The 113,188-nt window shown below is 58.7% G+C and carries 109 protein-coding genes and 1 tRNA gene (2 of these 110 cut by a window edge); 69 read left to right on the top strand and 41 right to left on the bottom strand.

Translation table 11 applies throughout. The annotated features are described in order from the left end of the window. Nucleotides 1-509 carry the 5' portion of a DMT family transporter gene (locus tag UM93_RS10200; RefSeq protein ID WP_162183381.1) on the bottom strand. The gene continues 418 nt to the left of window position 1, outside the view, so only the first 509 of its 927 coding nucleotides appear in the window; its start codon is at nt 507-509; its stop codon lies off the left edge, out of view. A 79-nt stretch (nt 510-588) separates the two neighbouring features. On the opposite strand from UM93_RS10200, the gene UM93_RS10195 reads away from it, so the two are divergent. Continuing rightward, nucleotides 589-1,569 carry a LysR family transcriptional regulator gene (locus tag UM93_RS10195; RefSeq protein WP_045075400.1) on the top strand — a complete coding sequence of 327 codons (981 nt, stop codon included), beginning with the start codon at nt 589-591 and terminating at the stop codon, nt 1,567-1,569. On the opposite strand, the gene UM93_RS10190 is transcribed toward UM93_RS10195, so the two are convergent. Then, complete coding sequence (locus tag UM93_RS10190) at nt 1,529-2,107, bottom strand: TetR/AcrR family transcriptional regulator (RefSeq protein ID WP_045075399.1); 579 nt, start codon at nt 2,105-2,107, stop codon at nt 1,529-1,531. The two genes, UM93_RS10195 and UM93_RS10190, sit on opposite strands and share 41 nt — an antisense overlap. A 44-nt stretch (nt 2,108-2,151) precedes the next feature. Here UM93_RS10190 and bioB point away from each other — a divergent pair, with 44 nt between their 5' ends. The 9 genes from bioB (at nt 2,152) to UM93_RS10140 (ending at nt 10,968) form a co-directional block, all read left to right on the top strand. Further along, nucleotides 2,152-3,210 (top strand): biotin synthase BioB, encoded by a 1,059-nt coding sequence (gene bioB / locus UM93_RS10185; protein ID WP_045075398.1) that lies wholly within the window; start codon nt 2,152-2,154, stop codon nt 3,208-3,210. Next, complete coding sequence (gene bioA, locus UM93_RS10180) at nt 3,203-4,579, top strand: adenosylmethionine--8-amino-7-oxononanoate transaminase (RefSeq protein WP_045075397.1); 1,377 nt, start codon at nt 3,203-3,205, stop codon at nt 4,577-4,579. Before bioB ends, bioA begins: the two co-directional genes overlap by 8 nt. Continuing rightward, entirely contained in the window at nt 4,576-5,721 is a 1,146-nt protein-coding gene (locus UM93_RS10175) for an aminotransferase class I/II-fold pyridoxal phosphate-dependent enzyme (protein WP_045075396.1), read from the top strand. Before bioA ends, UM93_RS10175 begins: the two co-directional genes overlap by 4 nt. Then, nucleotides 5,718-6,782, top strand: coding sequence for a cytochrome P450 (locus tag UM93_RS10170; RefSeq protein WP_045075395.1), 1,065 nt, complete (start codon nt 5,718-5,720; stop codon nt 6,780-6,782). The genes UM93_RS10175 and UM93_RS10170 overlap by 4 nt, the downstream gene beginning before the upstream one ends. After that, entirely contained in the window at nt 6,782-7,462 is a 681-nt protein-coding gene (gene bioD, locus UM93_RS10165) for a dethiobiotin synthase (RefSeq protein WP_045075394.1), read from the top strand. Before UM93_RS10170 ends, bioD begins: the two co-directional genes overlap by 1 nt. Before the next feature lie 270 nt (nt 7,463-7,732). Beyond that, on the top strand, nt 7,733-8,188 hold the full coding sequence (locus UM93_RS10155) for a MaoC family dehydratase N-terminal domain-containing protein (protein WP_045075392.1): 456 nt from the start codon (nt 7,733-7,735) through the stop codon (nt 8,186-8,188). Continuing rightward, the gene (locus UM93_RS10150; protein WP_045075391.1) at nt 8,185-8,610 is read left to right on the top strand and encodes a MaoC family dehydratase; all 426 of its coding nucleotides are present in this window, start codon (nt 8,185-8,187) and stop codon (nt 8,608-8,610) included. Before UM93_RS10155 ends, UM93_RS10150 begins: the two co-directional genes overlap by 4 nt. Beyond that, nucleotides 8,607-9,908: an MFS transporter gene (locus UM93_RS10145; RefSeq protein WP_045075390.1), complete on the top strand. Its 1,302-nt coding sequence runs from the start codon at nt 8,607-8,609 to the stop codon at nt 9,906-9,908. Before UM93_RS10150 ends, UM93_RS10145 begins: the two co-directional genes overlap by 4 nt. A 10-nt stretch (nt 9,909-9,918) precedes the next feature. Further along, nucleotides 9,919-10,968: a UDP-N-acetylmuramate dehydrogenase gene (locus UM93_RS10140; RefSeq protein WP_045077219.1), complete on the top strand. Its 1,050-nt coding sequence runs from the start codon at nt 9,919-9,921 to the stop codon at nt 10,966-10,968. Between the two features lie 13 nt (nt 10,969-10,981). Here the strand turns inward: UM93_RS10140 and UM93_RS10135 are convergent, their stop codons facing one another. From UM93_RS10135 to UM93_RS10110, 6 genes are read right to left on the bottom strand one after another with little or no spacing between them, the layout of a single operon-like run. Beyond that, the gene (locus tag UM93_RS10135; protein WP_045075389.1) at nt 10,982-11,701 is read right to left on the bottom strand and encodes a hypothetical protein; all 720 of its coding nucleotides are present in this window, start codon (nt 11,699-11,701) and stop codon (nt 10,982-10,984) included. Continuing rightward, on the bottom strand, nt 11,698-12,585 hold the full coding sequence (locus UM93_RS10130; RefSeq protein ID WP_045075388.1) for an ABC transporter ATP-binding protein: 888 nt from the start codon (nt 12,583-12,585) through the stop codon (nt 11,698-11,700). Before UM93_RS10130 ends, UM93_RS10135 begins: the two co-directional genes overlap by 4 nt. 5 nt (nt 12,586-12,590) lie before the next feature. After that, nucleotides 12,591-13,415, bottom strand: a complete 825-nt coding sequence (locus UM93_RS10125; protein WP_045075387.1) for a SagB/ThcOx family dehydrogenase — start codon at nt 13,413-13,415, stop codon at nt 12,591-12,593. Between the two features lie 16 nt (nt 13,416-13,431). Next, on the bottom strand, nt 13,432-14,634 hold the full coding sequence (locus UM93_RS10120; protein WP_045075385.1) for a YcaO-like family protein: 1,203 nt from the start codon (nt 14,632-14,634) through the stop codon (nt 13,432-13,434). After that, complete coding sequence (locus UM93_RS10115) at nt 14,601-15,467, bottom strand: hypothetical protein (RefSeq protein ID WP_045075384.1); 867 nt, start codon at nt 15,465-15,467, stop codon at nt 14,601-14,603. Before UM93_RS10115 ends, UM93_RS10120 begins: the two co-directional genes overlap by 34 nt. Before the next feature lie 8 nt (nt 15,468-15,475). Continuing rightward, nucleotides 15,476-15,664, bottom strand: a complete 189-nt coding sequence (locus UM93_RS10110; protein ID WP_045075383.1) for a hypothetical protein — start codon at nt 15,662-15,664, stop codon at nt 15,476-15,478. Nucleotides 15,665-15,851: 187 nt separating this feature from the next. Between UM93_RS10110 and UM93_RS10105 the strand changes: the two genes are divergently transcribed. Beyond that, the gene (locus UM93_RS10105) at nt 15,852-16,781 is read left to right on the top strand and encodes an NAD(P)/FAD-dependent oxidoreductase (protein WP_045075381.1); all 930 of its coding nucleotides are present in this window, start codon (nt 15,852-15,854) and stop codon (nt 16,779-16,781) included. 14 nt (nt 16,782-16,795) lie between these two features. Here the strand turns inward: UM93_RS10105 and UM93_RS10100 are convergent, their stop codons facing one another. Continuing rightward, the gene (locus UM93_RS10100) at nt 16,796-17,386 is read right to left on the bottom strand and encodes a helix-turn-helix domain-containing protein (RefSeq protein ID WP_045075380.1); all 591 of its coding nucleotides are present in this window, start codon (nt 17,384-17,386) and stop codon (nt 16,796-16,798) included. A 111-nt stretch (nt 17,387-17,497) separates the two neighbouring features. Between UM93_RS10100 and UM93_RS10095 the strand changes: the two genes are divergently transcribed. Then, the gene (locus tag UM93_RS10095; protein ID WP_045075378.1) at nt 17,498-18,583 is read left to right on the top strand and encodes a fatty acid desaturase family protein; all 1,086 of its coding nucleotides are present in this window, start codon (nt 17,498-17,500) and stop codon (nt 18,581-18,583) included. Nucleotides 18,584-18,623: 40 nt separating this feature from the next. Here UM93_RS10095 and UM93_RS10090 read toward each other — a convergent pair whose 3' ends face one another. Further along, entirely contained in the window at nt 18,624-19,283 is a 660-nt protein-coding gene (locus UM93_RS10090) for a cation efflux transmembrane domain-containing protein (protein WP_045075377.1), read from the bottom strand. Beyond that, the gene (gene cmtR / locus UM93_RS10085) at nt 19,280-19,636 is read right to left on the bottom strand and encodes a Cd(II)/Pb(II)-sensing metalloregulatory transcriptional regulator CmtR (protein ID WP_045075375.1); all 357 of its coding nucleotides are present in this window, start codon (nt 19,634-19,636) and stop codon (nt 19,280-19,282) included. Before cmtR ends, UM93_RS10090 begins: the two co-directional genes overlap by 4 nt. 80 nt (nt 19,637-19,716) lie before the next feature. On the opposite strand from cmtR, the gene UM93_RS10080 reads away from it, so the two are divergent. Next, nucleotides 19,717-20,778, top strand: a complete 1,062-nt coding sequence (locus tag UM93_RS10080) for a winged helix DNA-binding domain-containing protein (protein ID WP_045075373.1) — start codon at nt 19,717-19,719, stop codon at nt 20,776-20,778. Between the two features lie 168 nt (nt 20,779-20,946). On the opposite strand, the gene asd is transcribed toward UM93_RS10080, so the two are convergent. The 9 genes from asd to UM93_RS10035 all read right to left on the bottom strand — a co-directional run bounded on the left by asd (nt 20,947) and on the right by UM93_RS10035 (nt 31,161). After that, nucleotides 20,947-22,065 carry an aspartate-semialdehyde dehydrogenase gene (asd, locus tag UM93_RS10075; RefSeq protein ID WP_045075371.1) on the bottom strand — a complete coding sequence of 373 codons (1,119 nt, stop codon included), beginning with the start codon at nt 22,063-22,065 and terminating at the stop codon, nt 20,947-20,949. A gap of 74 nt (nt 22,066-22,139) precedes the next feature. Then, entirely contained in the window at nt 22,140-22,679 is a 540-nt protein-coding gene (locus UM93_RS10070) for a dihydrofolate reductase (RefSeq protein WP_045075370.1), read from the bottom strand. Continuing rightward, a complete protein-coding gene (locus UM93_RS10065; protein ID WP_082057090.1) occupies nt 22,676-23,536 on the bottom strand; it encodes a thymidylate synthase in 861 nt (286 codons plus the stop codon). Before UM93_RS10065 ends, UM93_RS10070 begins: the two co-directional genes overlap by 4 nt. 97 nt (nt 23,537-23,633) lie before the next feature. Continuing rightward, entirely contained in the window at nt 23,634-24,026 is a 393-nt protein-coding gene (locus UM93_RS10060) for a GntR family transcriptional regulator (protein ID WP_045075368.1), read from the bottom strand. Continuing rightward, the gene (locus UM93_RS10055; RefSeq protein WP_045075366.1) at nt 24,026-25,687 is read right to left on the bottom strand and encodes a hypothetical protein; all 1,662 of its coding nucleotides are present in this window, start codon (nt 25,685-25,687) and stop codon (nt 24,026-24,028) included. The genes UM93_RS10060 and UM93_RS10055 overlap by 1 nt, the downstream gene beginning before the upstream one ends. A 65-nt stretch (nt 25,688-25,752) precedes the next feature. After that, complete coding sequence (locus UM93_RS10050) at nt 25,753-26,727, bottom strand: NUDIX hydrolase (protein ID WP_045075364.1); 975 nt, start codon at nt 26,725-26,727, stop codon at nt 25,753-25,755. Beyond that, nucleotides 26,727-28,955: an RNA degradosome polyphosphate kinase gene (locus UM93_RS10045; RefSeq protein WP_045075363.1), complete on the bottom strand. Its 2,229-nt coding sequence runs from the start codon at nt 28,953-28,955 to the stop codon at nt 26,727-26,729. The genes UM93_RS10050 and UM93_RS10045 overlap by 1 nt, the downstream gene beginning before the upstream one ends. Nucleotides 28,956-29,025: 70 nt before the next feature. Continuing rightward, complete coding sequence (gene mshD, locus UM93_RS10040) at nt 29,026-30,054, bottom strand: mycothiol synthase (protein ID WP_045075361.1); 1,029 nt, start codon at nt 30,052-30,054, stop codon at nt 29,026-29,028. Nucleotides 30,055-30,462: 408 nt separating this feature from the next. Continuing rightward, nucleotides 30,463-31,161, bottom strand: coding sequence for a winged helix-turn-helix transcriptional regulator (locus tag UM93_RS10035; RefSeq protein WP_045075360.1), 699 nt, complete (start codon nt 31,159-31,161; stop codon nt 30,463-30,465). A 197-nt stretch (nt 31,162-31,358) separates the two neighbouring features. Between UM93_RS10035 and UM93_RS10030 the strand changes: the two genes are divergently transcribed. The 3 genes from UM93_RS10030 (at nt 31,359) to ygfZ (ending at nt 34,009) form a co-directional block, all read left to right on the top strand. Then, nucleotides 31,359-32,093 (top strand): hypothetical protein, encoded by a 735-nt coding sequence (locus UM93_RS10030; protein ID WP_045075357.1) that lies wholly within the window; start codon nt 31,359-31,361, stop codon nt 32,091-32,093. Nucleotides 32,094-32,274: 181 nt separating this feature from the next. Continuing rightward, the gene (locus tag UM93_RS10025; RefSeq protein ID WP_045075355.1) at nt 32,275-32,892 is read left to right on the top strand and encodes a nitrobindin family protein; all 618 of its coding nucleotides are present in this window, start codon (nt 32,275-32,277) and stop codon (nt 32,890-32,892) included. A gap of 28 nt (nt 32,893-32,920) precedes the next feature. After that, a complete protein-coding gene (gene ygfZ, locus UM93_RS10020; protein ID WP_199921740.1) occupies nt 32,921-34,009 on the top strand; it encodes a CAF17-like 4Fe-4S cluster assembly/insertion protein YgfZ in 1,089 nt (362 codons plus the stop codon). On the opposite strand, the gene UM93_RS10015 is transcribed toward ygfZ, so the two are convergent. The 5 genes from UM93_RS10015 to UM93_RS09995 all read right to left on the bottom strand — a co-directional run bounded on the left by UM93_RS10015 (nt 34,006) and on the right by UM93_RS09995 (nt 38,148). Further along, a complete protein-coding gene (locus tag UM93_RS10015) occupies nt 34,006-34,707 on the bottom strand; it encodes a GNAT family N-acetyltransferase (protein WP_045075354.1) in 702 nt (233 codons plus the stop codon). The genes ygfZ and UM93_RS10015 overlap by 4 nt on opposite strands. Before the next feature lie 9 nt (nt 34,708-34,716). Further along, the gene (locus UM93_RS10010; RefSeq protein WP_045075352.1) at nt 34,717-35,739 is read right to left on the bottom strand and encodes a 6-phosphofructokinase; all 1,023 of its coding nucleotides are present in this window, start codon (nt 35,737-35,739) and stop codon (nt 34,717-34,719) included. 139 nt (nt 35,740-35,878) lie between these two features. Then, the gene (locus tag UM93_RS10005) at nt 35,879-36,133 is read right to left on the bottom strand and encodes a PspC domain-containing protein (protein WP_045075350.1); all 255 of its coding nucleotides are present in this window, start codon (nt 36,131-36,133) and stop codon (nt 35,879-35,881) included. After that, nucleotides 36,130-36,387 carry a hypothetical protein gene (locus UM93_RS10000; protein WP_045075349.1) on the bottom strand — a complete coding sequence of 86 codons (258 nt, stop codon included), beginning with the start codon at nt 36,385-36,387 and terminating at the stop codon, nt 36,130-36,132. Before UM93_RS10000 ends, UM93_RS10005 begins: the two co-directional genes overlap by 4 nt. Then, nucleotides 36,388-38,148 (bottom strand): PspC domain-containing protein, encoded by a 1,761-nt coding sequence (locus tag UM93_RS09995; protein ID WP_052663730.1) that lies wholly within the window; start codon nt 38,146-38,148, stop codon nt 36,388-36,390. A 114-nt stretch (nt 38,149-38,262) separates the two neighbouring features. Here UM93_RS09995 and UM93_RS09990 point away from each other — a divergent pair, with 114 nt between their 5' ends. Together UM93_RS09990 and UM93_RS09985 are read left to right on the top strand one after the other, a co-directional pair. Then, nucleotides 38,263-39,513 carry an ATP-binding protein gene (locus UM93_RS09990; RefSeq protein ID WP_045075348.1) on the top strand — a complete coding sequence of 417 codons (1,251 nt, stop codon included), beginning with the start codon at nt 38,263-38,265 and terminating at the stop codon, nt 39,511-39,513. Beyond that, nucleotides 39,510-40,148: a LuxR C-terminal-related transcriptional regulator gene (locus UM93_RS09985; protein WP_045075346.1), complete on the top strand. Its 639-nt coding sequence runs from the start codon at nt 39,510-39,512 to the stop codon at nt 40,146-40,148. The genes UM93_RS09990 and UM93_RS09985 overlap by 4 nt, the downstream gene beginning before the upstream one ends. Nucleotides 40,149-40,256: 108 nt before the next feature. Here the strand turns inward: UM93_RS09985 and UM93_RS09980 are convergent, their stop codons facing one another. After that, on the bottom strand, nt 40,257-41,441 hold the full coding sequence (locus UM93_RS09980) for a pyridoxal phosphate-dependent aminotransferase (RefSeq protein WP_045075345.1): 1,185 nt from the start codon (nt 41,439-41,441) through the stop codon (nt 40,257-40,259). Between the two features lie 190 nt (nt 41,442-41,631). Between UM93_RS09980 and UM93_RS09975 the strand changes: the two genes are divergently transcribed. The 10 genes from UM93_RS09975 (at nt 41,632) to UM93_RS09930 (ending at nt 48,530) form a co-directional block, all read left to right on the top strand. Beyond that, nucleotides 41,632-41,704: transfer RNA gene (locus tag UM93_RS09975), tRNA-Trp, on the top strand. Between the two features lie 43 nt (nt 41,705-41,747). After that, complete coding sequence (gene secE, locus UM93_RS09970) at nt 41,748-42,044, top strand: preprotein translocase subunit SecE (RefSeq protein ID WP_045075344.1); 297 nt, start codon at nt 41,748-41,750, stop codon at nt 42,042-42,044. Nucleotides 42,045-42,120: 76 nt separating this feature from the next. Further along, on the top strand, nt 42,121-42,891 hold the full coding sequence (gene nusG, locus UM93_RS09965; protein WP_045075343.1) for a transcription termination/antitermination protein NusG: 771 nt from the start codon (nt 42,121-42,123) through the stop codon (nt 42,889-42,891). A gap of 153 nt (nt 42,892-43,044) precedes the next feature. Next, the gene (gene rplK, locus UM93_RS09960) at nt 43,045-43,476 is read left to right on the top strand and encodes a 50S ribosomal protein L11 (protein ID WP_045075342.1); all 432 of its coding nucleotides are present in this window, start codon (nt 43,045-43,047) and stop codon (nt 43,474-43,476) included. Nucleotides 43,477-43,578: 102 nt separating this feature from the next. Then, the gene (gene rplA, locus UM93_RS09955; RefSeq protein ID WP_045075341.1) at nt 43,579-44,286 is read left to right on the top strand and encodes a 50S ribosomal protein L1; all 708 of its coding nucleotides are present in this window, start codon (nt 43,579-43,581) and stop codon (nt 44,284-44,286) included. Nucleotides 44,287-44,572: 286 nt separating this feature from the next. Then, nucleotides 44,573-45,118, top strand: a complete 546-nt coding sequence (locus UM93_RS09950) for a GNAT family N-acetyltransferase (protein ID WP_045075340.1) — start codon at nt 44,573-44,575, stop codon at nt 45,116-45,118. Nucleotides 45,119-45,162: 44 nt separating this feature from the next. Next, the gene (locus UM93_RS09945; protein ID WP_045075339.1) at nt 45,163-45,726 is read left to right on the top strand and encodes an HdeD family acid-resistance protein; all 564 of its coding nucleotides are present in this window, start codon (nt 45,163-45,165) and stop codon (nt 45,724-45,726) included. A 53-nt stretch (nt 45,727-45,779) separates the two neighbouring features. After that, a complete protein-coding gene (locus UM93_RS17165; protein ID WP_052663729.1) occupies nt 45,780-46,310 on the top strand; it encodes a GNAT family N-acetyltransferase in 531 nt (176 codons plus the stop codon). Between the two features lie 35 nt (nt 46,311-46,345). After that, nucleotides 46,346-47,470: a GNAT family N-acetyltransferase gene (locus tag UM93_RS09935; RefSeq protein WP_045075337.1), complete on the top strand. Its 1,125-nt coding sequence runs from the start codon at nt 46,346-46,348 to the stop codon at nt 47,468-47,470. Continuing rightward, complete coding sequence (locus UM93_RS09930) at nt 47,448-48,530, top strand: GNAT family N-acetyltransferase (protein ID WP_045075335.1); 1,083 nt, start codon at nt 47,448-47,450, stop codon at nt 48,528-48,530. The genes UM93_RS09935 and UM93_RS09930 overlap by 23 nt, the downstream gene beginning before the upstream one ends. A gap of 109 nt (nt 48,531-48,639) precedes the next feature. On the opposite strand, the gene UM93_RS09925 is transcribed toward UM93_RS09930, so the two are convergent. Next, entirely contained in the window at nt 48,640-49,545 is a 906-nt protein-coding gene (locus tag UM93_RS09925; protein WP_045075334.1) for an SAM-dependent methyltransferase, read from the bottom strand. 283 nt (nt 49,546-49,828) lie between these two features. On the opposite strand from UM93_RS09925, the gene rplJ reads away from it, so the two are divergent. Continuing rightward, nucleotides 49,829-50,467 carry a 50S ribosomal protein L10 gene (gene rplJ / locus UM93_RS09920; protein ID WP_045075332.1) on the top strand — a complete coding sequence of 213 codons (639 nt, stop codon included), beginning with the start codon at nt 49,829-49,831 and terminating at the stop codon, nt 50,465-50,467. Nucleotides 50,468-50,560: 93 nt separating this feature from the next. Next, nucleotides 50,561-50,941 carry a 50S ribosomal protein L7/L12 gene (gene rplL / locus UM93_RS09915; protein WP_045075331.1) on the top strand — a complete coding sequence of 127 codons (381 nt, stop codon included), beginning with the start codon at nt 50,561-50,563 and terminating at the stop codon, nt 50,939-50,941. Nucleotides 50,942-51,218: 277 nt separating this feature from the next. Here the strand turns inward: rplL and UM93_RS09910 are convergent, their stop codons facing one another. The 4 genes from UM93_RS09910 to UM93_RS09895 form a co-directional block, all read right to left on the bottom strand. Continuing rightward, on the bottom strand, nt 51,219-53,474 hold the full coding sequence (locus tag UM93_RS09910; RefSeq protein WP_045075329.1) for an endo-beta-N-acetylglucosaminidase: 2,256 nt from the start codon (nt 53,472-53,474) through the stop codon (nt 51,219-51,221). A gap of 75 nt (nt 53,475-53,549) precedes the next feature. After that, nucleotides 53,550-54,470, bottom strand: coding sequence for a carbohydrate ABC transporter permease (locus UM93_RS09905; RefSeq protein WP_045075328.1), 921 nt, complete (start codon nt 54,468-54,470; stop codon nt 53,550-53,552). Between the two features lies 1 nt (nt 54,471). Continuing rightward, nucleotides 54,472-55,347 (bottom strand): carbohydrate ABC transporter permease, encoded by an 876-nt coding sequence (locus UM93_RS09900; RefSeq protein WP_045075326.1) that lies wholly within the window; start codon nt 55,345-55,347, stop codon nt 54,472-54,474. Between the two features lie 101 nt (nt 55,348-55,448). Continuing rightward, nucleotides 55,449-56,723, bottom strand: coding sequence for an ABC transporter substrate-binding protein (locus UM93_RS09895; RefSeq protein ID WP_045075325.1), 1,275 nt, complete (start codon nt 56,721-56,723; stop codon nt 55,449-55,451). A 312-nt stretch (nt 56,724-57,035) separates the two neighbouring features. Here UM93_RS09895 and UM93_RS09890 point away from each other — a divergent pair, with 312 nt between their 5' ends. The 3 genes from UM93_RS09890 to UM93_RS09880 all read left to right on the top strand — a co-directional run bounded on the left by UM93_RS09890 (nt 57,036) and on the right by UM93_RS09880 (nt 62,600). Next, a complete protein-coding gene (locus UM93_RS09890; RefSeq protein ID WP_045075323.1) occupies nt 57,036-58,076 on the top strand; it encodes a LacI family DNA-binding transcriptional regulator in 1,041 nt (346 codons plus the stop codon). Between the two features lie 131 nt (nt 58,077-58,207). Then, a complete protein-coding gene (locus UM93_RS09885) occupies nt 58,208-59,473 on the top strand; it encodes a glycoside hydrolase 5 family protein (RefSeq protein WP_234399286.1) in 1,266 nt (421 codons plus the stop codon). A 40-nt stretch (nt 59,474-59,513) separates the two neighbouring features. Next, entirely contained in the window at nt 59,514-62,600 is a 3,087-nt protein-coding gene (locus UM93_RS09880) for an alpha-mannosidase (protein WP_045075320.1), read from the top strand. Nucleotides 62,601-62,658: 58 nt separating this feature from the next. On the opposite strand, the gene UM93_RS09875 is transcribed toward UM93_RS09880, so the two are convergent. Together UM93_RS09875 and UM93_RS09870 are read right to left on the bottom strand one after the other, a co-directional pair. Next, nucleotides 62,659-63,123 (bottom strand): aminoacyl-tRNA deacylase, encoded by a 465-nt coding sequence (locus UM93_RS09875; RefSeq protein ID WP_045075318.1) that lies wholly within the window; start codon nt 63,121-63,123, stop codon nt 62,659-62,661. A 2-nt stretch (nt 63,124-63,125) separates the two neighbouring features. Next, nucleotides 63,126-64,316, bottom strand: coding sequence for an acetyl-CoA C-acetyltransferase (locus UM93_RS09870; RefSeq protein WP_045075317.1), 1,191 nt, complete (start codon nt 64,314-64,316; stop codon nt 63,126-63,128). Between the two features lie 497 nt (nt 64,317-64,813). On the opposite strand from UM93_RS09870, the gene UM93_RS09865 reads away from it, so the two are divergent. The 7 genes from UM93_RS09865 (at nt 64,814) to UM93_RS09835 (ending at nt 78,136) form a co-directional block, all read left to right on the top strand. Further along, nucleotides 64,814-65,206 carry a hypothetical protein gene (locus UM93_RS09865; RefSeq protein ID WP_045075315.1) on the top strand — a complete coding sequence of 131 codons (393 nt, stop codon included), beginning with the start codon at nt 64,814-64,816 and terminating at the stop codon, nt 65,204-65,206. Between the two features lie 1,250 nt (nt 65,207-66,456). Then, complete coding sequence (locus tag UM93_RS09860) at nt 66,457-66,897, top strand: hypothetical protein (protein WP_045075313.1); 441 nt, start codon at nt 66,457-66,459, stop codon at nt 66,895-66,897. A 73-nt stretch (nt 66,898-66,970) separates the two neighbouring features. After that, a complete protein-coding gene (locus UM93_RS09855; protein ID WP_157874128.1) occupies nt 66,971-67,414 on the top strand; it encodes a hypothetical protein in 444 nt (147 codons plus the stop codon). A 284-nt stretch (nt 67,415-67,698) separates the two neighbouring features. Beyond that, entirely contained in the window at nt 67,699-69,261 is a 1,563-nt protein-coding gene (locus UM93_RS09850; RefSeq protein ID WP_045075310.1) for a hypothetical protein, read from the top strand. A 340-nt stretch (nt 69,262-69,601) separates the two neighbouring features. Beyond that, nucleotides 69,602-73,123, top strand: coding sequence for a DNA-directed RNA polymerase subunit beta (rpoB, locus tag UM93_RS09845; RefSeq protein WP_045077211.1), 3,522 nt, complete (start codon nt 69,602-69,604; stop codon nt 73,121-73,123). 235 nt (nt 73,124-73,358) lie between these two features. Further along, a complete protein-coding gene (locus UM93_RS09840; RefSeq protein ID WP_045075308.1) occupies nt 73,359-77,258 on the top strand; it encodes a DNA-directed RNA polymerase subunit beta' in 3,900 nt (1,299 codons plus the stop codon). Between the two features lie 146 nt (nt 77,259-77,404). Continuing rightward, nucleotides 77,405-78,136, top strand: a complete 732-nt coding sequence (locus UM93_RS09835) for a DinB family protein (protein WP_045075306.1) — start codon at nt 77,405-77,407, stop codon at nt 78,134-78,136. An 81-nt stretch (nt 78,137-78,217) separates the two neighbouring features. Here the strand turns inward: UM93_RS09835 and UM93_RS09830 are convergent, their stop codons facing one another. Beyond that, on the bottom strand, nt 78,218-78,949 hold the full coding sequence (locus UM93_RS09830) for a TetR/AcrR family transcriptional regulator (protein ID WP_045075304.1): 732 nt from the start codon (nt 78,947-78,949) through the stop codon (nt 78,218-78,220). A gap of 123 nt (nt 78,950-79,072) precedes the next feature. On the opposite strand from UM93_RS09830, the gene UM93_RS09825 reads away from it, so the two are divergent. Both UM93_RS09825 and UM93_RS09820 read left to right on the top strand, forming a co-directional pair. Further along, a complete protein-coding gene (locus UM93_RS09825; RefSeq protein WP_045075302.1) occupies nt 79,073-80,551 on the top strand; it encodes an MFS transporter in 1,479 nt (492 codons plus the stop codon). Nucleotides 80,552-80,718: 167 nt separating this feature from the next. Then, entirely contained in the window at nt 80,719-81,900 is a 1,182-nt protein-coding gene (locus UM93_RS09820; RefSeq protein ID WP_199921739.1) for a lipase family protein, read from the top strand. Here the strand turns inward: UM93_RS09820 and UM93_RS09815 are convergent. Beyond that, nucleotides 81,897-82,607, bottom strand: a complete 711-nt coding sequence (locus UM93_RS09815; protein ID WP_045075300.1) for a phosphonatase-like hydrolase — start codon at nt 82,605-82,607, stop codon at nt 81,897-81,899. The genes UM93_RS09820 and UM93_RS09815 overlap by 4 nt on opposite strands. 40 nt (nt 82,608-82,647) lie before the next feature. Continuing rightward, entirely contained in the window at nt 82,648-83,409 is a 762-nt protein-coding gene (locus UM93_RS09810; protein ID WP_045075298.1) for a GntR family transcriptional regulator, read from the bottom strand. Nucleotides 83,410-83,585: 176 nt separating this feature from the next. On the opposite strand from UM93_RS09810, the gene UM93_RS09805 reads away from it, so the two are divergent. The 5 genes from UM93_RS09805 to UM93_RS09785 are packed head-to-tail and all read left to right on the top strand — an operon-like array spanning nt 83,586 to nt 88,591. Next, nucleotides 83,586-84,725: a TIGR03364 family FAD-dependent oxidoreductase gene (locus UM93_RS09805; protein ID WP_234399285.1), complete on the top strand. Its 1,140-nt coding sequence runs from the start codon at nt 83,586-83,588 to the stop codon at nt 84,723-84,725. Between the two features lie 25 nt (nt 84,726-84,750). Next, nucleotides 84,751-85,797 carry a 2-aminoethylphosphonate ABC transporter substrate-binding protein gene (locus UM93_RS09800; protein ID WP_045075295.1) on the top strand — a complete coding sequence of 349 codons (1,047 nt, stop codon included), beginning with the start codon at nt 84,751-84,753 and terminating at the stop codon, nt 85,795-85,797. After that, nucleotides 85,731-86,903 carry an ABC transporter ATP-binding protein gene (locus UM93_RS09795; RefSeq protein ID WP_234399284.1) on the top strand — a complete coding sequence of 391 codons (1,173 nt, stop codon included), beginning with the start codon at nt 85,731-85,733 and terminating at the stop codon, nt 86,901-86,903. The genes UM93_RS09800 and UM93_RS09795 overlap by 67 nt, the downstream gene beginning before the upstream one ends. Next, a complete protein-coding gene (locus tag UM93_RS09790; RefSeq protein WP_052663727.1) occupies nt 86,900-87,790 on the top strand; it encodes a 2-aminoethylphosphonate ABC transporter permease subunit in 891 nt (296 codons plus the stop codon). The genes UM93_RS09795 and UM93_RS09790 overlap by 4 nt, the downstream gene beginning before the upstream one ends. A gap of 3 nt (nt 87,791-87,793) precedes the next feature. Further along, on the top strand, nt 87,794-88,591 hold the full coding sequence (locus UM93_RS09785; RefSeq protein WP_045075292.1) for an ABC transporter permease: 798 nt from the start codon (nt 87,794-87,796) through the stop codon (nt 88,589-88,591). Nucleotides 88,592-88,707: 116 nt separating this feature from the next. Here the strand turns inward: UM93_RS09785 and UM93_RS09780 are convergent, their stop codons facing one another. Beyond that, nucleotides 88,708-89,925 carry an endonuclease gene (locus UM93_RS09780; RefSeq protein ID WP_045075290.1) on the bottom strand — a complete coding sequence of 406 codons (1,218 nt, stop codon included), beginning with the start codon at nt 89,923-89,925 and terminating at the stop codon, nt 88,708-88,710. 358 nt (nt 89,926-90,283) lie between these two features. On the opposite strand from UM93_RS09780, the gene rpsL reads away from it, so the two are divergent. From rpsL to tuf, 4 genes are all read left to right on the top strand, one after another. Next, nucleotides 90,284-90,658 (top strand): 30S ribosomal protein S12, encoded by a 375-nt coding sequence (gene rpsL, locus UM93_RS09775; protein ID WP_045075289.1) that lies wholly within the window; start codon nt 90,284-90,286, stop codon nt 90,656-90,658. A gap of 1 nt (nt 90,659) precedes the next feature. Beyond that, nucleotides 90,660-91,130, top strand: a complete 471-nt coding sequence (gene rpsG / locus UM93_RS09770) for a 30S ribosomal protein S7 (protein WP_045075287.1) — start codon at nt 90,660-90,662, stop codon at nt 91,128-91,130. Nucleotides 91,131-91,302: 172 nt separating this feature from the next. Next, a complete protein-coding gene (gene fusA, locus UM93_RS09765) occupies nt 91,303-93,417 on the top strand; it encodes an elongation factor G (protein WP_045075286.1) in 2,115 nt (704 codons plus the stop codon). A 144-nt stretch (nt 93,418-93,561) separates the two neighbouring features. Next, nucleotides 93,562-94,752, top strand: coding sequence for an elongation factor Tu (gene tuf, locus UM93_RS09760; RefSeq protein ID WP_045075284.1), 1,191 nt, complete (start codon nt 93,562-93,564; stop codon nt 94,750-94,752). Nucleotides 94,753-95,122: 370 nt separating this feature from the next. Here tuf and UM93_RS09755 read toward each other — a convergent pair whose 3' ends face one another. Continuing rightward, nucleotides 95,123-96,040, bottom strand: coding sequence for a LysR family transcriptional regulator (locus UM93_RS09755; RefSeq protein WP_045075281.1), 918 nt, complete (start codon nt 96,038-96,040; stop codon nt 95,123-95,125). 167 nt (nt 96,041-96,207) lie between these two features. Here UM93_RS09755 and UM93_RS09750 point away from each other — a divergent pair, with 167 nt between their 5' ends. From UM93_RS09750 to UM93_RS09665, 18 genes are all read left to right on the top strand, one after another. Further along, entirely contained in the window at nt 96,208-97,458 is a 1,251-nt protein-coding gene (locus UM93_RS09750; RefSeq protein WP_045075279.1) for an MFS transporter, read from the top strand. A 28-nt stretch (nt 97,459-97,486) separates the two neighbouring features. Beyond that, nucleotides 97,487-98,452 (top strand): beta/alpha barrel domain-containing protein, encoded by a 966-nt coding sequence (locus UM93_RS09745; protein WP_052663726.1) that lies wholly within the window; start codon nt 97,487-97,489, stop codon nt 98,450-98,452. Next, the gene (locus tag UM93_RS09740; protein ID WP_045075277.1) at nt 98,449-99,210 is read left to right on the top strand and encodes a hypothetical protein; all 762 of its coding nucleotides are present in this window, start codon (nt 98,449-98,451) and stop codon (nt 99,208-99,210) included. Before UM93_RS09745 ends, UM93_RS09740 begins: the two co-directional genes overlap by 4 nt. After that, nucleotides 99,200-101,371: an isocitrate/isopropylmalate family dehydrogenase gene (locus UM93_RS09735; protein WP_052663725.1), complete on the top strand. Its 2,172-nt coding sequence runs from the start codon at nt 99,200-99,202 to the stop codon at nt 101,369-101,371. Before UM93_RS09740 ends, UM93_RS09735 begins: the two co-directional genes overlap by 11 nt. Beyond that, nucleotides 101,368-102,036 (top strand): RraA family protein, encoded by a 669-nt coding sequence (locus UM93_RS09730; RefSeq protein WP_045075275.1) that lies wholly within the window; start codon nt 101,368-101,370, stop codon nt 102,034-102,036. Before UM93_RS09735 ends, UM93_RS09730 begins: the two co-directional genes overlap by 4 nt. 3 nt (nt 102,037-102,039) lie before the next feature. Further along, nucleotides 102,040-102,828: a DUF6282 family protein gene (locus UM93_RS09725; protein WP_045075272.1), complete on the top strand. Its 789-nt coding sequence runs from the start codon at nt 102,040-102,042 to the stop codon at nt 102,826-102,828. A 366-nt stretch (nt 102,829-103,194) separates the two neighbouring features. Further along, nucleotides 103,195-103,503 (top strand): 30S ribosomal protein S10, encoded by a 309-nt coding sequence (gene rpsJ / locus UM93_RS09720; protein ID WP_003803825.1) that lies wholly within the window; start codon nt 103,195-103,197, stop codon nt 103,501-103,503. Nucleotides 103,504-103,522: 19 nt separating this feature from the next. Continuing rightward, entirely contained in the window at nt 103,523-104,173 is a 651-nt protein-coding gene (rplC, locus tag UM93_RS09715) for a 50S ribosomal protein L3 (protein WP_045075269.1), read from the top strand. Between the two features lie 4 nt (nt 104,174-104,177). After that, entirely contained in the window at nt 104,178-105,107 is a 930-nt protein-coding gene (gene rplD, locus UM93_RS18125) for a 50S ribosomal protein L4, sunset domain variant (protein ID WP_045075266.1), read from the top strand. A 35-nt stretch (nt 105,108-105,142) separates the two neighbouring features. Beyond that, nucleotides 105,143-105,439, top strand: a complete 297-nt coding sequence (rplW, locus tag UM93_RS09705; RefSeq protein WP_157874222.1) for a 50S ribosomal protein L23 — start codon at nt 105,143-105,145, stop codon at nt 105,437-105,439. Nucleotides 105,440-105,467: 28 nt separating this feature from the next. Beyond that, nucleotides 105,468-106,307, top strand: a complete 840-nt coding sequence (rplB, locus tag UM93_RS09700) for a 50S ribosomal protein L2 (protein ID WP_045075262.1) — start codon at nt 105,468-105,470, stop codon at nt 106,305-106,307. Nucleotides 106,308-106,319: 12 nt separating this feature from the next. Next, entirely contained in the window at nt 106,320-106,601 is a 282-nt protein-coding gene (rpsS, locus tag UM93_RS09695) for a 30S ribosomal protein S19 (protein WP_045075261.1), read from the top strand. 39 nt (nt 106,602-106,640) lie between these two features. After that, nucleotides 106,641-107,003, top strand: coding sequence for a 50S ribosomal protein L22 (gene rplV, locus UM93_RS09690; RefSeq protein WP_045075259.1), 363 nt, complete (start codon nt 106,641-106,643; stop codon nt 107,001-107,003). Next, complete coding sequence (rpsC, locus tag UM93_RS09685) at nt 107,004-107,840, top strand: 30S ribosomal protein S3 (protein WP_045075257.1); 837 nt, start codon at nt 107,004-107,006, stop codon at nt 107,838-107,840. Further along, nucleotides 107,841-108,257 carry a 50S ribosomal protein L16 gene (rplP, locus tag UM93_RS09680; RefSeq protein ID WP_045075255.1) on the top strand — a complete coding sequence of 139 codons (417 nt, stop codon included), beginning with the start codon at nt 107,841-107,843 and terminating at the stop codon, nt 108,255-108,257. It begins immediately after the preceding gene. A 2-nt stretch (nt 108,258-108,259) separates the two neighbouring features. Further along, nucleotides 108,260-108,595 carry a 50S ribosomal protein L29 gene (gene rpmC / locus UM93_RS09675; RefSeq protein ID WP_045075253.1) on the top strand — a complete coding sequence of 112 codons (336 nt, stop codon included), beginning with the start codon at nt 108,260-108,262 and terminating at the stop codon, nt 108,593-108,595. Continuing rightward, nucleotides 108,592-108,918 (top strand): 30S ribosomal protein S17, encoded by a 327-nt coding sequence (rpsQ, locus tag UM93_RS09670; RefSeq protein WP_045075251.1) that lies wholly within the window; start codon nt 108,592-108,594, stop codon nt 108,916-108,918. Before rpmC ends, rpsQ begins: the two co-directional genes overlap by 4 nt. 209 nt (nt 108,919-109,127) lie before the next feature. Beyond that, nucleotides 109,128-110,006: a metallophosphoesterase gene (locus UM93_RS09665; RefSeq protein WP_082057089.1), complete on the top strand. Its 879-nt coding sequence runs from the start codon at nt 109,128-109,130 to the stop codon at nt 110,004-110,006. A 92-nt stretch (nt 110,007-110,098) separates the two neighbouring features. Here UM93_RS09665 and UM93_RS09660 read toward each other — a convergent pair whose 3' ends face one another. The 3 genes from UM93_RS09660 to UM93_RS09650 form a co-directional block, all read right to left on the bottom strand. After that, nucleotides 110,099-111,643 (bottom strand): AMP-binding protein, encoded by a 1,545-nt coding sequence (locus UM93_RS09660; protein WP_045075249.1) that lies wholly within the window; start codon nt 111,641-111,643, stop codon nt 110,099-110,101. An 80-nt stretch (nt 111,644-111,723) separates the two neighbouring features. Then, the gene (locus tag UM93_RS09655) at nt 111,724-112,848 is read right to left on the bottom strand and encodes a DUF5938 domain-containing protein (RefSeq protein ID WP_045075247.1); all 1,125 of its coding nucleotides are present in this window, start codon (nt 112,846-112,848) and stop codon (nt 111,724-111,726) included. Nucleotides 112,849-112,850: 2 nt separating this feature from the next. Continuing rightward, nucleotides 112,851-113,188 carry the 3' portion of an SDR family NAD(P)-dependent oxidoreductase gene (locus UM93_RS09650; RefSeq protein WP_045075245.1) on the bottom strand. It continues 466 nt past the right edge of the window, so 338 of the gene's 804 nt are visible here — the last part of the coding sequence; its start codon lies beyond the right edge, outside the window; its stop codon occupies nt 112,851-112,853.

The raw sequence follows: 113,188 nt of genomic DNA, 5'->3' as shown, positions 1-113,188 counted from the left end.
CCAGCGAGCGGGCCAATCAAAGACGTGCTGTCAATGGCCAGCCCGTCGAAGCGGAGAAAGCGGGTGGTGAAAATTAGCCCGGTAAAGCCGATAAGTAACCAGCAGATCGAGAGTCTTGACGGTGCGCGTCGCGCGATTATGGAGCCGATCGCGACGAGAAAGAATGGCTCCATGTGATAACTCACCGTTGCGATGGTGATCGTGGTGGCGTCGAAGGCAGCGAATAATAAGATCCAGTTGGCTACCAGAGCGATGCCGCCGACGAGGGTAAGCGTAACCGCCCTGGCGGTGAAGCGGCTTGCCCGGAAAGCGCCGACGAGCAAAGACATTAAGATCAGTGAGCCAACCGCGAAAACGCATCGCCACGCCGCGATGGTAATTGGGTCCGTTTTTGCGCCCTGAGCAAAGAGGCCGATGGTGCCCCAGCCTGCCATAGCAATCGTCAGCAGCACCGTTGCGCGGCTAACGCCAGTCTTGGCGGGCGATTCTCTGACGAGTTGTCTACTCATTGGCATGAAACTATCGTGCGGTCTCGATATTATTCATGTCTATTACAAGATATGGCAGCTATCTATTTAGAATAAGTGAATGGTTGATGTTCTTGGCTTGCGAGTACTTATCGCTATCGCAGATACCGGCAGCGTTACCGGGGCCGCCCGTGAACTGGGATATGCGCCGTCGAATATCACCCAGCACTTACGGCGGTTGGAGGCGGCACTGCGCACTCCAATGGTTGAACGGCTTGGTCGGGGCATCATCCTCACCGATCGGGCTCGTGCCCTGGTTGAACGGGGGCGCTCGGTGCTTCTCGAACTTGAGGACTTGGCCTCCGCGACAACACCGGAACCATCCGGGACGGTCGATGTCGCGGCATTTCCCACCGGGTTACGGGGTCTTCTTATTCCGGTCATCGCGGAGCTCGCGGGCAGCGTCCCGTCGCTGCGACTCAAGCCTCAGGAATTGGAGCCCGCAGAAGCCCTAGATCGTCTTCGGGCTGGAAGGGTTCATGCTGCGATTGTCAAAGAATGGGGCAAAGCTTCGACACATCGCGACGAGCTGATCCGCCAGCAACTGCTCGGTATCGACCCAATCGACGTCGTCCTTCCAGCCGCCCATCCGCTCGCTCGGGCTCGCTCACTTGCGCTAGCTGAGCTGACGGGTCAGGCCTGGGTGCTGACTCCCGACGATGACCCGGGGTACCGGGGCTGGTTTGCCAGTTATCAGAAGGTTCTCGGCCTCAAGCCTTCGAATATCTACGAAGCCAGCGAATTCGCTTCAATGATCAGCTTTGTCGAACACGATCTCGCCATCACGCTGCTCCCTCGGCTCGGTAGGCCAGCTCTGCCGCCTGGTGTGGTCGCCGTGCCGCTCAGCGGTAGGGATGCGCATCGAACTGTTTTAGTTGCGATTCGGCGGAGCTCGCAATCCTCTCCAAATGTAACCGCACTGCTCGCGGCCTTGCGGAACCAGGCGGGGCGGACACTGAGTCGTCAAGCGCAAGCAGCTGGGGGGCCAAGGCTGGAAACGGCTAGTCTTGTTCGGCGGGTAGCCCCAGGCCGCGCAGAATAGTCTGCACGCCAAAGCTGAATTCAGTGGCGGTTTCGCTCTCCGGTTCAGCTGAGTCGAGAATGCCGGCGCGGCGGAGTTCGCCTTGATTTTGTTCACCGGCCACCAAGCCCAAGGCGTAGTGCACCAGGGCCCGGGCGCCCCATTCGGCGGCCCGCTGATCGGTGCTGGTGGCGAGCAGCTCGGTGATCTGTTGTGTTGGCTGCAAGGGGGCGTGCTGCAAGGCTTGTGCCAGGGAGACGATTTCCGCACCGTCTCGGATCGAGAGCATGTTCGCTCGGAACTCCAGCAGCAAGCGATGGATTTGTGCGGCCGCGAGCTGCGGGGTGTTTGGGGAGGCCTGGCTGTGCTGATCGCTGCTATTTAGGATGCGTTCGGCAATTTTCGCCAGCAACTCTTGTTTGCTCTTGATGTACCAGTAAATCGAGTTTGGCTGCACCCCGATTTCTTTAGCGATCTGCCGCATTGAGGTGGAGGCCAGTCCGTAGGCGTTCAACACCTCAATAGCTGCATCCAGGATTCGTTCTTCAGAGAGTGCCATCGACAGACATTGTAAAACTTTCGTCTGAAACATACTCTTGTACAGTGTTCAATGATTTCTTTGAGATTGCCTCCCGCCAGCTGAATGGTGGACTCTTGCAACGCGAGGAAGCGCTTGCCATCCTGAACTCTAGCGACGATGAACTGATCGAGCTGGTGGCTGCCGGCGCTCGCCTCAGACGGCAGTATTTTGCCAACACGGTGAAGGTCAACTACCTGGTCAATCTCAAATCTGGGCTCTGCCCTGAGGACTGCCACTACTGTTCACAACGGCTAGGCTCGGCTGCCCAGATCCTCAAATACAGTTGGCTGAAACCCGATGAGGCGGTTGCCCAGGCGGGCATCGGCATCCGGGCCGGTGCTTCTCGGGTCTGTCTGGTGGCCAGCGGTAGAGGGCCGAGCAGCAGGGATGTGGCGCGTGTTGGTGATATGGTCGGCCAACTCAAACAAGAACACCCGGAAGTCGAAGTCTGCGTCTGCCTCGGTCTGCTGAAAGAAGGGCAGGCCTCGCAACTTAAAGCCGCTGGCGCTGATGCCTATAACCACAACCTCAACACCAATGAATCGCGCTATACCGAGATCTGCAGCACCCACGACTACCAGGACCGGGTGAACACAGTACAGCAAGCGAAGCAGGCTGAACTTTCGCCCTGCTCGGGTCTCATTGTTGGCATGGGAGAGAGTCCCGAAGAGCTCGTCGACGCGGTTTTCGCGCTACGGGAGCTGGGCAGCGACTCGATCCCAGTGAACTTTTTGATGCCCTTCGAGGGCACCCCGCTAGCCGATACCTGGTTGCTGACTCCGAGGCAGTGTCTCAGAATCTTGGCGCTGGTTCGCTTTGCCTGCCCGAGTGCAGAACTGCGGATCGCCGGTGGACGCGAGATGCACCTGCGCTCATTACAGTCAGTTGCGCTGCAGCTGGCCAATTCGCTCTTCTTGGGCGATTATCTGACCAGCGAAGGTCAGGAAGCTGCCGCGGACCTCGCGATGATCACAGATGCCGGGTTCCGAGTACTCAATGCGGCCGAGCAGAGTGAAAGCATTGCCGACAAACCACAGCTGCGCCGTCGAGGTGCCGGAACCGCGGTGGCTCCTAATGCCTAGTATTGGTTCGGTTCGAACGGTGCCCGAGGCCCCGACGCGGATCGGCTCGATCATTGAACGTGATCGCGGACTGCTCTGGCACCCTTATGCGCCGTTGGACGGCCCAAGTCCTTACCAAGTGGTCGGTGCCTCTGGTGCCCGGCTGAAGCTTAAGAACGACGGTGGCCGGGTACTAGATGCGGTTGATGCGATGAGTTCGTGGTGGAGCACTATTCATGGCTACTGTCATCCAGCGCTCGACGCGGCAATCCGGGAGCAGACAGCCACCTTTAGCCACGTGATGTTCGGCGGACTGACCCACCAGCCCGCGGTGCTGCTCGCCGAACGATTAATTGACCGCACACCTGAACCTCTGCAACATGTCTTCTTTGCCGACTCGGGGTCGGTCGCCGTCGAGGTGGCGCTGAAAATGGCGATTCAGTATCAAGCCGCGGTCGGCCGAGCAGAACGCTGGCGGTTTGCCGCGCTACGCGGCGGCTATCACGGTGATACTGCGGGGGCGATGAGTGTCTGTGATCCCGTCGATGGCATGCATGCGGCCTTCTCCGGGCACCTGACTGCTCAGCTTTTCCTCCCTCGCCCGCCCGCGGCCAAGCTGCATCACGGCGAGCTCAGTTGCCCGCCTGGAGAGCTGGCAAACTGGGCGGCAGCGGTGGATCAACTACTCGAACAACACCGTACCGAGCTTGCCGGGATCATCGTCGAACCGGTGTTGCAAGGGGCCGGTGGTATGTTCGTCTATTCTCCAGATTGCTTGCTGGTGTTGCGGCAGGCAGCGGATCGGTACGGGCTGCTGCTGATTCTGGATGAAATCGCCACCGGCTTTGGTCGCACCGGAAAGTGGCTTGCCTCGGACTGGACCCAGAACGGACAGGGAAAGCCGGTCGTTCCCGATATCCTCTGCCTAGGTAAAGCCCTGACCGGAGGGTATCTCTCCTTGGCCGCAGTGCTGGGCAGCGCCGAGCTCGCCTCGGCAATTGAGAGCGGGCCGCAGAACGCAATACAGCATGGCCCAACCTTCATGGCGAACCCGCTTGCCTGTGCGGTAGCGCTCGCCTCTCTGGAGCTCTTGGACGGGAAATGGCAGCACCAAGTCTCAGCCATTGAGCAGAGCCTGGTGGCAACGCTGCTGCCCTTAGCTGAGCAACCCGGTGTGCGCGAAGTCCGGGTGCTCGGCGCGGTCGGTGTGGTCGAACTCAGCAAACCGGTAGACGTGCAGGCTGCCACTGAGGCTGCACTCCAGCGTGGCGTCTGGATTCGACCGTTCCGAAACCTGATTTACACGATGCCGCCGTATATCAGTAGCGCGGCGGAAATCAGCACGATTGGTGCTGCGATTACCGCCGCAGTGGAGCGTGTGCAGCAATGAATTTGGCGGTCAGCGACTGGCTGTTGGAAGCGGCCCGCGTGCGAGCCCGCCGGAGCCAGCAGCGTCGTGCTATTCCGGTCGCAGCAGGATTACTTGATCTCGCCTCCAATGACTACCTTTCGCTGTCGAAGGACCCACGGTTGATCCTGGCCGCGACCACCGCCCTGCAACTCTCCGGCACGGGCGCCTGCGCCTCCCGGGTGGTTAGCGGAACGCTTCCGGTGCATGAGGAACTTGAAGGCGAGCTTTGCCAGCTGACCGGGCAAGAAGCAGCGCTGGTCTTCTCCAGCGGGTACCTGGCAAACCTGGGCGTGCTCGGCTCGCTCGGTGGGCCGAATACCTTGATTGTGCTGGACGCGCATTGTCATGCTTCCTTATTTGATGCCGCACGGCTCAGCCGCTCGCCACTGATCACAGCGCCGCATGCCGATCTTGCCGCCCTTGAGCATAGCCTGGCCGGTCGTTCCGCGAAGCGAGCAGTGGTGGTGGTTGAGTCGGTCTATTCGGTGCTCGGGGATTTGGCTGATCTCAGCTCGATAGCGGAGCTGTGCGCACGATATGACGCCTTGCTGCTGGTCGATGAGGCCCACGGCCTGGGTGTGATGGGTGCTGGACGGGGATTGGTACATGCTCTTGGCTTAGCCGATCTGGAGTATTTGGTGGTCACCGCAACCTTGTCCAAGGCACTTGCCGCGCAAGGTGGGGTGGTGCTTGCTAAGCGAATGTTCCGGGAGCAATTGGTGAACACCGCCAGGTCGTTCATTTTTGATACCGGTTTGGCGCCCGCCTCGGCGGCGGCAGCGGCGGAGGCCTGCCGGATCATCCGGGCCGAACCGGAACGTGTTGAATCACTGCACCAGATTGCTGAGCAGATCTCTATGGGTATCCAGCTAAGGAAGGCCCCCGGCGCCGTGCAATCGGTCGTGGTGGGTGGCGCCGAGCAAGCTGTCGAGATTACCGCGGAGCTTCGCAACCATGGAATTCTGGTGGGCTGTTTCCGTCCGCCGAGTGTGCCCGATGGGGTTTCCCGGCTGCGACTGACCGCTCACGCTGGGGCGGACCAGGCCGAGGTAGTGGCCGCTACCGCGTTCCTCCGGGAATTGATTGGCGGGAATTGTCAACGACCGAAAGACAGGCAATGAATTATCAGTTGGTGCAAGAACCGGACGAAGTGCGGGAAGTTTTACGACGAGTGGATGACTTTCTGCCTACCAACGCGCTCACTTCGGTGGTGCCGTTGAGCAGCGCGACTCTTCGCATTCTCAGCAAAGCCAAGTTCGCGTTGCCACCGGTGCTGGCCTCGGCAACTGGCGAACGGCACCGGCAAGTGCGTCAGCAGGTTGCCGGCTTCTTTTCGCCCGCCAAGGTGGCGAGCATTCTTCCGCTCGTGACTGAGATCGTGACCAGCCGCTGCGAACTGACTGAGGCTGTTTTGCAGAGCTCGACAGTCGATCTGGCCGGAGCGGTGGGACGCCACATTCCTCCGCTGATCTTGCAGGAGTTGATAGGGGTTGAGCTACCCGATCTAGCGATCCTGAAGACCTGGAGCCGAGATTCGCTTGAGCTTTTCTGGGGCTGGCCCGACGAACCACGGCAAGCTGAGCTGGCGATAAGCGCCGCTGCCTTCTATCAGTGGCTGATCGCTAAAGTCGAGCAGCATCGCGGGGATCAGAGCTTATTCGGTTTGCTGCATGCCACCGGCCTGAGTGTGCCGGAGATCTGTTCTCTTGGCTACTTCCTCATCATCGCAGGCCAGGAAACCACTTCCCAACTGATCAGCATTGCCTTTTATCGGGCGCTGAGTCATCCAGGTTGCTGGCAGGCCCTGGCCGATGGGGCTCTCTCCGCGGACTCGTTCGTTCGTCAATTGCTTGCCACCGAGTCCTCGGTGCCCACCTGGCGACGAGTTGCTAGCCGAGACACCCAGCTGGCCGGCAGCGCAATACCCGCCGGAGCCGAGATTCTGCTCGAACTCAGTGGGCACCACCTTCCCGGGGCAGGTGACAACGGATATTCGTTAGCCTTCGGTCACGGGCTGCATCGTTGCCTGGGCGCCAAGCTTGCGGAACTTGAGACCGTCTGCGTGCTGCAGACTACGGCGCGGCTGCTGCCAGCTCTTCGAATCGTTTCCGCTGAGCCGAGCTGGACCAGGCTGCTATCTTTTCAGTCTCCGGACACCGTAATGGTGGAAAGGACGCCGTGATGAGTCAGGAACTTCGTAAACTGATCTTTGTCACCGGCACCGACACCGAGGTTGGCAAGACGATCGCCACCGCCGCGCTTGCTGCAGCGCTGCACCCCGAGACGGTGGCGGTTTATAAACCGACTCAAACCGGTGTGTCGGCGGGACAGCCTGGCGACGTCGAGGAGGTCGCTAGGCTCACTGGTGTTCAAGCCGTCGCCGAGGGCATCCGGCTGCGCGAGCCAATGGCTCCGGTGCCCGCGGCTGCCGCGGAAAGACGTGAGCTACCCACTCTTGGCGACCACATTGCGCGAATTCAGCAATTGATGGCTCAGCATGATCGGGTACTGGTGGAAGGGGCTGGCGGTCTCTTGGTGAAGCTTGATCTGGCCGGTCACACGCTGGCCGATCTGATGCTGGCCTTTCCGGAGTCAACTGCCATTGTGGTCTGCCGGAGTGCACTCGGCACCCTCAATCACACTGAACTCACTTTGGAAGCTCTCCGGCATAGGGGAGTGTCAGAGCCGAAACTCATCATTGGCAGTTGGCCAGCTGCGCCGGATCGAATAGCCTTTAGCAACCACGAGTATCTGGCGGAATTACGGAGCGAACTGCTCGGCGCAATTCCGAGCGGCGCTGGCCAACTAAGCGCTGAACAATTTCGGGCTGGTGCAAGGAGCTGGCTAAAGTCTCACGGCTAAGGGCCCTCGGGGTGGCCCCACGCTTCCGAGGGACCCGCGGTGAGGTACGAATCGTGGGAGGAAGTGGGGATAGCGCCTATCTCCCTCCCCATCCTCACGAGTTCGGCTGGGGCCCCTCGGGAGATAGCGCCTATCTCCCTCCCCATCCTCACGAGTTCGGCTGGGGCCCCTCGGGAGATAGCGCCTATCTCCCTCCCCATCCTCACGAGTTCGGCTGGGGCCCCTCGGGAGATAGGCTTAGAGTCATTGATTTCTTTGTCTAGGAGAGCCATGTCCGTCAACCCTGATTTGCTGGGGAGGGTCTACCCCGCGACGTCCGTTTACGACGTCGGCCGAGAGAAAATTCGCGAGTTCGCCAAAGCAGTCAAGGCGACTCATCCTGCGCATTTTGAGCTGAGTGCGGCTCAGGAACTCGGCTATCAAGACCTTCTCGCCCCGGCGACTTTCGCCATCATCATCGCCCAGCAAGCCGACGCGCAACTTGTGCTTGACCCGGAGTCGGGCATTGATTTCTCCCGAGTAGTGCATGCTGAGCAGCGGTTCACTCATCATCGCCCCATTGTCGCTGGCGACGCCCTGCAAGCCGAACTGCATGTGGATTCAATTCGGAGCATGGGGGCCGGCGCGATGATCACCACCCGTGCCGAGATCACCAGCACAGATGGTGAGGCGGTAGCGACCACCAGATCGGCGATTTTGGTGCGAAGCCAAGAGGAGGGCGAATGAGCGTCGAGTTTTCCACCCTCAGCGTTGGTGAACTGATTGCTGAGCGCAGCATTTCGGTGAGTCGCGAAGATTTGATCCGCTATGCAGGTGCCTCGGGGGACTTCAACCCGATTCATTGGAACGAACGGTTTGCCCTCGAAGTTGAGCTGCCCGGTGTGATAGCTCACGGCATGTTCACCATGGGTTCGGCGGTGCAGCTAGTGACCGACTGGGTTGGTGACCCAGCAGCGGTGATTGACTACCAGACGCGTTTTACCAAGCCGGTGCCGGTGGCCGACGACGAAAACGGTGCGGTGATCGAAGTCAGTGCTGTGGTGGGTGCCTTGGACGAGGAAGCTAAGACCGCGCGTATTGATTTAACGGTGAGCACCGACGGCCAGAAAGTGCTGGTCAAAGCGCAAGCGCTGGTCCGCCTGACGTGACAGCGGCTTCGCCGCCGTCAATTACTGCGCTCAAGCAGTGGCGCAACGCCGTCCTGCTGGCATACTTCATGTCTGGCGTGGGCGCCGCTTCCTGGGTGGGGCGAATTCCGGCGATACGTGACGGACTTTCCCTCACCCCGGCCTCGATAGGTGGCCTACTGCTGTGCCTCAGTCTTGGCTCCTTCATCTCGGTGTCGCTTTCCGGTCTGGTGGTGGCTCGACTAGGGCCACGACGTGCCACCGTGCTGGGCGCTACCGTGATGTCGACCGGCCTGCTGCTCACTGGTTTGGGCGTGAGCAGCTTTGGTAATCCCATCGTGACCGGAGCGGGACTGGCCGTCATCGGCATCGGCGTCTCGCCATGGAACACCGCCTCCAATGTCGAAGGGGCCAGCCTGGAACGTGCCCTGGAGCGTCACATTATGCCAAGGCTGCACGGTGCCTTCAGCGCTGGCACGGTCATTGGAGCGGCGCTGAGTGCGCTCGCGGCGGGCCTCGGGGTTCCCGTGCTCTGGCATTTTTCGCTCGCCGGTTTAGCCGTTGCCAGCTTGGTTTACTGGGCGAGTCGGCGCTTTCAGTCCGATAAGAGCGAGCGCGTGATCGCTTCTAGCGACCGGAACATCGAGCTGACTCGCGATCCGATCACCGGGCCGATCCCGGCAGTGCAACCCGGCCAGAAGCTGGACGCGAAGAGTCAGGTTGCCGCTGCCTGGCGAGAACCCCGCACGATTTTGATTGGTGTGCTGGTGCTCGGTCTGGCGCTCGCCGAAGGTGCGGCGGGGGATTGGGTACCGCTCGCCCTGGCCGATGGCTATGGTCAGGACAATGCGATTGGGGCTCTCGGCTACGGGGTTTTTGTTACCGCGATGACAATTGGTCGGTTCAGCGGCACGATCTTCCTGGATCGTTGGGGGCGAGTGGTGGTGTTACGAGTCTGCGCCTCGACGGCGGCGCTCGGCCTGGTGCTCTTTGTGTTTGCGCCAAGCCCCGGCTGGGCCTTTGTCGGGCTGGTGATTTGGGGCTTAGGCTCCTCGCTCGGTTTTCCAGTGGGCATGTCGGCGGCTGCCGATGACCCGGTGCGCGCCGCCGCCAGGGTTTCGGTGGTATCAACAATTGGCTACGGTGCTTTTCTCTGCGGACCCCCGTTGCTCGGGCTGCTTGCCGAGCACATTGGCGTGCTGCACTCGCTATTGGCGGTTCTGGTGCTCATCGTCGTCAGTTTCCTGCTCACCTCGGTGACCCGTCGGCCGGAATCAGGTCCGCCAGTGGGGACCGGCCATGAGGCCCGGCGAGGGTAGGCTTGAAGCTATGAGATTGGCTGAGCTGACGACCTCCGAAGTAGGCGGACCAGCGGAGAAATTTGTCCGTGCTGGCTCTGAATCCGAAGTGATTGAGGCGGTCCGGGCAGCGGACGCCGCCGGAGAAAAACTGCTAATCATCGGTGGGGGATCGAATCTGCTGATCGCCGATGAAGGCTTTGACGGCACGGTGCTACTGATCGCTAGCGAGGGGTTCAAGGTCTCCTCCGAAGACAGTTGCGGTGGCGCTTCGGTGCTAGTGCAGGCTGGCCAGCCTTGGGACGAGCTGGTTGAACAGTCGGTGCTGCATGCCTGGAGCGGCCTGGAAGCACTCTCCGGAATTCCGGGCTTAACTGGCGCGACGCCGGTGCAAAACGTTGGTGCCTATGGGGCCGATGTCTCGCAAACCGTTGCCGCGATCAGGGTCTGGGATCGCCAGCTGAACCAAGTCAAGACGTTCACGAATTCGGAGCTTGGCTTTGGCTATCGTGATTCAATGCTCAAGCGGGCGACCTCGACCGGTTCACCACGTTTTGTGGTGCTGACCGTTGAGTTTCAGCTCGCGCTGGGCAGAATGAGCGCACCGCTGCGCTATGCCGAATTGGCTAAACGGCTCGGTGTGCAGGTCGGCGAGCGAGCTTATGCTCGCGATGTCCGTCGAGCTGTGCTGGAACTGCGGGCAGCTAAGGGCATGGTCCTCGCCGCGGAGGACCGGGATACTTATTCCACCGGGTCATTCTTCACCAATCCGATCGTCTCGCAGGCCGCGGCTGCTCAGCTTCCCGAAGCCGCTCCCCGCTATCCGGTGGATGGCGAAGACCAAGTCAAACTGAGTGCGGCTTGGCTGATTTCGCAGGCTGGATTTGCTAAGGGTTTTGGTGCGGAGCTGAGCGGCGGACGGGCGACACTGTCCACCAAACACACCCTGGCGGTCACCAATCGGGGAGGGGCAAGCGCCGAGGACTTACTCGCGGTTGCCAGAGCTGTTCGTGCCGGTGTGCAGGAACGCTTTGGCATCCTCCTAGAGCCAGAACCGCTCTTAATTGGCTGCCAGCTCTAACTGCTGAAAAGATTTAGTGGTACTCGGTTTGCTCCACTCTTCGGTAACCGATAATGGCGGCGGTGGCGCAAAGTACGAAGTAGATTCCGAGGGTCAGCGTTGCCACGAAATTGAACTGGCTTCGCAAAGCTGAGGCAATCAGGTCGGTCCAGGCTCCTGTTGGACTGAAGGAGTGTAGGAATTGAAGTGCGCCTAATTGCACCGGACCGAATAGCCCGCCGACAAAAGATAGCGGGAAGTAGATCAGGTTGGTCAGAGGAACCGCCCCTTTTACTGGTAGCCAGTATCCAAGTGCCAAACCGAGGCTGCCGTGCACGATGCCGCCACTCAGCAGGGCCAAGGTGCCCAGCCCGAGGGCGCTCGGAGAGGCGGAAAGCAAAGCGCCGTTAATCCCGCCGATGATGAGCAGTGGCAAGGCAAAAACAAGACTAAATAACAGTGCACTGAGTAACTGTGCAGCTATTCGAAGCCGTGGACTCGCCGATAACGTGAGTAGATAGACGTTCCATGGGTCATTGCGGTTCCCGGCGATTCCCACGCCGAACTGAAACATCACGGTGCCGAGGATCGCGAAAGCCAGGTAATTGAAGAGAGAGTGAGCCGGGGAGAGGCTGGAATGCGAGCCAGCCATCAGATAAAAGAGCGCTGGCAACGCAACCAGGGGAAGGAAGAAAGCGGGCAATCGATACAGTTCAAGGAATTGAATTCTGGTGTGCTCAAGTAAATATTTCATTCCTGCCCCTCCTCAAGCAGCACCTTGACCGCATCTTCCAAAGACGCTTTGCTGATTTGCAAGCGAGGTTCGGTCAGCGTACCTACGATCAATCGACTCGCCTGATCTGGCTCCGAGGTGATGAGCCGGTATTTTTGCTCACCAAGCTTCTCTACAGTGCCTAATCTGCTAAGTTCTGCCGGTAGCTCGACCGCACTGTAAAAGCTCAGATAGTGAGTGTTGAGGGTGTCTCTGATCGCCTCGGTGGCACCGCTCAATAAGGTGCGACCGCCTTTGAGCAAAGTAACTGTATCCGCAGTGGCTTCGATTTCTGCGTAATCGTGCGAAGCCATAATCACGCAGCGACTTAGTTCTTTTTGCTCCAGCAGTATTTGGCGTACAGCGGCTCGGCCGTCGATATCTAAGCTGGCTAACGGCTCATCGAGAATCAGTACGGGAGCGTTGGAAAGCAACGCCACCGCGATTCCTAGTCTGCGGCGCTGTCCACCGGAGAGGCTGCCGCATTGGGTGTTCCGAAGTGAAGTGAGTTCGAGCTTCTCCGCCACGGTGGCGAAGTCCAGTGGCTTCGGGTAATGCACAGCGATGAATCGGACCACTTCAGCCACCCTCAGAGTAGGTGGAAAGGAGAGCGATTGAGGTACACAACCAATCAACTTCGCCTGTGGCCCAGCACGCCGCACCTGCTCGCCAAGCACCGAGACCTTTCCTGAGCTGGCCGCGCGAATACCACACAGAATATTGAGCGCAGTAGACTTCCCGGCCCCATTGGCACCCAGCAAGCAATGCACGCCGGTCCCCAGCTCGAGGGAGAAGTCAGCTAAGGCGACCTTATTGGGATAGGTCTTGGTAACCCCTTGCCAGCGCACGGTGGACTGATGATTCATGCTGCTCATTTCTGGTTTTGAGAGGTTCGGACATCAGCTGCCCGACTGAAATCGGGTTGTCCAAAGGCCACGCTGTAAAGCACAGATTGTTCAACGCCGTCTAGACAAAACAAGTCGTCAATCTTCTGATCGATAAAACCGCCGACCGGACAACTTGCCAGCCCGGCTTCCTGGGCGCACATGATCATTGCCTGAGCAAGATGACCTGTTTCGATCAGTGCAAACCGATAGGAGCGCTGACCATATTTAATTCGTAGCCGAGGCATCGAGGCGATGAAGAAAAGATGGAAAGCGGAGTGTGCAGCGAGGTCGTTGAAGAGCAACGATTCCTTGAGAAATTGTCGCGGCTCGGTGCTGACTTCGAGCTTATGTAGCGTCGCCGTATGGGTTGCCAGGGTGTAGAAACCTGCGGGTAGCCCTTGAACATTGGTGATGCAGAGATAGATATCAATCGGGTAGAGTCCGCCAGCCGAGGGGGCTCCGCGACCGTAGCTTTCGGTCAGGCAGGCAGACTCCCGCAACAGGGTGCTGAAATCTTGGAAGCTCACCGGAGCATTTGAGAAGGACTGGGCTGAGTGGCGGTTGCGTAGCACGCTGGAGATGCTGGAACCCCAGCGCGAATTAGCCAGTGGATAGTGCTCGGCGGAAGGGTAGTTGCTGCTTGGCACTCCGAAGCTGGCTATCGCCTCCGGGTCGGTCATTAAGTCGTAGGCGTACATTGCGGAGGATGAGTCATTGACCCAACGGCTCAACTTTGAGGCCTGATGGTAGTTCTCAGCTGGGTCATCTAGGGGAATCCAGGGCAAGATCTTCTCGGCGGAGGTGTTCATGAAAATCCTTTTCCGGTTAGGGGAACGGGTGGGGGATGTGATGTTTGGCGTTGGGATGCTGAGCGAGATGCGGTACCTCGACGTCGAGCGTGGCCGCTTGTGGGCTCAGTGCGCGGACCACATGCCAGCCATTCGCTGCCACATCCGGGGAGCGTAGATCCGCAAAATACACGTCCCAGCCAGCTTCTTTGGTGAGTTTGATGGCGTCGGCGAGGCTATACCTCGGCGAGGAGACGAATTGCTTCTCGCTGAGGATGGGACCAGAGTCCAAGAACTCGTTATAAGTCCGGTTTTCGACCTTTGCATGGAGCGCGATATGGTCGGCCAAGCTGTCCACTGAGTTGATGCTGACCTCTTGGTGCAGGACGCGGCGGGCCCAGTTGTAGGTGTGGACGGATTCAATGAAGGCGGAAACCATCGCCTCCTGCACAGTCGGCTTGGCTGCACAACCGACCGCCAAGCCAACTTCTGCTGAGCGAGCTGTCGAAAGCACCACTGGTATGCCTGCCACCCCGATATAGCGGACCAGACTGATGCTTACCCCCAACAGGCGGAGTTGTTCGCAGATGCTTTTCAATTCGGCAGAGAAGTGTTGCGGAATGGTTTCTGGAATGCGCAGCTGCGGGGCATCAATGCGCTGATACCAGGCCCGCATAAAGGCATCCCTCTCGATGAGTTCGAAGATCGCTGCCCGGGTCGCCATGCCAAAGCTCCGGCCAGCGGCAAGCCCATTGGAGGTCATCGTGCACCAGAGCTGATCACTGCTAGGAGTGAGGTAACTCAGGTCAGCGGGTACACTCACCGGCGAGTTATCGATAGCTCGGTAAGCTGGCGCATATGTGATCTCGGGAAGTGTTTCTGGATGACGGTACGGAAAACTTTCGCTGGCATATTGCTGCTCGGTAAATTGCAGGAATTCGCGGGCCGGAATCTGATCAGCCCCGGCCAGTGAGGGGAATTCTGGGGGCACTATCCCGGCCGAGTATCGTTCAATGAACTCTCCGGTGGCGGAGCCGAAGAGTTTCTGGGCGCCAAGACCAAAGCCGGTGGCGGAGGGAGCTGCGGCGACCGGTCCATCAAGAGTGGGTAGTCGAGGCGGATGCACCACCAGGGCCGGGGCATTGATAGATCCGGGCGTCACCCGGAGAGTGCGCACCGCAGGAATCAGGCCAAGATCCGGGCCGATCAGGCCGGCTCTGAGCGGGCTGGGCTGAGCCATGGATAGCTGGTTGACAGTTTCCCGTTCTTTGAACATGTCGGGCAACGTGGCACACTCCAAACTCGAGAGCTGTACATAGTGAGGGATTTCGGATCAAAGATCGTGCAGGCACCAATAAGCTCGCTGCTCTGTTGGTAGAAGGCAGCCAATGCCAGTCGGATGGCCAGATTCAAGCCGAGCCCGGCATCGTCGGCGGCTAACTCCCCGACTGGGCTGCCCCGATGGAATCGCAGATATTCATCAGGCCAATCGGTCAGTGCAGCCTTTCTGATCACCAAGCACTCGAAGCAGGCGGTGAGCTTAGGTACTACGGCGGGTCCCACGATGAGTCGGGCGCCGTCGAAAGGGACTAAAGGAAGATGGCAGATACCAGCTTCGAAGAGCTCCCTGGATCGTTTGATCATTGTTGGAATGTTCTGACGGACCACAACCGTCGGGCTATCGGTAGCTGGACTCGCCTCGGCGAGGGTCGGAAAGTCTTGTAGGGTCCTGGCTAGCTGCGCGTTGAGCGTTTCGGGTAGGTCGAAATGTAAGGCCGGGGTTTCTCCAGCGAGTTCTCGAAGTTCCGCAATTTCGCCTAACACGCCGGAGGATCGAGAAAGCACTCCGGCGGCGGTGAGTGAGCCCAACAAGGGTCCCGGGTCGTTTAGCGCCGGAACCCTTGCTGCCACCTCCTCAACAGTGCGGGGAGAATCGAGAAAATCGAATAGCGTCCTAGCTAGTTCTTGATTTTCACGAAACCGCACTACTGAGCTGCCACACACTAAAACCAGGGAGTCTTCGAAGTCTGCCAGTACTGCTCCCTTGGCGAGCAGATAGGTGGAAGAGGCCATCGCTATCCCTAGTCCTTAGTTGGCCTGGTCTGGATGCTGGTGGACGAACACAGGGTGACTGTGACGCCGTCGTCACCCATAGTGGCCGGGGTGACCAGCGGGCCGTTGGCCTTGAAGTCCAGGCTGATCAATGCTTCGGGCATGATCTTCCCGGGTGCAGTTTCCACAACGGGCAGTGCGGTGAGTGTCGTGCTCATGGTGCTCCTTTGCATACTTTTTTGATTCCCGCCGAAGCTGGAGGTCCTCAGTCTGAAGACCTGCCCCGAGCGTAAAGAGGTAGCCGACTTTATGTCAATTAACAAATTACAAAATGTGGATAAGATATAAGTTGCTAATTTGGCAAAATTTTTTGCCGAACAATGCTCAGCTAGGCAAGCTGGAAAAATGAATCAGAAATCAAACTTTGACGCGGTGATTGTAGGAGCCGGACTGGCCGGCTTGAGTGCGGCCATGGTGGCGGCTCGAATTCGGCTACGGGTAGCGGTAGTAGACGCCGGGGAGCCCCGCAATGCTGCAGCTGAGCATTCCCAAGGCTTTATCACCCGTGATGGTGAATCGCCCGCCGAATTACTCAGGACGGCCAGAGCCGAGGTAGCCGACTACGGGGTGCAGCTGGTTTCAGATTCGGTGCAATCGGGGACTCGGGTCGAGTCCGGCTTCGAGCTGAAATTGGCCAGCGGGACGGCGCTCTCAGCTAGCCAATTAGTGGTGGCAACCGGTATCCGGGACGTCTTGCCGGAGCTGCCGGGATTGCGCGAGCTATGGGCGAGGGACGCGATCATCTGCCCGTTCTGCCACGGCTGGGAAGCGCGTGATAGCGCCACCGTATTGTGGGCAGGTACTGCAATGGACTTGCATAAGGCCTTGATCGTCAGCCAGCTGACCGGGAACCTCACTGTATTGCTCGAACAAGCCGTGCTAGACGCCGAAGAGCAGCAGTTGACGACTCTAAGAAACCGCGGAGTGCGGGTGCTGGTCGCCGAAGCTTCGGCACTGCAGTCAAAGAAGGATTCGCAGGGCAGACCCAGGCTGAGCGGAGTGGCGCTAGCCGGTGGTGAGGTCTTGGCTGCGGATACCTTCTATCTGAGCGGCCAAATGCAGCCTCGGGATGAGCTATTACTGAGCCTTGGCGCCCGGACGAAACAGACGCCCTTTGGCCCCTTCGTGGAGGTAGACGCCAGCGGGCTGAGCAGCGTGCCAGGGCTCTGGGCGGCGGGCAATGTGGTTGACCCCGGAGCCCAGTTAATTCACGCTGCCTCTCAGGGGTATCGGGTCGGGGCAGCGGTGGCGATGGCGCATATTAGCCGCGGTTGAGTGCCCGATAGAGGCTATTTGGTCCTGGCTCTGACATGCATCCGTTCACCTTGCGGGCCGAAGAGGGCGAGGAACTCTACCGCTCGCTGCTCAGCTTTGCCGAGCCAATGTGGCGTCCGGGTATCGAATTCGGCAACCTCCCCGGAGCTCAGAGTCAAATCGTGCTCTCCGAGCAGCAGCCTCAACCGGCCGGAAAGCACATAGAGCCATTCATAACCCTCATGGCTGGCCTGTTCAGGGGTCTCGTCTTTCAGCCCCGCTGGAATGATGATCTTATAGGCGCGAAGACCGCCTGGCTGGTTGGTCAACGGGAACATCTTCCGGCCGTTAAATTCAATCACGCTCGGATGTACCCGAGGATCACTCGCCGGGCGGTCGCCGACTAGATCGTCGAGGCTGACTCGGTGCGCTCTGGCGATCTTGATGAGCAGCTCAAGGGTAGGTTTGCGCTGCCCTGACTCCAGACGTGAGAGGGTGCTGACCGAAATTCCGGTTTGTTCGGAGAGCTCGCTGAGCGTTTTTTGTGACCGCTTGCGAGCAGATTTCAAGCGGATTGCCGCACCTGCAAGTAAGTCATCATCGGGGCTGGAGACATAATCAGTCATGTTGGCACCCTACCGCGGTAGGGGGGTGAACAACTCCGCCGAGTGATGTGCTGCCCGGAATCCACAGCATAGTTTGGAAGCCTCCACGAAAACGGCAGAAGGTTTCAAATTATGTCAACGGCATCGCTAGAGCGGGATACCCGCCCCGTCCGGAACCGGCAAGCAACCGAGTTCATCGAACTTGCGGATCAAGTGCGAGCTGCTGGTCTAATGGAACGTGACCTTTCCTGGTACGTGGGGCGAATGGTCCGGTTAGGACTGGGCTTCGTGCTGACGGGAGTGATGTTGTGGTCTTTTGGAGAGTCTTGGTGGCAGCTTTTGACAGCTGTCGTTTTCAGTTTTTTCTGCGCGCAGGCAGGGTTCCTGGCCCACGACGCCGCGCATCGGCAGATCTTCGCTTCCGCTAAAGCGAACGAATGGACCGGTCGGGTGGTTGGCAATCTTTTCGTCGGCTTGAGCTACGGCTGGTGGATGAATAAGCACGGCAAGCACCATGCCAACCCGAATAAGATCGGCGTCGATCTCGACATCGCCGCGGGCACCGTGGTTTTTGACCCGGAGGATGCGCTTAAGCGCACCGGATTCGCACGGTGGTTCGCCGCTCGGCAAGGGTACTTCTTCTTCCCATTGCTGACTTTAGTGGGTTTAGGTTTACATGTTGACGCGGTTAAGCGGACCTTCAACCTGCGGCAGATTGTGCCGCAGCGACGCTGGGAGATTGCTTTGCTGCTGGTTCGATTGCTTGGTGTCCCGGTGGCAGTGATGCTGATCTGCGGGCCGTGGATCGGGCTGGGCTTCATCGGCGTTCATCTGGCTACTTTTGGCTTGTACATGGGTGGAGCTTTTGCGCCGAATCATAAGGGCATGCCCTTGGTGCCTAAAGACGTCAAAATCGACTTTCTGCGCCGTCAAACCTTAATGAGTCGCAATATTTCCGGGGGCTGGTGGGTGGACGCCGGAATGGGTGGACTGAACTACCAGATCGAACACCACTTATTCCCCACCATGTCCTCACGCAGGCTGCGTGAGGCGCAACCGATCGTCAGAGCTTTTTGCGCCGAACGCGGTATCAAATACACCGAAACCAGCTTGGCGCGTTCCTACCTCATCGTGATGCAATACCTGAACCGGGTAGGGCTTGGGCAGCGTGATCCTTTCGAGTGTCCGGTGACCGCTCAACTGCGCAGCGCGCGTTAGGCCAGCTGGGTTACCGCTGGGCCAAGGGCATGGATGCCGTTTAGCTTTGGGACTTTGAAGCCTCTTCGATTCCTTCGAGCACCTCAAAGGGCGATTCGACCTCGCCGCGCCAAGCTTCGATGCCCTCACGAATCGCCAGGGCCGCAACCACCAGGGCGGCGACCGAATCGGCCCAGCCCCAGCCGAAGAGGGCGTTCGAAAGCAATCCGATCAGCACGGTTCCGGAAAGATAGCTGCACAAAACGAGCTGTTTGGCGTCGGCCAGCACGCTTTGGGAGCCGAGTTCTTTACCGGTGCGGAACTCCAGCCAGGCGAGTGCTGGCATAAGCAGCAAGCTGAGCACCGCCAGACCGATGCCGAGCGGGCTGCGCTCCACTTCTTTTAAGCCGCCAAGAGTCAGTGCAGCATCGACGACAACGTAGAGGGCGAGGGCGAAGAACGCAATGCCGATCGCGCGGACCGTTGGCTTCTCCCAGCGCTCTGGGTCTTTGCGGCTGAATTGCCAAGCAATGGCCAGGGCGGAGAGAACTTCAACGATTGAATCCAAGCCGAAGCCGATCAGCGCCGCTGAAGAGGCGAGCGTGCCGGCGGTGATTGCTATCACGGCTTCAATGACGTTGTAAGTAATAGTGAAGCCGACAATGAACTTCACTCGTCGGTGCAGTGATCGACGGCGGTCTTGACCGAGCGCGACGCTCATCGAACGCTCGGCTCGCAGCAGCCAGGGATAGGGCAGCTCGGGTCAATGCAGTCGGCATTTTCATCCACTGCCAGAGTGATTTCGACCAGTGCGGTGAGGGCTTTTGTCAGATGGGGATCGGATATTTCGTAGCGAGTTTGGCGGCCTTCTGGTTCGGCCACCACAATTCCGCAGTCCCGCAGACAGCTCAGATGGTTTGAGACATTAGATCGGGTCAGTTCCAGTTTTCTGGACAGCACGGCCGGGTAGCTGGGGCCATCGAGGAGTTCCATCAGAATTCGTGAGCGGCTTGGATCAGCCATCGCGCGGCCTAGTCGGTTCATTACATCGAGCCGTGAAGAAATGGTCAGCATATGATGACTATACAGTGATAGCTGACCTATTGTCGTTCGGATCAGAGATTTCGGTCGTTGGCGGGTGATTCAATGGGTTGATGAAGACTTCGAAGTCCTCGCTCGCGCGCTTGCGACTGCTCGGTCAGCGGTTGCTGGGGAATTCAATGGGGACTCCGGCTGAGGTAGTCAGCTGGATGCTTGCGATGCAGGCGCAGGATCTCCCGGGAGCGCTGTACTCTGTCGGGCTGCGCATGCAACGCCCCGCGCTGTCGAAGGTCAGGGCGGCTCTGGACTCGGGTGAGGTAGTTCGGTCCTGGCCGATGCGGGGGACTTTGCATCTTTGTCCGGCTGAGGATTTGGGCTGGATGCTCTCGCTCGCCGCTCCGCGAGTGATCGCGTCGTTGAAAACCCGGCACCGTGAACTGGAAATTTCGGCGGCCGATGTTGCGAAGGCTGCCGAACTCACTTTGGTGGCAGCTGGTGTCCCGGTAAGTCGGGAGGAGCTGCTAACTGTCTTGAGTGCTGGCGGCCAGGCGGTGGCTCAGCAACGTGGTGTCCATCTGCTGGGGCTGCTCTGCATGCAAGGGCATTTGGTGCAAGGGCCAGTACGGGGAACGAAACAGCTTTTTGTGGCAAGCGAGCAGTGGATCACGCACCCCAGAGAATTGGAGCGGGGTGAAGCGCTCGCGGAGTATGTGCGCAGATATTTTCGCGCGCATGGCCCGGCCACCATCAAGGACTTTTGTTGGTGGACCAAGCTGACGTTGCAGGACGCCCGGCTGGGGCTCGCTGCGGTGCGTCAAGAGCTTGCTGTGCTGGAAGTTGAAGGTGAGGAGTATTTCCTGGCCCCCGAGGTGCTTGAGCTACCCCCGGCGAGTGCTCGAAGCCTGCTATTACTTCCCGGTTTTGATGAGTTCTTGCTCGGCTATGCTGATCGTTCGGCTGCTCTCGCCGCGGAACATGCGGTACGCATTGTGCCGGGGAACAACGGAATGTTTATGCCAACCATTGTCTATGGCGGACGAGTGGTGGGTACCTGGCGGAAGCCGCAGTCCACCAAGGGCGAGGTTGAGCTTGTGCCCTTCGAGCCGCTAAGTCCCGCTGTTCAGCGGTCGGCCGAGTTGGCGGCGGGGCGGTACCAACTTTTTATGAAACGCTAGTCGGAGTCCAGCTTTGCTGCCGGTCTCCGAATAGGGTGACCGATCGAAAGTGGTACCCACTGAAAGCCGTAGCTCGACGGGCAGAGCCGGTTTGCCCCACTGAACTCATTGATTCAGCGGGAAGCGCGGGCCACCTCGTTGGAAAGGGACTGTGCTTTCCGAAACGGCTTAGAGTGCACCGATGGCAATATTTACCATCCGCCGCAGTGGTTCGGCGGCGCCCCAAAGCAGCTGATCGCCGACGGTGAAGGCGCTAATGTATCGAGTGCCCATCTCAAGCTGCCGGATCCTGCCCACCGGGATATTCAGGGTGCCCGAGGTAGCCACCGGGGTGAGGGCTTTCATTGAGGCATCCTTGGTGTTGGGCACCACGGTTGCCCACTCATTATCTGCGGCTAACAGGCGTTCAATCTCTGCTACGGAGATATCTTCGCGCAATTTGATGGTCAGCGCCTGGGAATGGGTCCGCATTGCGCCAATTCGGACGCAGAGTCCGTCCATCAGGACCCGGTCGTTGCCGCTCAGGCCGAGGATTTTGTTCGTCTCGGCGTCGTTCTTCCACTCTTCTTTAGACTGGCCATTGCCGAGGTCGGCGTCAATCCAGGGAATCAGCGAACCGGCCAGGGTAACCCCAAACTGGCTGGCGTCGACGCTTTGCTGGCTGGCTAGAACCTCTCGATCAATGTCAAGAATTGCCGAAGCCGGATCGGAGAGGTTTTCGGCAACCGCGCCATGGATTGCACCGAACTGGTTGAGCAGCTCACGCATATGCTTGGCACCGCCGCCCGAGGCAGCCTGATAAGTCATTGAGGTGGCCCATTCGATCAGGCCATTGCGGAATAGTCCGCCGAGGCCCATCAACATACAAGACACCGTGCAGTTGCCGCCGATGAAGTCCTTGACCCCGGAGGCGAGCCCCGCGTCGATCACTTCGCGGTTCACCGGATCGAGCACAATGATCGAGTCATCATTCATCCGCAGCGTGGAGGCCGCGTCGATCCATAAGCCGTCCCAGCCCCTTGCGCGGAGCTGCGGGTGGACTGCTGCGGTGTAGTCGCCACCCTGCGCTGTGACGACGATAGGCAGAGCGGCTAACGCATCGAGGTCGTAGGCGTCCTGCAGTGCGCCAGCGTCGCCCTCGGCGAATGACGGGGCAGCCCCGCCACTATTCGAGGTTGAGAAAAAGGTGGGTTCAATCCGCGTGAAGTCGCCTTCCTGCTGCATTCGCTGCATCAGGACTGATCCGACCATGCCACGCCATCCGACGTAGCCCACACGTTGACTCATTCTTCAATTCTAAGCGGAGGCCGGATCAGGAAAAATTTGATGACGGTGGCTGAGCGCACATCGATGGAAGCTGGTTAGCGACGCCACCAGGTGTACTGGTAACTGGCACCCTTTGCAGAAAGGTGCCAGCCGGTTTCTGGCTCACTGCGTTCGAGCTGCCACTCCGGTCCAAGTTTGGGGGCAAAAGTGTCGCCCTCGACCTCGCTGTCAATCATGGTGATCACTGCGAGAGTGGCTAAGTCCAAGGCTTGAGCATAGACCTGGCCACCGCCAATGATCCAGATTTCTTCAGCGCCGGGGGAGTGTTCAGCCGCCGCCAGAGCCTCGGACAAAGTGGCCACTACGGTGGCGCCGGTGGCTTCGTCGGTGTTGGCCCAGTCAGGATCCGAGGTCAGCACAATATTGCTTCGATCGACGAGCGGGCGGAACTTCTGCGGGAAGGATAGCCAGGTGCGCCGGCCCATAATCACTGGATGACCAGAGGTGGTTCGCTTGAAGTGCGCCATGTCCTCCGGCACGTGCCAGGGCATGGTGCCGCCCGCGCCAATAATGCCGCGCTGGGTCTGCGCCCAGATCATACCGATCAAGGGCGTCGATTTGGCTGCTGCACTCATACCGCGACGGTAGCCTTAATCGTGGGATGGTGCTGGTAGTTGATCACTTCGAAGTCTTCGAAGCTGTAATCAAAAATGGACTCCGGTTTACGAACGATCCGCAGTTGCGGGTAGGGGTACGGTTCTCGGCTCAGTTGTTCCTCGACCTGCTCCAGATGGTCGTCGTAAATATGCACATCGCCGCCGGTCCAGATGAACTCGCCGGGTTCCAGTCCCAGCTGCTGGGCGATCATGAGGGTAAGCAGCGCGTAGGAGGCGATATTGAACGGAACCCCGAGGAACATATCTGCGCTGCGTTGATACAACTGGCAGGAGAGCTTGCCGTCGGCAACGTAGAACTGGAAAAAAGTGTGGCAGGGTGGCAACGCCATCTTGGAGATCTCTGCGACATTCCAGGCCGAGACCAGGTGCCTGCGAGAATCCGGGTTGGCTTTGAGCCCTTCCATCAATTGAGCAATCTGGTCGATGTGCTGCCCATCGGGCGTCGGCCAGGAGCGCCATTGCACACCATAGACCGGGCCAAGTTCGCCGTCCTCATCGGCCCATTCATTCCAGATTCGGACGCCATTGTCTTGCAACCAGCGCACATTGGAATCACCGCGTAGGAACCAGAGCAACTCCAAAGCCACCGATTTGAAATGCACTCGTTTAGTGGTGATCAGTGGAAAGGAGTCGGCTAAATCGAAGCGAATTTGTCGACCAAAGACACTCCGGGTGCCGGTGCCGGTACGGTCCGCTTTGGCTGTTCCGTTGGCTAGCACTTCACGTAGCAGATCCTCGTACGGGGTAGCTAGCGGAGCTGACTTCGATGAGTCATGGGCCGTGGCAAGCTGATCTGAGGCGGTGGGGGTGCTCATCTTTCAATCGTACCGCGCAGAGGCTCGGCTGAGCGGAAGCCTGGTGAGGAGGGGGACTGGGCGTCGCTTCCCCTCCGCTGGCCCGAAATCTGAGGTTTCACTGCCACTTTTCCTGTTGCAATCGGGCTCGCAGCAAGGCCAGAATGGTTTCCGAGCCGAAACCTGCTCGCCGGCTACTGAGCAGCAGTTCTTCAATGGCCTCGCTAACCTCGCGCTGAGCTGCGGCGCTCGAAGTCGAGTTCGAGGAACTGGCTCGCACTACGGTGCCCGAACGTCGTCGGCTTTCCACCAAGCCCGCTGCCTCAAGTTCCTTATAGGCTCGGGCTACTGTTCCAGTGGCGACGCCTAAGTCAGCAGCGAGTGCGCGCACAGGTGACAACCTGGCGCCCGGTGACAGGGCGCCGATGCTGATCATTGAGGCGAGTTGGCTACGGATCTGTTCAAACGGCGGGATCGGTGAGCTGAGGTCGATGCTGAGCTGGGTGTTCATTAAGGAATCCGGTCAACGGTGGTCTGGGCGGTAGGGAAGACCGCCGCTGTCTTCCGATTCGGCCCGGGAGTCACCGCGAAGCCAACAGCTCCGGCAATCAGCAGGAAGCCGAGAGTAGAGAGACTGACCGCGGCGTCGCCGAAACCGTTGACCAGCAGAACCAGATGCCCACTGAGTGCCAATAAGCTAGCGCAGAGTAGCCTGAGCGCTCGGAAGCCAGTCACTCGCCGATGCAGAACATCGACCTCGGGGCTGGTCAGGGCGAAGGGCTTGCGATGGATGGTCAGCAGAACGGTCAGTGAGCTGAGCATTAGCAGTGCCAGCGTGCCGAGTCCGACCCACCACCAGGAGAGATAGTTGTTTGAGCCAATAGCGTAGCTCAGCGCTATCAAGAAAAGCAGCAGAGCGCCGAGAGCACTGATTACTAACCAGCGGGGCACCAGTTGCGATAGCGAAAGTGTCGGGGGTGTGGATGCCGGCGACAATTCGCTGCCAAATTTAGTCTGAATCAGGAGTTCGCCGGTGATCAACACAAGTTGGCAGACAATCCCCAATCCTAGTAGTAGCAGACTGCCCAGAACGGGGATCGAACTCCTGGTGTTATTGAAGGCAATGCCTAGGGCGCAACCACCGAGCACCACCAATAATAAAGCGAGCAGATAGCGGACGGCGTTGCTATAGCTGAGCGCAAAACGATCGGCGCGTTGCTGTGTGCTGAGTTGCGCTAACCAACTCTGCGCCGCCAAATCGTCAGGATCGCCGAGCCGCGGCGGACGCCAAAAGACCACTAGCACTGTTGCCAGCAAGGTAAAAGGAAACACCGCGTTGAACGAGACTCCCCAGAGCGTTGGTTCGCTCCACCCCTGAGCAGCACTAGCCGGTTGAATCCAGGCGTAGTTGCGGCCCACTGAAAGCACGCTGATTGCTGAAAGCACAGCTATTCGAAGTAACCGGTTCATCGAAATGGTTCGCAGTATGGCGTTGTTGTTCTCGCTGAGATTTTCCAACGAGCGCCGCCGCGCGATCACCCAGAGCACGATCAGCACTCCGATCGTCAATATGCCGAGGGCAATCCACAACATGCTAGCCATGGTTAGCCCATCAATGCGTCCGGGCAAGGTGTTGAAGCTGGTTCTAGCTTCGGGAAAATGATCATTCGGTTGCTGCGAAGGCGGGAAGCCCTTTTGATTGGCAATACCGCCGACCAGGAATGCACAAAGTCCGATGACGGTGAGCGTGAAGATGGCGAGTCTCTTAGGCAGGAAGTCGAGAACCCGGCGACGGCTAACCTGGGCGCTGCGCAGCGTCTCTCGCGGTTTGGGGAAAGAGAGTTGACCCAAAAAATAGATTCCCAAAAACCCGACTATAGGACTTAGCAGAAGCCAAAAACCACTCTGCCAGCCATCGGAGACGGGGCCCTGTTGCTGCCAATTCCCAGCCTCGTCGAAGTATCCGGCGATCGGGTCAAGCCGCCCCGGCGTCGGATTGGCGTTGAGCCAACTTACATAGAGCGCGACCAGCGCGGTCCAAAAAGCGTGCGACCTGGCCTGCGCAACGGAATTTTCGGCGCTTGGCCGCCAGAAAAACCAGCGAATTAAGCTGAAGATCAGCAGTGCGAGCAAGCCGCCGAAGAGTAGCGGCCAGGGTGGCAGGAACGGCATTTGAGCTCCTTTGTGTCAATGTATTAATCATTTGATACAAAGGGATATTCGTCAAGAGAAATGTTTTAATCCTCGAAGGGCTTGAACTGTTCCACCGAAACTATTCGTTCTTTGGCGACCTGACAAACCACAATCTCTCCAGGAGCAAGGTAGGGATCCACCGAGGGCAACTGGCTTCGCAGCGAAGAACCCATATGATTTGCCAGCCGTTTGAAGACCGAGGGCAACACCGGCCGGTGGGTGCAGAGCACCACCGCGCGCTCCTTATCGAAAAGCCCCTCAACGACTCCCTGAACTTTAGCCGGTTTCCTGTGATGATTCGCTTCGGTCAGCGCATCTGCAAGCCTGGTCTTGGCCTTAGTAGCTTTGACGTAGGGGGAAACGGTCGCGATGCAACGCGCCCACGGGCTGCTCACCACTCGACCGGGCCGCCAAGCCATCAGCAATCGCTTCACAGCGGCCGCTTGGCGTTGCCCGGTGGCGGCCAGCGGCCGATCTCCCTCCGCGCGAGTCCACGAGGAACGCGGTTTAGCCTTGGCGTGCCGCAGGATTATCAACGGCCAAGTATCTAATTCCTTGCGCTGGTGGGCGCGTACCAGCGCGTCGAGTGGCTCGAAATCGGAGGGATTGCTGAGCTTCTGACGGGCCTGATCAACTGTGCACCAAAGCACCTGATCAACTTCTTTGCCATCCGGTGTCGGCGTTTGATCTTCCAGCTTCGCTGCCCAGTAGAAGACCCGCTTGAGTCCAGAGGAAACCTGGTAATCAATGGTGGGCAGCGGGATGCCGAGCGTCACGTCGACGCCTACCTCCTCACGCACCTCGCGGAGAGCGGTTTCCGGAATAGTCTCTCCCGGATCATGTTTTCCCTTGGGCCATGACCAGTCGTTATACCGTGGGCGATGGATCAGCAGCACTCGAAGCTGTTTTTTCTTCAGTTGCCAGCACAGTGCGCCAGCGGCGAAAACCTTCGGCTGCGGCTCGGAGTCGGAGTTCTCAGCGGCACGGTCCTGCCGCGCAGAGAGCGGGGAGCTGCTCATTACCGGTTCGCGGCTGAACGCTGACGTGATCGGCTAGCCAACAGCCAGGACTGCACATCGGATAGTGCCGCACCGTCCTGATCGAGATGATGGCGCGTCCAGACTCCTTCATTATCCAAATGCCAGCTTGAGGTACCAGCGTCCACATAACGGTCAAGCAGTGAAACTACCGAGGCAATGTCTTCGGGGTTTGACAGCTGAACCAGGGCCTCCACTCGCCGGTCGAGATTGCGATGCATCATGTCGGCAGAACCGATAAAGACCACCGGTTGGCCAGCATTGGCGAAAGTAAAGACCCGGGAGTGCTCCAGGAACCTTCCCAGAATGGAACGTACCGTGATGTTCTCGCTGAGCCCTGGAACCCCGGGGCGTAGCGAACAGATACCGCGGACAATGACGTCAACCTTGACCCCGGCCTGGGAGGCTCGATACAGCGAGTCAATGATCGCTTCGTCGACAATCGAGTTGACCTTGATCTGAACTCGGGCAGCCAGTCCAGCCTTGGCGTTAGAAATTTCCTTCTCAATCCGGTCGATCAGACCCGAACGCACCGAACGGGGTGCTACTAGCAGTCGTTTGAAGGTGGATTTCGGTGCGTAACCGGAAAGCTGGTTGAAAAGTCGAGTGAGGTCCTCGCCAACCTGATCGTCCGCGGTCAATAAGCCCAGATCTTCGTAGTAGCGAGCAGTACGCGGGTGGTAGTTACCGGTACCGATATGGCAATAGCGGCGCAGCCCATCTTGTTCCTGCCGGACAACCAGTGACAGCTTGCAGTGCGTCTTCAGGCCGACGATGCCATAGACCACATGCACCCCGGCCTGCTCAAGCTTGCGAGCCCAGGAAATATTCGCTTGTTCATCGAAGCGCGCCTTGATCTCAACCAAGGCCAGCACTTGCTTACCCGCCTCGGCGGCATCGACTAATGCGTCCACAATCGGCGAATCACCGGAAGTGCGATACAACGTCTGCTTAATAGCCTGCACCTTGGGGTCTGCAGCGGCCTGTTCGAGAAAGGCCTGAACCGAGGTGGAGAAGGAGTCGTAGGGATGGTGCAGCAAAATATCCCGGCGACGCATCGCGGCGAAGACATTGGCCGCCTTAGAGGTCTCCGATTCGTTCAAATACCTGGAGGTGTGCGGCACCCGCTTCGGATAGTGCAGGTCAGCGCGGTCAATATTACCGATCACGCTGAGGCCACGCAGATCGAGCGGCGCAGGCACGGCGTAGACCTCGGATTCCTCGACATCGAGCTCACGCACCAGTAGCGCCCGAATATTCGGGTTGATATCGGTGGTTACCTCCAGCCGCACCGGCGGACCGAAGCGGCGGCGCAGCAACTCTTTTTCAAGGGCTTGTAGTAGGTTCTCGGCGTCGTCTTCTTCAACCTCCAGGTCTTCATTACGAGTCACCCGGAAGGTGTGATGCTCAAGAACTTCCATGCCGGGGAAGAGTTGATCGAGATGTTCAGCGATCACTTCCTCCAAGGGGATGAAGCGCGCCACCCGGCCGGGCACCGAGCCAGCCCGTGGCCCGTCCACGGCAACCATTCGGGGCAACTGATCGGGTACCTTGACCCGGGCGAAGAGCTCTTTTTCGCTCACCGGGTTACGAACCACGACGGCCAAGTTAAGCGAAAGTCCCGAAATGTAAGGGAACGGGTGCGCCGGGTCAACCGCCAGCGGCGTCAGGATGGGGAAGACCTTCTCAGCGAACATCTTGCTGGTCTGGGCCTTGGCTGCTTCGTCCAATTCATTCCAACGGACCAGGTGAATGTGTTCGTAGGCCAGTGCTGGACGAATTTGATCGGCGAAGGTGTGTGCATGGCGGGCTTGGAGCCGGTGGGCTTCCTCGCTGATCTGCTCCAACACCTCAATCGGGCTCAATCCGGCAGGTGAAGGCACCGCCAGGCCGGTGGCAATCCGACGCTTCAGACCGGCAACCCTGACCATGAAGAACTCGTCGAGGTTCGAGGCGAAAATGGAGAGGAAGTTCACGCGTTCGAGCAGGTGAAGATCCGGGTCTTCGGCCAACTCGAGGACTCGGGCGTTAAAAGCCAGCCAGCTGAGTTCGCGGTCGAGGAAACGGTCAGCACTGATTTCACCATCTGGGATCAGGCTAGGCGCAAATTCTGGAATGTCGATTCGATCTTGGGTTGCACGGGCGGCCGGGACCTCGGAGCTGGCAAAACGGTCGGCTTTGCTCACCGTGCCTGTTGGTTCAGTCTGCATCTGAAGAACTGCCTCCTTCTCCGGTAGCTCAGTTGCTCTGCTTAAGACTACCGGCGAAGCGGAGGCTCTTTCACCGTTGTTTCACCGTTTTGACGCTTTGCTCCGGCCGGAAGCCGTACATGACGTCGGTATCCCAGCGGGTGAAGCCTAATTTTTCGTAGAGGGAGACCGCTGCGGTATTGTCAGCATCCACATAAAGCATGATTGATGACACATTTTTCTGCCGCAGGTATTCGATACCAGCGAGGGTAATGGCGCGCCCCAGCCCGATGCCTTGAGCTTGCGGAGCAACGCCCACGACGTACACCTCGCCGAGGTCCGGGTGGCCCGCAGCGCGGTGAATCTTGGTCCAATGGAAACCCAGGATCTGATCGTCCTGGTCGACCGCCAGGAGGAAGCCAGCGGGATCGAACCAGTCCTCAGCCATCCTGGCTGCTAAATCACTCAGCGTGGTGCCACCCTGCTCGGGGTGGTGCGCAAAGGCAGCCGCATTGACCACAAGCCAGGCTTGCTCGTCTTGACCCGGTACAAAGGAACGCAGCCTCAACCCCTCGGGTAGGCCGGTTTTTGGCTGATCCTCTTGGGCCTGTGGGGCGCCGGTGCTGAGGCGCAGTTGTCTCAGTTCACGTACGACGGCGAATCTATTGCGGTCCGCTAACTCGGCCGCCGCGGGATGATTGCCGTGGGACCAAGCCTGGAGGCGATTGAACTCTGTCACACCGAGCGAACGTTCTAACTCCATGACTAAGAAAATCCCGACGCCCTGATTGCGGAAGTTGGGGTGTACAACTAGTTCCAATAGCGGAGCTTCGCCGCTCTGGGTGAGAACAGCAGCCCCGACGAGCGTGGTCTGCTCTTCATCCTGGTCTTCAGCCTTGAACTCCGGCTTGAAGTCACTGTTGTGGACTTGCGCACCGAAAACCCGTGCTCTTAGCGGTTGGCTGGCAAGATCCACCCAGCTCTGATCAGAAAAAGGTGGGTGCCCGTCAGTGTCGGCGGCAGCTTCAGCGAACTGTTTGAGCTTACTGATCAATCGTTGATCGACCGGGAACTCAAGCAACTTCAGCGAGTTCCAACTGCTTTCCTCTGGCTCAATCATGAGTCAAGCCTAGCCCCCGAGTTGCCGTTGTGCGCGGCTGAAGACCCTTACTGGATACTGCCTCTGGTCCCTGAGGTCTGGCCCTGCCGTCTGCCTCCTGCGGCTTGGTGCTGACACTGCGGACCCAGGCCTGGCTGGTGCTCAGAACTTTGCCGATTTTCGTTCCAATCTGGGTATCCGGTATAGTTATTTTTCTGCTCGTCAGGGCAGCGAGGGGGATGCACCAGTGGGGTGCCCACGATACGTTCGACCCGTATGTCCTCCACCAGTGGGATCCGAGCTCCGCTCGGGTCCCTTTTTGTTTCCTTGTTTACCGGTGAGTTCGCGGTATTGCCTCGAATTCGCTAGTAATAACCGACGAATTTGAGACTTAACCACGAACTCAGCGGCGTTGGGGGAATGGAGAGGTTAAGCCTCGGAGAGCTCTTCTTCGGGGGTCCGAAACGGTGTCAACCGGTACCCCACATTGCGCACCGTGCCGATCAGATTCTCGTGGTCGGAGCCGAGTTTGGCGCGCAGCCGCCGAACATGCACATCGACCGTCCGGGTGCCGCCATAGTAGTCGTATCCCCAGACTTCGTGTAGCAGCTGGGCCCGAGTGAATACCCGGCCAGGATGCTGGGCCAGGTATTTCAGCAGCTCGAATTCCTTATAGGTCAGGTTCAAAGCATCACCATTGACCCGGGCGGTGTAGGAAGACTCATCGATCACCACGCCAGCCGCGCGGATCTCATTGCCAACCTCCTCAGCATCCTCTTGGGTTTTCATCAATGACAGCCTGAGCCGAGCTTCCACCTCGGCCGGGCCCGCGGTATTGAGCACAATGTCATCGGCGGCCCAGTTCGCTGAAATTGCTGCCATCCCGCCCTCGGTGAGTACCAGGATAAGCGGGGCGCCGGGGCCAGTGGCTCGTAGTAGCTGAGTGAGTGAACGAGCGCCGACGAGGTCTCTCCGCGCGTCCAGCAGGATGATGTCCGCCGGTCCGGCGTCGACCAGGGCAGAGGGCTCGGCGGGGAGAATATGTACCCGATGGTTGAGCAGCTCAAGGGCGGGCAGGATGTCCACCGAACTGTCGGTGCTGTTCGTCAGTATCAGAATATGAGACATAATTCCTCCAATGTGCTGAGGATGCGCATCGTCGGGCGTCCACCGTGAGTTTCCCTGAATAGCCTCAACCGGTTGGGTAAGAGTATAGCCGGAAGCAAGCTTCGGGTTGTTCGGCAAGTCCGCCCGAGTAGTACCAGGCACAGCACTCGATCGCTCGCGGCAGGACATTTCCACCTCCAATAGGGCAGGATGAGTATGTGAAAAGTTGGAGTGTCGGACTGACCGGTTTGCTGGGCTTGGCAGCTATCCTGGCGGCCTCCTATGCGGCTTCCGGTTTGCAGCTCGCGGTAGGTATTGTGCTGGCCGCGCTGTTCGGCTTCGGTTGGCCGCACTACCTTGCCATCCCGGCCCGCAAAACCCTCGGGCTGGTAATTGCTGCTGCAGGCTCACTGAGCGTGATTGCCGCCAATTTCAGCACCGCACCGAGCTATTTGCTTTGGGTCGCGCCGATTATCGCGGTGGGCGTTGGTGCAATCTTCGTGGTGCAGCTAATTCGCGGCACCGGGCAGAGCCATCGGCTGGAATCTACTTTTGGCGGCGTTGCCGGGGTACTGATCGTGGCGGTTGGCTCTGGCTGGATTGCCGCTCAGCGCTTTACTGGGGAGGGCGCATTGACGCTGATTACCGGGGCAAGCGCAGTGGTGGTGCTTTTGTTGAGCATTCTGCCCTGGCCGGATCGCATTATCGCGCCGCTGGGATTGGTGCTTGGCACCCTGGCCGGGCCGCTGGTGGCGATTGCCTTTTCCGATCTGCATATCCTGCCCGCTGCGGTGATCGGCTTCGTGGTTGCTGCCGTACTGCTCAGCTTCCGGCGGCTGAGCAGCATCGCCCCGGCTCGGCACAGCGTCCCGGGCGGGATAGCTCTCGGCTTGGCACCGGTGCTGGCGCTCGGCGGCATGGTCTACTTCATTGACAAAATGTTGATTAACTAAGCGGCTTGACTGGCTTGGCTGTTTGATTGCCCTGACTCGCTCTCAGCCGCGATAGGATGAAGTCATGTCGACGCTCGGTCTAGAAATTTTCTTCATTGTTCTGCTCGTTGTGGCTGGTCTTTCGATGGCTTGGTTCGCCGGCCTGGTTGTCTGGCGGTTATTCAAAGGGCAGAAGTAAACCGTGCCCATCGAGATCCCTACTGACCTCACCCCAGAACTGGTTCCGCTTTCCTGGCTGATTGGTGAATGGGAGGGCCAGGGACGCTTGGGCACCGGTGAGGCCGACTCGGAACACTTCTTCCAGCACGTCAGCTTCGCCTCCAACGGCTTGCCCTATTTACAGTATGTGGCGCAGAGCTGGTTGACCGATGAAGATGGCTTGAAGCTCCGCCCGCTCAGTGTGGAACAGGGTTTTTGGGCGCTGGACCGGAAACTCGGTGAGGCCGACGGCGGTCCAGGCCTGATACCAGCCGATATTGTCCCGGCGCTGCGTGACGCTGATGCGGTCGAGGAGCTTCGCAATGACCAGGGCGGTTTCGACATCACCGCCACCATTGTGCATCCCGGCGGTATCTCGGAACTTTACTACGGCAGCATTAAAGGGCCGCAGATTCAGCTATCGACCGATGCGGTGATGCGCGGGGCGGGCTCGAAAGACTACGCCGCAGCCACCCGGATTTTCGGCTTAGTTAACGGAGATTTGTTTTGGCGTTGGGACGTCGCCGCCGAAGGAAACTCTCTTGAAGCCCACGCTTCGGCGATCCTCAAAAAGGTTATTGCCGCCGAATCCGCGGAATAGCCTGTTGTAAGGCCTGGTTGGTATCGATATGAGTTCTTATCGCAGCCCCTTATTGTCCCGTTCTGGCGCAGTGGCGGCCGAGGGCTTGGATGAGGGTGTCGCCGCGCATTATGGCGATCCATTGCGCGAACAGCGAGCTTTGGCTGCTGGTACTGCCTTCGTTGATCATTCACAGCGCGGGGTAGTCACGGTGCGTGGCGCCGACCGGCTGAGCTGGCTCACCACGTTATCCTCTCAGGACGTTTCTCGCCTGACCCCTGGAGAGTCCCCAGAGTTGCTACTGCTGAGTCTGCAGGGTCGCATTGAGTATGACGCGCACATTATTGACGACGGCGAGGCGGCCTGGCTTCTGGTCGAAGCCGCAGAAGCGGCACCACTTGCTCAATGGCTTGATTCGATGAAGTTTATGCTGCGGGTGGAGATCGCCGATCGGAGCGCCGAATGGGGTGTGCTGGCATCCAGTGTTGCGCTGCCTCTCGACGCGCCTTACTGGCAGGACCCATGGCCGGGCGTGGTGCCAGGCGGGTACGCCTACTCGGACTCCGAGCACCACCCAGGGGCGGAACGGCCCTGGTTTGAATACTTAGTCCAGCTGAGCGAACTCGGTGAACGGGCGGACGCCTTACAGTCTTCAGGCTTCAGCCAGGCTGGTTCGCTGGCCGCTGAAGCGCTCCGACTTGCCGCTTGGCGGCCGCGTTGGGGAGCTGAAATCGACGAGAAGACCATCCCGCATGAACTTGATTTAATGCGCACCGCGGTGCACCTGTCGAAGGGCTGTTACAAGGGTCAGGAAACCGTGGCCCGGGTTCACAATTTAGGCCACCCGCCGCGTCGTCTAGTGTTCCTGCAACTCGACGGCTCACAGCACACCATGCCCGCAGCCGGTGCGCCGGTTTTGCTCGGTGAGCGGACGGTAGGAACCCTAACCTCGGTGGCGCAGCACTATGAGATGGGGCCGATCGGGCTCGCCGTGGTGAAGCGCAACGTCGATCCGGACGCTGAGCTGACAATTCAGGACGGCGATGAAGCTTATGTCGCGGCCCAGGAGATTATTGTCGCCACCGACGCCGGTCAAGTGGTCGGCAGGCAAAGCGGTTTCCTCCGCCCAGTGCGCTAGAAGACGACGGTGGTCTGAGACCCGGCGTGGATGAAACCGAGCTTTTCGGCTAGCGCCTTCGAGGCTGGATTGTCGACTGAAGCGCGCCATTGCGGAATGAGCCCGGCACCGAGGGCCTCGTGTGCAGCAATTCCGGCCACCGTGAAGCCGTAGCCGTTGCGGCGTAGCTGTGGATCGACCAAAACACTGAGCTGTGCGAGCAACCCTTGCCACTGACGATAACCAGCGCTGGCGATGGACTGCTCGGCAAGCATCATGGTGAACTGATGATCCAGTTCGAGGATTCCGGACTCATTGACGTCATCGGCTGGGCTGGCGGCCCGGAGCTGCTCAAGTTCAGCCTTGTCCAAGGAGACCACCACTTCTTCTTCAGGGTTGATCACCTCTAGGTCATCGGCAAAGAACAGTTCTGCGCTGCCCACGCTCCGGGCGCCGTGATCCTGACCTATTGCGAGCAGTCCGCTCAGCGTCAGCTTCTCGTCACTCAGCCCTGAGGCGCGCTGCAGAAACCATTCCGGGCCGCTGAGCACGCTGCCTCCGAATAAACGGATGAAACTGGCCGAATCGCCGGAGCGGGTAATTTTTTCCAGCCGCGGCGACCGGGTAGCGCTGGCCTCGGCCAGCGCACCATCGGCTAGGCCGAGTAGGCGCTCCCAGGCAAGGTGCACAATTGCGCTCGAACTCTGCTCAAAACTCACCAGAAGAGTCTAGCCAAAGAGGATCGAGGCTTCATCGTATCGGCTCTGCGGCACGGTTTTGAGATTTCCCAAGGCCGCTTCAAAAGGTACGTGCACAATATTTGTGCCGGAGAGCGCGACCATGGTGCCCCAATGACCGTCAACCACCGAATCAATGGCCGCCATCCCCAGCCGCGTCGCCAACACCCGGTCATACGCGGTCGGCACCCCGCCGCGCTGGATATGCCCCAAAATGGTCGCCCGGGTTTCAATGCCGGTGCGTTCCTCCAGCTGGCTGGAGAGCTGATCGCCGATGCCGCCGAGCCGCGGCCGACCGAAGGTATCTAAACCGCGCTCTGAGTGCGGAGATTCCAGGTGCTCGGGAACGAACCCCTCGGCTACCACCACCAGCGGCGCGCGACCACGTTCATGGGCGTCCAGTACCCATTCAGCGATCTGCTCGATGCTGACTTTCTGTTCCGGGATTAGGATGGCGTGCGCTCCCGAGGCCATTCCGGCGTGTAGCGCAATCCAGCCAACGTGCCGACCCATCACTTCGGCGATCATGCAGCGGTGATGGGATTCGCCGGTGGTACGGAGCCGGTCGATGGCTTCGGTAGCAATTTGCACGGCGGTGTCGAAGCCAAAGGTGTAGTCGGTGGCGTCGAGGTCGTTATCGACCGTCTTAGGCACGCCGACAATCTTGAGCCCAACGTCGGTCAACCGTTTAGCGGCGGCCAGGGTCCCTTCGCCGCCAATGGCAATAATCGCCTCAATGCCCAGTCGATCCATATGGGCTTTGATGACTTCGGGGCCACCGCCGTCGAAAGGATTAGTCCGGGAAGTACCCAAAATGGTGCCACCCTGTTTGGAGATGCCTCGCACGCTCTGCCGCGGTAGATCCATGATGTCGCCCTCGACTACGCCACGCCAGCCGTCACGGAAACCGACGAACTCCTGACCGTGAATTTTGATGCCTTTCAGCACCGCGCCGCGAATCACAGCGTTAAGTCCGGGGCAGTCGCCGCCGCTGGTCAGGATACCGATCTTCATACAGGCTCAATCCTTGGGTGATGTGGAACAGTCAGGATGAGCGCCCCGTCGAGCTCTGAATAGATTCTAGACAATTCTGCGCCGGAATGTGATCTAAGCAACTTTCATGACGGTGCCGAGCCGGTGATAGTGGTGCCTGTTATTTGGTTCGGAGGCCGCCGAGCAGGCGTTCCAGCACGATTGAATTGTTCTGGTCCGGCACGATTAGCCAGCAGATGGCGTAGCACAGGAAAGCAGGCCCGGGCAACAGGCAGAACACCAAGAAGGCGATCCGGACCCAAGCCACATCGATCTTGGTTGCTACCGCTATGCTGCCCAGCACTCCGCCGAGCCAACGTTCCTGACGACTCCGCCGCCAGGGGATCCTGCGCATTACCGAGTAGAAGCCGTTCACTGTTCTAGCGTATCGGTTGCTTCGTCGCGCCGCTTCTTAGCCCTGATCGCGGCAGAAGACACACCGCCGACCAGTAGGGCCAGGCCTGCCAGCAGCAAAACGCCGATCACTACCACCCGGGCGTCGAGCTGAATAGTAGTGAACTTGGCTACCGCGAGCAGAACACCGATCACGATGAGCACCGCACCCCAGACCAGCGTGCCGACCCTGACACCGTTTCGCACGTTTTCATCAGTTCTTCCTTCAGGGCTCATTTACTTTCCTCCATTGGGGTTGACCAGTTCGAGGCCGCCGACGCCGCCGACGGTGATCACGATCGCTGGGCCTTTTGCTTGAGAGTTCAGTTGATAGTTCTTGGTCGAGTCAGGTGCCTCGGGATCACGGACCTGGACATTCGGTGAGACTTCGTTGAGGATTGTCACATTTCCGGCCCAGAGATTGTTTTTGACTTCGACCGGAACATTCTTTGGCAAATTGATGCTGACCGACCCTGCCGTAATCGCCACCGGAATTTCCAGTGGTTCATTGAGATCGTGCAGGGCGCTCAGATCGATTCGGCTCTGGCTCGCGGTTACCGTGAAACCACTGTGGGCTTCGCTTGGGCTGGAAACATTCCAAGTCTCACTGCGCGCCACCGTCCAGTGCCCATTCGGAGAGACTGAGGGTAGCAGAGCCAGCACCCCGGCAATGATCAGGGCGCAGACCGCGAAGAAGCCTAAGCCGCCACTGCTACGGCCGCGCAGCGCGGCGACCATGATGCCGAGGCCGCAGATCACTCCCGCCGAAGCCCAAGCCAAAACAGCCACCGGGCCGCTGATCAGACCGAGCATCTCAGCCAAGAAGATGCCGCCAGCGACGAGTATTGCGGCGCCTAGGCTAATGGAAAAGATCACCGGTCCAGCGCTCTGATGTCTGGGACGAGGAGGCTTCACCATCAGCGGGGGCGAATAGAGAGTCGAGGTTGGGGCGGTGAAACTACTCTGTGAAGAACCGGGCTGTGAAGAACTGGGCTGTGAAACACCACTGTGTGGATAGCCCGGCTGCTGGGCGCCATCGCCCGAGTTGCCAACTGAATAGCTACTCGAGTTGCCGCCCGTCGCGGTCATCGGCGAAGCCCCAGCTGGCTGGGTGAAGCTCTGATAGGGGGCCGTGGGCGGTGCGTAGTTTCCCGGTGCCGCCGGGCGGTAAGGGGTGGGTCCAGCTTTTTCCGGACGAGAGGTCTTACCCCGATTGACCGCCCAAATAATAACCGCGACAATTCCGGCAATCCAGATCAACGGCCAGGGGAACCAGCCAGCTGAGTCAAAAATGTTGAGGAAAATCAGTCCTCGCCAGAATGGCAGAATGCCAAGCAGCACGAAAATTGATGCTCCGGTCATGCCACCGCTCCAGGTGCCTCGGGAGACCTCCTGGACGTGAATCCGGCCATCCGGCTCGGGTAGTAATGCCCAGGCGACGCCGTAGGCTAATAGTCCGATGCCGAAGAAGATCGAGGTGACTACCACGATGCCACGGACGATTATTGGGTCGATGCCGAGCCGTGCGGCGACGCCGCTGGCGACTCCGCCAACCCAACGGTCGCTGCCACGGACAATTTTTAGGCTTCGCAGCCAGGTGAAGAAGCCGTTTTCCTGAACTCGCGAACTGCCAGCTTCCGCAGCACCGCTTGCCCAAGCACTGGCTGACTGCTCGCGGGGTCCGCTTCCAGGCCCATAGCCGCTATCGGCGGCGTGGCTGTCGTGCGGGATGTGTGATTCACCGGCCGGTGCTTCGGTTGTCAGCTCGGTCGTCAGATCGGCAGAGTTGTCGCCTTGGGCGTCCTCTGGACCCGAGGTCTCGGCCGGGCTCGTCCCGGTAGCTTCGCTTTCCGGTGTTGTTACCGGGGCTTCGGACGAAGGAACGCCTTCAGGCGTGACAGGCGTGACAGGCGTGCCAGGCCTGACAGCCGAGACTTCATCCGTCACACTCGAGGCATCGTCCGGCTCAGCTCCGGGAGTGCTTTCTTTTTCATTCATAGTTCCATGGTGGTCGAGTTGGTCGAACTGCACTATCGGGTGAACCCCTGAAACAACCCTGAAGCTACCCTGAAGAACCGGGAACGAGGCCCTGAAACGTGCTTGAATCAATTCATGACCATCAGGCCGCCGCTAAGCCGCAGCACCGATCGAGTGATTGCCGGTGTTTGTGCTGGGCTGGCCAAGCATCTGGGCTGGTCGGTCTCCACAGTACGTCTCGTGATGGCGCTTTCCACCATGTTCTTCGGCGCGGGTCTGCTCCTTTACTTCTGGCTATGGGCCTTAGTCCCCGACGCTGGCGCAGCAGGTAGCGCGATCAAACCCAATCAGCTCCTTGAAAACGCTGAGCAATTATGGCGACGCCGCGGGGTCAAAGAAGTCATTATTGGCGTCCTCCTCTTACTCGCCGCGGTACTGGTGCTCGTGCAGTCGCTCGGTGTGAACCTCCAGCTAGGTGTGGTCGGCCCGTTCCTGGTGATCGTCGCCGGGGCAGTGTTGGTTTGGTTGCAGCTCGACGCCAGTCGGCGGGCGGCGCTGCTCAATTCGGTGCTGCCGGAACGCGATAAGCAGCGCAGCCCACTGGGTGTTTTCCGGCTCGTGGCGGGGCTGCTACTGGTGGCACTTGGCGTGATTGTGCTGGTTGCCGGTGGCGGTGGCTGGGACCGGGTGATACCAGCGGTGATAGCGGCTTTTGCGGTGCTGGCCGGGGTTGGATTGGTGCTAACTCCCTGGGCGCTGCGGCTCTGGCGGGACTTGCAAGAGGAGCGGGCGGCCCGGGTGCGAGAAACCGAACGGGCTGAAATCGCTGCACACCTGCATGATTCGGTCCTGCAAACCCTCGCACTGATTCAACGTAAGGCCAGTTCTGAGCAGGACGTGGTGACCCTGGCCCGCGCCCAGGAACGCGAATTGCGCGACTGGATTTACCAAGATTCCAGCAGGAATCCGACGAATTTGGCGGCGCGGCTGAAGGCCATTGCCGCCGAACTGGAGGAGACGCACGGTGTCGCTGTTGAGGTGATTGCGGTTGGTGATGCGCTGATGGGTAATGGCGTGGAAGCCTTAGCGCAAGCCGCTCGGGAGGCGATCCTGAATTCGGTGCGGCATGCGGGGACCACGGTGTCGGTCTATCTGGAGGCAACCGCTGAGCTTGCCGAGGTGTTTATCAGAGATCGCGGCTCAGGGTTTGAACTGGAGGAGATTCCCGATGACCGGCTAGGGGTGCGGGAGTCAATTATCGGTCGCATGCAGCGGCACGGCGGGAACGCCAAAATCCTGTCCTCGGTGGAAGGTACCGAGGTTCAGCTGAGTCTGCCACTGAATAGCCAGCAAGAGTCCAGTGAGGACAAGGAGAAAGACAAATGACGACGGTGGTGGTAGTTGATGACCACGCGATTTTCCGCTCCGGCCTGCGCAGCGATCTGGCTGCCGATATCGAGGTACTCGCTGAGGCGGCTACGGTAGACGAGGCGATAGCGCAGATTGCCCAATATCGGCCCGAGGTGGTGCTACTCGATGTGCACTTGCCTGGCGGACGGGGCGGCGGCGGACGCGAGGTGATCGAAGGTTCAGCAACGCTGCTCGCCGAAGTGCGCTTTTTGGCGCTCAGCGTATCCGATGCTGCCGAGGATGTGGTCTCGGTGATCCGGGCGGGCGCCCGTGGCTATGTCACTAAGACCAGCTCGGGAGAGGAAATCTCTGCTGCGGTGCGCGCTGTTTCCGGTGGTGACGCGGTGTTCTCGCCTCGGCTGGCTGGCTTTGTGCTCGATGCTTTTGGCAGCGCCGGAGTCGCCGTTGACGATGAGCTAGATCGATTGTCGGCGCGGGAAGGTGAAGTGATGCGGCTGATCGCACGCGGCTACAGCTATAAGGAAACCGCTAAGCAACTTTTCATCTCGGTGAAAACGGTGGAAACCCATGTTTCCGCGGTGCTGCGTAAATTACAACTTTCCTCACGCCACGAACTCACCCGCTGGGCAGTGAATAAGAAACTGATCTAACCCACCCCCAGTCCCGCGAGTTCGTTGGTAACTCTCGGATTCGCTAGTAATAGCTAGCGAATTCGAGACTAATCCGCGAACTCGCGGGGCGGCTTTGCTGAGTGGGTGTTAGGCCAGGAACTCTTGCAGGCGACGGACGCCCTCGGCCAGGTCGTCGTCGCCGAGGGCGTAGGAAAGCCGGAGGTAACCGCTGGGGCCGAAGGCTTCACCGGGCACCACGGCAACTTCCACCTTGTCGAGGATCAACGAGGCCAACTCGGCCGAACTTCCTAGTTGCAGCCGATCCAGCACTCCCGAAACATCCGCATAGGCGTAGAACGCGCCGTGCGGGGTCGGGCAGTCGACGCCGGCAATGGCGTTTAGCCCGGCCACGATGTTCTTCCGGCGGCGATCGAAGGCTACGCCCATTTCGCGTACCGCATCCAAAGAGCCGGAGACAGCCGCCAAGGCAGCCCGTTGAGAAATATTAGAGACATTCGAGGTGGCGTGTGACTGCAGGTTGGTGGCGGCCTTGATCACATCCTGCGGGCCAACCATCCAGCCGACTCGCCAACCGGTCATCGCAAACGTCTTAGCAACGCCATTGACCAGCACCACCCGGTCCGCCAGAGCAGGTGCCGCCGAAGCGATCGAAGTGAATGGCACGCCATCGTAGGTCAGGTGCTGGTAGATCTCGTCGCTGACCACCCAGAGTCCCTTGGCCGCAGCCCACTCGCCGATTTCACGAGTCTGCTCGGGAGAGTAAACCGCACCGGTGGGGTTGGAGGGCGAGACGAAGAGCAGCACCTTGGTGCGCGGCGTCAGGGCAGCCTCAAGCTGTTCCAGGGTGACCAAATAACCTTGGTCAGCGCCGGCAAAGACCTCGACCGGCACGCCGCCAGCCAATCGGACTGCCTCCGGGTAGGTTGTCCAATAAGGGGTGGGCAGCAACACTTCGTCACCCGGGTCAAGCAGCGTGGCGAAGGTTTGGTAAACCGCCTGCTTACCGCCGTTGGTAACCAAAACCTGGGAAGCCTCAACCTGGTAGTTGCTGTCTCGCTGCGTCTGAGCGGCAATTGCCTCTCGCAGTTCCGGTAAGCCAGCCGCGGGGGAGTAGCGGTGGTTCTTGGGATCCCGTGCCGCCGCGACAGCTGCCTCCACAATGTAGTCGGCGGTCGGGAAATCCGGTTCACCCGCCCCGAAACTAATCACCGGTCGGCCCGCGGCCTTGAGTGCTTTCGCCTTGGCGTCCACCGCGAGCGTTGCTGATTCGGCAATAGCGCCGACGAGTTTCGAAATGCGGCTGGAGGTCATGGCAGTTCCTTCAGATCGGGAGATGACTGGGCGAAGATGAACTCTTCACCCTTTACTTTAGGGGTTTCTGTCACTGAGTTCGACGTTGCCCGGTAGATTGCGTAGACTTGGTGACCGGTGTTGAAATCACCATGATGGTTCGCGCCTTCATGGGGCTGCGGAAGTGGCTGTGAAGACGACATCCCAACCTAGGGTAGTGGCGCAATTGGTAGCGCAGCGGTCTCCAAAACCGCAGGTTGCAGGTTCGAGTCCTGTCTGCCCTGCGCATCATCCATTTCGAACATCGACGAGTAAGGCAGAGCAGAGTTGACTGATACAACTGCCAGCAGCTCCCCGGACCGCCCGGTCAAAAAGTCTGGCAAGGGTGCCGCGGGTGCGAAGTCCGGCAAGCCAGGCTTCTTCAGCCGGATTGCACTTTTCGTCCGCCAGATCATTGGCGAGTTGCGCAAGGTCGTTACTCCTACTCGTAAAGAGCTGGTCAATTACACCATCGTCGTCTTGGTGTTCGTGATCATCATGATTGGCATTACCTTCGCCCTTGACTACATCTTCTTCTCGGGAGTCAGCTGGGTCTTCGGCGGCGGCGGGCCCGTCGATAAATAAAAGGTGTCCAATGTGAGGGCCAATGGTGATGACGTTGGCTCCGCTGGATCAATGAACTACGAAAGCAGGAAGCACCGTGTCTGAGCAGGAGCTCGAGATTACCGAAGAGAGCACTCCGGAAGAGATTGTGGCGGAGGAAGAACTCAGCACCGAGCAGGACGCTGCCCAGAATGACGAAGCTGAGCAGGACGAAGCGGCAGCCGAAGAGTCTGTAGCGTTGGCTGAAGAAGCACCTGCCGTGGATCCCGTTGAGGAATTCAAGTCGAAACTGCGCCGTCAAGAGGGCGATTGGTACGTCATTCATTCCTACGCCGGTTACGAAAACCGGGTGAAGGCGAACCTGGAGACCCGTGCCCAGTCGCTGAACATGGAAGAGCATATCTTCGAAATCCAGGTCCCGATGGAAGAAGTCGTCGAGATCAAGAATGCGCAGCGCAAGGTAGTCAACCGCGTTCGTATCCCCGGTTATGTACTGGTTCGAATGGATCTGACCGACGCCTCCTGGGGCGTAGTCCGGCACACTCCCGGCGTTACCGGCTTCGTTGGCAATGCTCATAACCCGGTGCCGCTGCGGCTTGATGAGGTTTTCTCCATGCTTGCTCCGGTCTTTGAAGAAGAACAAGCCGAGGGCGCCACCAAGGGATCTGCCATCAAGGCGGCTCAGGCTCCTATTGCGGTGGACTTCGAAATTGGCGAGTCCGTGATCGTCAAGGAAGGCCCGTTCGAGACCTTGCCGGCCACTATCTCGGAGATCAAGCCGGAGTCGCAGACCTTGGTCGTTTTGGTCTCGCTGTTCGAGCGCGAGACCCCGGTGACGCTGTCATTCGGTCAAGTCACCAAGATCTAGTACACTTAATAGGTTCCAAAAGACTTTGTCGTCTCTCGTCATGCTTTAGGCGAGGGATGACGTCATTCAGCTGTCTCGCCATGACAGCTGGTTGCACTACCCCTCAGATGCGCTCCTGCAGCTGAGGAAACATGTACGAGAGAAGGACCTGAAGTGGCTCCCAAAAAGAAAGTCACCGGCCTCATCAAGTTGCAGATCCAGGCAGGCGCCGCTAACCCGGCCCCGCCGATCGGTCCGGCGCTTGGTCAGCACGGTGTCAACATCATGGAATTCTGCAAGGCGTACAACGCTGCGACGGAATCCCAGCGTGGAAACGTCATCCCGGTGGAAATCACGGTTTACGAAGACCGTTCATTCACCTTCATCACCAAGACTCCGCCGGCTGCCGAGCTGATCAAGAAGGCTGCTGGCGTTGCTAAGGGCTCCTCGACCCCGCACACCGTCAAGGTTGCTAAGTTGACCAAGGCTCAGGTGAACGAGATCGCTACCCAGAAGCTGGTTGATCTGAACGCCAACGATGTCGAGGCAGCTGCCAAGATCATCGCCGGTACCGCCCGCTCGATGGGTATCACCGTCGAAGGTTAATTCCTTCGGCCATCACAATCATTGAAGTCTTCCTCAACGGAAGACAGTGGCAGGGCCCAGCGCGGTCCGACAGACCACAACTGCACAAGGAGAAAAAGCAGCATGGCAAAGCGCAGCAAAGCATATGAGGCAGCAGTAGCCAAGATCGAAGAGGGCAAGCAGTACGCCCCGGCCGACGCGGTCAAACTGGCCAAGGACACTAACCCGTCGAAGTTCGACGCCACCGTTGAGGTTGCCTTCCGCTTGGGTGTTGACCCTCGTAAGGCCGACCAGATGGTCCGTGGCACCGTCAACCTGCCGCACGGCACCGGTAAGACCGCCCGCGTCCTGGTTTTCGCAACCGGTGACCGCGCCGAGGCCGCTATTGCGGCCGGTGCCGACTTCGTTGGCTCGGACGACCTGATCGAAAAGATCTCCGGCGGCTGGACCGACTTCGACGCCGCAGTGGCAACCCCTGACCTGATGGGCAAGGTTGGCCGCTTGGGTAAGGTTCTTGGCCCGCGTAACCTGATGCCGAACCCGAAGACCGGCACCGTGACGGTTGATGTGGCGAAGGCCGTTGAGGAAATCAAGGGTGGCAAGATCGACTTCCGCGTCGACAAGCACTCGAACCTGCACTTCATCATTGGCAAGGTGTCGTTCGACGCCAAGCAGCTCGCGGAGAACTACGCAGCGGCGCTTGAAGAGGTGCTTCGTTTGAAGCCCTCCACCTCGAAGGGCCGTTACCTGCAGAAGGCTACCGTGACCACCACCTTCGGCCCCGGCATCGCCGTGGACCCGAACGTCACCAAGGTACTGACCGAGGCGTAAATCCTCGAAACCTCACTGAGGGCCGGGAAGCAATGGCTTCCCGGCCCTCAGTTTTTAAGCCGTGATCAGTGCCGGCTGGTTGATTAGCGCGGAGTTTGACATGGCGGCACTTAAATACTGGCACCAGTTTCCGGAGCCAAAATGGTGCCGGTGTCTCTCCGCACCGCTTTGGAGGTGGAAAACGGTGCTGGTGTTTAACGGTGCCGGTGCTGGTGCGTAGGGGGCGAGGGTAGAGGGGCGAGGGGCTGGTGGCACGCTCCTTGGTGGGATCCGCTAGAGTCAGAAAATGATTGACTACCGACGCGCCACACTGGCTGATCTAGCCGCCTTGGTTGAGCTAGCCGCCGTGACTTTCCCACATTCGGCACCGGTTGGCTCTGAGCCGGCCAATATTCAGCACCATATTGACAGCTATCTCAATACTGAGAAATTCACTTGGTATCTCGAATCACCCCAGGTCACTGTTTTGGTGGCCGAAGAACAGGGTGTGCTGCTCGGCTACAGTGTGACCATCGCTCAGCCCTCGGAGGACGCCGAAGTGCTAGCGGCGCTGACTCTGCACCCGATTGTTGAACTCAGCAAATGCTATGTGCACCCCGAGCATTTTGGCGCGGGCATTGCGGGCGGGCTGATGAAAGCGACCTTGGCTGAAGCCGCGAATTCCTCGGCAGCGGGAATCTGGCTCGGGGTGAGCAGCGTGAATGAACGGGCGATCAGATTCTACGAAAAGCAAGGTTTCGTTAAGGTGGGGAAGAAGTCATTTCTTTTCGGTAACAGGTTAGAAAGAGACTATGTGATGCAGCGTGCTTTAGCGGATTCCCGGCAGACTTAGTGGCATACTGAAGGCTGAGTTAGTGCTGCTCAGAGGAGGAAACGATGGAACAACTTTATTCAGCAAGTCGGAAACTGTGGTGGGTAGTCCTTATCCGCGGCATTTTTGCGGTTGCGCTGGGACTTTTTGCTCTCTTCTCTCCGCAGAGCACGCTGGCAGCCTTTGTCCTCATCTTCGGTATTTACGCGATCATCGACGGCGTCACCGCGGTGGTGATGGCAATTGGCTCCCGCAAAGAGCAGCATCTTTGGGGTTGGCTCGTGGTTGAAGGCGCCATCTCGGTCTTGGCCGGTATCTTTGCGGTGGCCTGGCCAACTGCTACCGCGCTGGCGATTGGTTTCATTATCGGCTTCTGGGCCATTCTGCTCGGCGCGGCACAGCTCGTCCAGGCATTTGCACTGAAACGGGAGCTGAGCGGAGTCTGGGGCTGGGTATTGGCTTCCGGCATCATTAGCATCCTTTGGGGTGGTTTTGTGCTGGCAATGCCAGGCATTGGTCTGCTCACAGTGCTCTGGATCTTCGGTATTTTCGCGCTGGTCTTCGGCATTTGGACCATCGTGATGTCGTTGCGGATCCGTTCGGCGGTACGCCAGGTGCTATCCAGCTAATCGGCACAGATTCCCCGCCTTTCGAAGTAGCTGGTTTTCGATAGGCTGGGAAGATGACGACAATCTCGGTTCGGCCACGTACGCTCGGCGACCGGGAAGGGCTGTTGAAGGCTCTTGCCTCCTGCGCACGACACAGCGGATACTTCGCTGCCGAGGATGGCTCGCTAGTTTCTCACGCTGAAGCCTCACTTTTCGACGATCGTTATGACGCCGCCTGGGTAGCCGAGGTCGACGGCGTGGTGCTTGGCCATATCGCGGTGATGCCACTGCCGCTTGCCGAGGACCAAGAATCAATTCCGCTCTGGACAGCCGCTACCGGCAGATCTGCCGAAGCACACACACTGATCAAGAGGCTCTTCGTGGATCCTCAGGCGCAAGGCGGCGGGATTGCCAGAGCACTGATGGCGACCGCGATGGCACACCTCGCGGCGGCCGGGCAGATCGGTGTGCTGGACACAGTCTCGGTGGCTCAGCCTGCTATGAAGCTTTACCAGGGACTCGGCTGGCGGGAAATTGGCAGGACAAAGCCCAGCTGGACCGATGAACCTTTTGACATGGTACTTTTCGTGGCTCCCGGGCATTGAAGCTCTGGCCACCATCCATTTTGAGGAGATGAAGCATGACCGAGCAACTGGAAATCAGTTCGCTGCAACTTCCGAATAATCTCACCGATTCCGATGCCGCTGACTTCCTGGAAGCCGGTTTGCTTTTGGACCAGATCAGGTTGGAAACCTGGGGAAATCGGGATCGGATCTCCGACCCGGAAACCCGCTTAGTGTCCTGGCGGCAGAATGACTACTCCAGACTTGAGGTTTTCCTGGGCAAACTCGGCGGTAAAATCGTGGCGCTGAGCTGGATATCGCTGCCCTTACACGACAACCTGCATACCGGTTTCATGAGCGTTTGTGTTGCCGCCGAGCATCGGAAGCGAGGCTATGGACAGCTAATGCTCGAAACAGTGGAGAAGTACGCGGCGGCTCAGGGGCGTAGCGTGCTGATGTCGAGCACCGAGCATCCGGCAGATTTCGATCCGGCCACTATTGCGGTGCTCGAACCGAAATCGGGCACCGGAGCGATCCCGCAGTTCGATGCCGGGGTGCGCTTTTCGCTCCGTCATGGTTATCAGCTCGAGCAGGTGGAACGGTTCAGTGAGCTGCGACTTCCGATCGAGGGAGCACACCTGGAAGAACTATTGCGGGCGGCGGAGGCCAAAGCTGGTACCGATTATCGGCTGGAGTTTTGGCAAGATCGCTGCCCGGAGCGGCTAGCGGAGAGCTTCGCGGTAGCTAATAGCCGGATGAGTACCGATATCCCCAGTGCGGGGCTCGCGGTCGAAGCGGAGACCTGGGATATCAAGCGCTTGCGAGATATGGAGCAGCGCTTCATCGAAGCGGGTCATCGGATAGATGTCTGCGCAGCGGTGCATGTTCCCAGTGGCCAGATTGCCGCTTACACCTATTTTGATTACAACCAGAAGAAGCCACAGCTGATCAGCCAAGAAGACACTTTGGTGATCAGGGAGCATCGCGGGAAACGCCTCGGGATGTTGGTCAAGGCGGCGAATGTGCGGCGTATTCAGGAAGAACTTCCACAACTTGAAAAGGCCATCACCTGGAATGCTGCGGAGAACGACCATATGCTCGCGATTAATATCGAGCTCGGTTTCGCGCCCGCAGGCTACGACGGCGAATGGCAAAAAGACTTAAGAAAAGGTCCAGCAAATGAACAACTCGATTCAGATTGAAAAACTCAGTGTTCCGCGGCATCTCGATAGCGCTGAGGCGGCCGATTTTCTGGCGGCAGTAGAAATTCATCGTCAGGCCGAATTGCGTCGCTGGGGCAATGACGACCTGGCATACACCCCAGAAGAGATTCTTGCCAGCGAGCAGGACCGCTATGAACGGCATATCCATTTGCTCGCGAAAAAGGCCGACCAAGTCGTCGGTCACTGTCATCTGATCTTGCCGGTCGAGGACAACCAGCACCTGCTTTGGTATAGCTTGGCAGTCGGTACCCAACGCGAGGGGGAAGGCATCGGCAGTGCACTACTGGCCGCCACCGAACAATTAGCCGCAGATGAGGGGCGTACGACTCTTACCTTTGAGACCTCACATCCGGTAGCTAGCTTGGCGGCCGAGCGGCTCAAACCAATCTCCGGAGTGGGCGAACTGCCAGCTGATAGCCGGGAAGTCAGGTTCGCCCAGCGGGCCGGTTACCTCCTCGAACAGGTCGAGCGGTTCAGTCGCTGCGAACTACCGATTGATCCGCAGCTCTTGGTGGAGCAGCAGGGCATCGCGGAGCGGGTCGCCGGTGCCGACTATCGAGTGCTTTACTGGCGGAACCATTGCCCCGAGGAATGGCTGGAGGATTACGCTTATTTGCAATCGCGGATGAGCACCGATGCGCCTCGGGCCGGGCTCGCGATTGAAGAGGAGCCGTGGGACGGTGCGCGGGTGCGGCAGAGCGAGGAACTTGCCCTAGCGCTCGGAAGGACGACACTAGTCGCCGCCGCCCAGCACCTGCCGAGCGGCAAGTTGGCTGGCTTCACCGTGATAACCGGTCTGGCCCATCGTCAGGACATGGTGTTTCAGGACAACACTTTGGTGCTCCGTGAACATCGCGGACATAAATTGGGACTGCTTGTGAAGGTGGCGAACTTGCGCAGCTTAGCCGAGCAAATGCCCCAAGTGCGGCGGATTTACACCTGGAATGCGGCCGAAAACGAGTACATGCTGGCTGTCAATATCGCGCTGGGTTTTGAACCTGCAGGGTACACCGGAGAGTGGCAAAAGGTAATTGGCTGACCGGAATGAGCCGACCGCAGTGATACCGGTCGGCTCATTCGGTCGGCAGGGTGAAATCAGGGATCAGCGGCGCTAGCGCCGCCGGGATGGGCCAGGCGTTGTCGTCGGCTCAGTTCTTTTGTGCACTCAGCAGGGTGGCTCCGGGCGCGCTCGGACTCTGACCGGCCGGAGCGAAGCGCGGATCGATGAGATGGCGGTTGTAACTAAGAGCTACCTGCTCCGCTGTTGATGACTGTGCCGTCCACCCCAGGCCGTGCAGAGTGTCCTCCAAGGGTTGCCTGCCACCCATGATTTTGAGAATCTCGGCCATCGGCAGTCCGCTTTGCTTGCTGGCTTCGCGCAGCCTTTCTAAGTCTTCTGCGCTAGGTTCTGGCAGACTAGCTGCCCCTTCCAACGCCACCAGGCTGTGCGAGGCACTGAGGCCATTGACGCGGTTCAACAATTCCGACTCTTCCGGGCCGGAAAGGTAAACCAGCAAACCTTCAATCAGCCATCCGGTGGGTTGGGCAGCGTCAAAACCGGCGGCCCGCAGTGCTGCTGGCCAGTCTTCGCGTAAGTCAATGCCGACCGGAATGACTTTGCCGTTGGATTGAGCGTTAAGCGAATCCAGAGTTCGTGCCTTGAAGTCGAGTACCTGCGGCTGGTCGATTTCGAAGAGTTGTAACTCAGCCGGGACCGGCAGCCGATAGCCGCGAGTATCCAAACCGCTGGCCAAAATAACTATCTGGCGGATGCCATTGTCGACCGCTTCAAGCAGGAAGTCGTCGAAGTACTTGCTGCGAATCCCAACGTAATTTGCCCCCATCAGCAGCATGGTCTGCTGTTCCGTCAACTCAGCGTCTGCTGCTGGCCAAACCACCGGGAACGGCACCGGGGCATCGGCGGCGGCAACTAAGGCGGCAGCGTAAGGGTCAGTGATCAGTGCGGCTTCCCTGCTGCTCTCCACCGCACGAGCTGCCGCCGCGCCTACTGCGGTCAAGGCGACACCGTCGTTCATTGCTGCTTGGTTAGTCATGCCCTCACTGTAGGTTGCGAAGATGCGATCTTAGGGTGGTTTTGCCGTTAGCGTAGCTATGACGTATTCTTGAAGGACCAAAGACCGCCGGTCGGTCATGCGTGTCCACAGCAATTTCCTGGATCGCTGACCCGAAAGTTCTGTAAAGGACGGCCTGCGCAGGTGAACGAAGCGATACTCTCCGGTGCGTCATGATGCTGGATCGAGTTGAGCCCCGCGCATCTGCACGGGGCATTTTTTATGGGCCAGAAACCACCGGCATTGAATTCCCGGAAGGAGGGTTATGGCAACGCCAAACAAGGTGGCCGCAGTAGATGAGATCACCACTGATTTCAAAGAATCTACCGCTGCAGTCCTAACCGAATACCGTGGGCTCACCGTTGCGAAGCTCAAAGAGCTGCGTGTGTCGCTTGGCCTCGAGACTAAGTTCTCGGTCGTCAAAAACACCCTGACCGCTATTGCCGCGAAGGAAGCTGGTGTTGACGCTTTCGAAGGTCAGCTCGCCGGCCCGACCGCCATTGCGTTCATCAAGGGCGACGCCGTCGCCGCAGCTAAGAGCCTGACGGATTTTGCTAAGGCCAACAAGGAACTGGTCATTAAGACCGGCATCTTCGAGGGCAAGGCATTGAATGCCTCCGAGGTCGCTGCTCTGGCAGCCCTCGAATCTCGTGAACTGCAGCTCACCAAGGTTGCCAGTATCCTCAAGGCTCCGATCGCCGCTGCTGCCCGCAGCATCGATGCGCTGCGCTTGAAGCTGGAAGAAGAGCAGGGCGCTCCGGCTGCCCCGGCCGCCGAGGCCGCAGCTCCAGCCGAAGAAGCAGCTCCCGCCGAAGAGGCTCCGGCCGCTGAAGCTGAAGCTGTTGCCGAGGAAGCCGCTGCAGCGCCCGCCGCTGAAGCTGCTGCCGAGACTCCCGAGGCTTAGCCCACAGCACCCCCCCGAGCGCTGGTTCTGCCAAGCTGCTCGGACCCACAAAGACCCGGCCATCAGGCCACTGAGAAAGAAGGAGCGCCACTCATGGCTAAGCTCACCAACGACGAGCTCATTGAAGCTTTCAAGGAATTGACCATCATCGAACTCTCCGAGTTCGTTAAGCAGTTCGAGGAGACCTTCGAGGTCACCGCTGCTGCTGTTGCAGTTGCCGGCCCCGCCGCCGGTGGCGGCGACGCTGCTGCTGAGGAAGAGAAGGATTCCTTCGACGTTATCCTCGAGTCGGCTGGCGACAAGAAGATTGCTGTTATCAAGGAGGTGCGCGCGCTGACCTCCTTGGGCCTGAAGGAAGCCAAGGACCTGGTCGACGGTGCACCGAAGCCGATCCTCGAAGGTGCCAACAAGGAAGCCGCCGAGAAGGCCAAGGCTCAGCTCGAAGAAGCTGGCGCTACCGTTACCCTCAAGTAACTCGACGCCTCTTCGCATCGAAGGGCCCGACTCGCTCAGCGAGTCGGGCCCTTCTGCGTTTAATGTCCCAACGCCCTTCATTCCTTCCTCGCGACTCCTTCCTCGCCGAGTGTGCAGATAAACACGCTTTGAGAGTCCAAAAGGTGTTTATCTGCACACTCGGTACTCGATGCGAAGAGGACCGGACTCGCACAGATGAATCCCCACCAGGTTCGGTGGTGGGGATTCATCCATCGGGGCCGGAGTGCAGTCTCGGAAGTGCAGTTCCGGCGCCCGCTTAGAGCTGGTAGCTCGCGGTGGCAGCGGTTGAGCGACTGCCGTCCTTGGCTATTGCCACCAGTTCAAAGCTGAGCTTCTGACCAGTAGATATTGCCGTCTTGGCGACAAAGAAGCAGTCCCGATGACAGCGACCCAGCCAGGTCCGAGTCGTACCGTTCACTCCGAACACGTCATAGGCGTAACCGTCTGCCGCCTTGGTCCAGTCCAGGAAGGCGCTGGCGCCACCGGTCACCGTGCTAGCCGAGGAGACGGTGAAACCGCTCGGTGCTGCCGGGGCGCTGGAGCTGGCAGAAAGCCTCACCTGGCCCAGGTTCAGGTTAATGGCGCTGCTCCCGGAGAACTTCAAGCTGATCCGCGCAACTGGCCCGCTGATCGTGCCCAATGGCGCACTGAGCGTTGTCCAACCATTGACCGCCGAGCCGCTAACTACCAGCGGAATAGTCACGGGTGTACTCGGCGTCGCTTTCGGCGTTAGCACCAGGGAAATGGCTGGTAGGGTGCCGCTACTCTTCACCTTGATGCTCGCCGTCGAGCCAGTGGCCACGGTCAGATCGGTCTTGAAGAGGTGAGTGGTGAACTGCGGCGTGCTGCCCGCAGTGCTTTGCACCTTGAGCGAGTGAGAGCCTTCCCAAGCCACCGTTTCATCCAGGGTGATGGAGCTCTTGGTAGTGCCGGTGTTCTCGGTCCAATACTGCCAGCTGAGCACCGGATCGGCGATGCCGGCATTGTTCCAACCCGCTGACGACGCCGAGACGCCGTTCAGGTTGAAGTAGGAGCCAACGCCAATGGTGAAGTTGGTGTAGATCGGCAGCGCCGAATACGGTGACTTCTCCACGATGGAATGCGCAACGCCGTCGAAACCGTCGGTGTTCCAGACATTCTGCCGGTAGGGGGAGGTGGGCTGGGAAATCCGGCCACTCAGTGAGGGATCGCCCTTCGGCCCGGACCAGAACTTCTGTTCCAAACCTCGGTACAGCGAGCGTCCATAGACGGTACGAGTGGTGCCGTCAGAGCAACCCTTATTCCAGAATTCGCTCGGCACGAACATGCCCCAACTCACCGGCGGGTTCTTGGTGGGGGAGGCGAGGTCGCCGAAGATCTCCGAGGGGTTGAAGATGCCCTGCTGGAACTCGGTGGTGCCGAAAGCCACCTTCTTGGCGTCGAAACCCTTGTCGGTGACGGTTTTGGCGCTCTTGGTCAAGGTTGGATCCGGGCCACCAGTGCCGGTGGTGCCCCAACCGCGCAGCCAACCATAGTTCATGAAGATGGAGTCCATCAGCGGTTGCTGCGGGGTGCCCAGCCAGCCAACGTTATTGGCGTTGATCATGTTCTGGTACGACAGGCTGCCGCTTTCTAACATGGCATCGTAGTACTGCAGGTAGCACTGTGGATCTTTGGCCTTGAGGTACTGCATCATCGCCTTGAAGGCCGTAGCATTCGCCGAAGAGACGGAAGCTTCCTGGTTCAGGAAATAGCCATCGAAACCGAAGTACTTGCGGATTTCGATCATCTTATCGGCCACCGGATAGCTGCCATCGGGGTTCTTTTTCACGAAATCGGCAAAGACCGCAGAGTCCCGGGGCCAGAACCAGCAGCTAATCGACAGTGCACCGTTCTTATGCGCCGCCTCAGTCCAACCGGCATTAGGAATCTCTAGCACGCCATAGGTGCGCCCGCTAGCATCCCGATCAACCACGGTGGCATTGGGAACATTGGGGGTGAGCTGGCCATGCCAGCTGGAGAAGATATCCAAGTACTGCCAGTAGCGGAAGCTGTAAACGTAAGCTTCGTCGCCAATCGCCCGGGCCCGTTCGTCGTAAATGCTGCCACGGTAGTCGCCGTCAATGGCGAGTAATTGGGTTGCGGCGTTCAGTGTCGGGTGCGCCTGGGTTGCCGCAAAGGGCGCAATCCGAGTGGCGCGGGGGATATGGCAGACAAAGTGTTTGGCCTTCGGATCCTGCGAGGGCGTCCAACTAGTGATGTCGGCGGCCAGAAACCCGTAGCTGGATGGGCCCGCGGGGATGCCGCCACTGCGATTTGAGGGCAACACCGCCCCCGGGGCATTCGGATCCTTGGGCTGCGGTACGTCAGCGGCGAAAGCGCTTGACGCTGTGCCACCGAGGATAGCTGGGCCAGCAGCGACCGCGGCCGCTCCCAATGCGCCATAGCGGATGAACATTGCCCGGCTGAGGCCGGAGGGGCCTTGCTCGTTCTCACCCTGAACCGCTGCGGCGGTGGGTTTTTTCCTAGCCATAACACTCCTTTATGTGATGGGCAGCCGGGGTTCCGGACTGCGGAACTAACAGTGGTGCGAGCTGGTGGAACTGGTCTAACCTTTGACGGCTCCTTCGCCGACACCGCGGAAGAACCAGCGCTGCACGGCGATGAAGACAATGGCAATCGGGATAAAGGCGATCATCGCTCCGGCGGCGATCAATCGAGGGTCATTGCTGAAGGTGCCCTTGAGGTACTGCAGGCCGATGGTCAAAGTGAAGTTATCCGGCGTAGTCAACACGATGAGCGGCCAAAGGAAATCATCCCAGGCACCGATGAAGGCGAAGATCACCACAATAGCCAGGCTGCCCTTGACGGCCGGGAATCCAATGTAGCGGATGCGTTGCCAGACATTTGCGCCGTCCACAATGGCGGCTTGATCGATTTCCTCTGGGATGCCTCGGAAAGCGTTCCACATCAGCAGCACATTGATCATGCCGAGCATGCCCGGCAGCGCGACACCAAGTAGCGTGTCAGCGAAGCCAAGCTGCTTGACCGTCACGTATTGCGCAATGATGGTCGCCTCACCGGGTAGCACCATGGTGGCCAGGATCAGGCCGATGACCAGATTGCGACCGCGGAATTTCAGTCGGGCGAGCGCGAATCCGGCCATTGTGCAGCCGATGATATTACCGAATACCACGAGGGCCGCGACGATGACTGAATTCCCGATGTATTTCAGCACCGGAATGGCGTCGTTGACCCGGCCGAAGTTATCCCCGGTCGGGTTTTGCGGAATCAGTCCGCTGCTGGCGCCATAGATGTCTTCAGATGGTGACTTGAGCGCGGTGGAGAGCTGCCAGAGAAACGGGCCGATGCTGATTGCCAAGACGAGCAAAAGTAAGACGTAGCGGATCACTAATTCTCGGGGTGAGGTGCTATTGAAGCCCCGGTTGCGGCGTCGTTTGCCGCCCTTGCTCGCGGCCTCTAGCTGGGGCAGAGCGTCGGCGGATTGGGATATAGGCGTGGTCGACATCTTAGCTCTCCTTCCGATTCTGCCGGGCCAGAATGAGCATCGGGATCAAGCAAATAAAGAACAGCACCACTGAAAGCGCCGAGGCATAGCCGAGATTGCCCAGCAGACCACGGGCGTATTGCTGGATGATCATCACGAAGCTGGAGGCGAAGCCGCCCGGGCCGCCGGTGGTTCCGGTCAGGAAATAAGGCTCGGTGAAGATGCGCAGTGCTGAAACGCAGATCATAATCGCGACCAGGATCATTGCGCCGCGCACGCCGGGAACCGTCACCGACCAAAACCGACGCCAGGCACCTGCGCCGTCAATGGCGGCCGCTTCATGCAGGTCTTTGGAGACATTACCGAGAGCGGCAATGTAGATCACCATGTAGTAGCCGAGGCCCTTCCAGACCGTCAGGCTAATTGAACTGAATACCACTAGCCAGCGATCTGTGAGGAACGGGATAGGGCCTTGGACCCACTTGAGCGACTGAACGATGTTGTTTACTACGCCGCCCTCGTCTAGTACCAGGTTCCACAGCAGCGCCACCACTACTGCACTGGCGATCACCGGCAAATAAAAGGAAGTCCGGAAGAAAGTGATGCCGGGAATCTTCTTCTCCACCAGGACTGCGATACCGAGCGGCAATAAGGTCAACAGCGGCAGACAGACCGCCATATAGACCACCGAGTTCAGCAGCGCATTAGCCACCTGCGGATCACTAAAGAGGTTCGTGTAGTTTCGCAACCCCACCCACTGTTCGGTGCCGCCTAATGGCTTGGCATTGGTGAACGACATTCGAACGGTGTTGATGGCTGGCCAAAAACTAAAAGCGCCAAGCCACAGTAGCGCGGGTGCCACTAGCAGCCAGGGGGTGAACCAACGGTGTGAACGCATGGTGGAACTTTCTTGCTGACTTCTCGAGCAATTGCCCGGGAATGGATGTAACCGCTCAATGGAACAGTGCGGGCGGCCGAATCAGGCCGCCCGCACTGGGTCTATTGATTTGCTAGCAGTTTGTCGATCTGCGAGGCCGCGTCGTCAAGAGCTTTCTTCGCTGGCACATCGCCCTTCATGGCGAGGGATACCTGCTGGTTCAGGATCTTATTCATGGCATCGTTGAACTCGATCGGGGAGAGCACCTTGGCCTTCTGCAATGAGTTGAACGCCAGCACCTTGGCATCGCCAGCTGGAGTACCATCGCTCTTGCTCAACGAAGGATCGCTGGCCGATGCCGTGGTGCTCGGGAAAGTGTTCGTCAGGTTGGCGAACTCGAGCTGATTCTCCGGGTTGAGAATCCAATTGGCGAAGGCCAACGCGGTGGCTTGGTTTTTGCTCTTCTTAGCAATCGCCAGGCCCTGCACATAAAGCGGCGGCTGGTCATTGAGCGCTGGACCCATCACAATGCTCTTGGCCAGGCTGGGATTGTCCCGAACGAAGTCCTTATAAGCCGGGCCACCGCCGGTGCTGAAGGCTACTTGGCCCTTGGTGAATAGCTGGGAGTTGCCCAGGTAGTCGTCATTGAGCACCGAGGAGGGGTAGTAGCCCGCCTTATAAGCGTCCACATACTTTTGCAGCAACTGAACCGCTGCATCGGTGCTGAAGGCAGTCTTGGTACCGTCTTCGTTCAAGATCGGTACCCCGGCTCGAGCGAAGTCACCCACCGCGGGCTTGGAACTCATCAGGAAGTTTTTGCCGCCGGAAGCGTCGTGCATGATCTTGGCCTGAGCGATCTGCTCGTCCACAGTTGTCGGCAGCTTCTTCGGGTCCAGACCCGCAGCGGTCATCTGAGTAGCATTCCAGTAGCTGATATCGGTATTCAGGTACCAGGGGAGGCCGTAGACGCCGTCCAGGCCGCGGTATTTGAAGGCGTCCAGGGCACCGGCGACGTAGGTCTTGTCCAGGTCTTTCTGCACGCTTGAGATATCCAACAGAGCCCCCGATTTAGCCAGCGCCACCCCGTAGTCCGGTGGAATATTGACCACATCGGGAAGTGAGTCAGTGCTGGCCTGGGAGACAATCTTGTCCGAGTAGCCGTCGCCCGGCTGATCCAGCAGCTTGACCTTAGTGCCCGGATATTTGGCTTCAAAGCCCTTGATTACTTTATCCAAGTAAGGCTGAAACTTGGGCGTGAGTGACCAGGTCTGCAGGGTGATCTCGCCCTTGATTTCACCCGTTGCGGCCGGCTCGGAAGTTCCGCCGCCCCCGGAGCAGGCTGTTAGTGCGAGCGCTGCGACAGCAACAGCTGCGGCAGCAGGAATGAGTTTGCGCATGTACTCTCCTAGGCCCGACGGTTCCGGTCCCCGGCTCCGTCGTTGGTAAACCGGTATAGTGATTGCTAATAAAACACGAGGACGCTTGCGCTGTCAAGAGATCGTGTTGCTGGGGTTGATGCCTCAATACTATCCAGGCGAGTGGATGAGCTGTTCTTCAAGCGGTCGCTCAGCGTCGCGATTTCCACTCGGAAAAAGCCGCTCAGAACCGCTCGAATCAGGGCTTTTTGGGGCACTGCAGCGCAACTTGCCCGACGAGGCGGCTGATCTGCCATTGCATTGCTACTGTAGGTACATCGCGGGAGGGGAGTAATGCAGAAAAAGACTCGGCCAAACATTGGTGATATTGCAGCTCGAGCGGGTGTATCCAAGGGGGCTGTCTCCTTTGCGCTCAATGATCGCCCGGGCGTGAGCGAACAGACCAGGGCTCGTATTCTCCAAGTAGCCAATGAGTTGAATTGGCGCCCGCACAGCGCGGCCCGGGCGCTCAGCGGTTCAAAGGCCGATGTGGTCGGTTTAGTACTAGCCCGGCCGGCCCGAACCCTCGGTGTAGAGCCATTCTTCTCGCGGCTGATTTCAGGTCTGCAAGCGGGGCTTTCCGCCCAGGGGATGGCACTGCAGATGCGCATTGTTGAGGACACCGCCGCCGAGATTGAGGTCTACCGGCAATGGTGGAACGAGCATCGAGTCGACGCCGTCATCCTGGTCGATCTGCAAGAGGACGACCAGCGAATTGCTGAGCTCGAAGAACTCGGCTTGCCAGCTGTGGTGATCGGCGGTCCGGCACCGCACGGCAGCGTGTCGAGTGTCTGGGCTGACGATAGCGAGGCGATGATCAGCATTGTTGAATACCTCGCCGCGTTGGGGCACCGCCGGATTGGCCATGTCAGTGGGATGCCGAATTTTGTACACACCAAGCGCCGAGTGGAGGCGTTGGCATCCTCCGCGGACCGGCTTGGCCTTGAGTCGGTGGAATCGCTCTATACCGACTTCAGCGATAGCCAGGGTGCAGCCACCACCAGACGCTTATTGGCTCGAGAGGTGCGGCCAACCGCAGTCATCTATGATTCCGACGTGATGGCGCTGGCCGGTCTCGGAGTGGCGATGGAGATGAATATCGAGGTGCCACGGAAGCTTTCAATCGTCGCCTTTGATGATTCACCGCTGACCCAATTGACTCACCCGGCGATGACAGCGCTAAGTCGCGACACCTTCCGCTACGGCGAGCAGGCGGCCGCGGTGCTGATCCGATTGCTCAGCGACCCGGAGAGCCAGATCGATCAGCGGACGCAAACCCCGAGCTTGACGGTTAGAGCCAGTACCGCACCGCCAAGTGAGGCGGTTTCGAGCTAGTTATTAGTAGCGGGATTTTTGTTCGCCCTTGACAGCCTGGGGTAAAACTTACTAAAACGGATTAGTTGAAAGTTTCAACGGGACGGTTCGACCGTTCCCTTCTCTTAATATCTCAGGACGAACGGGTAGCTGTGACACATCAGGGCGATGGGGCCGTGCGGTTCGGCGTGAATTACACACCGAGTGTTGGCTGGTTTCATCATTGGTTAGATTTTGATCTCGACGCGGTGCACCGCGACTTTGCTTCGATTCGCTCCCTGGGCGCCGATCATGTCAGGGTTTTCCCGGTCTGGTCTATTTTCCAGCCCAATCGAACTCTGATCCGTCCCCAGGCTTTGGCGGATCTTTCGTCGATGGTCGACGCCGCCGCTGAGCATGGCCTTGATGTTTCAGTGGACGCCTTACAGGGGCATCTATCGAGTTTTGATTTCCTGCCGTCCTGGTTGACCTCGTGGCATCGAGCGAATCTGTTCACCGATCCGATTGCGCGTAGCGGTCAGGCTAGTTACCTCCAGGAGCTGGCAGCATCGTTGGCGGAGAAAAAGAACGTACTAGGGCTGAGTTTGGGAAACGAATTCAGTCAGTTCGCTTCCGTTGAGCATCCCGATGTGCAAGCAGTTTCGGTGCAGCAGGCGGAGTGCTGGTTGGCTGAAATGATGGCAGCGCTCGAGGCCGGTTTCCCGGGAGCTCAGCATTGTCATGCCGAGTACGACTCGGCGTTCTTCGATCCACAGCACCCCTTCACCCCGGCGGGCACTGCGCGTCACGGATCAATGAGCACAGTGCATTCCTGGGTCTTCAATCAGACCGCACAACGCTATGGCGGGATGAGCGAGGAGAGCTTGCGGCTTGCGGAATATCTCACCGAACTAGCCCGTGCTTGGGCAACGGATCCATTGCGGCCGATTTGGCTGCAAGAGATCGGTGCCCCCGCGCCTCATGTGTCCCCTGAGAACGCCGCCGAGTTTACCCGCAAAGCATTACGAAATGCCATGGACTGCGAGGGGCTCTGGGGGGTGACGTGGTGGTGTTCGCACGATGTAGACCGGGCACTCGCCGACTTCCCGGAACTCGAATATGACCTCGGTCTGTTCCGCACCGATCAGAGCCTCAAGGCGCAAGGTGAAGCCTTCCGGCAGGTCGCCGCTGAGCCGCAAAGCCGGCCGGCTCGGCGGACGACCTCGCTGGTGCTTGAGATGGGAGATGAGACTTCGGGGCCGGGGCGAGCCCAATGCGCGCCGGGTGGCGAGTTCTTTGAGTCCTGGATGGCGCTGGCGAAGGCCGGAGCACGTCCTGGCATCGTGCTGGCCTCTCAACGCGATGCCACTGACTACCTGCAAGTCCGTGGTATCGAACAACTCATTGAATCGGGCGACACCCAAGCACTCAGCCGCTAGGCGAGATGTTTTCCGTCCTCCTCTCGAATGGAGCTTTGGCATGCACAACGATCGCAAACTGATTGAAGACCGTGTCGCACGCACGCTGCACGAGCGGCTGCGTCGGGAAATCCACACCCCAATAGCAAGCCTGCAGCTTGAGGTTTGGCATGTTGACGGTGGTCTGGTGGACGTCATCCACGGTGAGCCGGTCAGCCCGGAGCATGCCCTGGGACAAGAATATGCCCCAGCCCAGCTGGGCGATGCTTGGGGGCCGGCCTGGAGCACCAGTTGGTATCACCTCACCGGTAAAGTGCCAGAGATTCAGCCCGGGCAGACAGTCGAAGTGATCTTCAACCTGGGCTTCGGCGATATTGACCCCGGCTTTCACGCCGAGGGGATGGTTTACCTCCCCGATGGCAGCGTGCTGAAGGGCCTCAATCCCAAAAATCAGTGGATTCCGGTCAATCAGCAGACCGCCCCTGAGGGACGGTTCGAGGTCTACGTTGAGGCCGCGGCAAATCCTCGGATCGCCAGTCCTGAAGGATATTTGCCGACCCTGATAGGTGACAAACTGACTTCCGGCCCAGCGCCCTTGTATCGGTTGAGCCGCGCTGATATCAATCTCTTCGATGTAGAACTCTGGGAACTCTGCCAGGACCTGGAGACCCTTAATGAGCTGAGTCGGGAACTTGCTGATACCGATGCACGTCGATACCAGATCTTGCGAGCGCTGGAACGATCCCTTGATGCCATAGATCTACAGGACGTGCACACCACCGCTTCCGCTGCTCGTGCCGAGTTGGTCGAGGTGCTCGGCAGCCCGGCGGCCGCGAGCTCGCACCGGATCAGCGCGATTGGCCATGCCCATATTGACTCTGCCTGGCTGTGGCCGCTGCGGGAGACAGTTCGTAAGGTGGGCCGCACCAGCGCAAATGTCGTCAATCTGCTGGAAAACAACACGTTGAGCGGCGCAGAAGACTTCAAGTTCGCGATGAGTCAAGCACAGCAACTCGCCTGGTTGCGAGACCACCGGCCCGATGTTTTTGCCAGAGTCAAGGAACTGGTGCGGCAAGGACGCTTCATCCCGGTGGGTGGAATGTGGGTGGAGCCGGACACCAATATGCCCGGCAGTGAGGCAATGGCACGCCAGTTCGTCTACGGCAAGAGGTTCATCCTCGAAGAGTTCGGCATTGAAACCGAGGAAGTCTGGCTACCAGATACTTTCGGTTACTCCGCAGCATTACCGCAAATCGCTAAAGCAGCCGGGGCGAAATGGTTCCTCACCCAGAAGATATCCTGGAACACCATCAATAAGTTCCCGCACCACACTTTCAACTGGGAGGGCATTGACGGCACTCAGATCTTCACCCACTTTCCACCGGTGGACACCTATAGCTCTGATCTTTCCGGTAGCCAGCTAGCGCATGCCGCCCGGAACTTCCAAGAGAAGGGCGCGGCAAGTCGTTCGCTGGCCCCCTTTGGTTGGGGCGACGGCGGCGGCGGTCCGACCAGGGAGATGCTGGCCCGGGTAGCTCGCAATAAAAATCTGGAGGGTGCCCCGCGGCTGAGTGTAGAAAGTCCCGCAGACTTTTTTCGGGCGGCCGAGCAGGAGTATCAGAACCCGCCGGTCTGGTCGGGGGAGCTCTATCTGGAGTTCCATCGCGGCACCTACACCACCCAGGCGAAAAACAAGCAGGGAAATCGACGCAGCGAGCATTTGCTCTACGAGGCCGAACTTTGGGCCACCACAGCCGCGTTGCGGTCTGATTTCGAGTATCCCTATGATGTTTTTTGCCGAATCTGGAAGCAAGTACTGCTATTGCAGTTCCATGACATCTTGCCGGGTACTTCGATTGCCTGGGTGCATCGGGAAGCTGCCGAAGCCTACGCTGCGATCGAGGTCGAGCTGACCGAACTGATCGGCAGAACTCAGCAAGCCCTCGCTGGACAGCCGTTGTCCACCGAAGCTGCACAGGTACCGGGTGCGCTGGTCTTCAATGCCGCCCCGCAGGAGCGCGGTGGTATTCCGGCCCACTCGGCACGCTGGGTGCCGCAGCGCGAGGTCGAGCAGACGGTCAGTGCAGAGGAAACGGGTTGGCTGCTACAGAACGAATACCTGACGGTGCGGCTCGATCAAGCAGGCTTATTCACCTCGATTTACGACCATGAACAACGGCGTGAGGTGCTCTCAGGACCGGGCAACCTATTCCAATTGCACCCTGACTTTCCCAATGACTGGGATGCCTGGGACATTGACGAGTTCTACCGCAACACCGCAGTCGATCTGACTGAGCTGGATTCGATCCGAGTAGAAGGCCCCTCCAGTGTGCTGATCCGACGCAGCTTCGGCGAATCATCGATTGAACAGCGCGTCTCACTCGCCGCTGGGTCGCGTGAGATTGTGCTCGAGATTGAGGTCAGCTGGTTTGAGAAGGAGAAGCTGCTTAAATTAGCTTTCCCACTGGACCTGCAGGCCGACCGAAGTAGCGCAGAGATCCAATTCGGTCACCTGCAGCGACCCACCCACAGCAACACCTCCTGGGACGCGGCCAAGTTCGAGATCTGCGCACACCGCTGGCTGCGCGTCGAGGAACCTGGCTACGGCGTGACCTTGAGTAATGATGCAACGTATGGCTATGACGTGACCCGCCAACCAGCTGTAGAGGCAGGGCCTGGGCAGCCGAACGGCACGACAATCCGAGCCTCCATCCTGCGCGCCCCCCGGTTTCCCGATCCGCAGACCGATCAGGGAGTGCATCGGATGAGGTTCGCGCTGCTCCCGGGTAGCGGCGTTTCTGATGCGGTGCGATCGGGATACGCGATTAACTTGCCGGAGCGCTCGCTGCCCGGTGGCACCTCGGTGGAGCCGCTGATTCGGTCGGACAATGAATCGGTGGTGATTAGCGCGGTCAAGCTGGCAGACGACCAGAGTGGCGATCTAGTGGTGCGACTCTATGAGTCCCTTGGCGGCAGGGCGCGTGCCGAACTGCAGCCGAATTTTGACTACCTTGAGGTGATCGAAACTGACCTCCTAGAGCGGGCGGTACCGCAAAAAGCGCTGCAACAGCAGGATGGCAGACTGGAGCTTCAGCTACGTCCCTTCGAGTTAGTGACACTCCGGTTTCGTGGCCTCAGTGAGGTCTAGCTGAGGCCAGCTAGGGGCCGTTTATTCGCTGAGCTCTGAGTGGCGGTTTGACTGCCGCTCAGAGCAGCTCGCTAATATCGGCCACTATCGCTGAGTAGGCTTCAATCAATGCATCGGCGTTCAGGAAGGCGCTGCGGCCATGTGCGCCAGCCCCCATTGATATCCGCCGACCTTTGATTGACTGATCGGCATAAACCGGCCAGTTCCCTTGGGCTCCAACCGGGGTGATGGTGCCGCGTTCATAACCGGTTGCCTCAAGTGCTACTTCGGCTGAAGGCATCGAGAGCTTATTGACGCCGATCAGCTCGCGGAGCTTTGGCCAGGAGATTTGCCGATCGCCGGGGATGAGCGCGAACAAAAAGCTGCCGTCTTTGTGTTTCACCACGAGTGACTTGACGATATCGGCTGGCTGAATGCCGAGCAGCTCGGCCGCCTCGGCCAGGCTATTAGCGGCCGGACGTTCGATGACCTCAACCGGCAAACCCCGCGCGGCGGCGTCGGCAAGGAAACTCTCTGCGCTCATGCTCAGTCCCGGAAGAGCAGTAGTGCTTCGCCTTGGCCGCCGCCGCCACACAGCGAAACTGCCGCTTTGCCGCTGCCACGTCGGCTGAGTTCCAGGGCGGCATGCAGGGCCAACCGGGCGCCCGAGGCGCCAATCGGGTGGCCGACCGCGATCGCACCACCATGGATATTCGTTTTTTCCAGTGGGTAGTTCAGGTCTTTGAGCGACTGCACGGCGACGGAGCCGAAAGCTTCGTTGATTTCGATGAAATCAAGGTCCTCGACCTGCCAGCCGGCCCGTTGTAGGGCTTGGTTAATGGCGTTCGAAGGCTGTGAATGCAGTGAAGTGTCCGGGCCAGCGACCTGCCCCGGCTTGCCGACTACAGCGAGCCAGCTAAGTCCCAGTTCCTCGGCTTTGGCGCGGGTGGTCAGCACGACGGCGGCCGCGCCGTCGGAGAGCGGGGAGGAGTTGCCCGCGGTAATAGTGCCGTCCTTAGCGAAGGCTGATCGCAGACCCGCCAGGCTTTCGACCGTGGTGTTGGCTCTCACTCCTTCGTCCTGGCTGACCAGAACAGGTTCACCCTTGCGTTGCGGTACGCTGACCGGAACGATTTCCTGCTCGAATACACCCGCCGCCTGGGCTTGCGCGGCACGTTGATGCGAAGCGGCGGCAACCTCGTCCTGAGCCGCTCGATCAATGTTTAGCTCGGTGTTCTTGCGCTCAGTCGAAGATCCCATCGACTCGCCGTCGAAGGCATCGGTGAGGCCGTCGTGGGCCACCGAATCAATCGCGGTGAAGCTGCCGTAGTTCCAACCATTGCGAGAGCCTGGGAGCAGGTGTGGACAGTTCGTCATTGATTCCTGGCCGCCAGCTACCACGATATCGGCCTCACCGCTGCGGATAAGCCGGGCGGCGTCGGTGATTGCTGCCAGGCCGGAAAGGCAGACCTTATTGATGGTCACGGTCGGCACGTCCCAGCCGATCCCGGCGTTAATGGCTGACTGCCGGGCCGGGTTTTGACCGGTTCCGGCCTGGACCACGTGCCCCATGATCACCGCGCCGACTTGCTCTGCCTTCACGCCAGCTTTTTCCAGCGCGCCTCGGATCGCGAAACCGCCGAGCTCGACCGCTTCGAAACTGGCCAGTGCACCCTTCAGCTTGCCTTGCGGGGTCCGGGCGCCGGACAGGATGACCACATCTTCAGGGCTGGGCATGGGAAGCTCCTTTTGCTTTGGCGAACGAACATCGCTGTGCGGTTCAGCTGTGTTCAGTTAATGAACTGTAACTTAAAACACATTCTACTGGCTGCTTGTTCCCGGGCAAAGGGCCGGGGTGCAATGACGTCATTCAGAGGGCTGCGGGGGAGCCTTGAAGAGGTAACAGCTGCCTATTAAGAAAGTGCCCGTTTTTTTTTGGGGGGGGGGGGAAGGCGCCCCCTTTGTCTTTGCGACGCGGGGGACTGAGGCATCCAGTTACATCTGGGGATACAGGGCAGGGATGGGTCGGGCTGCTAAAACAACCTTGGTTGTCGCGAGGTCCGTGGAGAGGTGCTAATCAGGGAAGCTGAACTTATTGAGGAAGCAGGAAGCAGGAAGCGATGAAAGTATTAGATCTATATATAATTGATTTATTATGGGCAAGCAAAGAAAATTGCCGTTGGGTCGGTGAGAATGGATTCCTAGGTGCCACTTGTCCGTTTTGAGGATGAAATATGAATAAATTTGAAGTAATTGACGCGGAAGCTCCAGCAATACTTCAGATTTTCGAGGATTGGAGTGACTCCGTCCTGTGGACCTCTGGTAAGTACGGCTTCCGCAACCCGCGAGGGGAAGAGCTTTCCCTTAGCCCGGAGTTAATTGAAAAGCTGGTGGCGATCGCTGATGAGAATTTCAGTAGATACGATTTGGAATACCCGCCGGACTCCCTGCCCAATGCGCCCGATTTCCAGCAGCGGCTCTGGAACCTTGCGCGGGAGGTGAGGGATCAGGTTGATCCTGAGTGGGTCGTGACCTGCACCGACCCTGAGGATGAAAAAATCAAGTTCGTTCGCCCAACCTGGGATTCACGACCCGCGCTGATATGGGAGTCCGATATTGAAATTTGATGAACTGGGTCTCCTGAAACGCCACCCGTACAGACCCTCTCCCAGACCGCTCAGCGTGAACTATGGCACCGGGGTGTCAGCTTCATGAGCCCTAATCAGCATTTTTGTCTAGTTTGTGGCTATCCAAATCTCGAAGAAGAGCCTCGATCTTTTTTGGGAGGTGCTTCACACGAAATTTGTCCGTCTTGTGGCTACGAGTATGGGTATACAGATGATGACTTGAGTATTTCCCAAGACGCCTGGCGGGAAGAGTGGGTTAAGGATGGTAAGCCTTGGCGCAGTTCCGCGGTGCTGAAACCTTCGCTAGGTTGGAATCCCGACACCCAGTTGGCAAAGGTTCCATATAAAAATCGATCAAAACACTCCTGGCTGCAAACGTCAAAATCACCACCATTTTTCTGTCCGGTTTGCGGATGGGACAGATTGCGACTTCCCCCTTACTCAAGTCGAGGCGTCGGCTCTAACGAGGTTTGTTACTCTTGCGGGTTTCGTTTCGGTGTGACCGATGATCATGGGCATATTAGTCAAGCTGAGTGGCGGGCGAGGTGGATTTCAAGGGGATGCAACTGGTATGCGTCTCACTCAGGTCCCCCGTTGGCTGGAAACCTGATGAGCAATTAAAAAACCTGGGTAGATCCGACTCCGATTAGTTTCAGTCAAGAATCAGGCCAGCAGTAGTCTGGCTACAGTCTTCATTGGGATGGGGTCTGGACGAGAAGCGTCAGAATCCTCATCAATGCTAGTCTGTTGATATTATCGTTTAGGCTTTAATCCTGGTTGGGGGATTTACATGGGGCAGTCAGTTCTTATCTTCTTTATTGGACTGGCTGCTCTCGTTGCTTGCATCTTTGGATTTTTGAAGCGAGATTCAATAGCTTCCCTATTGAAGTGGGCGAATCGAAATGTTCCCGGTTTGAGGTCCGCATCGCGTGAATCGATCTCTGGGTCAATAATATTTCCGCTATTTGGCGGCATGGTCATTGGGATCGCCTTTATGGTAATTGCCATCGTGCGTCTCTTTGCTGGTTAGCTGCCAAGCTAGCTCCGAATTCCGCTGGTCAACCGTTCGCCTCAGCTGAGGCATCCTGCTTAACCTCGGTTGCTTTCGTCGGCGCCTCTCAACTGCTGACTGGAAGTTTTGTTGGAAGTGACTGGAAGTTTTTCGACGACGCTTGAAACTGACGGATTGACACGTGTAGAAATGGTACATTTTTGGCGTTATCGGCTGGGGGTTGACCGTCAGGAGTGAAATGCACCAGGAAGTTCGGCTAGCTGTGCCTCGGTTGCCGCTAGTCCCTGCCTTGCACCCTCGGAAGGGGCGTGCCACGACGAGTTCGGCCTGGACTCGAGATTCGGCCGATCAAGCGGCACTAGTTTTGCGTTATGTTTTGGAACGCGGATTTAGCCAGGTGGAAAACTCCGGACGCCGTCAATTTGTCACTGATTTGGCTGAGTTGCTCTTGAGTTTCGGCGTGAACGCCAGCCCAGCTGAGTTGAAAGTCGCTGGCTTAGCCGCTCCGGCGCTAGAGATACTCCGGACGCTACTTACTGAACCGATTGAACTTCAATTGCACTTCGCCCGGTCGCTGACTGCGGTGTTGAATATTGAAGACCGGAAGTTGGTGGCACAATTCCTGGATCGGCATCAGGGTGTGGACGGCAGGCTGCGAGCCGTGCTGAAAGAAATCTAGCTCGACTCTCTTCGGTCTTCGGCGCATCCAGACTAGTTTGAGGTAGGAAGTAGCAGGAATGAAAGAATTTATAGTGGGCAAGGTTGCCAGGCTGCTGGTTTGCTTGGCCGCGGCGGCACTGTGTTTTTCGCTCAGCTCCTGCGCGGCACAGAAGGTGACCGAAGATCAACTGATTGGTTCCTGGGCATTTGATCAAAGCCGTGGCAACAAATCCGAGTCGACGGGTGGCACGCTAAGCTTCGAAAAAAATGGAGTGTTGGTATTGAACGGTACGCCGGAGAACTTTTTTATCGGCAACTATACCGACGCCCACTTAAATCAGCTGAAAGCGGAGTGGAAGATCGGTGACGATAAGTTCTTTGCCGGTGACGATGTGGTGGAAATTTCCGCCAAGTCGCCCAGCGGTGGATTCAAGGTTCCGCTGACCTTTGAAAAATCCGGTGACGAGTATTTCCTGATGGTGACACCTGACCCAGATCAGCCACCGGGCTTCTACTTCAAGAAAGTCAGAGGGTGATCCGAGCCTGGCTGATGGCTGAGCCAGCGCCTACTAGGGTCGCCGCGGATTATTCCGCCGGGCCTGAGGGTTGAAGAGTGGCTGAAGAGTGGCTGAAGAGGGTCCCACGAGGCTCCAAAGAGGATCTGAACTGGGCGGGGGCTTAGACATGGCGCTCGGTGGCGCCTAGATTGCTAGTCGTAGCGGGAGTCAAGCAATTAGTGCAATTTTGAAATAAAATAGAGTTCTGCGATATTTTTGACGCCGCAACTCGCGGTAGCCGCTGATTGGACGGAGACGGTGCGATGATCAAGATCATTGGCTCAGCCCTGCTGGGAGCGGGAATCGCGGCTTTGCTGGTGAGTTTCCTGGTCCCAGTTTGGTGGCTTATTGCACTTGGCGTGACTGGCATAACCCTCGGTTTCATCTGGTTATTGCTGCGCGGTATGGCCCGCAGTGTGCTGGGCGGTTTTCGAGGTGACCCCAAGGAGTTCCGCGAGGTGACCGCGAATGGACAGCTCGCCTGGGCCGAGATCCTTGGTCTCAGCCGTACCGGAATGGTCATCAACGACTCGGATCACGGTGTGGAGTTGTCGTTAGGTGTGCTGCCGCACGCTGGCTACCCTTTCAAGACCAAGACGCGGACCCTGATTCCAATTACTGAGATGCCGGGGTATCAGCCAGGCACTCGAATCGCGGTGCGGATGTCCGGAAAATATCCAGGCGTTGTGGTGGTGGAGAAAAACCCGCCAGCTGAATTTCTTCGCAGCGTGCCGCGCGCCGGTGCTACCTCTTTTGTCGGGGTGCCGGAATTTCCCGGTGCGGTGCCCAAGGGGCGCTCTAAGCTGTCAGCGGTACTTCAAATTGCCGCCTTCCTGCTGGCGGCCGCAATGGTCGTGGTGCCGTTCAAAGATCCGGTGATCTCTTTTTTCCAAGGGAACTCCGAAAAATTTGCCGGGGTCAACGCGCTCAGCGAAGAATATGGCAACCACGTTATCGAAGAACTCAAAAAAGTAACCGGCGGCACCAAGTTCACAAGCATTAACTTCTACCCCGGCCGAGTGCGTGCCGAAGCGCCTACCACGCCCGGATCGAATAAGGTCGATGACTTCAGCTACGACGCTGGCGGGGCGAGCCGTGAGGGACCTTCCTCGATTCAGCCGCAGAAGTTTGACGACGAAGTCTTTGACGTCGGCAAACTGAGTTTCGCTAACCTGCAGAGCTTTATCGATCGCGCGCCAGAGCTAACCAAGGTGGCAAATGGCAAAGTCACCATGGTGCGTTTGGATCGCTGGTCGGCCAAGCCCGCCGTTTTCACTATTAGCGTCAGCGGTGATTATGGTGACGGTTCGGTGGCGGTCTCCACCAGCGGCGTCGGGTTGTGGGTGGAGACCGAGGACGAAAAAACCGTGATCCTTCATTCGCTGCTGGAGCCGGCTAACTTGCCCGTTGCCTTTAAGGAGCTGCAGCTAGCGCTTAAAGGTCAGAAGATTACTCAGCTGACCCTGACGCCGCAGAGCCTGGAGGCTCAGGTTGATGCCGGGGCAGGTTCTGCGTCAACGGGGATCTGGACTTATTCGGCAGGCAGTGTGAGTTTCGCCAAACAGAACCTTGCCGGAGGTATTGGTAGCGTAGCGGAGCGTTCCTTCCCGCTGCCGCAGCTGAGCCCGAAACAGATTCAAACCACTTTCAAACAGCTCAAGGGAACCGATTCGCAGCGACTCACGATTAGCCGTGAGGTCAGCCTTTCGATCAATTCCGGGGAAGAATGGAAAGGGGGAGAGCTAGTTTTCACATACACATCACAGGATTCGGAAGGTCAGATGGTGTCCATCAGCACCAATGCGCAGGGCGTGCGTCGGCCCTGAATCTACGCGGCACGCTGAGTCGAGTTTTTCCGATGATCAGTTGATTTCTAGGCTCTCTCGAGTGAATTGACGTCATCAACTGAGAGTTGCCCGGGCAGTTTCGGCAGAAACTCGCCGAGGAAAAGCCTTGCATCCGGCGGGTGCGGAGGCGTACTCTGACAGGCTGGACATATTTGGTCCAATGGGGTAGATTAGAAATTCGCGTCTTTCCTGTTTACCCTCAGCCTTCATATAGCGGTGGGCTCGCCATGTTCTCGAATAGTGGAGCATTGGCAGCGGTAGTGATCGAATCGATCGAAGGAGAGCCGCAGTAGCCTGAAGGTCTGTGGAAGGATCCCTCTTGGTCGCCTCAAGCGCCTCTAATAATCAAACCGCTAACGACGCCAGCTCCGCTGATAGTACAGATGGTGCAACCCGGCGTATTTCATTCGCAAAGATTCACGAACCGCTTGATGTTCCGAATCTGCTCGCGCTGCAAACCGAAAGCTTTGACTGGCTGGTTGGCAATGAACGCTGGCAGGACCGGATGCAGAAAGCTGTGGACTCCGGAGATGAAAGCGTAGCCACCACCTCGGGGCTAGCCGACATTTTCGAAGAGATCTCCCCGATCGAGGACTTCCAGGGCACCATGTCCCTGAGCTTCTCTGAGCCGGAGTTCGCTGATCCGAAGTACACCATGGACGAGTGCAAGGATCGCGATGCGACCTACGCCGCCCCGCTGTACGTCAAAGCCGAGTTCATGAACAACAACACCGGCGAAATCAAGCAGCAGACGGTGTTCATGGGCGACTTCCCGTTAATGACGGAGAAGGGCACATTCGTGATCAACGGCACCGAGCGTGTCGTGGTCTCCCAGCTGGTTCGTTCACCCGGTGCCTACTTCGAGCGTGCCGCCGATAAGACCAGCGATAAGGACATCTTCACTGCGAAGATTATTCCCTCGCGTGGTGCCTGGTTCGAACTCGAAATCGATAAGCGCGATCAGGTCGGCGTTCGCCTTGACCGCAAGCGTAAGCAGTCGGTCACCGTGTTGCTGAAGGCGCTCGGCTGGACCGAAGGCCAGATTCTGGAAGAGTTCGGCGAGTTCGACTCGATCCGCGCCACCTTGGAGAAGGACGGCACCGCGACTCGCGAAGACGCACTACTTGATATCTATCGCAAGCTGCGCCCGGGCGAGCCGCCGACAGTCGAAGCTGCGCAGACTCTGCTGGAGAACCTGTACTTCAACCCGAAGCGCTACGATCTGGCCAAAGTTGGCCGTTACAAGATCAACCGTAAGCTCGGCATCGACAAGTCGCTGGCTGCCCCGAACGCCTCGGTGCTTGACATTGACGACATCGTCGCGATGATCAAGTTCCTGGTCACCCTGCATGCCGGCGGTAAGACGTTGACCGGCAAGCGCGATGGCAAGGACGCCGAAATCCGCGTTGAGATCGACGATATCGATCACTTCGGTAACCGTCGTATCCGCGCTGTCGGCGAACTGATCGAGAACCAGGTCCGCACCGGTCTTTCCCGGATGGAGCGCGTTGTCCGCGAGCGGATGACCACTCAGGACGTCGAAGCGATCACCCCGCAGACCCTGATTAACATCCGCCCCGTGGTGGCCGCGATCAAGGAGTTCTTCGGCACTTCGCAGCTCTCACAGTTCATGGATCAGAACAACCCGTTGGCCGGTTTGACGCACAAGCGTCGTCTTTCCGCGCTGGGCCCGGGTGGTCTTTCCCGCGACCGCGCAGGCATGGAAGTTCGTGACGTTCACCCGTCCCACTACGGCCGGATGTGCCCGATTGAAACCCCTGAAGGCCCGAACATCGGTCTGATCGGTTCGCTGGCTTCCTACGGCCGGATCAACCCCTTTGGCTTCATCGAGACCCCGTACCGCAAGGTCTCCAAGGGTAAGGTTTCCGACGATGTCGATTACCTGACCGCTGATGACGAGGTCGAGGTGGTTATCGCTCAGGCTAACGCGCCGCTGGATGCCAACGGCAAGTTCGTCGAAGACACCGTGCTGGTTCGCCAGCGTGGCGGTGGCGGCGAGCCCGTGCTGATCCCGGCCGACGAGGTCGAGTACATGGACGTCTCGCCGCGCCAGATGGTGTCGGTGGCTACCGCCCTGATCCCGTTCCTCGAGCATGACGATGCTAACCGCGCTTTGATGGGTGCCAATATGCAGCGTCAGGCCGTGCCGTTGGTGCGTTCCGAGGCCCCAGTAGTGGGCACCGGTATGGAGCGTGCAGCTGCGGTTGACGCAGGCGACGTGGTGATTGCTAAGAAAGCCGGTGTGGTCAGCGAAGTTTCTGCCGATCTGGTGATCGTGCTGAACGACGATGGCACCGAGACCAACTACCGGATCGCCAAGTACAACCGCTCCAACCAGGGCACCGCTTATAACCAGCGCGTCTTGGTTTCCGAAGGTCAGCGTCTGGAAATCGGCGGCATCATTGCCGACGGCCCAGCCACCGATCAGGGCGAACTGGCGTTGGGTAAGAACCTGTTGGTTGCTTTCATGTCCTGGGAAGGTCACAACTTCGAGGATGCCATCATCCTTTCGCAGCGTCTGGTTGCCGAAGACGTGCTTTCCTCGATCCACATCGAAGAGCACGAAATCGATGCTCGTGACACCAAGCTGGGTGCCGAGGAGATCACTCGGGATATTCCGAACGTCTCCGAGGAGATCCTGGCCGGTCTGGACGAGCGCGGCATCATCCACATCGGTGCCGAGGTTGACGCCGGCGACATCCTGGTTGGCAAGGTCACCCCTAAGGGCGAGACCGAGTTGACCCCGGAAGAGCGTCTGCTGCGCGCCATCTTCGGTGAGAAGTCCCGTGAAGTTCGTGACACCTCGCTCAAGGTGCCGCACGGCGAGTCCGGTACCGTGATCGGCGTCCGCGTTTTCGACCGTGACAACGACGATGAGCTGCCCCCGGGCGTGAACCAGTTGGTCCGCGTCTACGTGGCTGCCAAGCGTAAGATCACTGACGGTGACAAGCTGGCCGGCCGTCACGGAAACAAGGGTGTTATCTCCAAGATCCTGCCGATCGAGGATATGCCGTTCCTTGCTGACGGCACCCCGGTCGATATCGTGCTGAACCCCTTGGGTGTGCCCGGTCGTATGAACGTCGGACAGGTACTGGAACTTCACCTCGGCTGGATCGCCAAGACCGGTTGGAAGGTTGAAGGCAACCCGGAGTGGATCAAGAATCTGCCGAACATGCCGCGTGAGACTCCGGCTAACCAGACGCTGGCTACCCCGGTCTTCGACGGTGCTCGCGAAGAGGAAATCGCGGGCTTGCTCGATTCGACCAATGTGACCCGCGATGGTGACCGCTTGATCGACCGCTCCGGTAAGACCCGGTTGTTCGACGGCCGTTCCGGCGAGCCATTCCCGGATCCGATCTCGGTGGGCTACATGTACATCTTGAAGCTTCACCACTTGGTGGACGATAAGATTCACGCCCGTTCCACCGGTCCGTACTCGATGATCACCCAGCAGCCCTTGGGCGGTAAGGCGCAGTTCGGCGGACAGCGTTTCGGTGAAATGGAAGTGTGGGCGCTGGAAGCATATGGCGCCGCTTACACCTTGCAGGAACTGCTGACCATCAAGTCCGATGACATTCACGGCCGTGTCAAGGTCTACGAAGCCATCGTCAAGGGTGAGAACATCCCGGAGCCGGGTATTCCCGAGTCCTTCAAGGTTCTGATCAAGGAAATGCAGTCGCTCTGCTTGAACGTGGAGGTTCTCTCCACCGACGGCAACACGATTGAAATGCGTGACTCGGATGAAGAAGTCTTCCGGGCCGCGGAGGAACTCGGCATCGACCTCTCCAGGGCTGAGCCGAACTCCGTCGAAGAGGTGTAGCTAGGCTCGCCGTGGCTAGGGCAACCGTTCCAAGCGGAACCTTGCGGTGAAGCTGCGGAGGGTATCGGGGAAAGCCGGATACTAGCGGGCAAAGGTCGCTAAGCGACCGCAGCCAGGTCGTTCCGGCGGCCCGATACCTGCAGCAGCGGCTCGAGTATACGGCTGACGGCGGCTAGAAAAGCGAACACAGACTTTGGTAAGACTTCAGACACAAGATTGAGAGATAAGGACCCACATGTCCAGCGAATCTACATTCGGGCTGATGCAAATCGGTCTGGCCACTGCGGATGATATCCGTGACTGGTCTTTCGGCGAGGTGAAGAAGCCGGAAACTATTAATTACCGTACCCTCAAGCCGGAGAAGGACGGGCTCTTCTGCGAGAAGATCTTCGGACCTTCCCGTGACTGGGAGTGCTACTGCGGCAAGTACAAGCGGGTGCGCTTCAAGGGCATCATCTGTGAGCGCTGCGGCGTCGAGGTGACCCGCGCTAAGGTGCGTCGTGAGCGGATGGGCCACATTGAACTGGCTGCTCCGGTGACCCACATTTGGTACTTCAAAGGCGTGCCGTCGCGTCTGGGCTACTTGCTCGACCTGGCGCCGAAGGACCTGGAGAAGGTCATCTACTTCGCTGCCTACATGATCACCAGCGTTGATGAGGAAGCTCGTCACGCTGAGTTGCCGAACCTGCAGGCCGAGCATGACCTGGAGAAGAAGCAGCTCGTTGATACCCGGGATGCCGATATCGCCGGCATCGCTCGTGACCTGGAAGGCGAGCTGAGCAAGCTCGAAGGCGAAGGTGCTAAGGCAGCCGATAAGAAGAAGGCCCGCGATTCCGCTGACCGTCAGATGGCGAACGTGCGCAAGCGTGCCGATGCCGATATTGAGCGCCTTGAACAGGTCTGGGATCGTTTCAAGAATCTTAAGGTCGCTGATCTGGAAGGTGACGAGGGACTCTACCGCGAATTGCGTGACCGCTACGGTCTGTACTTCGAAGGTTCAATGGGTGCCGAGGCAATCAAGAAGCGCCTGGAGAACTTCGACATGGAGGCCGAGTCCGAGGCCCTGCGCGATGTTATTCAGAACGGCAAGGGTCAGCGCAAGACCCGTGCGCTGAAGCGCCTCAAGGTGGTCAATGCGTTCCTGACCACCAAGAACAGCCCGCTCGGCATGGTGCTCGACGCCGTCCCGGTGATCCCGCCGGAACTGCGCCCGATGGTGCAGCTCGACGGTGGCCGTTTCGCTACCTCGGACTTGAACGACCTCTACCGCCGGGTGATCAACCGGAACAACCGACTCAAGCGCTTGCTTGATCTGGGAGCTCCGGAAATCATTGTGAACAACGAAAAGCGGATGCTGCAGGAAGCAGTTGACGCGCTCTTCGACAACGGTCGTCGTGGCCGTCCGGTGACCGGTCCGGGTAACCGCCCGCTGAAGTCGTTGAGCGATATGCTCAAGGGCAAGCAGGGTCGTTTCCGTCAGAACCTGTTGGGCAAGCGTGTTGACTACTCGGGCCGTTCGGTCATCGTGGTTGGTCCGCAGCTCAAGCTGCACCAGTGTGGTCTGCCTAAGCAGATGGCGCTTGAACTCTTCAAGCCCTTCGTGATGAAGCGCCTGGTTGACCTCAACCACGCGCAGAACATCAAGAGCGCTAAGCGGATGGTTGAGCGTTACCGCCCGCAGGTTTGGGATGTGCTGGAAGAGATCATCACCGAGCACCCGGTATTGCTGAACCGTGCACCAACTCTGCACCGTTTGGGTATCCAGGCCTTCGAGCCTCAGTTGGTGGAAGGTAAGGCTATCCAGCTTCACCCGCTGGTTTGTGGTGCTTTCAACGCCGACTTCGACGGTGACCAGATGGCAGTTCACCTGCCGCTGAGCCCCGAAGCTCAGGCTGAAGCTCGCATCCTGATGTTGTCCTCGAACAACATCTTGAAGCCCTCCGACGGCCGTCCGGTCACCCTGCCTTCGCAGGATATGATCATCGGTCTCTACCACTTGACCACCAAGCGGGTCGGCTCGGCCGGTGAAGGTCGCATCTTTGCTTCGCAGTCCGAGGCAATCATGGCGCACGACGCCGGTGAGTTGCACCTGAACTCGACCGTCAAGATTCGTCTGAACAACTTCGTGCCTAACGCGGAGTGGGAAGCTCCCGAGGGTTGGGAAGCCGGTCAGCCGGTGCTGGTCGAAACCTCGCTCGGACAGGTCATTTTCAATGACACCCTGCCCGCTGATTACCCCTGGGTTGAAAAGGTTGCCGATAAGGGCCAGCTCTCCGAGATCGTGAACGATCTGGCCGAACGTTACCCGAAGGTTGTTGTGGCGGCAACGCTGGATAACCTGAAGGATGCCGGGTTCTACTGGGCAACCCGCTCGGGCGTCACCGTGGCGATCTCCGATATTGAGGTGCCCGCTGCTAAGCCGGCCATCCTCGAAGGTTATGAGGTCAAGGCCGCCAAGGTGCAGTCTCAGTTCGAGAAGGGCTTGATTGCTGACGACGAGCGTCGTCAGGAGCTCATCGACATCTGGAACCAGGCAACCAACGACGTTGCTGACGCGATGCGTAAGAGCCTGTCCGCGGCCAACACGATTAACCGGATGGTTTCCTCCGGTGCTCGTGGTAACTGGATGCAGGTTCGTCAGATCGCCGGTATTCGTGGTCTGGTGGCTAACCCGAAGGGTGAGATTATTCCTCGTCCGATCAAGTCCTCCTACCGTGAGGGCCTGTCGGTGCTGGAATACTTCATCGCCACCCACGGTGCCCGTAAGGGTCTTGCCGATACCGCTCTGCGTACCGCTAACTCGGGTTACCTGACCCGTCGTCTGGTGGACGTCTCGCAGGACGTCATCGTTCGCGAAGACGATTGCGGTACCGAGCGTGGTCTGACGCTGCCGATCGCGGTGCCGGATGCCAACGGTGAACTGGTGATGCATGAGGAGGTCGAGAACAGCGTTTACGCTCGCACTCTGGCCACCGAGGTCACCGATGCCAAGGGCAAGGTGCTGGCCGAGGCCGGCGCCGACGTCGGCGATGTGCTGATCGCGGAACTATTCGCGGCTGGCGTCACCGACGTCAAGGTTCGCTCCGTGCTCACTTGTGAGTCCGCTGTCGGTACCTGTGCTCAGTGCTACGGTCGTTCGCTGGCCACCGGCAAGCTCGTCGACATTGGTGAGGCTGTTGGCATCATTGCCGCACAGTCCATCGGTGAGCCCGGTACTCAGCTGACCATGCGTACCTTCCACACCGGTGGTGCTGTTTCGGCCGGTCGTGGCGAGGACATCACCCAGGGTCTGCCCCGTATCCAGGAGCTCTTCGAAGCACGTACCCCGAAGGGTGTCGCGCCGATCGCTGAAGCTGCTGGCCGGATCACCATCGAAGAGACCGAGCGGCAGATGCGTCTGGTGCTTACTCCGGATGATGGCAGCGAGGAAATCGCCTACCCGGTGCTGCGTCGTGCGCGTCTGCTGGTTGCCGATGGTGACCGCGTCGAGGTCGGCCAGAAGCTCGTGCAGGGTGCTGTCGATCCTAAGCAGGTGCTCCGTATTCTCGGCCCGCGTGCCGCGCAGAAGCACCTGGTTGAGGAAGTCCAGGGCGTTTACCGTAGCCAGGGTGTGGGTATCCACGACAAGCACGTCGAGGTTATCGTCCGCCAGATGCTGCGCCGCGTCACGGTGATCGAATCCGGTGAATCGGAACTGCTGCCCGGCGAGCTTGCCGAGCGTGGCCGCTTCGAGGCTGAGAACCGTCGGGTCGTCTCGGAAGGCAAGAAGCCAGCTTCTGGCCGTAACGAGCTGATGGGCATCACCAAGGCCTCGCTGGCTACTGAGTCGTGGCTCTCCGCCGCGTCCTTCCAAGAGACCACCCGGGTGCTCACCCAGGCGGCAATGGAAGGCAAGTCGGATCCGCTGCTGGGTCTGAAGGAGAACGTGATCATCGGTAAGCTGATCCCGGCCGGTACCGGTCTGCCGCGCTACACCGATATCACGGTGGAGCCCACGGAAGAGGCAAAGGCCAATCTGTTCACCGCACCGAGCGCGTTCAGCGACTTCGACTATGCCGGAGTCGGTGGCGATCTCACTCCCGAGTTCCATGCCATCCCCTTGGATGACTACGACCTGGGTGCTGACTTCCGCTAGCCCGCTCGCCTGAGCGTCAGGCATCGAGGGCTCTTGGGTGCATCTTCGGATGTACTCAAGAGCCCTTTGTCGTGTCTGCTTGCCTGGTGAAAGAGCTGCCTGCCGCTGCTCTAGACCGCCCTACTGGTGACTGTTATATTCGAGCGATGACTGTCTACTCCAGCACCAAGGAATTCGAAGGCGCCAGCTTCGTCAAAGCGAGCTTTAAGGGCGCTACTATACGGTTCTCCGATGTCAGCGGTATGAAGATGCGTAGCGTTGACGTGGACGGTTTGGACATCGACAGTCATGATTTGTTCTTCGGTAGTCTCCTCGTCAACGGCGTCGATGTGGTTCCGCTCGTTGATGCTGAGCTTAATCGGCAGTTTCCGGGCCGCGAATTACAGAAAGCGCAGACGCCAGAAGGCCTCCGGGAGGGCTGGGTGGCGGTACAAGCGGCTTGGCAAGAAACCGTGGATAGCACTCCTTCGGAGCTGGTGGACGAGCATGTGCCGGACGAATGGTCGCTAGCTCAAACGCTGAGGCATCTTATTCTGGCGACCGATGCCTGGCTGGGCGGCGGAATTCTGCGGCGCTCCCAGCCCTTTCACGAGATCGGTCAGATCTTCAGCGGCGCCGAGGAAATGGGTTTCGATATGTCGATCTTCCGGACCGAGCCCCCGAGCTACCAGGAAGTCCTCGCGGTTCGCGCCGAGCGGCAACAGCAAGTGACTGATTTCTTAGCCACTGCAACGCCTGAGCTACTCGCCGAGGAGCGGCAGAACCCCTGGGGTGGCGATGATTGGCGCCCCAGCGTTGGCGACTGCATCCGAGTGATCCTGGAAGAGGAGTGGGCACATCTGCGCTACATTCGACGGGACCTCGCGTTGCTAAGCTGAGCTGCTCGCTGGCCGGCGCCCATGCTGCTCGCTGGACGGTACTGAGTTGAACAGCTGCCGGTGACGCCAGTAACGGCTAGCTTAGCCGAGGTTGCCGATCATCAGGCCAAGCGCGAAGTCGAAGCGCTGGTGACCAGTACCCGAGGTCAGCTCGGCCGCATAACGTTTTGTTTGCGGGAATCGATCTTCAGGTAAAGCAGCAAAGCGTTGAAAAACCTGTTCTTGCTCTTCTCGGCTGATATTCCAGGACTCCTCAGCTTGCTGCTGTCGTTGACCGGCCAGCGAGATTTCCAAGGCATAACCGCTGACGTAGAGGAACAGAGCATCGATCGCCCAAGCCGCGGTCTGCGGCGCGACGCCACCGGCCAGCAAGATGCCTAGCATCCCTTCATTGACCTGCAAGACGTCGAGATTGGTCACCACCAGCGAAAGAGCTGCCCGGGAGATGCCTGGGTACTTCAGGTACTGATCGCGTAGCTGACTGCAGACGTCGATAATTTGCTCTTGCCAATGCTCGGGGTCCGGCGTTGGCAAGCTGAGCTGAGCGCAAAGCCTGCCCATGATCAATTCATCGATATCAGCTTTGTTGACCACATGAGCGTAGAGCGAAGCCGGCCCGGTATTCAACAGGTTTGCCACGCTACGCATGGTCATTGCGTCGTAGCCCTTACTGGCGACAACTTCGAGAGCAGCGTCGGTAATTCGCTCCACCGTGATAGGCACATTGCGGCGCTTTTTGCCCACCTTAGTCGCCTGAGGAGGCTCGGCCTGGGCGTGCCGTTCGGCTCGGCGTCCGCGGGGATCTGTTGCCATTCCTACAGTCTAGCTTGACACGAACAGTGTTCCATTGATAGAACTTAGTTCGTTATTACGAACTAAGTTCGTAACTACCATTCTTAGTCCTGAGTCATAACGGCTCGCTTGAAGGGAACTGTGATGAGTCTGCAGCCCGAACAATCGCCGAGCGAAACCCTGCTTCGAGTAGCTGATTCGCCGCGATCCCTGCGTCAGGCCTGGGTTGCCTTGGCCGGATTGGCCGCAGTTTTTCTCTTTGAAATGCTGGATAACTCGATCTTGAATACGGCGCTGCCGACCATCGGTCGGCAGCTGCAGGCTTCGAGCACCGGGTTGCAGTGGGTGACTGGCTCGTACTCGGTTATTTTTGGCGGACTAATGCTCATTTTCGGTGCTATTGCAGATCGCTTTGGTCGACGCCGGATCATGCTGATCGGTCTGGTGCTGCTCGGGTTGGCAAGTCTGGCAACCGTTTTCGTTACCACCGAGCAGCAGCTAATTGCCGTGCGAGTGGCGACGGGCTTCGCTGCAGCGATGACCACCCCCGGTTCAATGGCTTTGGCTTTCCGGCTGTTCGCCGAGGATAAATTGCGGGTTCGGGCGATCACCTTAATTTCGACCGTCGGCTTGGTTGGCTTCGCCATCGGCCCGGTGATTGGTGGTCTGGTGCTGACTGTTGCACCGTGGCAGGTGCTGTTGCTGGTCAATGTACCGATAGCGCTTTTGGCCTTTTTTGGTGTGCGTTCGGGTATTGCCGCGGACCGGGCGGAAGAACTGCATCGAGACCCTCTCGATGTGCCTGGTGCCCTCTGCGGAACCGCAACCATCGTGTTGGCTCTGATCACCCCGACGTTGTTTGTCAACGAAGGTGCTGGCTCCTGGCTGCCCTGGCTGGCCGCTACTGGCACGGTAGTTGCCGCCGCACTGTTCGTCGTGCGGGAGCGCCTTAGCCGCTATCCGATGCTTGATTTGAAATTGATCTCCAGGCCATTGGTGTCAAGCGGCTTGGCCTTCAAGGCGGCAACCGGTTTGGCGACTGCAGGCTTGGGCTACCTAGCCACTCTGCAATTGCAGCTGGCCTGGGGTTGGCCGCCCGCCTTAGCCGCGCTCGGGATGCTGCCGCAGGTGTTAGTCCTGGTTGCGGGCGGAGCGTTTGTTAGCCCCTTCGTCGAGAAGGTCGGCTTGGAACGGGCAGCCTGGCTGAGCGCTGCCGCGGTGGTGCTCGGGTTGGCAGTCTACGGCTTACTAGGCGGTCTCGGTTATCTCTGGCTGGCGATCTCGCTAGCCCTGGTTGCTGCTGGTTTGCGCGTCAATGGCGTTGTCGCGGCGACCAATGTACTCCGCGGCCTACCGGAGAACCGCACCACGATTGGCGTGGCCCTGGTCGATACTTCGAGTGAGGTTGCCACCGGTGTCGGCGTGGCGCTCGCCGGGACGATCCTGGCCGCACTTTTTACCGGAAGTATCGCGACGACGAATTGGACCGTAGCGCAGGCTGCGGAATTCCGTGCCGGGGCGAGTGCTGCGGGATTATTACTTACCCTGATTGCCGCGGTTCTGGTGGCTTGGGGCTTCCTGCGTGGTCGGTCTGGCAGCTCACTCCCCGGGAATTCCGAGTGAATTCGTGGTTTACTCGCGGATTCGCTAGTAATTACTAGCGAATCCGCGACTTATCAACGAATTCGCGCTGAAGTGTGCCGAGTTTAGAGTCGCTTGGGCGACTAATTTAGGGCTTTGTCGCTGAATTAGCATTGCAATTTTAATAACGGTTCTTTACGCTTCGGTACGTGATTCGTAAATCGTTGGTGATGGCTCTTGCTTTCGTGACGGCGGCGCTGAGTGCGCTGGTGTTCGCGCCGTTGGCTTCCGCAGCCACCCCGCCCAACTGGTCCGGGCTGGATGTCGCCGATTACTCAGGTGAGATTCCCGCTAAGGCTGGCACCTTAATCAAGCAGGTGCCGCTCGATCCTTCGGTATCGCTGACCGCGGCCGGTCAGGCCTACAGATTTTTATACTCGACCAGCAATCAACACAGTTCTTCCGCGGTAAGCACCGCCGAGCTTTTTCTGCCCCAGGGCAAGGCTCCTGACGGTGGCTGGCCGATTATTGCCTGGGCTCATGGCACGGTCGGCCTAGGTGATAATTGCACACCTTCGGCCCTGCCGGCTAATGAACGTCAGAGTTTTTATTTGCCATTCTGGTTAGCCCAGGGCTACGCGGTCGTCGGCACCGATTATGCCGGACTGGGCACACCCGGGCTGATGAGCTATCTCAACGGCAAGGTGGAAGCACATAACCTGGTTGACTCGGTCAAGGCTGTGCAGCAGATGGGCCTACCGCTGTCGCGTAAGTGGGCTCTGGTTGGTCAGTCACAGGGTGCTGGTGCTGCCATGAACGGTGCTCGCTATGCCACCGAATTCGGTCCCGAACTGGACTTCCGTGGCGTGGTGGCCACCGGCACTCCGGCGCATATCGAACTTTTCGCCCAGCTCGGCGGACCACTCATCCCGCCGGTGCCGATTACGAAGAATCTGACCGCCTACCTGATTTATATTGTGGCGGGCTTCCGCGACGCACGACCTGATCTGAAGATCGATGACATTCTCACTCCCTTTGGCAAGCAACTTGTCCAACAAGCCGAGACTAGCTGTTATCTTGAGTTCGCGGATCTGGTTGCGGGAAAGACGATCGGCGCGATGTTTAAAAAACCGATCCTCAGCATCCCCGGTGTATATCAGGCACTGAGCGACTATATGCAGACCCCTGATAATGGCTACGACCGGCCGATCTTCTTAGGTCAGGGCATTTTCGATATCGATGTACCGGCCCCACTATCGATCTCCCTCGCCGCGGGACTGGCCTTCCATCAGCAGGACTACGAACTGCACATCTATCCGAGCGACCACACCGGCACGGTCTACGCTGCCGCTAATGACGCCGCGACTTTCATGAAGCGGATTATGCGCTAGTCGCGGTTAGTGATTTTGGTCAGTAGCTCCGGGATGTCCGCAGCGCTGTTCAGAATGTAATCGGGTTGGTGCGGGGTGAAGGCTGCAGCCTCAAGCTGTCCGCTAAGCACAGCACAACTGATGGTTCCAGCGTTCAGGCCAGCCTGTACGTCGACTACGGTGTCACCAGCGCTGAGCACTGTCCGGACGTCGGTGACGCCAAGTTTTTCCATCGCATGATGGATCATAAAAGGCGCGGGCCGCCCAGCGGTAACCTCCGAGGTGGTGACCACAGCGTCTACCGTGGTGTGCAAACCTTCGCCAACGCTCCAGTCCAGTGAGGAAAGCAGCGGACCGACCACTGCGTCGTCAAAGCCGGTGGTCAAGGCAACTTTGACTCCGGTGAAACGTAATTCGGCCAAAGCGTCGGGGATACCTGCCAATGGCACCGGTGGTAACTGTCGGTAGCTATGCGCCAAAATCTGATGGAACCTGCCAAAAGCGGCGGTAACGTCCTGGCGAGCCGGCTCGCGGCCAGCGGCTCGCATCAAGCCTTCAATGGCGGTGATCTTATCGGTGCCCATCCACAGCTGCAGATCCGAGTTGCTGACCGAGGCGCCAGTCTCGGTAACGCATTCGGCTAAGGCTTGGTAAACCAGGCCATGGTCATCGATGGTGGTCCCGGCCATGTCGAGGACTACGAGGGAAATAGCTTTGGATTTGGGCATGATGCTCCGGTTCTTGGCTAGTTGAGAGGGGTTTCAGGGACTAACCTTGAGCGGTCCGGCCGTCCAGGCTGACCCGGTTCAAAGCTGTTCGTTGTGGCAGCGTATTGTCGACGGCGAAGCTAGCTAGCTCTGGGCGGTAGCGATCCTCGGCGTATTCAAGGGGCTGGCCGGTGGAGGAGGAAGTGATCCGGCGTTCGCGGAGCAGTGGCGAACCTTCGTCAATTCCCAAATGCTGAGCATCGTGATTGCTGGCTGCCACTGCGTCGATCACATGATGTCCGGAATACAGGTCGACGCCGGAGTTGCGTAGATGATGAAAGATCGATCCGCTGTCGGTGTCGAAATCGAAGAGCAGCCGACCGACCTCAAGGACGAAATAAGACAGCTCCAGCATGGTTGGCTCATCGTCGAGGAGTCGTAATCGGGAGACCGAGACAATGGAGTCGCCCTCGGTTATTCCTAGTTTGACCGCGACATCGGAGGGCGCAGGGCGTCGTGAAACTTCAAGGGTTTTTTGACCGGGCCGCATTTTCATACTTTGCGCCCACTCAGTGAAGGACATGAAGGTACTGAACGACTGTGCCGGGGTGCTGGCCCTGACGATGGGCTGGCGGCCTCTTCCGCCGGTGATCAAAGCTTCCGCCCGCAAAGTGGCCAGTGCCTGGCGAACTGGGCCGCGAGAGATGCCAAACTCCTGGCACAGTGCAGCTTCGCTCGGCACGGCCGAACCTTCGGGCCAGTCGCCGTTGCGAATCCGGTCCCTCAGCTCCTCGCTTAGACGCTGATGCAGCGGAGTTGTCATTACTTCATCTTAGATGGCTTAAGGCTGAAATTTTCTTTGTTCAAGGCGTTCTGAAGTGAATATTTAGTTAATGGCAGGGGTCAAAAGTTAACACAATTAGAACATGTATATACAAGTTCCACTAAAGTCGTATTTTCCCTTGTGGCGCCCTACCAGGGCAGGGCAGAGTTCTCATCGTGAACCAAGAAAATCGCCAAAATAATGGCTCGGATCTGCTGATCGTGGGTGCCGGGATCATTGGCCTGAGCCATGCCTTTCATGCGGTCCGCCGCGGTCTGAAGGTAACCGTTATTGATCGTGATCGGAGGGCGGTCGGTGCCTCGGTCCGCAATTTCGGCCATTGTTGTATTACCGCGCAGAGCGGTGAGTTGCTCGAATTAGCCCAAGCCGGCCGACCCTTCTGGCTGGAAGCAAGCAGTCAAGCGGGTTTTTTCGCCAGCACCGCCGGGGCACTCGCGGTGGCGCGTAGCGAACGCGAATTAGCGGTATTGAGCGAGCTCTCAGCTGCTCGGCCGCTAGGTCAGCTTGAGTTGCTCAGCCGAGAGCAGGTTGCAACTCAGCTCTCCGGATATGCCGGCGCCGATATTATTGGCGGCGCGCTATTACGAGATGACCTGCGGGTTGACCCCCGGCAAGTGGTCGCTGCACTAGCGGACTGGCTGGCAGAGCAAGGTGTGAGATTTGAGTGGCAGACCAGCTTTCACTTCGCGCAAGACGGGCTCGCCCATACTAGTCGTGGCAGTTTCGTCGCGGCACAGATTATTGTCTGTGTCGGACACGACGTCGACCGGCTCTACCCCGAGATCGCGGCGACCGAGCAAATCAATCGTTGTGGCCTGCAGATGGCCCGAGTGGCTGCCCCTCGCGATCTGAGACTAGGTCCAGCGGTGCTCAGCGGAACCTCGATGCTGCGCTATCCAGGGTTTGCCGAAACCACAGCAGCAGCGGGTCTGCGAGCCGAAATAGCTGCTCACGATGCCGAGGCACTAGCCGTCGATGCGAACATCATGTTCACCCAACGCCCCGATGGCTCGCTGATCGTTGGGGATAGTCATCGGCTCGCCGAGACGATGGATCCATTCTTGGCCGAATCGGTTTCCGAGCTACTACTAGACCGGGTGGCCGCGCTGCTCGGTGTCGCACAACTCACCGTGCTTGAGCGCTGGCAGGGGATTTACGCCAGTAGCCCTTTACAGCCCTACCTCGTTTCCACGGTCGCTCCTGGCGTCACGCTAGTCAGCGTAACCAGCGGCGTCGGCATGACCATATCCTTCGGCCTCGCTCAAAGAGTCTTGGCCCAACTAGACCTCGTCTAAACCCCACCACACCTGAGGAATCAAGATGTCACTCAAACCCGTACGTACCGCGAAGTTCATCACTGTCTTAGCAGCTGCCGCGCTAGCCCTGGTCGGCTGCGGAGGCACCGGTTCAACCGCTGATTCCGGAGCCAAGGAGGTCACCCTGTATTCCGCCGACGGTCTGGGGGACTGGTACAAAAGCACTTTTGCGGCCTTTACCCAGGAAACCGGAATCAAGGTCAATTACGTTGAGGCGGGCTCTGGTGAGGTGGTGTCGCGCTTAGAAAAGGAGAAAAACAATCCGCAAGCGGATCTGCTGGTCACCTTGCCACCGTTTATCCAGCAGGCCAAGAAGCAGGGGACCCTGCAGAAAAACTCGGTTGATACCAGCCAGATTGCGGCCGCCGATAAGGACCCAGAGGGCCAATTCGTTTCGCTGGCCAATAATTACTTCACCATGATTCGGAACAATAATCTGCAACCGAAACCGGATAGCTGGCAAGAATTGCTCGAGGCCAAATACAAACAGAAGATCCAATACTCGACACCTGGACAAGCGGGTGACGGGACCGCGATGCTGATCTTGCTGCAACAGCTCAAAGGCGAGCAAGCCGCTTTGCAGTACCTCAAGGAGCTGCAAGACAATAACGTCGGACCCAGCTCCTCGACCGGAAAGCTTGGACCGTTGGTCGCCAAGGGACAGCTTTCGGTAGCCAATAGTGATTTGCAGATGGCGATGCAATCGATCCAGGCGGATAAATCTGCCTACCAGGTGTTCTTTCCGCAAGATGACAAAGGGGTGCGGACCACCTTGCCGGTGCCTTATCTGATGGGGCTGGTCAACGGGGCGCCACATAGCGAGAATGCCACTAAGTTAATGAGCTACCTGCTGAGCCCCGCGGTCCAGCAAACCCTTTCCGCCTCAGCTTTTGGCCTGCCGACTAATACCTCGGTGAAACCCACCGACGCGAATTACTTGGCGCTACAGGCGGCGCTGAAAGGCGTGAAGATTTATCAACCGGATTGGAACTCGGTGCTGAGCACGATGGACGCCACGATCAAGGCTTACAACAACGCGACCGGGCAATGAGCCAGGAACTTTCACTCGCCGCCGTCGAGCTGCGCGGCGTGACGGTCCGCTACCGAGATACCGTGGCGCTGTCCGGGCTGAATCTGAGCGTAGCGCGTGGGCGCACAGTGGCCTTACTCGGACCCTCGGGGTCGGGGAAATCCACCGCGCTCAAAGTGATTGCCGGATTCGAACAACCAGCCGCGGGCCAGGTCTTACTAGCCGGGAAAGACGTCACCGCCCTCGCGCCGGCCAAACGTGGTGTCGGCGTGGTGGTGCAGTCTTACGCGCTGTTTCCGCATCTGAGCATTCAGCAGAACGTGGCCTTCGGTCTCAAGGGCAGAGGGCTGAGCAGACAGCAACTGCGCGAGCGGGTTGCCGAGGCGCTCGCCGTGGTCCACATGGAGAAGTACACCAAAAGGTATCCCGCGGAGCTCTCCGGCGGTCAACAACAACGCATAGCGATTGCTCGAGCATTGGCAATCAAGCCCCCGGTGCTGCTGCTAGACGAGCCACTGTCGGCACTCGACGCACAACTGCGTCAGCAGATGCTTGCGGAGCTCCAAGAGTTGCGCCGTGAATTACCAGATACGGCGATGATTTACGTTACCCACGATCAGCAAGAGGCGCTCGCGCTCGCCGATGACATTGCGGTAATGCGGGAAGCCCGGCTGGTCGATATGGATGTCACGGAGCGGCTGTACCATCAGCCGCCCAGCGGTTTCACCGCCTCCTTCTTGGGCGGTGCGAATTTGCTTTCGGCGGTGGTTGAGTCGTTTAAACCAACCGACGACGGCGTCTGCACGGTGCGGATTGCCGGCCGGCAGTTCCGCTTCCGCGCACCATTCGAGGCGGCGATAGGGGAGCGAGTGTCGGTGGCTATCCGGCCCTATGCTTGCCAGCTGGCTGAGTCCATCGAGGGAGAGAATGTTTTCCCAGTCATTGTTCATTCGGTGCAGTGGCGGGGTGCCAGTTACCGATTGATCGTCCGGTTGACTGAGACGGCTGAGCAGCTCAGCGTCGACCTGCCGGCCACTGTGCTACCCCCTGAGGTGGCTTCGACGATTAGCCTTCGGGTGCGTCGTGAGGACGCCGTTCTGGTGCCAGCGGAGGTCGCTGTTCGATGAGCGTGGCCGCCGATCAATTAGGGGTGGATCATCCCTCAGCCTCGTCTCGGCGGAGCTTCGGCTGGCTCTGGGTGCTCTTGCCGCTGCTCTTTTTGCTCACTTTCTTCGTCTACCCATTGAGCCAGATCGCTGCCCAGTCCTTGAGCGATAAACAAGGCGAATACCTTGGTCTGAGCAATTGGTCGCAAGTGTTGGGTTCCGCAGCCAGCTGGAATGCTTTGCTGACCACCTTGCAAGTCGCAGCTCTGGCTACACTCGGCTGCTTGCTCGTCGGGACTTTTTTGGCCTTTGTGCTGTGCTTCGTGCCGTTCCCCGGCAGCCGAGTGGTCAGTCGATTGATCGAATTGGTGGTGTGCTTTCCGTCCTTTTTGATTCCTCTCGCCTTTGGTGTGCTGTACGGCGGAACCGGGGTGATCAATGCTCTGCTGGCCGAAATCAGTGGTTCGCAAACTCCGGTATTGAATTTCGTCAATGAACTTCCCGGCGTGGTGCTGGCCGAAGTGGCCTTCTACACGCCCTTCGTGGTGCGCCCACTGCTTGCCGCTTTCTCGCAAATTCCTCGTGAGCAGCTGGACGTCGCCGCTAGTTTAGGCCGTGGTCCCCTGGTGATTTTTGGCAGAGTCATCTTGCCAGCCGCGCTGCCTACTTTGCTGGCCGCCGGAGGACTGACTTTCCTGCTCACGATGAATGAGTTCGGCATCGTGCTTTTCACCGGTGCAAAGTCCGTGGTGACTCTGCCGATGTTGATCTATACCAAGAGCATCGTCACTTTCGATTTCCCCTCAGCGGCGGTTCTAGCCTGTGTCCAAGTGGTGATTTCGCTGGGCATCTACGCGCTCTATCGCTGGGTATTTCGACGCCTGGGAAACAACAGGGGAGAGGACTGAAAGATGTTGAGGTTTTCTACCCCGGCGAAGCTACTACTCTGGCTGATTGCTGCGTTATTGGTGTTGTTCCTGGTCATTGCTCCGCTCGCCGTCACCTTGCTGGCGAGCTTCGCTGATAGTTGGAACAGCGTACTACCTACCGGGTTCACGATGGACCATTTAGGTGACTCGTTGGCGGGTGAGAATCTGAGCAGTATTTCAGTTAGCCTGCAGACAGCGGTGCTCTCCAGCCTGCTCGCGGTGGCCCTCGGCAGCTGGGCCGCGATCGCCACTCAGAGTGCGCCAACGAGGCTAGCTAAAGTTCTTAACCTGGCTTTCCACCTGCCCGTGGCGGTTCCCTCGGTGGTGGTTGGTCTGGCGCTCCTGGTTGCTTTCAGCCGCGGCGCAATATTGCTCAACGGTACCGTGGCGATGGTGGTGCTGGCGCAGACTTTGCTGGTGCTTTCTTTCGCCTTTAGCTCGGTTTCTTCGGCGCTCGCTGGCCTAGACCCGATGCTGAGCTCGGTCGCCTCCAGTCTGGGGGCGGGTAGTGCGCGGATTCTGTTTCGGATCAAACTGCCGCTGCTCACCCCGGCGATTGCCGCCGCCGCGGGCTTGGCCTTAGTCCTTTGCTTGGGCGAGTTGGGGGCGACCATTATGGTCTATCCACCAAGCTGGCGAACCTTGCCGGTGAGCATCTTTGCATTCGCGGATCGGGGCAACATTTTCATGGCTGCCGCGAACACCCTGCTTCTGGTGGTCACAGCCCTGGTGGTGCTCACCGCTCTGGGACGAATAAGAGGCAGGACGGCGGTGCGCTAAGTCCAGCACCGCCGTCCTGCCTCGTTCACCCCGCGAGTTCGTGGTTTGTTCTCGGTTTCGCTAGAAATTACTAGCGAAACCGAGACTAAGCCGCGAACTCAGCGGGGGAAACAGGCTTAGGCTGCGGCGCCCCAGATTGCGGTGGCCCACTCGGGGTGGTCGATGAACGGATTCCGGTTCTTCTGCCACTTCGTGAAGATCACGTCATTGCGCTTCTTCTCGAAGGCATCCGGCGGATCCTGCGCGCTCCACTTGAGCAAGATCGAAAGCTTGCCCATGAACGGATTCGTGCCGTTGCTGGTGCTTTCATTGAGCTCGAGATCAGCGAAACCGTCGCTTCCGTCGTAGCGGATCGCCATGTACATCAACATTCGGGCAATATCGCCTTTCACCGCATTACGCGGCTCCCAGGAGTCACTGTCGGTAAAGTTGCCCGGTGCCTCGGCTACCGGCTGACCGCCATTGTCGAAGTCCTTATTGCCGCGTGCTGAATTTACCGTCACGTCGGTGGGGCGTAAGTGGTGGACATCGGTGCCTGGGCCGGTCGAGGTGCCGAAATTCCCGTGCGACTTGGCAAAGACGTGCTCACGATTCCAGTCGTCAACGCCGCCGCCGTGCTGGCTTTTCGGCACCGATTTTCCGGTGTATAGCTCGATCACATTATTGCTGTTGGCCGGATCCTGATCGGTATCTTGCAAGGCATCCCAGACCGTATCGTAATTGATCTTGGTCATCACCGAGATGATGCTGTGCAGCGAATTACGCAGCGCGGTACCGGTCTTGCCGACGGCGTCCTTGTAGTAGGTGGTGTCGTAGTCGGAACTGGTCGGTGGCGTGACCGGGGGAGTGGTGGGATCTGTTGGATCGGTCGGCTGGGTTGAGTCGCCCTTGACGAAAGCGGTGCTACTGGTCAGTCCAGGGTGCGAGAAATAGGCTCCAGTAGTTCCCGTGACGGTGAGCTGAGTGCCCTTGAGTGTCGGGTTGCTCTTCAGTCCGAAGCTTGATCTGAAGGAACTGGGGATCTGGACATAGAGCATTTTGCTGGTGCTGGTCTCCGAGGCCGAGTCGGCCAGCGCCAGCGCATAGTCATTGGGGTAGCTAGCGGTTACCACGGTGTTGGTGGCGGTTGGCTGACCGACCACATAGCCCGTGACGCTCTGGCTACTGCCGTTTTGCTGGGAGATTGCCGCCGAGACGGTGAGCGCCGTGCTGGCTGCCTGGGCCGGAAGGGCTGCCGTCAGCTGTAGCGCGGCAAAGGCAGTGAGGATGAGAATAGCTAAAGGATTGCGCGCTGGGTGGGTTTTCCCGCGCGTTGTCAAGCGGACCTTCGACATCAAGACTCCTGATCAGGGGTTACTTAAAGGGATACTTAGGAGAGAACTGCGCTCCGGACGTTACCGAGCGAGGGCGGGAACAAGCTGGACTCCAGCTGGACGTTGCTTGTGTATTAGCTATGCCTAGGCGATTTCTGCTATGCTGGTGCCAATTGTTTTTGTGGCAGTGGATTAGCGCATTCTCAAGTTACTGATTTTGGTAGAGAAGGTCGCAGTTCCGGGTTGCAGGGTCCTTGTGCAACGAATGCCACATTTTTGCATGCCCAGGGCGGAATTTTAGCAAGCAACGCTTCGTTATGTTCTCTGGCTAAGCGGAAATCAGACAAAAATGCCGAAATCAAGAAGTACTGGAGAATAAGTGCCTACGATCAACCAGCTGGTCCGAAAGGGCCGCTCGCCCAAGGTCTCTAAGACCAAGGCTCCCGCGCTGAAGAATAACCCGATGCGCCGTGGTGTCTGCACTCGTGTGTACACCACCACCCCGAAGAAGCCGAACTCGGCTCTGCGTAAAGTCGCCCGTGTTCGCTTGACCGGTGGCATCGAAGTGACCGCCTACATCCCCGGTGTTGGCCACAACTTGCAGGAACACTCCATCGTGCTGGTGCGCGGCGGTCGTGTGAAGGATCTGCCCGGTGTGCGTTACAAGATTGTCCGTGGCGCGCTCGACACCCAAGGTGTGAAGAACCGCAAGCAGGCCCGTAGCAAGTACGGCGCGAAGATGGAGAAGAAGTAATATGCCTCGCAAGGGTCCGGCCCCCAAGCGGCCGCTAGTCATTGATCCGGTCTACGGATCCCCGCTGGTCACGCAGCTGATCAACAAGATCTTGGTAGATGGCAAGAAGTCCACCGCCGAGCGCATTGTCTACGGAGCCCTGCAGGGTGCTCAGGAGAAGACCGGTGGCGATCCCGTTGCCGCTCTGAAGAAGGCAATGGATAACATCAAGCCGAGCCTTGAGGTTAAGTCCCGCCGCGTCGGCGGCGCTACCTACCAGGTTCCGGTTGAGGTCAAGCCGGGTCGGGCCACCGCTCTGGCGCTGCGCTGGTTGGTTGGCTACTCCAAGGCTCGCCGGGAGAAAACCATGACCGAGCGTTTGCGCAACGAGATCTTGGACGCGTCCAACGGTCTGGGTGCCGCTGTGAAGCGTCGCGAAGACACTCATAAGATGGCAGAGGCCAACCGGGCCTTCGCTCACTACCGCTGGTAATACCCGAGTCGGGTTCCCTGTTGATCTTTTTCTTCTCGCTCGGCGAGAAAAATGCGGATTACTGGAACTAGCACCAAAATCCTGCTGTGGTGGCGGCGAGTCTCGCTGTGGCGAGAGCCGCCGTTACCAGCATCAGGTACAACTCTTATTTACCTTGAACTAGGGAGACACTGTGGCACAGGACGTGCTGACCGACCTCACCAAGGTCCGTAATATCGGCATCATGGCACACATCGATGCCGGTAAGACCACTACTACCGAGCGCATCCTTTTCTACACGGGTGTGAACCACAAGATCGGCGAAACCCACGACGGCGCTTCGACGACCGACTGGATGGAACAGGAAAAAGAGCGCGGCATCACTATTACCAGTGCTGCTGTTACCTGCTTCTGGAACAAGAACCAGATCAACATCATTGACACCCCGGGCCACGTTGACTTCACCGTCGAGGTGGAGCGTTCGCTGCGCGTGCTCGACGGCGCCGTTGCGGTTTTCGATGGCAAGGAAGGCGTGGAGCCGCAGTCTGAGACTGTCTGGCGTCAAGCCGATAAGTACAACGTGCCGCGTATCTGCTTTGTCAACAAGATGGACAAGCTGGGTGCTGATTTCTACTTCACGGTAGACACCATCATTGGCCGCTTGGGTGCTAAGCCGTTGGTGATGCAGCTGCCGATCGGTGCTGAGAACGATTTCGTTGGCGTTGTCGACCTGCTCGAAATGCGTGCGTTGGTCTGGCCTGGCGACTCCAAGGGTGACGTCACCATGGGTGCTGCCTATGAGGTCCAGGAAATCCCTGCGGATCTGCAGGCCAAGGCCGAGGAATACCGCGCTGCATTGGTCGAGACCGTCGCTGAGTCCAGCGAAGAGCTGATGGAGAAGTACCTCGAGGGCGAAGAGATTTCGATCGACGAGCTCAAGGCCGGCATCCGTAAGATGACCATCAACTCCGAGCTGTACCCGGTGTTCTGTGGCTCTGCCTTCAAGAACCGTGGTGTGCAGCCGATGCTGGATGCAGTGATCGACTTCCTGCCGTCCCCGCTGGATGTTCCGGCGATGATCGGCCACGATCCGAAGAGCGAAGAAACTGAACTAACTCGTAAGCCGAGCACCGAAGAGCCGTTCTCGGCTTTGGCGTTCAAGGTTGCGACTCACCCGTTCTTCGGTCAGCTGATCTTCATCCGGGTTTACTCGGGCGAGATCACCTCCGGTACTCAGGTGCTCAACTCCACCAAGGGCAAGAAAGAGCGTGTTGGCAAGCTCTTCCAGATGCACGCCAACAAGGAAATGCCGGTGGAAAGTGCGCACGCTGGTCACATCTACGCGGCTATCGGTCTGAAGGACACCACCACTGGTGACACCCTTTCCGATATCGGTTCGCCGATCGTGCTCGAGTCGATGAGCTTCCCGGAGCCTGTTATCTCCGTGGCCATCGAACCGAAGACCAAGGGTGACCAGGAGAAGCTCTCCACCGCTATTCAGAAGCTCTCCGCTGAGGATCCGACCTTCCGGGTCAACCTCGACGAAGACACCGGTCAGACCATCATCGCCGGCATGGGCGAGCTCCACCTGGACATCCTGGTGGACCGGATGCGCCGCGAATTCCGGGTTGAAGCTAATGTTGGTAAGCCGCAGGTTGCCTACCGTGAGACGATTCGTCGCAAGGTGGAGAAGCACGACTACACCCACAAGAAGCAGACCGGTGGTTCTGGCCAGTTCGCGAAGATCCAAATTGCGATCGAGCCGTTGGACACCGCAGAGGGTGCACTGTACGAGTTTGATAATAAAGTCACTGGTGGTCGTGTTCCTCGTGAATACATCCCCAGCGTTGATGCGGGTATTCAGGATGCGCTCACCGATGGTGTGCTCGCCGGTTACCCCGTCGTCGGCATCAAGGCCACGCTGCTTGACGGCGCGTACCACGACGTCGACTCCTCCGAAATGGCCTTCAAGATCGCCGGTCGTATGGCGTTCAAGGAAGCCGCTCGGAAGGCTGATCCGGTTCTGCTCGAACCCATGATGGAAGTTGAAGTCCGCACGCCTGAGGATTACATGGGCGATGTTATTGGCGACCTCAATGCCCGTCGTGGCCAGATGCAGTCAATGGAAGATGCCACTGGCGTCAAGGTCATTCGTGCCTTGGTTCCGTTGTCCGGAATGTTCGGTTACATCGGTGATCTGCGGTCGAAGACCCAGGGTCGTGCGGTGTACTCGATGCAGTTCGACAGCTACGCCGAGGTCCCGAAGGCTGTTGCCGACGAGATCATCCAGAAAGCTCGTGGCGAGTAAGCTTTAGCTCAACGAGCACAGTGTTAGCCTTGCGCTAACCCGTAATTTCAACAAATAACAGACCACCAGTAGACTTGATAAGGTTTCAGTGACGAAAAGCGTCCTGATGGCAAGTTTTCTGAATAAACGTTCTAGGAGGAACCTGTGGCGAAGGCAAAGTTCGAGCGGACTAAGCCGCACGTTAACATCGGCACCATCGGTCACGTTGACCATGGAAAGACCACGTTGACGGCTGCCATTTCCAAGGTGCTTGCAGACAAGTACCCGGATCTCAACGAGCAGCGGGACTTCGGTTCCATTGACGCGGCACCGGAAGAGCGCCAGCGCGGTATTACCATCAACATCGCGCACATCGAGTACCAGACGGAAAAGCGTCACTACGCACACGTCGATGCTCCCGGTCACGCTGACTACATCAAGAACATGATCACCGGTGCGGCTCAGATGGACGGTGCAATCCTCGTGGTTGCCGCCACTGACGGCCCGATGGCTCAGACCCGCGAGCACGTTCTGCTCGCCCGCCAGGTTGGTGTTCCCTACCTGCTGGTCGCGCTGAACAAGTCGGACATGGTTGACGACGAAGAACTGCTCGACCTGGTCGAAATGGAAGTTCGTGAACTGCTCAGCTCGCAGGACTTCGACGGCGACAACGCTCCGGTGGTTCGCGTTTCCGGCCTGAAGGCTCTGGAAGGCGATCCGCAGTGGGTCAAGTCCGTTGAGGACCTGATGGAAGCTGTCGATGAGAGCGTTCCGGACCCCATCCGCGACAAGGACAAGCCGTTCTTGATGCCGATCGAAGATGTTTTCACCATCACCGGTCGTGGCACCGTGGTGACCGGTCGCGCCGAGCGTGGCACCCTCGCTATCAACTCCGAGGTCGAGATCGTTGGCATCCGCCCGATCCAGAAGACCACGGTTACCGGTATCGAGATGTTCCACAAGCAGCTCGACGAAGCATGGGCAGGCGAGAACTGTGGTCTGCTGCTGCGCGGTATCAAGCGTGAAGACGTTGAGCGTGGCCAGGTTGTCGTGAAGCCGGGTTCCATCACCCCGCACACCGACTTCGAGGCCAACGTCTACATCCTGTCCAAGGATGAAGGCGGCCGCCACAACCCGTTCTACTCGAACTACCGCCCGCAGTTCTACTTCCGTACCACTGACGTGACCGGCGTCATCACCCTCCCCGAGGGCACTGAAATGGTCATGCCTGGCGATAACACTGAGATGACCGTTGAGCTCATCCAGCCGATCGCTATGGAAGAGGGCCTCGGCTTCGCTATCCGCGAAGGCGGCCGCACCGTTGGTTCGGGCCGTGTTACCAAGATCATCAAGTAATTGCTGATCTAAGTTCTTAGAAAAAGCCCCGTCCGGTTAGCCGGACGGGGCTTTTTCGTCTCTAAGCTGTCTTTAGAACTGGTGGACGCCCACTCCCCGAAGCCGCCATGGTTGCTTCGGGAAGAGTCGCCAGGGGGCACAGCGTGCGCTGATAAGCTGAACGCAAAGATGGAGCGAAAGAAGGTTTGGCATGGGCTGGATAATTTTTCTGATCGTCGTGGTGGCTCTGGTAGCGGTCGGCTTTACGCTAAGGAAGACCTTTAGCAAGGAGATCACCAGGTACAAGCAGATCCGCCGCTCAAATCGCGGGGAATAGCTTAGCCAAGTACGGGCAAAGTCTTTTCCCGCGGTGACCTGATCGCAGCCCCAGCTAGTGCGGCGAGGGCGTAAGTCCAAGCTCAGTTAATGACTGCAGGTGCGGAATCAATGCGATTGCTTTTGACTTGGGATGAACTGCCGCGAACACTTCCTCGCGAGGCGGATCGTCCAGAGCAAACCAGCGGAATTGTGAGTTATTCTCGACGGCGCTCTGCGGTCTGAGCGCCACCACATCGTCGCGATGGCTCAGCGTATATTCAAAAAGCGCCCGGGACGGCGTGACGTATTCCAATTCGGGACGCCAGCCATGCGCCCGTAAATGATCCAGGATGTATTCCGAATAACCCGGCGCGAAGCTCCTTTTAAACCAGAGCAGTCGTTGCTGTACCAAGTCATTCCAGCTGAGCGAATCACGGCTCGCCAAAGGGTGGTCGGTGCTGAGGTAGACGCCCAGCGGAAACGATCCGATGCCTTGGACAATAAGATCATTCATTGGTGCGACCGTGTGGATTAGACCTAGGTCAAGACGCTTGGCGCGCAGCAAGTCGATTTGCTTGCTGGACGGCAGCGCCTGGTACTCCATCCGACAGTCCGGAAAGGAGCCATCTAACTTAGTGGCTCGTTCCAGAGATTGCAGCACTGCCGAGGGAATACCCGCAGATATGCCGATCCGGAACGATACCGCCGGCGAAGCGGTCTCGCGGATGAATTTTCCCAGTGCGCTAGTAAAATGATCGGCGACTGGGAGCAGCCGTTCGCCATCCGCAGTGAGCTCGACGCCTGAGGGAACTCGCTTAAAAAGCTTGACATGGAGTTTGTCCTCGAGCCGAATAATTTGCTGGCTTAGACTCGGCTGGGCTAGGCCAAGTGAGCTGGCCGCTTCGGAAACGCTGCCAAGAGCAGCGACTTCCTGAAAATACCTCAGATGACGTACGTCAATTCCGTCCAATGAGGCTTTGAGATCATTCACGATGCTCCGTCTTGATCTGTTATTGAGCTATAGCTGATTACCTATACAGGATAGTGCTTCTAAGCACTTGGCCAAAGCGATATGTCGAGAATTAGACTCAACTCGCCCGCCCCGCTCGACCGCCTCTTGACCTCGATCAGAGCGGTCTCACAACGGAGGATCTATTCTTGAATTCGCCGACTTCAACCCCGCGACAGCAACTGCAAGACGCGGTCTCGTCAGCGCCGCAATTACCTGCTAGCTATTGCACTCTGGTGGTGCTTTCTGCCATCTTCCTCACTTTGGCGGCAAGCGGCGCACCCTCGCCGCTTTATGTCGAATATCAACATGAGTGGGGCTTTTCGCCAACCATCTTGACCACCGTCTACGCCACTTATGCAGCCGGAGTGGTGGTTTCCCTGCTGCTTCTGGGGGGCGTCTCGGATCGGCTTGGCCGCAAGCCCGCCATTCTGATCAGTTTTGGACTGGTGCTCTTCAGCTTGCTAATTTTCTTTTTCGCACCGTCAGTGGAGTGGTTGTATATTGCCCGAGCGGTGCAGGGCTTAGCCACTGGGGTGTTCACCGCAACCGCAACCGCTTTACTGACCGATGTGGAGCCGCAACACGCGGCTGGTCACGCCGCAACTTACAATTCTGCGGTGCAATCCACTGGTATCGCGATGGGGGCGCTTCTCGCCTGCCTTGGTCTAGCGTTGCAAACCTTCCCACTACAGTTTCCTTACGCAGTGTTACTGATCATTGGAGTGCTGAATTTATTGGCGCTCTTTGGGGTGCGTGAAACCGTCCAGAATCCGCAGCGTCTGCAGTGGAGATTTCTGGTCAAAGTGCAGAAGCTAGCCCTGCCGGCGGCAGCGCGCCCTGAATTCGCCACAGCCGTTTTAGTGGTGGTGGTTGCCTGGTCAGTGGCCGGCATTTACCTCTCCCTCGGCGGCACGATTAGCAAGCAGCTTTTCAATAGCTCAAGCGTCTGGCTTCCCGGTCTGATGGTGCTGCTGTTGCAGGGCTTCGGCGGACTAATTTCACTCTTGTTCCGTAAAGTCAGCACCCACCGGGCGACCATTCTGGCACTACTGGCCTTGCTGATCGGCTTGGTCATCGTGGTGATCGGGGTGGGGAATGCCTCCACTCCGGCTTTTCTGATTGGCAATCTGGTCACCGGGGCTGGATTTGGCATTGGCTTCATGTCCTCTACTCGGCGCATCAGTGCGTCTGCTCCCTCGGAGCAACGTGGCGAAGTGATGGCGGCGTACTTCATCTCGGCCTATTTGGCGATCTCAGTACCAACCATCATCGCGGCCAAAGTTTCTGAAGTATTTGGCCTGAGTGCCACCTTTAGCTGGCTGTGTCTGGTGTTGATGGCACTAGCAGCTGTAACCCTTATTCGCGTTATCATGCGCGGCAAACTAACCCGTTCCTGAGTTCTTTTGTTCTTCCTGGGAGAAAAAGTTGTTAACTACAAATATTGATGTCACCTTGCGTGATGGCGGGTATCGAAACAGTTTCGCGTTTCCACTCGAATATGCGATCAGGCATGCCAAACAGAGCGTTGGCGCTGGTTTTGATTGGGTTGAAATCGGCTACCGTAATGGCTCTTTCAAATCAAGCAACGATTTGGAACTCACTGCCCGTGGAGATGACAGGTACATCGCCAGAATGGCTGAGGAAATTGGTTCAGAACACCTCGCCATGATTTTGCACAGTAAGAACGTGTCCCTTGACGATATCCATCGGATGTACGACTCCGGCGCGCGATTGCTGCGGATTTGCTGGTCGGACCGCGGCGGAGATCATCAGGCGGGCATTATTAAAGCAGCTCAAGATCAAGGGTTCATCGTGAGCCTCAATATCACTCGGGTTTCGGAGAAGAGCCCGGCAGACCTGCTGATTTCGCTGGAATCGGCGCTCGCCTTTGACACCGATTTGATTTACTTCGCGGATTCGAATGGCAGCCTGATTCCCGGAACCGCCCAGCAGCTGATTCGCACCACCGTGGGACAGCATCCTGGGCTGACTGTCGGTTTTCATGCGCACAATAACCTCGGTCTCGCCTTGGCTAACTCGATTGCCGCGGTGGAGAGCGGCGCCAGCTGGATCGATTCCTCCCTGATGGGGATGGGCAAGGGCTCCGGCAACTTACGGACCGAGGAGTGGTTCTCCTATCTGCTTCGAAGCGGCTGGGATTCCGGCAAGCTGGACTTAGGAGAAGCGATCTCACTGGTTAATCTGTTGCGCGGTGAGATTCCCGCTTCGCTGCCCGAACTCAATATGTCCAATTTTGTGCTCGGTCACTTCGATCTGAGCGTAGAGAAGCTCGGCCTGATCGAACATCCTTCTCCGCCGAAGATGCTGGAGGTAGCGCAGAAGCTGGCTGAGCAGCGCCTTCCTGCGTTGGTATCAGCGGGCCAGCTGTGACCAGCGCCAGGCTCGGTGAAGAAGAGCTGAATGCTGAGCAGCTGAGGGGTCAGCATTGGCTCTTCTTGGCGCCGTATTTACCGAGCTGGGATCAGGGCGCCTTCTTTGAACCATTGGCTGCTTTATTGCGCGAGCGCGGACACAGAATTAACTTCGTTGACACCGTCGAGCCGGTTGGCAAATCGGTGCACGACTTTGCCGCCCTGGTAGCTTATTGGCGCGCTCGGATCGATTTCTCAGAATTCGATCTGCTGGCTGGAAACGCCCTTGGCGGCGCGGTGCTTCAAGCCTTGCTGGAGGACAGTGGAGTGCACCTTCCGGTGGTGCTTTTTTCTTCACCAACCGTCGCCGACCCGGTGCTGGTGGGCAAATTGAATGCCATTGTGGAGCTGAATCGCAGCGGCAACGCTGAGGCCGCGCACCAGCTACTCACTCAGCTAATCGCCCCCGGGACAACGGGCTCCGCGCCGTTAGTCGAGTCGAACGAAGCTCAGTTGACCGAAAGCTCTTCGCGGTCAAACCCACGGACTGAGGCGCTGAGCTTCTTCCAAGGTTTGGAGCTCAGTGGTGCAGTTGCGAACTACGACGGGCGGATCCTGTCAATTGTGGGCGAGCTGTCCCAACTGGTGACCCGGGAACATCTGCGTCGCCGAGAGCAGGATCAGAGCTTGGAAGTCGCCCGCGCAGGTATGCGGGCGCATCAGCAAGAACCGGAATTCCTACGAGAGAAAATTGAGCAATTCATCAATGAGCACTGAACCTTCTAGCAGTCCCACGAAGCGCCGCATTGCGGTATTACCCGGGGACGGCATCGGTAGCGAAATCCTTGACAAGCTGATTCCGGCCCTTGACGGCTTTGGCCTGCCGATTGCCTTTGAAGAGGGCGCAATTGGCTGGCAGCAGTGGTGCGAACAGGGCGATCCAGTACCGCAACGAACCTGGGATTTACTGGAGAAATCGGACAGTTGTCTATTAGGCGCCGTGACCAGCAAACCCTTACGGGAGGCCGAGCAGGAGCTGGCTCCGGAACTGCGGGATAGGGGTCTGAAATATGTTTCTCCGGTGATTCAGCTTCGTCAGCGCCTGGGCTTATTCGCAAATGTGCGAGTTTCCGAAGACCTGGTCAATCAGCGTTTTAGATTCGCGGTGATCCGGGAGAACTCGGAAGGGCTCTACGCCGGTTTTGACTACCACCAACCACCTGAAGGTTTGTGGGAGTTAGTGAAAGATCATCCCAATGCTGATGTTTCCGGCCGGGAACGAAGCAGCGCGAGTATTCGCCTGCAGACCGAATCAGCGATGGATCGGCTCTTCCGATTCAGCTTCGAGTACGCTCGCAAACATGGACACCATCGGGTGACCGTGGCTGATAAACCCAATGTGATGCGTTACAGCGGAAATCATCTGCGCGAACGCTTTGAGCTGATTGCCGCCGAATATCCGGAAATCACCGCGGATATCCATAATGTCGACGCGATTGCGCTCTGGATGGTTCGGCGTCCCGAGCAGTTCGGGGTGATCGTCGCGGAGAATATGTTCGGGGATATCCTCTCCGACCTCGGGGCGGGAATGATGGGTGGCCTGGGACTGGCTGGCAGCGGAAATTACGGCTCAAGTACCAGCTACTTCGAACCGGTGCACGGTAGCGCGCCACAGATGGCGGGTCAGGACAAAGCTAATCCACTGGCAATGGCGCTTACCGCGGCACAAATGCTGAGCCACCTGGGATTTGCTGATCAGAGCGCAGAACTCAGCAGGGCGGTGGTCAGCATGGTGACTGACCGCAAAGTTCTTACTTATGACTTGGGTGGCAACGCCACTATGAGCACAGTGGTTGGTGAGCTGCGTAAGCGGCTCGGCGGTCATCGAGCTCGGCCCACCGCCAGTATCCTGACGATTGGCGGCGAACTCACCGCTGGCGACTATCTCGACTCTAATAGTCGGGCTGCCTCCGCCCGATTGAGCCAACAAGGTTACGAAGTACGCCAGCACAGCACCCTGCGCGACCTGATACCTGATATTAGCGACGCCACTTCGGCCGCCATCGGTCGGGATGCCGTGCTGGTGGTCGCTGGTGGCCTGGGCCCCACCTCGGATGACATCACTCGGGAGGCGGTGGCCAAGGCCTGCGGAGCTGAGCTGGGCTTTGACGAACAAGTCTGGGCAGGCGTTGTTCAGCGACTGCATTCCTTCGGCATTGAGGCCTCCGAGACTAATCGGCGTCAAGCGTTTTTCCCCAAAGGGGCGGAGGTTCTGAGCAATCCGAACGGCACCGCGGCCGGTTTCAGTCTGCTGGTTCGTGGCACCCGCATCGGTGTGTTTCCCGGTCCGCCCAAGGAGTGCGAGCCGATGCTGGCCCAATTTATTAATAGCTTGCCGAGCCATCAGCCTCCTCAGCAACACAGCTGGAGGCTGCTTGGAGCGGTCGAGTCCGATCTCGCCGAGGCCTTCCACCAGGCCCTGGCGAGTCATCAGTCTGAGGTCGAACTGCACACGGTGTGGAATTACCCATATGTCGATGTGCGCCTTGACGGCGAGCTCTCGACGGCGCTCGAAGCTGAATTGGATCAGCGCTTCGCCGAGCAGCTGGTGAGCAGGGACGGACGTGACGCGCTCGCCGAGCTGGCCGCCACCCCGAACGCAAAATTGGGATCGGTCAGTGGTGCCGCCGCAGCGCTGCTGGAAGGGCTGGGCGGGGCGGAGCAAGGCTACGATCTGGAGACTTCGCTGGAGTGGCAGGGCGGCTCAGAGACTGAGCACACCGGCACGGTCAGGGTGATCGTGACGGTCGACGGCTCAGCCAGAGGGGGTAGTCGCCGCGCGGTCTTCCCTAATCGTGGCCCGGAAATCCAGACCGCAATCCGTGATTTTTGTTTACTCGCCCTGATCCACCACGTAAAGAAGGATTCGCAATCATGACCCCCAGCAATCTCCCTGAGCGTTTAGCCGCGCTGGATACCGCCGAAGTCTCCGACGCATTAGACAGCCTGGGCGTACCGGGCAAGATCCCGCAGGTGGTCTCTCGGGTTCCGGGTTCCCGGTTTTGTGGTCCGGCTTTTACGGTGCGCTACCAAGCCATCGCTGACCCTGTCGGCGGATTTCGCAATGCCGCCAATTACATTGACGAGGTGCCGGAGGGGGCGGTGATCGTCTCTGATAATGCCGGTTCATTGGAGTGCACCACCTGGGGTTCGTTGCTCACCATCACGGCGGGACTTCGGAAAGTCGCTGGCTCTATCGTCTTTGGTTCGGTTCGGGACCTCGCTGAGACCAGGGAACTGGGGTTTCCGTTGTTCAGTGCTGGGGTCTCAATGGTGAGTGGGAAGAACCGGGTTGAACTAGCGGCAGTTGGCGAACGGCTTGATCTGGCCGGCCTGCCGGTGGCTCCGGGCGACTATGTGCTCGCCGATGACAACGGGGCGCTGGTAGTGCCGGCCGAGTTGCTCGCTGAAGTAGTAGAGCGTGCCGAGCGGGTGCGCCTCACCGAGGAACGGATCGCCGAAGCGGTGCGCGCCGGGATGTCGCTGGCCCAGGCACGCTCCAGCTTCGGATATGCCCAGCCTTGGGCTGCGGAGTCTGCTTAGCCAGTGCAGCCTGATTGGATAGACCCGCACTATCACGCCAGTCAAGACGAACAGCTACGCCGGCACAGCGTCCCTGAAGCCGCCGCCCAGTTTAAAGCGCTGAACGCTTGGGGAGTGATCAAGAGTCATCAGCTTAGTAGCGTGGATGCGACCGTGGCAGCACAGGGCGATGGCTTGCCGGTCTCTGGCTCAATAGTGCTCAACGATGCTTTGGGGGAACCGTCCCCAGCGCTCGTGGCCGATGCTGCGAAGCGCTCCCAGCGCAGTTCAGCTCGGCTCATGGTGTACTGGCCGACCCGGCCGGGCCGCAATTCGGCCTTGCTGTTTACCGAGGCTGGTTCACTAACGAAATTGGCAGCAGAACTGCTCGGGGTCATCCGGGACCACGACGCGGTGCTGGCCACCGGGCATGCCGGGCGTCCGCAGGTGTTCGAGACGGTTCAGCTCGCTGCTCAGTTAGGGCTCGCCAGGTTGCTGGTGACTCACGCCTATCACCCGATGTCGGGGCTGTCTTTGGCCGATATCGAGCAGCTCGGTAACTCGCCGCAAGTATTTATTGAGCAGACCGCGTTGACCGTCTTGATGGCTCGACGTGAAGAGGCTGAGCTAATCGCAGCCCTTCGCGCCCACCCGCGCAGCATTCTCAGCTCTGACCTCGGCCAGCCAGCCAATCTGGCCTTGGCCGACTTCCCCGCTTGGAGGGCTGATTTCTTTACTCGCCACCGAGTGTCCGCCGAAGAAAGCTCAGCGTGGTCACGACAGAATGCTGCGAATTTACTCTTTGCCGAATAGCATCGTTGAGCTAGCGGATGGTAGCCGCTAGCGAAATCGTCGCAGGTTGGCTTAATCCCTGAAAGTCTGGCACACTAGAAGGGTTGTTCAAGCGCTTCTTCGCGTCCCCATCCGGATAATGCCGGGTGTGAGGGGCCAAGTTGAAGACCAAAACATAACCCACCAACTTTTGTTGTCCGGTCGAGTTTGCGTGAAATACGCGACACGCCCGAGCGCGGGGGTCGGTGTTCTGAGGTATTGAGGAACCCGGTAATGCTCCGGATTCAGTATCTGCATAAGCACTAGATATAGGCAGTGCACAGTAAGTCAACAGAGCAGCAAGCGCTCAAGCAGTTCTATCGAAGCTACAGAGAAGAGAGCTAAGCCATGGCGGGACAAAAAATCCGCATCCGGCTGAAGTCGTATGACCACGAGGTCATTGACGTTTCAGCCCGGAAGATCGTTGAGACGGTCACACGCGCTGGCGCGACGGTAGTCGGCCCGGTGCCGTTGCCGACGGAAAAAAACGTTTATTGCGTTATCCGTTCGCCGCACAAGTACAAGGACAGCCGCGAGCACTTTGAAATGCGCACGCATAAGCGTCTGATCGACATCATTGACCCCACGCCCAAGGCTGTCGATTCGCTGATGCGTCTCGACCTGCCCGCTGACGTGAACATCGAAATCAAACTTTAAGGGAGGTGCTGAGAAAACTATGACCGTGATCCGTAATGTAAAAGGAATCCTGGGCACGAAGCTCGGCATGACCCAGGTCTGGGACGAGAGCAACAAGCTTGTTCCGGTTACTGTCGTCCAGGCTGACTCCAACGTCGTCACTCAACTGCGTGACGCCGCCAAGGATGGTTACACCGCTGTGCAGATCGGCTACGGCCAGATCGACCCGCGCAAGGTGACCAAGCCGCTTGCTGGCCACTTCGAAGCTGCCGGGGTTACCCCGCGCCGTCACGTTGTTGAGCTGCGTACCGCTGATGCTGAGTCCTACTCGCTGGGCCAGGAACTCTCCGTGGAAATCTTCGAAGCCGGCCAGAAGGTCGACGTCGTGGGAACCTCCAAGGGTAAGGGTTTCGCCGGTGTGATGAAGCGTCACGGCTTCCACGGTGTTGGCGCCTCGCACGGTGCCCACAAGAACCACCGTAAGCCCGGTTCAATCGGTGGCGCGTCCACCCCGAGCCGCGTTTTCAAGGGTGTTCGGATGGCAGGCCGGATGGGCGCAGTGCGTCACACCACCTTGAACCTGACTGTCCACGCTATCGACGCTGAGAAGTCGCTGCTGCTCATCAAGGGTGCCGTCCCCGGTGCCCGCGGCCAGGTCGTTCTCGTCCGCAGCGCCGTGAAGGGAGCCTAAGACTATGGCTACGAAAACTGTAAAAGTTTCCCTGCCCGCCGAGATTTTCGACGTACAGACCAATGTGCCGTTGTTGCACCAGGTTGTTGTCGCTCAGCTCGCTGCGGCTCGCCAGGGTACTCACAAGACCAAGACCCGCGCAGAGGTTTCCGGCGCAGGCCGCAAGCCGTTCAAGCAGAAGGGCACCGGCCGGGCTCGTCAGGGCTCCATCCGTGCTCCTCATATGACCGGTGGCGGCATTGTGCACGGGCCGACCCCGCGCGATTACAGCCAGCGGACCCCCAAGAAGATGAAGGCTGCTGCTTTGCGCGGCGCGCTCTCTGATCGGGCCCGTAACGATCGCATTCACGTGGTCGCCGAACTGGTTGCCGGTACCAAGCCTTCCGCTAAAGAAGCACTCGCAACTCTGCGTGGCGTTTCCGAGCGGAAGAACCTGCTGGTTGTCATCGAGCGGGCCAACGACGTCGCTGCTTTGTCAGTGCGTAACTTGGCCGAGGTCCACGTTCTGTACGTGGATCAGCTGAACACTTACGACGTGTTGGTTTCCGACGACGTCGTGTTCACCAAGGCCGCCTACGAGGCATTCGTTTCCGGCAACGCCGCTAACGATGCATTCGGCGCTGGTGCTCCGGTGGAAGAGGTTGAGGTAGAGACCGAGGCTGTCGAAGCCAAGGCAACCACCAAGGCTGCTCCGAAGTACGCTGGCTCGAAGGCTCCGCTGACCGACCCGAAGAAGGCCCCCAAGGGCTTCGACATCAAGGGCAACGAGGACTCGATGAAGTACCACGTGCCCGGTTCACGGTGGTATGACAACACCGTTGCCGAGATCTGGTTCGCCACGGTTGAGGACGCCGAAGCCGCTGGCTTCGAGCCTGCCGGCGGCAAAGCGGCTCAGGCTGAAGGCCAAGACGCAGTAGAGGAGGACGCCAAGTGACTGACGCAGTTACCGGCGCAGCTGTTAGCTCAGCTATCCACACCAAAGATCCCCGCGACGTGGTGCTTGCACCGGTCGTTTCGGAGAAGAGCTACGGTCTGATCGACGAAGGTAAGTACACCTTCTTGGTCGACCCGCGTTCGAACAAGTCCGAGATCAAGTTCGCCGTGGAGAAGATCTTCTCCGTCAAGGTTGACTCGATCAACACCATCAACCGTGCCGGGAAGCGCAAGCGCACCCGTTTCGGATGGGGACAGCGCAAGAGCACCAAGCGCGCAATTGTCACCCTGAAGGAAGGCACTATCGACATCTTCGGCGGTCCGCTTTCCTAAGCGGAGACCACTTTAACGAGGAATAATCATGGGAATCCGTAAATACAAGCCGACAACCCCGGGCCGTCGTGGCTCGAGCGTTGCCGACTTCGCAGAAATCACGCGGTCGACGCCGGAGAAGTCTCTGGTCCGTCCGCTGCCCAAATCGGGCGGCCGCAACAACACCGGTAAGATCACCACTCGTCACAAGGGTGGTGGCCACAAGCGCCAGTACCGTCTGATCGACTTCCGTCGTCACGATAAGGACGGCGTCAACGCCAAGGTTGCGGAGATCGAATACGATCCGAACCGTACCGCTCGCATCGCACTGTTGCACTACGTTGATGGCACCAAGCGTTACATCATCGCGCCGAACAAGCTCAAGCAGGGTGACTTCGTCGAGGCTGGTCCGTCCGCGGACATCAAGCCCGGCAATAACCTGCCGCTGCGCAATATCCCGGTGGGTACCGTTATCCACGCTGTGGAGCTGCGTCCCGGTGGCGGTGCCAAGATGGCTCGCTCGGCTGGCGCTTCGGTGCAGCTGGTAGCCAAGGAAGGCCGCTTCGCTCAGTTGCGTCTGCCCTCCGGCGAAATCCGCAACGTTGACGTGCGCTGCCGCGCCACCGTCGGCGAGGTCGGCAACGCCGAGCAGTCGAACATCAACTGGGGCAAGGCCGGTCGTAACCGCTGGCGCGGTATCCGTCCGACCGTTCGTGGCGTCGCCATGAACCCGGTGGATCACCCGCACGGTGGTGGTGAAGGTAAGACTTCTGGTGGCCGTCACCCGGTCAACCCGAATGGCAAGCCCGAGGGCCGCACCCGCCGCCCGAACAAAGAGAGCGACAAGCTTATTGTGCGTCGCCGTCGTACTGGCAAGAACAAGCGATAGGAGCCTGGACAGATGCCACGCAGCCTGAAAAAAGGTCCCTTCGTTGACCAGCACCTCTTTGTGAAGGTAGCAAACGAAAACGAGAAGGGCACCAAGAACGTTATTAAGACTTGGTCCCGCCGCTCCATGATCGTCCCCGACATGCTCGGGCACACGATCGCCGTGCACGACGGCCGCAAGCACATCCCGGTGTTCGTCACCGAGTCGATGGTCGGGCACAAGCTGGGCGAATTCGCTCCAACGCGGACTTTCCGCGGCCATGTGAAGGACGACCGTAAGGGCAAGCGCCGCTAAGGCGCCTGCAATTACGGCTAAGACGAGAGAAGGAAAGCAATGGAAGCCAAGGCCATTGCGCGGCACATCCGCGTAACGCCTATGAAGGCCCGGCGCGTCGTCAACCTGATTCGTGGTAAGCAAGCGAATGAGGCCCTGGCGATCTTGAAGTTTGCCCCCCAGGCAGCTTCGGAGCCGGTATTCAAAGTACTCCAGTCCGCAGTAGCTAATGCTCGCGTGCTGGCCGACCGGGACAGTGTTGCCTTCGATGAGGGCGATCTCTACATCAGCGAAGCTTTTGTTGATGAGGGTCCCACCATGAAGCGGTTCCAGCCGCGTGCCCAGGGCCGCGCCTACCGCATCAAGAAGCGCACCAGTCACATCACCGTGATCGTTGCCACCCCGAGTGAGGAGGAGAACTAAGTGGGACAGAAAGTAAACCCGCACGGGTTCCGCCTCGGTATCACCACCAACCATGTCTCGCATTGGTTCGCCGACTCCAACAAGGCCGGCCAGCGCTACAAGGATTTCGTCCGCGAGGATGTCAAGATCCGTCAGCTCATGTCCACGGGCATGGAGCGCGCAGGCATCGCCAAGGTTGAAATCGAGCGTACCCGCGACCGTGTTCGCGTCGACATCCACACCGCCCGTCCGGGCATTGTGATCGGTCGTCGTGGCGCTGAAGCCGACCGCATCCGTGGCGAGCTGGAGAAGCTCACCGGGAAGCAGGTTCAGCTGAACATCCTTGAGGTGAAGAACCCCGAGGTTGAGGCACAGCTGGTCGCTCAGGGCATCGCTGAGCAGCTCTCTTCGCGTGTGGCTTTCCGCCGCGCCATGAAGAAGGCTATGCAGTCCGCGCAGCGCGCCGGTGCCAAGGGTATCCGGGTGCAGTGCTCGGGCCGTTTGGGCGGCGCTGAAATGAGCCGTTCGGAGTTCTACCGCGAGGGTCGCGTGCCGTTGCACACCCTGCGTGCGAACATCGACTACGGCTTCTTCGAGGCGAAGACCACCTTCGGCCGGATTGGCGTGAAGGTCTGGATCTACAAGGGCGATGTGACCGCAAAGGAACTGGCGCAGCAAGCTGCTACCGCTCCTTCGCGTGGCCGCGGCCCGCGCCCCGAAGGCGATCGTGGACCTCGTGGTCCCCGGAGGGACAACCAGCGTGATGGTGGTCGTCGGGACAACCGCAATGACCGTAATGAGAACGCCAACACCGAGGCTGCTCCCGCAGCAGCGGCGGCAGAGGGGAGTGAGGCTTAAATGCTGATCCCACGTCGAGTCAAGCACCGTAAGCAGCACCACCCGGGTCGTTCCGGGCAGGCTACCGGCGGCACCAAGGTCAACTTTGGTGAGTTCGGTATCCAGGCGCTCAGCCCCGCTTATGTAACCAACCGTCAGATCGAGTCCGCTCGTATCGCGATGACCCGTCACATCAAGCGTGGTGGCAAGGTTTGGATCAATATCTATCCGGACCGCCCGATCACCAAGAAGCCCGCTGAAACCCGAATGGGTTCCGGTAAGGGTTCGCCCGAGTGGTGGGTCGCCAACGTCAAGCCGGGCCGGGTTCTTTTCGAACTCTCCGGTGTCAGTGAAGATGTAGCTCGCGAGGCGCTGCGCCTGGCAATCCACAAGCTGCCCCTGCGGGCACGCATTGTGCGTCGTGAAGGTGGTGAATAGAAATGGCAGTTGGAACCAAGGATTTGGCCACTGAGAAGCTCGATGGTTTGGACAGCGCACGTTTGCTGGACGAACTCCGGAAGTCCAAGGAAGAACTGTTCAACTTGCGTTTCCAGTCGGCCACCGGCCAGTTGGAAAACCATGGACGTCTTCGCGCTGTAAAGCGTGATATCGCCCGGATCTACACCGTGCTGCGTGAACGCGAACTGGGCATTCGTGCCGAGGTCGTCGCCGCAGTGGTGGAGGACAAGGCTGACGCCAAGGCTAAGAAGAAGGCTTCCAAGAAGTCCGAGAAGGTCGAAGAGACCGTCGAGGCTACTGAGGAGGCTGCCAAATGAGTGAAGAGAACAAAGCTGAGAACAAAGAGGCAACTGTGACCGCTGAAACTGTTGAGACTGAGGGTACCTCGGCCCGCGGCTACCGCAAGATCCGCCGTGGCTACGTCGTTTCAGACAAGATGCAGAAGACCATCGTTGTTCAGGTTGAGGACCGTGTGAAGCACGCCCTCTACGGCAAGGTGCTGCGTCAGACCTCCAAGGTCAAGGTGCACGACGAAGAGAATTCGGCCGGTATCGGCGATTTGGTGCTGATCAGCGAGACTCGTCCGCTGTCCGCTACTAAGCGCTGGCGCTTGGTCGAGATCCTCGAAAAGGCTAAGTAAACGGTGTCTGTATAGGCAACGTTGAGAGGGTCGGCACTCCGCAAGGAGTGCCGACCCTCTAGTCTTTAACCGCACCGCCCCATCCACTCTCCGTCCCTTCCGCCGAGTTCGTTGTTTAGTCTCGAATTCGCTAGTAATTACTGGCGAATTCGAGTGTTTCCAACGAACTCAGCGTGATCCCGTCTAGCCGCTATGAACCCGAGGACGCAATGCCAGTTGAGCCCCACCTTGCCTATCCCAGTTCTTCAGCAACCGAAACCGTGCTGGGTGTTACCGCAACCAGGCTCGGCTCAGCCGATCGAGTCTCCCAGCCCCGTCGCTTTGTGGTCAGTGATATTCATGGGCACCCCGAAGGGCTGCTTGCTGCTCTGCGCGAAAAGGATCTGACCGATCAGGACGAAGCCTGGGTCGGCGGGGACGCCCAGCTGTGGGTGCTAGGCGACTATTTCGACCGCGGCCCGGACGGCGTCGGGGTGGTCGACTTGCTGATCCGATTGGCCGTCGAGGCGGAAGCGGCCGGTGGTCAGCTGACGGCGTTACTCGGTAATCACGAGGTGCTTACGCTGGGCAAGCATCGATTCGGAGCAATCACGATTCAGACTCCGCAGGGAGAACGGTCATTTGCCGCTTCTTGGGCACGGAATGACGGCCAGGCGGCAGATCAGAAGCGACTTACCGAACACCATCTGAACTGGCTGATGGAGCGTCCCGGGATGGCGCTGGTTGATGAGCATTTACTCATTCATTCCGATGTTGATGTTTATCGCCAGTGGGGCAGCACCGTGCAGGAAGTCAACGATTACCTGCTTCAAGCGCTGCACACCTCCGACCCCGAGACGCTTTGGAGCCTGTGGTCTGCTCTGACCAAGCGTGCTGCGTTTCAAGGGCTTGACGGCGTCGATGCCGCCCAGGGCATGCTGGCTCAGTTTGGCGGCAGCCACATCTTCCACGGCCACAGCATTATCGGCGAAGACGAGGGCTGGCCAGCATCGGCAACTAAGGGTCCGAAACACTACGCCGAGGACACTGTGACCGCGATTGACGGCGGCCTCTTCCTCGGCGGACCCTGCCTCGTGGTCGAGTTCTAACGCCGAGTTCGTGGTTTAGTCTCGGATTCGCTAGTAATTACTGGCGAATCCGAGACTAAACCACGAACTCACCGGGTGGGCGGCGATGGGTATTAGGGGCTGGGCTTGGGGTCGAGGAGGGTAGCCTTGATTTCGTTCTTGAGTACCTTGCCGAGCTTGGAGCGTGGCAGATCGGGCCAGACGATGACCTCCTTGGGGGCCTTCACGCTGCCGATTCGCTGCTTCACGAAGGCTATTAGCTCAGCAGTGTCGAGTTCGGCGTCGGGCTGCAATTCAACCACAGCCGTTACTTGTTCGCCCCACTTTTCGTCCGGCAATCCAACCACGCCACAATCCCTAATTGCCGAATGCTGCATCAGGGCTTGCTCAACCTCAGCCGAATAGACATTGAAGCCACCGCTAATGATCACGTCCTTTGCGCGATCCACGATATAGAGGAAATTCTCCGCATCCAGGTAGGCGATATCCCCGGTGTGGTGCCAGCGAAAACGTCCGACATCGGCGGTCGCCTCCGGATTTTTGTAATAACCCGCCATCACCAGCGAACTGCGCACCACCACTTCACCACGCTCGCCAGCGGGCAGCAACGACCCGTCCTCGGCCATGATCGCGACGGTGACCAGCGGCGAGGGGCGGCCAGCTGAACTCAGTCGTTCGGTCGCCACTGAACCGTCGGCACGATAGTGATCTTGCGTCGACATGGTGGAGATCATCATCGGAGCTTCGCTTTGACCGAACAATTGCGCCATCGGGCCAATCCGCTGTAGCGCTTCCGCCAGCCGGCTCGTCGACATTGGGGCTGCACCATACCAAAAACACTGCAGCGAACTCAGGTCGGTATCGTCCAGTCTGGGGTGTCCGAGCAACATATAAATCAGCGTCGGTGGCAAGAAGGTGTGGGTGACCCGTCGCTTCTCGATGGTGTCGAGGAAGACTTCCAGATCAGCAGTGGCCAGAATATCGATCACTCCGCCCATTGTCAGCACCGGCATCGCTAAGACGCCAGCGGCATGAGTCAATGGAGCAAGCGCGAGATAGACCGGCCGAGGAGCGAAGGGGTAGCTCATCAGGGTCAGCGCACTCATGGTTTCCAGATTGTGCTGGCTCAGCATCACACCCTTGGGCTTTCCGGTGGTACCACCGGTGCCAACCAACATAATCAGATCGTCAACTGGGGGGCGCTCGGCCTCAACTCCGGCAGCCTCAGCGGAGATCCATTCGTCGAATGAGGCCGCAAGTTCGGTACGTTTGTCCAGGCACACCAGGGTCTTGAGCTTCGGTAGTTGCGGCAAGATCTCGGCGGCCAGCGATTCGTAGCTGCTCTTGTAGATCAGCGCGGTGCAGTCGAAGAGGTCAAGTAGTTCCTGATTTTCGGCGGCGGCATTACGGGGGTTAATCGGGCACCAGACCGCACCGGCGCGTGAAATACCGAACACCGTGGCGAAGGCGATTGGGTCATTGGATGACAACACCGCAACCTTATCGCCCGGCTCAACGCCGGAGCGAGCCAGCGCTGCGGCGACATCGTAAGAGAGCTTTTGCACTTCGCCGTAGTCAAGGGTCTGTTCTCCGAATCGCAGACAAGGCGCGTTGGTGCCAAGCGAGGCACCCTTATCGAGGTAGTCGGTTAACCGCATAGTGGTTCCTCTCAAATCAAAGAGGGTGCCTGGCCGCTCAGTTTGACGGCCAGGCACCCGATGACTCAATACTGTTTCAATTAGCGCTCGACCGTGAGTACCGGCTCCATCACTAGGCCGAAGCTGCGCAGCACGCCGAGCAATTCGCGGTGTCCGAAGGCCTGGCAACCGGAGGCAAAGCCGACGCGCTTCGGTGCCTGCTGCAGCAATGAATAGGCGGCAAAGGCTTGTAGCAGCCCGGTTTGCTTGTAGTTGCTGTTGCCATGAATCACGCAGTGAGCCCGTCCTAATGGACCCGAAGCGTGCACCGAGTCCAAGGACTTATTCACCCGAGGATTTTCGCGCGGCGGCATTTGGTTCATCACCTGGGCCGCGGTCGCGGTCAGCGCCGCATCTCGATCGGCCTCATTCATGTCCTTTGTCGCCTCGAGAGCTGCCGCCACAATCTGGGGCACACCATGCATCAGGGCGGCGTTGAATACCCCGCCTTGCGCCTTGACATTGGCCACTCGCGGATCGTTTTTAAACCAGACCGGATGCGAGGTGCCGCCCCAAGGCAGCGAAAGCGCCAGCTCGTGCTGACCGGGAACCACTAACGAAACCAGACCTTGCTCAGGATCGAATGGAGCGTATGCATTTTGCTCCAGATAATAGGCCGAGGAGGTGGCGGCATTGACCAGAATGGTTCGAGTGGAAGCGACCGTCGGACTGCCACCCCAGAACACCGCGATGTCCAGGGTGTCCAGACCTGGTTGTTCGAGGCAGAGCTGAGCGGCAATCTCACCGGTGGTGTACATCTGGGCCAAGCCGGGTGAGAGCAGCAACCCTGCCTTGGCGAAATCCGCGCCGTATTTCTCATCGCAGGTAATCAGCCAGTCCTGCTCGCCGGTGGTGTCGGTGTAGTGTGCGCCGGCAGCCAAGGCGGCTTCGACGACGGCCGGGCCGAGTTCGCTGAACGGGCCGACTGTGTTGAGCACCACCGATGCTCCGCTGAGCAGTTCGGTGAGGGCCTCTACCGTGTGCTCGACTTCGACCGCCTCGTAATCGGCGGTCTCGATGCCCGGGATGTGGTCCAGGCATCGTTCCAGCCGCTCCTTGCTGCGACCGGCGGCGATGAACGGCACCCGATATTCCCGCAGATACTCGATCACCAGCCGTCCGGTGTAGCCGGTGGCTCCGTAGACGACAACCTTCTTCTCGCTCATGATTACATCCCCATCCCGCCGTCGACCGACAAACCGGTGCCGGTAATGAATCGTGCGCCGTCCGAGATCAGGAAGACCACGGCATCGGCCATATCAGAGACCTCGCCGAGCCGGCCCAGCGGGGTTTGTGCGATCACCGCGCCAACAGCTTCTTCCGGGCTGGGGAAAACACCGATAGCAGCTTCTTCGACGGCAAGCTGGTTGCCCATCGCGGTGGGCACCAAGCCGGGGTAGATGCAGTTGACTCGTACGCCATATCCGAAAGCCCCAGACTCTGCTGCGGCTACTCTGGTGAGCCGATCAACCGCTGATTTGGTCGCGGAATAACCGGAGATGCCGG

The sequence above is a fragment of the Psychromicrobium lacuslunae genome, from assembly GCF_000950575.1.
Lineage (GTDB): Bacteria > Actinomycetota > Actinomycetes > Actinomycetales > Micrococcaceae > Renibacterium > Renibacterium lacuslunae.
Note: the sequence above shows the minus strand (reverse complement) of the source record. Positions and strands in the feature narration are given on the sequence as shown.

What these genes read in the sequence shown, in the direction of transcription:
- UM93_RS09980 (WP_045075345.1), bottom strand. Translation starts at nt 41,441, where the DNA reads ATGACCTCCAGCCGCATTTCGAAACTCGTCGGCGCTATTGCCGAATCA.
- UM93_RS10195 (WP_045075400.1), top strand. Translation starts at nt 589, where the DNA reads ATGGTTGATGTTCTTGGCTTGCGAGTACTTATCGCTATCGCAGATACC.
- UM93_RS09735 (WP_052663725.1), top strand. Translation starts at nt 99,200, where the DNA reads ATGAGCACTGAACCTTCTAGCAGTCCCACGAAGCGCCGCATTGCGGTA.
- rplC (WP_045075269.1), top strand. Translation starts at nt 103,523, where the DNA reads ATGACCGTGATCCGTAATGTAAAAGGAATCCTGGGCACGAAGCTCGGC.
- bioD (WP_045075394.1), top strand. Translation starts at nt 6,782, where the DNA reads ATGAGTCAGGAACTTCGTAAACTGATCTTTGTCACCGGCACCGACACC.
- rplJ (WP_045075332.1), top strand. Translation starts at nt 49,829, where the DNA reads ATGGCAACGCCAAACAAGGTGGCCGCAGTAGATGAGATCACCACTGAT.
- UM93_RS10120 (WP_045075385.1), bottom strand. Translation starts at nt 14,634, where the DNA reads ATGGCTCAGCCCAGCCCGCTCAGAGCCGGCCTGATCGGCCCGGATCTT.
- rplV (WP_045075259.1), top strand. Translation starts at nt 106,641, where the DNA reads ATGGAAGCCAAGGCCATTGCGCGGCACATCCGCGTAACGCCTATGAAG.
- UM93_RS09985 (WP_045075346.1), top strand. Translation starts at nt 39,510, where the DNA reads ATGACGACGGTGGTGGTAGTTGATGACCACGCGATTTTCCGCTCCGGC.
- rpmC (WP_045075253.1), top strand. Translation starts at nt 108,260, where the DNA reads ATGGCAGTTGGAACCAAGGATTTGGCCACTGAGAAGCTCGATGGTTTG.
- rplD (WP_045075266.1), top strand. Translation starts at nt 104,178, where the DNA reads ATGGCTACGAAAACTGTAAAAGTTTCCCTGCCCGCCGAGATTTTCGAC.
- rpsJ (WP_003803825.1), top strand. Translation starts at nt 103,195, where the DNA reads ATGGCGGGACAAAAAATCCGCATCCGGCTGAAGTCGTATGACCACGAG.
- UM93_RS09890 (WP_045075323.1), top strand. Translation starts at nt 57,036, where the DNA reads ATGCAGAAAAAGACTCGGCCAAACATTGGTGATATTGCAGCTCGAGCG.
- UM93_RS10170 (WP_045075395.1), top strand. Translation starts at nt 5,718, where the DNA reads ATGAATTATCAGTTGGTGCAAGAACCGGACGAAGTGCGGGAAGTTTTA.
- UM93_RS10045 (WP_045075363.1), bottom strand. Translation starts at nt 28,955, where the DNA reads ATGCAGACTGAACCAACAGGCACGGTGAGCAAAGCCGACCGTTTTGCC.
- rplA (WP_045075341.1), top strand. Translation starts at nt 43,579, where the DNA reads ATGGCAAAGCGCAGCAAAGCATATGAGGCAGCAGTAGCCAAGATCGAA.
- UM93_RS10090 (WP_045075377.1), bottom strand. Translation starts at nt 19,283, where the DNA reads ATGAGCGTCGCGCTCGGTCAAGACCGCCGTCGATCACTGCACCGACGA.
- UM93_RS10155 (WP_045075392.1), top strand. Translation starts at nt 7,733, where the DNA reads ATGTCCGTCAACCCTGATTTGCTGGGGAGGGTCTACCCCGCGACGTCC.
- rplP (WP_045075255.1), top strand. Translation starts at nt 107,841, where the DNA reads ATGCTGATCCCACGTCGAGTCAAGCACCGTAAGCAGCACCACCCGGGT.
- UM93_RS10000 (WP_045075349.1), bottom strand. Translation starts at nt 36,387, where the DNA reads ATGAGCCCTGAAGGAAGAACTGATGAAAACGTGCGAAACGGTGTCAGG.
- rpsQ (WP_045075251.1), top strand. Translation starts at nt 108,592, where the DNA reads ATGAGTGAAGAGAACAAAGCTGAGAACAAAGAGGCAACTGTGACCGCT.
- UM93_RS09840 (WP_045075308.1), top strand. Translation starts at nt 73,359, where the DNA reads ATGTCCAGCGAATCTACATTCGGGCTGATGCAAATCGGTCTGGCCACT.
- UM93_RS09790 (WP_052663727.1), top strand. Translation starts at nt 86,900, where the DNA reads ATGAGCGTGGCCGCCGATCAATTAGGGGTGGATCATCCCTCAGCCTCG.
- rplL (WP_045075331.1), top strand. Translation starts at nt 50,561, where the DNA reads ATGGCTAAGCTCACCAACGACGAGCTCATTGAAGCTTTCAAGGAATTG.
- UM93_RS10060 (WP_045075368.1), bottom strand. Translation starts at nt 24,026, where the DNA reads ATGAACACCCAGCTCAGCATCGACCTCAGCTCACCGATCCCGCCGTTT.
- UM93_RS09780 (WP_045075290.1), bottom strand. Translation starts at nt 89,925, where the DNA reads ATGTCGAAGGTCCGCTTGACAACGCGCGGGAAAACCCACCCAGCGCGC.
- UM93_RS10135 (WP_045075389.1), bottom strand. Translation starts at nt 11,701, where the DNA reads ATGAAATATTTACTTGAGCACACCAGAATTCAATTCCTTGAACTGTAT.
- bioA (WP_045075397.1), top strand. Translation starts at nt 3,203, where the DNA reads ATGCCTAGTATTGGTTCGGTTCGAACGGTGCCCGAGGCCCCGACGCGG.
- UM93_RS10055 (WP_045075366.1), bottom strand. Translation starts at nt 25,687, where the DNA reads ATGCCGTTCCTGCCACCCTGGCCGCTACTCTTCGGCGGCTTGCTCGCA.
- UM93_RS09895 (WP_045075325.1), bottom strand. Translation starts at nt 56,723, where the DNA reads ATGCGCAAACTCATTCCTGCTGCCGCAGCTGTTGCTGTCGCAGCGCTC.
- UM93_RS09995 (WP_052663730.1), bottom strand. Translation starts at nt 38,148, where the DNA reads ATGAATGAAAAAGAAAGCACTCCCGGAGCTGAGCCGGACGATGCCTCG.
- UM93_RS09925 (WP_045075334.1), bottom strand. Translation starts at nt 49,545, where the DNA reads ATGACTAACCAAGCAGCAATGAACGACGGTGTCGCCTTGACCGCAGTA.
- UM93_RS17165 (WP_052663729.1), top strand. Translation starts at nt 45,780, where the DNA reads ATGACGACAATCTCGGTTCGGCCACGTACGCTCGGCGACCGGGAAGGG.
- UM93_RS09880 (WP_045075320.1), top strand. Translation starts at nt 59,514, where the DNA reads ATGCACAACGATCGCAAACTGATTGAAGACCGTGTCGCACGCACGCTG.
- UM93_RS09865 (WP_045075315.1), top strand. Translation starts at nt 64,814, where the DNA reads ATGAATAAATTTGAAGTAATTGACGCGGAAGCTCCAGCAATACTTCAG.
- UM93_RS09730 (WP_045075275.1), top strand. Translation starts at nt 101,368, where the DNA reads ATGACCCCCAGCAATCTCCCTGAGCGTTTAGCCGCGCTGGATACCGCC.
- UM93_RS09850 (WP_045075310.1), top strand. Translation starts at nt 67,699, where the DNA reads ATGATCAAGATCATTGGCTCAGCCCTGCTGGGAGCGGGAATCGCGGCT.
- rplB (WP_045075262.1), top strand. Translation starts at nt 105,468, where the DNA reads ATGGGAATCCGTAAATACAAGCCGACAACCCCGGGCCGTCGTGGCTCG.
- UM93_RS09785 (WP_045075292.1), top strand. Translation starts at nt 87,794, where the DNA reads ATGTTGAGGTTTTCTACCCCGGCGAAGCTACTACTCTGGCTGATTGCT.
- UM93_RS09870 (WP_045075317.1), bottom strand. Translation starts at nt 64,316, where the DNA reads ATGCCCAGCCCTGAAGATGTGGTCATCCTGTCCGGCGCCCGGACCCCG.
- UM93_RS10105 (WP_045075381.1), top strand. Translation starts at nt 15,852, where the DNA reads ATGAATCAGAAATCAAACTTTGACGCGGTGATTGTAGGAGCCGGACTG.
- UM93_RS09860 (WP_045075313.1), top strand. Translation starts at nt 66,457, where the DNA reads ATGCACCAGGAAGTTCGGCTAGCTGTGCCTCGGTTGCCGCTAGTCCCT.
- UM93_RS09825 (WP_045075302.1), top strand. Translation starts at nt 79,073, where the DNA reads ATGAGTCTGCAGCCCGAACAATCGCCGAGCGAAACCCTGCTTCGAGTA.
- UM93_RS09800 (WP_045075295.1), top strand. Translation starts at nt 84,751, where the DNA reads ATGTCACTCAAACCCGTACGTACCGCGAAGTTCATCACTGTCTTAGCA.
- UM93_RS09660 (WP_045075249.1), bottom strand. Translation starts at nt 111,643, where the DNA reads ATGCGGTTAACCGACTACCTCGATAAGGGTGCCTCGCTTGGCACCAAC.
- UM93_RS10095 (WP_045075378.1), top strand. Translation starts at nt 17,498, where the DNA reads ATGTCAACGGCATCGCTAGAGCGGGATACCCGCCCCGTCCGGAACCGG.
- UM93_RS10125 (WP_045075387.1), bottom strand. Translation starts at nt 13,415, where the DNA reads ATGAACACCTCCGCCGAGAAGATCTTGCCCTGGATTCCCCTAGATGAC.
- ygfZ (WP_199921740.1), top strand. Translation starts at nt 32,921, where the DNA reads ATGAGTTCTTATCGCAGCCCCTTATTGTCCCGTTCTGGCGCAGTGGCG.
- UM93_RS10070 (WP_045075370.1), bottom strand. Translation starts at nt 22,679, where the DNA reads ATGAGTGCAGCAGCCAAATCGACGCCCTTGATCGGTATGATCTGGGCG.
- UM93_RS10100 (WP_045075380.1), bottom strand. Translation starts at nt 17,386, where the DNA reads ATGACTGATTATGTCTCCAGCCCCGATGATGACTTACTTGCAGGTGCG.
- UM93_RS10140 (WP_045077219.1), top strand. Translation starts at nt 9,919, where the DNA reads ATGAGATTGGCTGAGCTGACGACCTCCGAAGTAGGCGGACCAGCGGAG.
- UM93_RS10035 (WP_045075360.1), bottom strand. Translation starts at nt 31,161, where the DNA reads ATGTCTCATATTCTGATACTGACGAACAGCACCGACAGTTCGGTGGAC.
- UM93_RS10150 (WP_045075391.1), top strand. Translation starts at nt 8,185, where the DNA reads ATGAGCGTCGAGTTTTCCACCCTCAGCGTTGGTGAACTGATTGCTGAG.
- UM93_RS10190 (WP_045075399.1), bottom strand. Translation starts at nt 2,107, where the DNA reads ATGGCACTCTCTGAAGAACGAATCCTGGATGCAGCTATTGAGGTGTTG.
- UM93_RS09655 (WP_045075247.1), bottom strand. Translation starts at nt 112,848, where the DNA reads ATGAGCGAGAAGAAGGTTGTCGTCTACGGAGCCACCGGCTACACCGGA.
- UM93_RS09910 (WP_045075329.1), bottom strand. Translation starts at nt 53,474, where the DNA reads ATGGCTAGGAAAAAACCCACCGCCGCAGCGGTTCAGGGTGAGAACGAG.
- UM93_RS09830 (WP_045075304.1), bottom strand. Translation starts at nt 78,949, where the DNA reads ATGGCAACAGATCCCCGCGGACGCCGAGCCGAACGGCACGCCCAGGCC.
- UM93_RS09810 (WP_045075298.1), bottom strand. Translation starts at nt 83,409, where the DNA reads ATGACAACTCCGCTGCATCAGCGTCTAAGCGAGGAGCTGAGGGACCGG.
- UM93_RS09815 (WP_045075300.1), bottom strand. Translation starts at nt 82,607, where the DNA reads ATGCCCAAATCCAAAGCTATTTCCCTCGTAGTCCTCGACATGGCCGGG.
- mshD (WP_045075361.1), bottom strand. Translation starts at nt 30,054, where the DNA reads ATGATTGAGCCAGAGGAAAGCAGTTGGAACTCGCTGAAGTTGCTTGAG.
- UM93_RS10110 (WP_045075383.1), bottom strand. Translation starts at nt 15,664, where the DNA reads ATGAGCACGACACTCACCGCACTGCCCGTTGTGGAAACTGCACCCGGG.
- UM93_RS10065 (WP_082057090.1), bottom strand. Translation starts at nt 23,536, where the DNA reads ATGAGCACCCCCACCGCCTCAGATCAGCTTGCCACGGCCCATGACTCA.
- UM93_RS09950 (WP_045075340.1), top strand. Translation starts at nt 44,573, where the DNA reads ATGATTGACTACCGACGCGCCACACTGGCTGATCTAGCCGCCTTGGTT.
- UM93_RS10050 (WP_045075364.1), bottom strand. Translation starts at nt 26,727, where the DNA reads ATGAGCAGCTCCCCGCTCTCTGCGCGGCAGGACCGTGCCGCTGAGAAC.
- UM93_RS10130 (WP_045075388.1), bottom strand. Translation starts at nt 12,585, where the DNA reads ATGAATCATCAGTCCACCGTGCGCTGGCAAGGGGTTACCAAGACCTAT.
- UM93_RS09945 (WP_045075339.1), top strand. Translation starts at nt 45,163, where the DNA reads ATGGAACAACTTTATTCAGCAAGTCGGAAACTGTGGTGGGTAGTCCTT.
- UM93_RS10175 (WP_045075396.1), top strand. Translation starts at nt 4,576, where the DNA reads ATGAATTTGGCGGTCAGCGACTGGCTGTTGGAAGCGGCCCGCGTGCGA.
- UM93_RS09665 (WP_082057089.1), top strand. Translation starts at nt 109,128, where the DNA reads ATGCCAGTTGAGCCCCACCTTGCCTATCCCAGTTCTTCAGCAACCGAA.
- UM93_RS09905 (WP_045075328.1), bottom strand. Translation starts at nt 54,470, where the DNA reads ATGTCGACCACGCCTATATCCCAATCCGCCGACGCTCTGCCCCAGCTA.
- UM93_RS09900 (WP_045075326.1), bottom strand. Translation starts at nt 55,347, where the DNA reads ATGCGTTCACACCGTTGGTTCACCCCCTGGCTGCTAGTGGCACCCGCG.
- rpsG (WP_045075287.1), top strand. Translation starts at nt 90,660, where the DNA reads ATGCCTCGCAAGGGTCCGGCCCCCAAGCGGCCGCTAGTCATTGATCCG.
- UM93_RS10010 (WP_045075352.1), bottom strand. Translation starts at nt 35,739, where the DNA reads ATGAAGATCGGTATCCTGACCAGCGGCGGCGACTGCCCCGGACTTAAC.
- asd (WP_045075371.1), bottom strand. Translation starts at nt 22,065, where the DNA reads ATGAGTCAACGTGTGGGCTACGTCGGATGGCGTGGCATGGTCGGATCA.
- UM93_RS09875 (WP_045075318.1), bottom strand. Translation starts at nt 63,123, where the DNA reads ATGAGCGCAGAGAGTTTCCTTGCCGACGCCGCCGCGCGGGGTTTGCCG.
- UM93_RS09935 (WP_045075337.1), top strand. Translation starts at nt 46,346, where the DNA reads ATGACCGAGCAACTGGAAATCAGTTCGCTGCAACTTCCGAATAATCTC.
- UM93_RS10115 (WP_045075384.1), bottom strand. Translation starts at nt 15,467, where the DNA reads ATGGCCTCTTCCACCTATCTGCTCGCCAAGGGAGCAGTACTGGCAGAC.
- UM93_RS10080 (WP_045075373.1), top strand. Translation starts at nt 19,717, where the DNA reads ATGAAGACTTCGAAGTCCTCGCTCGCGCGCTTGCGACTGCTCGGTCAG.
- UM93_RS09930 (WP_045075335.1), top strand. Translation starts at nt 47,448, where the DNA reads ATGAACAACTCGATTCAGATTGAAAAACTCAGTGTTCCGCGGCATCTC.
- UM93_RS09990 (WP_045075348.1), top strand. Translation starts at nt 38,263, where the DNA reads ATGACCATCAGGCCGCCGCTAAGCCGCAGCACCGATCGAGTGATTGCC.
- rpsS (WP_045075261.1), top strand. Translation starts at nt 106,320, where the DNA reads ATGCCACGCAGCCTGAAAAAAGGTCCCTTCGTTGACCAGCACCTCTTT.
- UM93_RS09835 (WP_045075306.1), top strand. Translation starts at nt 77,405, where the DNA reads ATGACTGTCTACTCCAGCACCAAGGAATTCGAAGGCGCCAGCTTCGTC.
- cmtR (WP_045075375.1), bottom strand. Translation starts at nt 19,636, where the DNA reads ATGCTGACCATTTCTTCACGGCTCGATGTAATGAACCGACTAGGCCGC.